This window comes from Agrobacterium sp. T29 (genome assembly GCF_006970545.1).
GTDB classification, from domain to species: domain Bacteria; phylum Pseudomonadota; class Alphaproteobacteria; order Rhizobiales; family Rhizobiaceae; genus Agrobacterium; species Agrobacterium leguminum.
In genome coordinates, this window is the sequence record NZ_CP040642.1 from 288358 (window position 1) to 403700 (window position 115343).

General features: G+C 56.4%; 87 protein-coding genes and 12 pseudogenes (2 of these 99 only partly in view). 54 read left to right on the forward strand and 45 right to left on the reverse strand.

From position 1 onward, the window contains the following. The 3 genes in view from FGF54_RS26415 to FGF54_RS26425 are tightly spaced (at most 58 nt apart) and all read left to right on the forward strand, a layout consistent with a single transcriptional unit that may run on beyond the window. A protein-coding gene (locus tag FGF54_RS26415) for an NAD(P)-dependent oxidoreductase (protein ID WP_142781860.1) crosses the window boundary here: on the forward strand, nt 1-722 show its 3' portion. Its footprint begins 262 nt before the window's first position; only the last 722 of its 984 coding nucleotides appear in the window; its start codon lies off the left edge, out of view; it ends in the stop codon at nt 720-722. A gap of 37 nt (nt 723-759) precedes the next feature. Continuing rightward, nucleotides 760-2043, forward strand: coding sequence for a D-serine ammonia-lyase (locus FGF54_RS26420; RefSeq protein WP_142781861.1), 1284 nt, complete (start codon nt 760-762; stop codon nt 2041-2043). Between the two features lie 58 nt (nt 2044-2101). Beyond that, complete coding sequence (locus tag FGF54_RS26425; protein ID WP_142781862.1) at nt 2102-3316, forward strand: IS701 family transposase; 1215 nt, start codon at nt 2102-2104, stop codon at nt 3314-3316. 83 nt (nt 3317-3399) lie between these two features. Here the strand turns inward: FGF54_RS26425 and FGF54_RS26430 are convergent. Next, nucleotides 3400-4824, reverse strand: a pseudogene (locus FGF54_RS26430) (IS701 family transposase). Between the two features lie 712 nt (nt 4825-5536). Between FGF54_RS26430 and FGF54_RS26440 the strand changes: the two are divergent. The 6 genes and pseudogenes from FGF54_RS26440 (at nt 5537) to FGF54_RS26465 (ending at nt 10375) form a co-directional block, all read left to right on the forward strand. Beyond that, nucleotides 5537-6226, forward strand: coding sequence for a Crp/Fnr family transcriptional regulator (locus FGF54_RS26440; RefSeq protein ID WP_142781864.1), 690 nt, complete (start codon nt 5537-5539; stop codon nt 6224-6226). Continuing rightward, nucleotides 6223-7632 (forward strand): PepSY domain-containing protein, encoded by a 1410-nt coding sequence (locus FGF54_RS26445; RefSeq protein WP_142781865.1) that lies wholly within the window; start codon nt 6223-6225, stop codon nt 7630-7632. Before FGF54_RS26440 ends, FGF54_RS26445 begins: the two co-directional genes overlap by 4 nt. 66 nt (nt 7633-7698) lie before the next feature. Continuing rightward, nucleotides 7699-8313 (forward strand): SCO family protein, encoded by a 615-nt coding sequence (locus FGF54_RS26450; RefSeq protein ID WP_246667047.1) that lies wholly within the window; start codon nt 7699-7701, stop codon nt 8311-8313. Between the two features lie 290 nt (nt 8314-8603). Further along, a pseudogene (gene trbI, locus FGF54_RS26455) lies at nt 8604-9295 on the forward strand (IncP-type conjugal transfer protein TrbI); the annotation flags it as partial. 149 nt (nt 9296-9444) lie between these two features. Then, nucleotides 9445-10194: a response regulator gene (locus FGF54_RS26460; protein WP_256366681.1), complete on the forward strand. Its 750-nt coding sequence runs from the start codon at nt 9445-9447 to the stop codon at nt 10192-10194. After that, on the forward strand, nt 10187-10375 hold the full coding sequence (locus tag FGF54_RS26465; protein ID WP_142781866.1) for a hypothetical protein: 189 nt from the start codon (nt 10187-10189) through the stop codon (nt 10373-10375). Before FGF54_RS26460 ends, FGF54_RS26465 begins: the two co-directional genes overlap by 8 nt. Here the strand turns inward: FGF54_RS26465 and traF are convergent. After that, complete coding sequence (traF, locus tag FGF54_RS26470; protein WP_142781867.1) at nt 10359-10889, reverse strand: conjugative transfer signal peptidase TraF; 531 nt, start codon at nt 10887-10889, stop codon at nt 10359-10361. The two genes, FGF54_RS26465 and traF, sit on opposite strands and share 17 nt — an antisense overlap. Beyond that, nucleotides 10886-11474: pseudogene (locus FGF54_RS26475) on the reverse strand (Dtr system oriT relaxase); the annotation flags it as partial. The pseudogene FGF54_RS26475 and the gene traF, both read right to left, overlap by 4 nt. Between FGF54_RS26475 and FGF54_RS26480 the strand changes: the two are divergent. Both FGF54_RS26480 and FGF54_RS26485 read left to right on the forward strand, forming a co-directional pair. Continuing rightward, nucleotides 11467-11673, forward strand: a pseudogene (locus tag FGF54_RS26480) (type IV secretory system conjugative DNA transfer family protein); the annotation flags it as partial. The pseudogenes FGF54_RS26475 and FGF54_RS26480 sit on opposite strands and share 8 nt — an antisense overlap. Beyond that, on the forward strand, nt 11595-11834 hold the full coding sequence (locus FGF54_RS26485) for a WGR domain-containing protein (protein WP_142781868.1): 240 nt from the start codon (nt 11595-11597) through the stop codon (nt 11832-11834). The pseudogene FGF54_RS26480 and the gene FGF54_RS26485, both read left to right, overlap by 79 nt. A 60-nt stretch (nt 11835-11894) precedes the next feature. Here the strand turns inward: FGF54_RS26485 and FGF54_RS26490 are convergent, their stop codons facing one another. Both FGF54_RS26490 and FGF54_RS26495 read right to left on the reverse strand, forming a co-directional pair. Next, nucleotides 11895-13082, reverse strand: a complete 1188-nt coding sequence (locus tag FGF54_RS26490) for a GGDEF domain-containing protein (protein WP_142781869.1) — start codon at nt 13080-13082, stop codon at nt 11895-11897. Nucleotides 13083-13416: 334 nt separating this feature from the next. Further along, entirely contained in the window at nt 13417-14925 is a 1509-nt protein-coding gene (locus tag FGF54_RS26495; RefSeq protein WP_246667048.1) for a PAS domain-containing protein, read from the reverse strand. Nucleotides 14926-15225: 300 nt separating this feature from the next. On the opposite strand from FGF54_RS26495, the gene FGF54_RS26500 reads away from it, so the two are divergent. Further along, nucleotides 15226-15504, forward strand: coding sequence for an HU family DNA-binding protein (locus tag FGF54_RS26500; RefSeq protein ID WP_142781870.1), 279 nt, complete (start codon nt 15226-15228; stop codon nt 15502-15504). Between the two features lie 39 nt (nt 15505-15543). On the opposite strand, the gene FGF54_RS27405 is transcribed toward FGF54_RS26500, so the two are convergent. The 9 genes and pseudogenes from FGF54_RS27405 to FGF54_RS26545 all read right to left on the reverse strand — a co-directional run bounded on the left by FGF54_RS27405 (nt 15544) and on the right by FGF54_RS26545 (nt 20874). Next, on the reverse strand, nt 15544-15714 hold the full coding sequence (locus FGF54_RS27405; protein ID WP_168208279.1) for a hypothetical protein: 171 nt from the start codon (nt 15712-15714) through the stop codon (nt 15544-15546). A 317-nt stretch (nt 15715-16031) separates the two neighbouring features. Beyond that, entirely contained in the window at nt 16032-16331 is a 300-nt protein-coding gene (locus FGF54_RS26505) for a DUF736 domain-containing protein (protein WP_142781871.1), read from the reverse strand. 656 nt (nt 16332-16987) lie between these two features. Continuing rightward, on the reverse strand, nt 16988-17281 hold the full coding sequence (locus FGF54_RS26510) for a type II toxin-antitoxin system RelE/ParE family toxin (RefSeq protein ID WP_142781872.1): 294 nt from the start codon (nt 17279-17281) through the stop codon (nt 16988-16990). Continuing rightward, a complete protein-coding gene (locus FGF54_RS26515; protein WP_142781873.1) occupies nt 17278-17586 on the reverse strand; it encodes a type II toxin-antitoxin system RelB/DinJ family antitoxin in 309 nt (102 codons plus the stop codon). The genes FGF54_RS26510 and FGF54_RS26515 overlap by 4 nt, the downstream gene beginning before the upstream one ends. 303 nt (nt 17587-17889) lie before the next feature. Beyond that, nucleotides 17890-18103, reverse strand: a pseudogene (locus FGF54_RS27685) (hypothetical protein); the annotation flags it as partial. Nucleotides 18104-18176: 73 nt separating this feature from the next. Next, nucleotides 18177-18785 (reverse strand): DNA-3-methyladenine glycosylase I, encoded by a 609-nt coding sequence (locus tag FGF54_RS26530; protein WP_142781875.1) that lies wholly within the window; start codon nt 18783-18785, stop codon nt 18177-18179. 3 nt (nt 18786-18788) lie between these two features. Beyond that, nucleotides 18789-19076 carry a YciI family protein gene (locus FGF54_RS26535; protein WP_142781876.1) on the reverse strand — a complete coding sequence of 96 codons (288 nt, stop codon included), beginning with the start codon at nt 19074-19076 and terminating at the stop codon, nt 18789-18791. Nucleotides 19077-19127: 51 nt separating this feature from the next. Then, nucleotides 19128-19751, reverse strand: coding sequence for a TetR/AcrR family transcriptional regulator (locus FGF54_RS26540; protein ID WP_142781877.1), 624 nt, complete (start codon nt 19749-19751; stop codon nt 19128-19130). A 31-nt stretch (nt 19752-19782) separates the two neighbouring features. Then, on the reverse strand, nt 19783-20874 hold the full coding sequence (locus tag FGF54_RS26545) for an alkene reductase (protein ID WP_142781878.1): 1092 nt from the start codon (nt 20872-20874) through the stop codon (nt 19783-19785). A gap of 581 nt (nt 20875-21455) precedes the next feature. On the opposite strand from FGF54_RS26545, the gene FGF54_RS26550 reads away from it, so the two are divergent. Then, a complete protein-coding gene (locus FGF54_RS26550; protein WP_142781879.1) occupies nt 21456-23390 on the forward strand; it encodes a methyl-accepting chemotaxis protein in 1935 nt (644 codons plus the stop codon). Then, nucleotides 23390-23866, forward strand: coding sequence for a chemotaxis protein CheW (locus FGF54_RS26555; RefSeq protein WP_142781880.1), 477 nt, complete (start codon nt 23390-23392; stop codon nt 23864-23866). The genes FGF54_RS26550 and FGF54_RS26555 overlap by 1 nt, the downstream gene beginning before the upstream one ends. 44 nt (nt 23867-23910) lie before the next feature. Here the strand turns inward: FGF54_RS26555 and FGF54_RS27460 are convergent, their stop codons facing one another. Then, nucleotides 23911-24111 (reverse strand): hypothetical protein, encoded by a 201-nt coding sequence (locus FGF54_RS27460; RefSeq protein ID WP_142781881.1) that lies wholly within the window; start codon nt 24109-24111, stop codon nt 23911-23913. 19 nt (nt 24112-24130) lie between these two features. Next, nucleotides 24131-24433: pseudogene (locus FGF54_RS26565) on the reverse strand (SDR family oxidoreductase); the annotation flags it as partial. A gap of 96 nt (nt 24434-24529) precedes the next feature. Here FGF54_RS26565 and FGF54_RS26570 point away from each other — a divergent pair. Both FGF54_RS26570 and FGF54_RS26575 read left to right on the forward strand, forming a co-directional pair. Further along, entirely contained in the window at nt 24530-25552 is a 1023-nt protein-coding gene (locus tag FGF54_RS26570; protein WP_142781882.1) for an IS110 family transposase, read from the forward strand. A gap of 276 nt (nt 25553-25828) precedes the next feature. After that, nucleotides 25829-25936 (forward strand): annotated as a pseudogene (locus tag FGF54_RS26575) (IS3 family transposase); the annotation flags it as partial. A gap of 148 nt (nt 25937-26084) precedes the next feature. Here the strand turns inward: FGF54_RS26575 and FGF54_RS26580 are convergent. Further along, nucleotides 26085-26987: a LysR family transcriptional regulator gene (locus FGF54_RS26580; protein ID WP_142781883.1), complete on the reverse strand. Its 903-nt coding sequence runs from the start codon at nt 26985-26987 to the stop codon at nt 26085-26087. 115 nt (nt 26988-27102) lie between these two features. Here FGF54_RS26580 and FGF54_RS26585 point away from each other — a divergent pair, with 115 nt between their 5' ends. From FGF54_RS26585 to FGF54_RS26600, 4 genes are read left to right on the forward strand one after another with little or no spacing between them, the layout of a single operon-like run. Continuing rightward, on the forward strand, nt 27103-27840 hold the full coding sequence (locus tag FGF54_RS26585) for an SDR family oxidoreductase (RefSeq protein ID WP_142781884.1): 738 nt from the start codon (nt 27103-27105) through the stop codon (nt 27838-27840). Between the two features lie 51 nt (nt 27841-27891). Next, nucleotides 27892-28422, forward strand: coding sequence for a DUF1097 domain-containing protein (locus tag FGF54_RS26590; RefSeq protein ID WP_142781885.1), 531 nt, complete (start codon nt 27892-27894; stop codon nt 28420-28422). Between the two features lie 39 nt (nt 28423-28461). Beyond that, complete coding sequence (locus FGF54_RS26595; protein ID WP_210247451.1) at nt 28462-28626, forward strand: hypothetical protein; 165 nt, start codon at nt 28462-28464, stop codon at nt 28624-28626. Continuing rightward, entirely contained in the window at nt 28610-28987 is a 378-nt protein-coding gene (locus tag FGF54_RS26600) for a nuclear transport factor 2 family protein (RefSeq protein ID WP_246667049.1), read from the forward strand. The genes FGF54_RS26595 and FGF54_RS26600 overlap by 17 nt, the downstream gene beginning before the upstream one ends. Before the next feature lie 122 nt (nt 28988-29109). Here FGF54_RS26600 and FGF54_RS26605 read toward each other — a convergent pair whose 3' ends face one another. After that, the gene (locus tag FGF54_RS26605; protein WP_142781997.1) at nt 29110-30033 is read right to left on the reverse strand and encodes an AraC family transcriptional regulator; all 924 of its coding nucleotides are present in this window, start codon (nt 30031-30033) and stop codon (nt 29110-29112) included. A gap of 354 nt (nt 30034-30387) precedes the next feature. Between FGF54_RS26605 and FGF54_RS26610 the strand changes: the two genes are divergently transcribed. The 3 genes and pseudogenes from FGF54_RS26610 to FGF54_RS27690 form a co-directional block, all read left to right on the forward strand. Next, nucleotides 30388-31239: an SDR family oxidoreductase gene (locus FGF54_RS26610; RefSeq protein WP_142781886.1), complete on the forward strand. Its 852-nt coding sequence runs from the start codon at nt 30388-30390 to the stop codon at nt 31237-31239. 175 nt (nt 31240-31414) lie between these two features. Further along, nucleotides 31415-32386 (forward strand): oxidoreductase, encoded by a 972-nt coding sequence (locus tag FGF54_RS26615; protein WP_142781887.1) that lies wholly within the window; start codon nt 31415-31417, stop codon nt 32384-32386. Between the two features lie 26 nt (nt 32387-32412). Next, a pseudogene (locus tag FGF54_RS27690) lies at nt 32413-32634 on the forward strand (phospholipid methyltransferase); the annotation flags it as partial. A 158-nt stretch (nt 32635-32792) separates the two neighbouring features. On the opposite strand, the gene FGF54_RS26625 reads toward FGF54_RS27690, so the two are convergent. Next, nucleotides 32793-33656, reverse strand: coding sequence for a LysR substrate-binding domain-containing protein (locus FGF54_RS26625; protein WP_246667050.1), 864 nt, complete (start codon nt 33654-33656; stop codon nt 32793-32795). A 264-nt stretch (nt 33657-33920) separates the two neighbouring features. On the opposite strand from FGF54_RS26625, the gene FGF54_RS26630 reads away from it, so the two are divergent. The 6 genes from FGF54_RS26630 to FGF54_RS26655 all read left to right on the forward strand — a co-directional run bounded on the left by FGF54_RS26630 (nt 33921) and on the right by FGF54_RS26655 (nt 40357). Next, the gene (locus tag FGF54_RS26630) at nt 33921-34766 is read left to right on the forward strand and encodes a transporter substrate-binding domain-containing protein (RefSeq protein ID WP_142781889.1); all 846 of its coding nucleotides are present in this window, start codon (nt 33921-33923) and stop codon (nt 34764-34766) included. Between the two features lie 100 nt (nt 34767-34866). After that, entirely contained in the window at nt 34867-35553 is a 687-nt protein-coding gene (locus FGF54_RS26635) for an aspartate/glutamate racemase family protein (RefSeq protein ID WP_142781890.1), read from the forward strand. A gap of 19 nt (nt 35554-35572) precedes the next feature. After that, on the forward strand, nt 35573-36232 hold the full coding sequence (locus FGF54_RS26640; RefSeq protein WP_142781891.1) for an amino acid ABC transporter permease: 660 nt from the start codon (nt 35573-35575) through the stop codon (nt 36230-36232). 19 nt (nt 36233-36251) lie between these two features. After that, nucleotides 36252-37028 (forward strand): amino acid ABC transporter ATP-binding protein, encoded by a 777-nt coding sequence (locus tag FGF54_RS26645; protein WP_142781892.1) that lies wholly within the window; start codon nt 36252-36254, stop codon nt 37026-37028. Between the two features lie 192 nt (nt 37029-37220). After that, a complete protein-coding gene (locus FGF54_RS26650) occupies nt 37221-38474 on the forward strand; it encodes an FAD-binding oxidoreductase (protein WP_142781893.1) in 1254 nt (417 codons plus the stop codon). 128 nt (nt 38475-38602) lie between these two features. Continuing rightward, nucleotides 38603-40357, forward strand: a complete 1755-nt coding sequence (locus FGF54_RS26655) for a thiamine pyrophosphate-binding protein (RefSeq protein WP_142781894.1) — start codon at nt 38603-38605, stop codon at nt 40355-40357. A gap of 155 nt (nt 40358-40512) precedes the next feature. Here the strand turns inward: FGF54_RS26655 and FGF54_RS26660 are convergent, their stop codons facing one another. From FGF54_RS26660 to FGF54_RS26675, 4 genes are read right to left on the reverse strand one after another with little or no spacing between them, the layout of a single operon-like run. Then, entirely contained in the window at nt 40513-43560 is a 3048-nt protein-coding gene (locus FGF54_RS26660; protein ID WP_142781895.1) for an FAD-binding and (Fe-S)-binding domain-containing protein, read from the reverse strand. Between the two features lie 22 nt (nt 43561-43582). After that, on the reverse strand, nt 43583-44818 hold the full coding sequence (locus FGF54_RS26665) for a pyridoxal phosphate-dependent aminotransferase (RefSeq protein WP_142781896.1): 1236 nt from the start codon (nt 44816-44818) through the stop codon (nt 43583-43585). Between the two features lie 10 nt (nt 44819-44828). Beyond that, nucleotides 44829-46361 (reverse strand): aldehyde dehydrogenase family protein, encoded by a 1533-nt coding sequence (locus FGF54_RS26670; protein ID WP_142781897.1) that lies wholly within the window; start codon nt 46359-46361, stop codon nt 44829-44831. Nucleotides 46362-46408: 47 nt separating this feature from the next. Beyond that, nucleotides 46409-47803: a VOC family protein gene (locus tag FGF54_RS26675; protein WP_142781898.1), complete on the reverse strand. Its 1395-nt coding sequence runs from the start codon at nt 47801-47803 to the stop codon at nt 46409-46411. A 108-nt stretch (nt 47804-47911) separates the two neighbouring features. On the opposite strand from FGF54_RS26675, the gene FGF54_RS26680 reads away from it, so the two are divergent. After that, on the forward strand, nt 47912-48823 hold the full coding sequence (locus FGF54_RS26680; RefSeq protein ID WP_168208288.1) for a LysR family transcriptional regulator: 912 nt from the start codon (nt 47912-47914) through the stop codon (nt 48821-48823). Between the two features lie 217 nt (nt 48824-49040). Here the strand turns inward: FGF54_RS26680 and FGF54_RS26685 are convergent, their stop codons facing one another. From FGF54_RS26685 to FGF54_RS26705, 5 genes are read right to left on the reverse strand one after another with little or no spacing between them, the layout of a single operon-like run. Continuing rightward, nucleotides 49041-49661 carry a hypothetical protein gene (locus FGF54_RS26685; RefSeq protein WP_142781900.1) on the reverse strand — a complete coding sequence of 207 codons (621 nt, stop codon included), beginning with the start codon at nt 49659-49661 and terminating at the stop codon, nt 49041-49043. A gap of 53 nt (nt 49662-49714) precedes the next feature. Further along, nucleotides 49715-50155: a hypothetical protein gene (locus FGF54_RS26690; protein ID WP_142781901.1), complete on the reverse strand. Its 441-nt coding sequence runs from the start codon at nt 50153-50155 to the stop codon at nt 49715-49717. Further along, nucleotides 50152-51042: a hypothetical protein gene (locus FGF54_RS26695; protein WP_142781902.1), complete on the reverse strand. Its 891-nt coding sequence runs from the start codon at nt 51040-51042 to the stop codon at nt 50152-50154. The genes FGF54_RS26690 and FGF54_RS26695 overlap by 4 nt, the downstream gene beginning before the upstream one ends. Beyond that, nucleotides 51039-52001, reverse strand: coding sequence for an MvdC/MvdD family ATP grasp protein (locus tag FGF54_RS26700; RefSeq protein WP_246667051.1), 963 nt, complete (start codon nt 51999-52001; stop codon nt 51039-51041). Before FGF54_RS26700 ends, FGF54_RS26695 begins: the two co-directional genes overlap by 4 nt. Beyond that, entirely contained in the window at nt 51998-52372 is a 375-nt protein-coding gene (locus FGF54_RS26705; protein ID WP_142781903.1) for a hypothetical protein, read from the reverse strand. Before FGF54_RS26705 ends, FGF54_RS26700 begins: the two co-directional genes overlap by 4 nt. A gap of 49 nt (nt 52373-52421) precedes the next feature. Here FGF54_RS26705 and FGF54_RS27465 point away from each other — a divergent pair, with 49 nt between their 5' ends. The 3 genes from FGF54_RS27465 (at nt 52422) to FGF54_RS26715 (ending at nt 55513) form a co-directional block, all read left to right on the forward strand. After that, nucleotides 52422-52781, forward strand: a complete 360-nt coding sequence (locus tag FGF54_RS27465) for a hypothetical protein (protein ID WP_210247452.1) — start codon at nt 52422-52424, stop codon at nt 52779-52781. A gap of 232 nt (nt 52782-53013) precedes the next feature. Then, nucleotides 53014-54702 carry an AAA family ATPase gene (locus FGF54_RS26710; protein ID WP_142781904.1) on the forward strand — a complete coding sequence of 563 codons (1689 nt, stop codon included), beginning with the start codon at nt 53014-53016 and terminating at the stop codon, nt 54700-54702. After that, the gene (locus FGF54_RS26715) at nt 54680-55513 is read left to right on the forward strand and encodes a hypothetical protein (protein WP_142781905.1); all 834 of its coding nucleotides are present in this window, start codon (nt 54680-54682) and stop codon (nt 55511-55513) included. The genes FGF54_RS26710 and FGF54_RS26715 overlap by 23 nt, the downstream gene beginning before the upstream one ends. Before the next feature lie 67 nt (nt 55514-55580). Here FGF54_RS26715 and FGF54_RS26720 read toward each other — a convergent pair. Together FGF54_RS26720 and FGF54_RS26725 are read right to left on the reverse strand one after the other, a co-directional pair. Next, nucleotides 55581-56058 (reverse strand): annotated as a pseudogene (locus FGF54_RS26720) (transposase); the annotation flags it as partial. A 118-nt stretch (nt 56059-56176) separates the two neighbouring features. Beyond that, on the reverse strand, nt 56177-57724 hold the full coding sequence (locus FGF54_RS26725; RefSeq protein WP_142781906.1) for a DUF2235 domain-containing protein: 1548 nt from the start codon (nt 57722-57724) through the stop codon (nt 56177-56179). Between the two features lie 166 nt (nt 57725-57890). On the opposite strand from FGF54_RS26725, the gene FGF54_RS26730 reads away from it, so the two are divergent. Continuing rightward, nucleotides 57891-58361 carry a hypothetical protein gene (locus FGF54_RS26730; protein WP_142781907.1) on the forward strand — a complete coding sequence of 157 codons (471 nt, stop codon included), beginning with the start codon at nt 57891-57893 and terminating at the stop codon, nt 58359-58361. Between the two features lie 16 nt (nt 58362-58377). Then, nucleotides 58378-60078: a M48 family metalloprotease gene (locus FGF54_RS26735; protein ID WP_142781908.1), complete on the forward strand. Its 1701-nt coding sequence runs from the start codon at nt 58378-58380 to the stop codon at nt 60076-60078. 405 nt (nt 60079-60483) lie between these two features. Here the strand turns inward: FGF54_RS26735 and FGF54_RS26740 are convergent, their stop codons facing one another. Continuing rightward, complete coding sequence (locus FGF54_RS26740) at nt 60484-67869, reverse strand: hypothetical protein (RefSeq protein WP_142781909.1); 7386 nt, start codon at nt 67867-67869, stop codon at nt 60484-60486. A 727-nt stretch (nt 67870-68596) separates the two neighbouring features. Here FGF54_RS26740 and FGF54_RS26745 point away from each other — a divergent pair. From FGF54_RS26745 to FGF54_RS26795, 11 genes are all read left to right on the forward strand, one after another. Then, nucleotides 68597-69517 (forward strand): hypothetical protein, encoded by a 921-nt coding sequence (locus FGF54_RS26745; protein ID WP_246667052.1) that lies wholly within the window; start codon nt 68597-68599, stop codon nt 69515-69517. Nucleotides 69518-69608: 91 nt separating this feature from the next. Continuing rightward, nucleotides 69609-69995 (forward strand): hypothetical protein, encoded by a 387-nt coding sequence (locus FGF54_RS26750; RefSeq protein ID WP_246667053.1) that lies wholly within the window; start codon nt 69609-69611, stop codon nt 69993-69995. Next, complete coding sequence (locus FGF54_RS26755) at nt 69992-72025, forward strand: hypothetical protein (RefSeq protein ID WP_142781911.1); 2034 nt, start codon at nt 69992-69994, stop codon at nt 72023-72025. Before FGF54_RS26750 ends, FGF54_RS26755 begins: the two co-directional genes overlap by 4 nt. Before the next feature lie 90 nt (nt 72026-72115). Further along, a complete protein-coding gene (locus FGF54_RS26760) occupies nt 72116-73138 on the forward strand; it encodes a hypothetical protein (protein WP_142781912.1) in 1023 nt (340 codons plus the stop codon). Between the two features lie 7 nt (nt 73139-73145). Continuing rightward, nucleotides 73146-73922, forward strand: coding sequence for a hypothetical protein (locus FGF54_RS26765; protein ID WP_142781913.1), 777 nt, complete (start codon nt 73146-73148; stop codon nt 73920-73922). A gap of 130 nt (nt 73923-74052) precedes the next feature. Beyond that, nucleotides 74053-74604 (forward strand): hypothetical protein, encoded by a 552-nt coding sequence (locus FGF54_RS26770; RefSeq protein ID WP_142781914.1) that lies wholly within the window; start codon nt 74053-74055, stop codon nt 74602-74604. Further along, nucleotides 74601-75035, forward strand: coding sequence for a hypothetical protein (locus FGF54_RS26775; protein ID WP_142781915.1), 435 nt, complete (start codon nt 74601-74603; stop codon nt 75033-75035). Before FGF54_RS26770 ends, FGF54_RS26775 begins: the two co-directional genes overlap by 4 nt. 4 nt (nt 75036-75039) lie before the next feature. Continuing rightward, on the forward strand, nt 75040-75666 hold the full coding sequence (locus tag FGF54_RS26780; protein WP_142781916.1) for a hypothetical protein: 627 nt from the start codon (nt 75040-75042) through the stop codon (nt 75664-75666). A gap of 250 nt (nt 75667-75916) precedes the next feature. Then, nucleotides 75917-77374: a Shedu immune nuclease family protein gene (locus FGF54_RS26785; protein WP_142781917.1), complete on the forward strand. Its 1458-nt coding sequence runs from the start codon at nt 75917-75919 to the stop codon at nt 77372-77374. A 59-nt stretch (nt 77375-77433) separates the two neighbouring features. Continuing rightward, on the forward strand, nt 77434-82296 hold the full coding sequence (locus FGF54_RS26790) for an ATP-binding protein (protein WP_246667054.1): 4863 nt from the start codon (nt 77434-77436) through the stop codon (nt 82294-82296). Between the two features lie 39 nt (nt 82297-82335). Then, a complete protein-coding gene (locus tag FGF54_RS26795; protein ID WP_142781918.1) occupies nt 82336-82800 on the forward strand; it encodes a hypothetical protein in 465 nt (154 codons plus the stop codon). 29 nt (nt 82801-82829) lie between these two features. Here FGF54_RS26795 and FGF54_RS26800 read toward each other — a convergent pair. Continuing rightward, nucleotides 82830-83980 (reverse strand): annotated as a pseudogene (locus tag FGF54_RS26800) (RHE_PE00001 family protein). 738 nt (nt 83981-84718) lie between these two features. Between FGF54_RS26800 and repA the strand changes: the two are divergent. The 3 genes from repA to repC all read left to right on the forward strand — a co-directional run bounded on the left by repA (nt 84719) and on the right by repC (nt 88377). Then, a complete protein-coding gene (gene repA, locus FGF54_RS26810; RefSeq protein WP_168208281.1) occupies nt 84719-85942 on the forward strand; it encodes a plasmid partitioning protein RepA in 1224 nt (407 codons plus the stop codon). Next, nucleotides 85939-86961: a plasmid partitioning protein RepB gene (gene repB, locus FGF54_RS26815; RefSeq protein WP_142781921.1), complete on the forward strand. Its 1023-nt coding sequence runs from the start codon at nt 85939-85941 to the stop codon at nt 86959-86961. The genes repA and repB overlap by 4 nt, the downstream gene beginning before the upstream one ends. A 201-nt stretch (nt 86962-87162) precedes the next feature. Then, complete coding sequence (gene repC, locus FGF54_RS26820; RefSeq protein ID WP_142781922.1) at nt 87163-88377, forward strand: plasmid replication protein RepC; 1215 nt, start codon at nt 87163-87165, stop codon at nt 88375-88377. A gap of 172 nt (nt 88378-88549) precedes the next feature. Here the strand turns inward: repC and FGF54_RS26825 are convergent, their stop codons facing one another. Next, nucleotides 88550-89635: a GSU2403 family nucleotidyltransferase fold protein gene (locus tag FGF54_RS26825; RefSeq protein WP_142781923.1), complete on the reverse strand. Its 1086-nt coding sequence runs from the start codon at nt 89633-89635 to the stop codon at nt 88550-88552. A gap of 223 nt (nt 89636-89858) precedes the next feature. On the opposite strand from FGF54_RS26825, the gene FGF54_RS27760 reads away from it, so the two are divergent. After that, entirely contained in the window at nt 89859-90131 is a 273-nt protein-coding gene (locus FGF54_RS27760) for a Tn3 family transposase (RefSeq protein ID WP_256366682.1), read from the forward strand. A 25-nt stretch (nt 90132-90156) separates the two neighbouring features. Continuing rightward, a pseudogene (locus FGF54_RS27765) lies at nt 90157-90515 on the forward strand (Tn3 family transposase). Nucleotide 90516: 1 nt separating this feature from the next. Here FGF54_RS27765 and purU read toward each other — a convergent pair. From purU to FGF54_RS26855, 5 genes and pseudogenes are all read right to left on the reverse strand, one after another. Beyond that, nucleotides 90517-90831: pseudogene (purU, locus tag FGF54_RS26835) on the reverse strand (formyltetrahydrofolate deformylase); the annotation flags it as partial. A gap of 1310 nt (nt 90832-92141) precedes the next feature. Next, nucleotides 92142-93299, reverse strand: a complete 1158-nt coding sequence (locus FGF54_RS26840; protein WP_142781924.1) for a site-specific integrase — start codon at nt 93297-93299, stop codon at nt 92142-92144. Further along, the gene (locus FGF54_RS26845) at nt 93296-93586 is read right to left on the reverse strand and encodes a hypothetical protein (RefSeq protein WP_137454565.1); all 291 of its coding nucleotides are present in this window, start codon (nt 93584-93586) and stop codon (nt 93296-93298) included. Before FGF54_RS26845 ends, FGF54_RS26840 begins: the two co-directional genes overlap by 4 nt. A 34-nt stretch (nt 93587-93620) precedes the next feature. Beyond that, a complete protein-coding gene (locus FGF54_RS26850) occupies nt 93621-94022 on the reverse strand; it encodes a type II toxin-antitoxin system VapC family toxin (protein ID WP_142781925.1) in 402 nt (133 codons plus the stop codon). Next, nucleotides 94019-94276, reverse strand: coding sequence for a type II toxin-antitoxin system VapB family antitoxin (locus tag FGF54_RS26855; protein WP_080858358.1), 258 nt, complete (start codon nt 94274-94276; stop codon nt 94019-94021). The genes FGF54_RS26850 and FGF54_RS26855 overlap by 4 nt, the downstream gene beginning before the upstream one ends. Before the next feature lie 188 nt (nt 94277-94464). Between FGF54_RS26855 and FGF54_RS26860 the strand changes: the two genes are divergently transcribed. After that, nucleotides 94465-95610: an RHE_PE00001 family protein gene (locus FGF54_RS26860; protein WP_142781926.1), complete on the forward strand. Its 1146-nt coding sequence runs from the start codon at nt 94465-94467 to the stop codon at nt 95608-95610. A 23-nt stretch (nt 95611-95633) separates the two neighbouring features. On the opposite strand, the gene FGF54_RS26865 is transcribed toward FGF54_RS26860, so the two are convergent. After that, nucleotides 95634-96644, reverse strand: coding sequence for a DUF2971 domain-containing protein (locus FGF54_RS26865; RefSeq protein ID WP_142781927.1), 1011 nt, complete (start codon nt 96642-96644; stop codon nt 95634-95636). Next, nucleotides 96641-100258 carry a P-loop NTPase fold protein gene (locus FGF54_RS26870; RefSeq protein WP_142781928.1) on the reverse strand — a complete coding sequence of 1206 codons (3618 nt, stop codon included), beginning with the start codon at nt 100256-100258 and terminating at the stop codon, nt 96641-96643. The genes FGF54_RS26865 and FGF54_RS26870 overlap by 4 nt, the downstream gene beginning before the upstream one ends. Before the next feature lie 578 nt (nt 100259-100836). Between FGF54_RS26870 and FGF54_RS26875 the strand changes: the two genes are divergently transcribed. Beyond that, nucleotides 100837-103209 carry an ATP-binding protein gene (locus tag FGF54_RS26875; RefSeq protein WP_142781929.1) on the forward strand — a complete coding sequence of 791 codons (2373 nt, stop codon included), beginning with the start codon at nt 100837-100839 and terminating at the stop codon, nt 103207-103209. A 7-nt stretch (nt 103210-103216) separates the two neighbouring features. Next, nucleotides 103217-105154 (forward strand): hypothetical protein, encoded by a 1938-nt coding sequence (locus FGF54_RS26880; protein WP_142781930.1) that lies wholly within the window; start codon nt 103217-103219, stop codon nt 105152-105154. Between the two features lie 142 nt (nt 105155-105296). Here the strand turns inward: FGF54_RS26880 and FGF54_RS26885 are convergent, their stop codons facing one another. From FGF54_RS26885 to FGF54_RS26905, 5 genes are all read right to left on the reverse strand, one after another. After that, the gene (locus tag FGF54_RS26885) at nt 105297-110549 is read right to left on the reverse strand and encodes an FtsK/SpoIIIE domain-containing protein (protein ID WP_142781931.1); all 5253 of its coding nucleotides are present in this window, start codon (nt 110547-110549) and stop codon (nt 105297-105299) included. Between the two features lie 5 nt (nt 110550-110554). Further along, the gene (locus FGF54_RS26890) at nt 110555-112024 is read right to left on the reverse strand and encodes a hypothetical protein (protein WP_246667055.1); all 1470 of its coding nucleotides are present in this window, start codon (nt 112022-112024) and stop codon (nt 110555-110557) included. Nucleotides 112025-112067: 43 nt separating this feature from the next. Further along, complete coding sequence (locus FGF54_RS26895; protein WP_246667056.1) at nt 112068-113843, reverse strand: hypothetical protein; 1776 nt, start codon at nt 113841-113843, stop codon at nt 112068-112070. A gap of 146 nt (nt 113844-113989) precedes the next feature. After that, nucleotides 113990-114844: a phosphoadenosine phosphosulfate reductase family protein gene (locus tag FGF54_RS26900; protein WP_142781934.1), complete on the reverse strand. Its 855-nt coding sequence runs from the start codon at nt 114842-114844 to the stop codon at nt 113990-113992. Continuing rightward, nucleotides 114834-115343 carry the 3' end of an ATP-binding protein gene (locus FGF54_RS26905; protein ID WP_142781935.1) on the reverse strand. 2943 nt of this gene lie beyond the right edge of the window, so 510 of the gene's 3453 nt are visible here — the last part of the coding sequence; its start codon lies off the right edge, out of view; it ends in the stop codon at nt 114834-114836. The genes FGF54_RS26900 and FGF54_RS26905 overlap by 11 nt, the downstream gene beginning before the upstream one ends.

Sequence of the window (115343 nt, forward strand, 5' to 3'; positions counted from 1 at the left end):
AGGCGACCCGCGATTTACTGTCTCGAGCCAAGTCCCGCGGTGTGCGCAGGTTTGTCCAAGTCTCGAGTGTCGGCGTGTACGGCTATGCCTTTCCGGACAATGTTGATGAGACCTGGCCACTGAAGCCGATAGGCAACATCTACGTTGATACAAAGATTGCCGGTGAACACATCGCACTCGCGGCCCATGCCCGTGGTGACCTTGAAGTGGTGGTTGTCCGCCCTTGTGACGTGTACGGCCCGGGATCGAAGCCATGGATCAAGCTCCCGATCGAAACGGCCCGCAGCGGTTTTCTGGTTTTGCCAGACGGAGGCAGCGGGCGTTTCGCTCCGGTCTACATTGATGATCTTGTCGAGGGAATTGTTTTGGCTGCGCTTACACCGTCTGCTGCCGGGCAGATTTACAATCTCGGCGCCGCCGGTTCCGTCTCCTGTGCCGAGTTTTTTGGCTATCATGCGCGGTGGACTGGTCGCAAACGCCCGATGACGGCACCAGCAGCTTTGTTGTCACCAATTCTGGAGACCGCACGGTTTTTCGTAAGCCTGACGGGAGGCGCAACCGAACTTGGCCGGGAAGCGGTTCGGGAGTTGATGAGGCCAGGAGGATACAGTTGTGAGAAAGCAAAAAGAGAACTGGGTTTTGAAGCAAAAACACCCCTTGAAGAGGGTATGCGCAAATCCGAAGAGTGGGCCCGCACTGAAGGTTTGATAGCCAGCAAGTGATGGCAATTTGAAATGTGGCTAATCAAGGTACGTGATTATGGAAGGACAGGCTTTGAGTGAATTGTTTGATCTGGACACCGTTAGTAGGGGGCAACCCTGCCTTTGGATCAACCCAAACGGAAAAACATCAGAATACGATGAAGCCCAGCTTCTCAATGAACTCTTTCAGGCGGAAAACAGATTAAGGGCTTCCGATCCGCTCTTGCGCCGGCTCTTTCCGGAATATCGCTCCGCTGAACCTTTCATTTCTTCTCCACTTGTGGAAATCGAAAAACTGGCAGCAGCAGAAGGCTACGCCCGTCAAAAAGGCGGGCGGTGGTTCGCAAAATGTGACCATGCCTTGCCGGTCGCCGGATCAATCAAGGCGCGCGGGGGATTTCATGAAGTGGTTTGTTTTGCCGAACAAGTTGCGTGGCAGAACGGGATCGATGTTTCGCCAAACAATCTTATCGGACTTGGTTCATCGCAAGCGCGCACGGCGTTTAAGGATTACTCCATTGCTGTCGGCAGCACGGGTAACCTGGGCCTTAGCATAGGATTGCTTGGGTCGGCGCTCGGTTTCAAGGTTACTGTTCATATGTCCCACGATGCCAAGGAGTGGAAAAAAAGGAGGCTGCGTGAGAAGGGTGTCGAGGTCGTAGAGCATATGGGGGATTATGCGCAGGCCGTTGACAACGGGCGGCGCATCGCAGCGGCTGATCCTTACACCCATTTCGTTGATGACGAACGTTCCACCTTGTTGTTCAGCGGCTATGCTGCCGCTGCAAAAGAATTGCAAGGGCAACTCGATAGCATAGGCATTGAAGTGGACGCCAATCATCCGTTGTTTATCTATCTGCCCTGTGGCGTGGGAGGAGCACCTGGGGGCATAACGTTCGGTTTGAAGAAGATTTATGGCGACAATGTCCACTGCTTTTTTGCTGAGCCGAAAGCCTCACCTTGCATGCTTGTGCAACTTGCTTCGGGTGCGCAAACACCGAAGTCCGTTTATGATATCGGGCTTGACAACCGCACCGAACTCGATGGACTAGCGGTCGGACAGGCATCGCTTATGGTCGCCCGCTTGATGCAAGACCGGGTCGCTGGCATTTTTACGGTCACGGACGATGAAGCCCATCGGCATCTCCTTCAGCTTCATCGTATCGAAGCCATGGACGTTGAACCATCATCAGCCACTGTTTTCGCGGGGCCACAGCGTCTGTTTGAAACACCTTCTGGCACGGCATTCTTGAAGCGAGTTCGAGCAAATGAAAAGCTCGAAAATGCTACGCATATCTTTTGGACGACTGGGGGTTCTCTCGTTACAGTTGAAGAACTGTAAGCGCGAATTTTAGCATTACAGTTGCACATTTATGTGTGATCTGAATCTATAGGTCTCCATGATTCGGAGGTCATGGATGACGGGTGCATCAATCGAGACGACGCTTGAGCTTTGGGCATCATCGCTGCGTGACGTGAAGGCCCGCATGCGCGGACTGTTTACGCAGGCGCGAGTTGCAGCATCTGCGAACCTTTTTCTGGACGGTCTGCTGGGTGACGAGCGGCGTAAGACAGGGTGGATGCGCGCTGAGGCGGCCGGTGATCCAGGCCCGTGGCGACAACAAGCTATTCTGGGTCGTGGGCGTTGGGATGCTGACCGACTTCGCGATATCGTACGAGGGTATGTCGTAGAAAACCTCGCCACAGATGATGCAGTCATTGTCATTGATGAGACGGGCTTCCTCAAGCAGGGCAAGACATCGTGCGGCGTTTCGCGCCAATACACAGGTTCGGCCGGCAAGATAACGAACTGCCAGATCGGTGTGTTCGCGGCCTATGTGTCGGTTCACGGTCATGCCTTTATCGATCGGGTCCTGTACTTGCCCAAAAGCTGGACCGGAGATCCGGCACGCCTTGCAGCAACCCATGTTCCTGAGGCTATAGCTTTTGCTACCAAACCAGGCCTGGCTGTCGATATGATACGGCGTGCGCTGGCAGCCGATGTACCGTTTTCATGGGTGGCCGCAGATGCGGTGTATGGCGTCGGCGACGTTGAGGGGACCCTGCGTCGAGCCTGCAAAGGCTACGTTCTCGGGGTTAAATCGGACCATCATTTCGGCTCCTGGTCAGGCAAGCCCGTAGTTGCCGGCACAGCTCTGGAGATCGCCGGTGATCTCGATCCAGATGCATGTCAGCGTCTTTCCGCCGGTGAGGGCACCAAAAGTGCGCGGCTTCATGACTGGGCCTACTGCGAACTCGCCGATCTCGATTCAGACGAATACAATGAGACGGAAACGGGGCTTTGGACCCGCGGTCTCCTCATTCGGCGCAACATCAGCGACGGTGATCTTGCATTCTTCACGACCTGGTGCCCAGCCGGAACAGGCATCCAGACGCTCGTTTCCGTTGAAGGCCATCGCTGGGCGATCGAAGACAGCTTCGAAACCGCCAAAAATGAACTCGGCCTCGACCACTGTGAGGCCCGCTCGTGGCATGGCTGGCACCGCCACGTCTCTCTCGTCATGCTCGCCTTTGCGATGATGGCCGTGATCCGATATCGCGCCAATGTCACGACGCCCCAAAAAAGACCACGGATACCGACCATCAGGATTTGATCCGTTGGTCCATCCAGGAAGTCCGACGCATCGCCAACAGGCTTGCCCGGCAAAGAATAAGACCGGCCTATGTCATCGCGTGGTCATGCTGGAGACGCGCGCATCAAGCTGCCGCTCGACGATCGCATTTGAAATCTAAAATGCAACTGTAATGCTAGCACTACTTTGGCAGAATAGATTCTGCGCTTCGAATTTGCCCTTTGCAGTGGGGGCATCGGATTCCCGTTATGGGGATGGCGAGTGCGCTGATGACGGCTCGACGGACAGGAGGCAAGGTGGGCTCAGGTGGGCCCTTGCGTGCTTGCCGCTTCTTTTTTTTCCCGCTTTGCAGTCTGCAATCTTTGATGCTGGAGGAAGGCGTAGGCGATCATCGTCATCAGGGCGTGCCGATGTAGCCCTTGCCATGATCGGCCTTCGAAGTGGTCGAGGCCGAGTTCCTCTTTCATCTGCTGATGCGCTTGCTCGCAAACCCATCTCGCCTTGATGGCGGCCGCCAGCACCTTCAACGTCGCATCGGCCGGCAAGTTGGACAGGTAGTATTTGCGCTCGTCGTTTGATCGCCATTCGCCAACCAACCAGGCTTCCTCACCCGGCATGTGCTGCTGTCACTTGTCGAGAATGCGTTGCGGCGTGCCGTCGGCGATCCTGACGCGCAATGCTGTAAAGCGTGCCGTCAGGCGGCCCTTTGTGCCACGCCGCCAACTGACTTTCTTCCAGCTTGCGTGCGTCAGGATCGTTTCCGCGGCAACCGACAGAATGTCGGGGATCGGATGCTTGCGTGGCCGACCATGACCGGAGATGGGAAAGATCAATGCGACATCATGGGGATAAACCTTCTGATGCTTGGGGATACCGACCGCCCAGGTGAGGCCACGTCCACTTAGCCCCTGGCGGAAGGCCGCCGACAGGCCGTAGCCTGCGTCAGCCAGCACTGTACCAAACCGGACACCGGTCACGATCAACCGATCGATCTCGGCAAGAGCAATCTCCGGCTTCGTGCGAGATGTCTGCATGGCATGGGGAACCCCGGCCTTGGCCATCCGTTCCGTGTCGCTGGTCCAGCTCTCGGGCAAAAACAAGCGCAAGCCAACCGGAACAGGAACCTCGTCTCGCGTAAGCGTCACCGAAACCAGCGTCTGGCAGTTTGCCCTCTTGCCCAGCATCGAGGCGTATTGCGGCGCGACACCGACCGAGTGGTCGCCCTTCTTCGGCAGACCGGTGTCATCGATCACCAGAAACGCATCGGATGCACCAACGATCCTGTCCGCCTGTCGCGCGAGTTCCGTCTCAAGAGGAACAGCATCCCAATGGCCATCGGAAATGAAATGGTGGAGGCGGTCGTACTGGCCTGGAGCAAACCGTTCCGCCATCGGTTCGATGCTCTTGCGGTCACCGGGACCAATCAGCCCCGACACATAAACCGGGCACATCTGTCGTCGCTTCTTGTGTCCGAGCTTGTCCAGAAATGGCTGCAAAAACGCTGAAAGCTCCGTATCCCAATCTGCCATATCGTGGCCCCCAACGAAGAGAGCACAAATCATCTCAAACCAGCCTTGCCCCAATCTGCCAAAGTAGTGTTAGCACCGCGTCGGGTTTGAAACACTTGCAAATCACGCTAATGATGCGTTGCAGGTATCCGATGCACATTTGACGCATTGCTAAAGCCAGTGAGACTCGCTAGTCCTGAGAGGGGGAAGGACAGGTTCATGCAGAAAGCACGGTGCACTTCGGGGATGCTGCTGCGCATTTTATGCGCAATCGCCTTCGTGTGCATTGGATTTGCCCATAAGCCACCCCAGGTGAAGGCACAAACTTTTACACCTGCAGAACTAGCCCTTTATACACTTCCTGACGGAACACTGCCAGTTCTGTGTCTTCCAACCGATGACGGTCACGGCGGACACGGAGACGGTGACCACGGACTGGGAACTGGCTGTGAAGCCTGCCGCCTCACAGCCACCGCCATACTCCCAACGCCGGCGGATATGTGTGGATCGCCGATTCTGCACGAGATTACGTTCAATCTTCTAGTTCCCTCCGAGGCGACCTATCGCCAGCTATTTCCTCCCAATTCTTCTCCACGCGCCCCTCCATTCACAGTCTGAGCTATAGCTGCCGCTTTCGTTCTGCGATCGCGGTTCTTGTCAGCTTCAAGTTCGAAGGACCGTGATGCGTGGAAACCGTCCGGATGCCTTTGAGTTCTGTGATGGATAGAATCTTATGTTTTCCACCTCTGAATCGCTCGCGTATTCGCGAGCAGATCACGACTCATACCGTGAGAACGTCGCTGCTTTCCGCACACGCACACTTACGCTTGAGCCGCGCCGGCCTGTTTCCCTACAGAGTATTAGACGTATTGCCTTCCGGATCGTTGATGGATGCATCATTATTTACCAGCAACTGGACGGGAGGCGTCGTCAGACACTCGACATACTGGGTCCAGGCCGGGTGTTTTCCTACGCGATGGCGAGCCTGGAAAACTGCGAAGCGGAAGCGACCGTACCGACAAGAATATTGAAGCTGGAAGCCGGCGGTGAGGCTTCTTATGGAGAGCTGCAACGCGCCATCTACCTTAGCCTACAACGGATGCAGGCACATGCGACGCTCCTCGGCAGGAAAACAGCCGCCGAGCGTGTCGCGTCCGTCGTGCTCGATTTTGCGCACCAGTTTTCAAAAGGAAACAGCTCAAAAAATCTCACACGCGCTGAGATCGCCGACTACCTCGGGATGACGCTCGAGACTGTGAGCCGGCATTTTGGTCGATTGAAGCGTGAAAAACTGATCTCTTTTTCTACGCCGGAAATCGTGACCATCACTGACAGAGAGGCACTTGAGCAGCTTGCGGCCGGCCGCCGTCCTGTCGCTGATTACCGCAAATCTCCTCTTACAACAGAATTGGTGATGGCATGACGTCGCTTGCTCAATCCTCACAGAACACCTCGAAACCGGCAGACCGTGGTTTTTATTTCACCGCCTGGCGCTGGCACTTTTATGCAGGTCTTTTTGTTGCACCATTCCTGTTGATGCTGGCGACAACCGGCCTCGTCATGCTCTGGTCGTCTGTGCTCGTCGGGCGTGATGGCGAAAAGCTTTACAGTGTCACACCAGCGTCAAGTGTTCTACCCGTGTCCGATCAGGCAACAGCTGCCTTCCTGTCGGTCCCCGGTGGGCAGATAGTCCAGTACATAGCGCCGAGGACGCCGGAGGGTTCTGCGATCTTCCGCGTCAAGGCTGACGGCAAGGACACGATGATTGCCGTCGATCCGTATCGCGGCGAAGTTCTTGGGCAGTGGGAGCGCCGTAGCGCGCTGTATGATCTGGCCAATAAAATTCACGGCACGCTCATGATCGGCGATGTTGGCGACAGGTTGATCGAAATTGCTGCCGGTTTTGGCGTCGTGCTTATCGTCACAGGGCTGTATCTCTGGTGGCCGAGAGAAGGCAAAGGGCTCGCTACAGTTCTTATACCGCAATTTGCAGGCCGTGGACGTCAGCTCTGGAAGACACTCCACCAGACAATCGGCTTCTATGTAGCCGCCATTCTTTTAGTATTCCTCGTATCCGGCCTGACATGGGCCGGGGTATGGGGCGAAAAAATGACCCAGGCATGGAGCACATTTCCTGCGGAAAAGTGGGACAACGTCCCCCTTTCTGACGTCACTCATGCCAGCTTAAACCACAATGGCGTCAAGGAAGTCCCATGGACATTGGAGCAGACGCCGATGCCCGCTTCAGGTTCGTCGCAAGGCAAACCCGGCGTGCCGGAAAGCAGGGCGGTCAACCTTGACAGCATCGTCGCTCTTGCCCGGTCACTCGGATTCGAGCAGCGCTTTCAGCTCGCGTTTCCGAACGGCGAAACGGGCGTTTGGACGATATCGCGCGATACAATGAGCAACGACAGCGCCAATCCGCTTTCCGACAGAACCGTTCACATCGATCAGTATACGGGGAAAATTCTGGCAGACGTGGCGTTTGGTGACTACGGCGCGGCCGGGAAGGCCATGGCGGTCGGCATCGCCTTTCATGAGGGTGACATGGGTGTCTGGAACGTCGCCCTTGTCACGGTTTTCTGTCTGTCAGTGATTTTCCTCTCCGTCAGTGGCCTCGTTATGTGGTGGAAGCGTCGACCGACAAATGCGCGTCGGCTGTTTGCACCGGCAGCACCGGCCAGCATGGCGCTCTGGAAGACCGGTAGCATCGTCATGCTGGGCGTCTCGCTGCTGTTTCCTCTAACCGGTCTGGTTCTGGTCGGCGTCCTCATCATCGACTTTCTGATCATCCGTCACGTCAAGCCTATGAAACGGGCGTTGAGCTGATGGAAGAAAGTCCCCAGCCGAAAAACGCGGCCGGGGACAGTGACACCAAATTCAGGAGGTTGCGTTATGCAGCCAAAGCAGATGCGCATCGTCATTTTCGTGTTTTGCCTCACGGTCGGGGTTCTTAGCGGCCTTATCGCCCTGATAGTGACGAATACGCCCAAGATGGACCATATGCAGCTCGGAACGAGCTTCAGCCTGACAGATGATCGTGGCCAGCCGATAACAGATGCAGCCCTGAGGGGCCATCCGACACTTCTGTTTTTCGGCTTCACCCATTGCCCGGAAGTTTGCCCTACCACGCTTTATGAGATGTCCGGCTGGTTCAAGGCCCTCGGCCCAGAGGCTGACAATCTCAAGGCCTTCTTCTTTTCCGTTGATCCGGAAAGGGACACCCCGGAGCTTATGCATAACTACACGTCGTCATTCACTGACCGGATTACCGGAGTGACCGGCGACCCGGTGGAAATGGAGAAAGTTATCAAGAGCTGGAAGGTTTACGCAAAGAAAGTGCCAACCGAGGGCGGCGATTACACAATGGACCACACCGCCTCAGTTTTTCTCCTTGATACGAAGGGCAATCTTGAGGGCACGATTTCCTATGGTTCCAGCACAGAAACAGCGATTGCGAAGATTCGCAATCTCTTGAGCAAGAGCGATTCTCTGGACTTAGCAAGTTAGAATCGTACCAATATTTTCAGTGGTAATTGCTCAATCCGTGCTCATCCTTAAGTTGTGCGCTTTGCCGCCTGGGTGGGATGATAGGGCTAAAAGTTCCATGATGCTGATGATGCAATCATAAGTTTGGTTATGCTGCATATAACAACAAGCGTTGAGGGGCTCTCATGACCTGTTTCACCTGACCACCAGGTCAGGACAAGATTTATTCCCGCAGACGCACGGTCTTTATCACCCAAAGACCGCTATGGCGGATTTGATGATGCCTCCGTTATAGCTGCGGCGAATCTGGCGGCATCGGCGGCCAGAACATCGATCCAAATGGGCAGAAGAGCAGGGAAGACTTCTTCAACACGGATCTCAAGGACCTCGGCTACCTGCCGAACCGTGTTGTCCCGTAGCAGTCACTCTATGAGCTGAAACGGGGCTCGGTGATCCCGGCGACCTTGATTACTGGTATTAATTCGGACCTCCCCGGCCGCATCACTGCTCAGATCAGCCAGAACGTCTATGACAGTGCGACCGGACATCGCCTTCTGATCACGCAGGGCACGAAGCTATTCGGCTGCTACGATAGCAAGGTTTCGTTCGGTCAGAGCCGTGTGCTCGTCGTTTGGTCCGATATTATCTTCCCTGATGGATCGACGCTGCAGATCGGCGGTATGGCGGGACGGACACCGAAGGCTACGGCGGCTTTAAGGACAAGGTGAACAACCACTATCTCAAAACCTTCGGCTCAGCGGTGATGATTGCGCTGATCGGAACCGGGATCGACATGGCCGTGCCGCAAAGTTCGACGCTCGCAACGCAGGACACGGAGTCAGATGCAGCGAGGCGGAATTTCGCGGAAACCTTTGGGCGGGTTGCCGATCGAACCATTCAAAGAAACATGGATCTGCAGCCGACACTCGAGATCCGGCCCGGCTACAAGTTCAACGTGCTCGTCGATCAGGACATTGTTTTTCCGAAGACTTCACATGATTAACACATGTCGAATATCGGGCTCATGCACTGGAAGAAATCATCGCGCAAGCGAACGCGCTACGTGGCATCGAAACATATCTTCATATTTGGGCAGGGGGATCGGCGGTCCCATCGTGATAAGAGGACAAAGGGGAATCGGAGATGGCTTGATTGGATAATGACGGTGTGAAGACGACATTCGATGAACTGAGGGTCCTGATCGTCGAGGATGACAGGCAGATAGCTGAAATGCTGCGCGACAGTTTGGCGGAGCAGGGCTTGGCAATCGAAATTGCTGCCGATGGAGCAGCTATGGATGAGTGGATGCGTGTTCTTTCGTTTGATCTCGTCGTGCTCGACGTCATGCTGCCCGGCGAAGACGGGTTAAGTCTATGCAGGCGGTTACGCGCAAAGGGAGACATAGCAATTCTGATGCTGACATCGCTGAGCACGGATGTCGACAGGATAGTCGGACTTGAGATTGGTGCCGACGACTATGTAACGAAACCATTTGTGCTGCGCGAACTTTTTGCAAGGATCAAGGGACTTCTGCGCCGCTCCAGTCCTGCATTCCCGCGCGAGGCGCGGACAGGGCCGCGGCTTCTGCAATTCGAGGGCTGGCAAGTCGATCCATCAAGGCGGCAGGTTCATAATCCAAACCATGCTAGAGTGGCTATGACAACGCATGAATTCGACCTCCTCTTGGCCTTCTGCCGTAATTCGCATCGGATCCTCACTCGCGAGCAGCTTCTAGCGGTGACGCATGCCGGGCTCGCCGGTCCTATCGAACGAAGCATCGATGTCCATATCAGTCGGCTGCGGCAAAAGATCGAGAAAGATCCACGCGATCCGATGCTTATCAAGACAGTTCGCCTCGGTGGATACATGTTCACTGCTCAAGTGGAAGAGGTCGATGCTTAAACGTCTTCAGCGCGTCACCATGACAATAAGGGGTCAAATCACAATCATCATCATGATTGCCCTGATTACCATCAGCCCCATGGGCGATGCATTGGAACGATGGGTAACCGATGATCTGGCGGTGCCGAATCTTGAGAGCGTTGCCCATGAACTCAATACTCTTGCTACGGATCCAAGGTGAGGATCGGCCGCGCCAGACCGAGAAGCCCGGAATCCGGAACCGCGCCAAAATATCGGCTATCATAGGAACTCGCGAAGGATGAATGGAGAAACAGATGGTGTGGCGGTACGACGCCGCCGGGATCGGCCAAGAGCGCCCTGCCCACGCCGTCCGTTTTCCGAACGGCGGATGCAAGTAAAGCGCGGCCATCGATAATAACCTGATCGGCAATTTCTACACGCTGGCCGGCAAGTGCCACGACGGTCTTGATCAACGGCGCGACGCCGCCAGCACAAAGCCCAAGGCGCAGGTAGCCACGCTGGCGCGCTTCCTCGAATGCGACCGTCACTGGCGGGCAGAAGAACACGAGATCGCCGTTCTCGACAGGACGCCGAAGCGCCGCGATGCGCCAAAGCCCGAGGGGCTCGCCCGGCGTCAGGTTCAGACGATAGCCGCCGATATAGGCGATCGACGCCAGACCGACCGTGACGATCCCCGCACCCGCCAGAAACTGAATTACCCCTCGCCGTCTCATTGCTTCATCACCGGCGTCTGGCGCTGGGTAAGACGCTGTTCCTCCGCTTGTCTCAGCGACTGCTCCGTGCGCTCATGAGCGGCGAGCTGTTGCGCTGTCCGCATCACCGGCCAAGCCTGCTTCAACTGCTCCTTCTGCTCGGGCTTCATTCCCTCGGACAGTTTTTCGTAGAGCCTACCGGATGGTTCACGCGCTGCATTCGACAACAGCGTGCGCTCCCCAAAGCGTTCGGTGACAGCCTGGTTGAACCCATCGATTTCGAGCTTGGTCTCGCGATTGCTGAGCGCATACCAATGTGCGCGCCACCTGAACAATATGCAGGCCGCGGTTTTCAGCGAAGCGCAGCGCCTCGCGATAGAGCTTGCCACGGTCGTAGTCTAGCGTCGTCTCCTTGGCGTTCTTTCGGGAAAGAACCTTGGAAAGCCCACCATTGAAGGCGAAGGACCGGGTCCCGTAGTAGAGCTGCAGATCCTCGCGGTGGCGGGTCATCGCCACGTAGGTGAGATGACGATCCAGAGACAGGGAAGCGAGCACTTTCACCCGGTCGACAGTGGCGCCCTGAGACTTGTGAATCGTCGTCGCATACCTGCTCATACTCGAAACCACCCGGGACGCTGGCCGCAAATACGGCATCACGCTCACCATGATCTTTCAGTCGCTCGGGCAGATGCATGAGGCCTACGGCGGCCGGGACGCGACCAGCAAATGGTTCGAGAGCGCCTCCTGGATTTCGTTTTCGGCAATCAACGATCCGGATACGGGATTGCGCTCCAGCCGACACTGTTCGGTGGTGCTTCAGTCATCCGCAATTGGGGCCGGATCGGAGCGGGTGGCCAGACCATGATGGAGACCTTCGATCATCCGGACGATGCGAACATGGCACTCTCCCGTCTCGAACGAACGAACAGACGACGTGGCTATCGGGACGCGGGCAGCGCCGAATAACGGGTTTTGCTGATTGGCTCTAGGTTGCTGGACCGTCATGGTTATCGGTGGCTTCCAGCCTCATCCGACTGCTATCCGCTTTCCAGAGGTTTCCATGCAGGTTGGGTTGGATGCACGCTCCCAGACTTCAACGCGATTTCGTCCTGCCTTCTTGGCGGAATAAAGAGCCATGTCTGCGCGCGAAATAGTTTCTTCGAGCTCTGCTTGGCCGATTGCAATCGCAATACCGACACTCACAGTGACGGCAATTTCGGCTTCAGAGGTTTGGAATTTGACTGCCGCAATCGCTGCACGGATGCGCTCAGCGATCTCTTCAGATTGCCTGGGAGAAACGCGGGGGATGAACGCGATGAATTCTTCACCGCCATAACGGGCGAAAACATCTGCCTCACGCAACACGCCCTTGATGCTGACAACAACGCTCTTGAGAACATGGTCACCAAAGTCGTGTCCCCATGTATCGTTCAGTTGCTTGAAGTGATCCAGATCAAGGAGAATGATCGCATCTCCAGCAGCGAATCCCGGTCGCGCCTTCTCGAAAAAGAAGCGACGATTGTGCGCGCCAGTCATAGCGTCGGTATTTGCAAAGCCGTCGAGTTTGATCTTGACCCGTTCGGTGGCCAGGATGATCGAGAATAACGAGAGCAGAAACTTGAAAATGATGAGCCAGAAGAATCCCGTCGTCGGCTGGATTAGATCGAACCGGTTAAGATAGAATTCGACGGAGAGAACCAGACAGAGACCGGCACAGGCGAGAAACTGAAGCGAGAGGAACGTGCGCACGGGCAGTGATTCTGCCACCCGATCCCTATAGAACCGCCAGGCGCAGAGGCCGAGCGCAATCGCAGCCAGGCTGTTAAACAGCGTGGCGCGCATCTGGTTTCCAGCATGGAAATTCGTAAGAAGACCTACGACGAGGACAATACCAGCTGGAATGGCCACGAGCCAAGTCGGTATATTGCAACGCTGCCAGCTTAGGCGGAAGCAACCGAGTGTCATGAGCGAATAGCCGAACACGCCAAGGACAACACTGACGAGCGCGAGAGATGAGTAGAATGAAGTGGTCGTCTCGATCATTGATGCCGCTGTCGCGCCAAACATCAGGATGACGAAGCTGAGTGCGATCTCTGCGGTACCGCGTGTGCCGGGCAACGTCCTGTTCACATAGATCAGCGTGACCGCCGCAGCCAGATAGGATGTCTGCTGGAGAAATAGAACAGTTGAGAGATCTAAACGTACTTCCATCATCGACACTCGCTTTTACCTCCCGCCGCCTCGTTAATGGAACTGCGTAAACAATCCTCAAAGAATTGCTCAAAAGACTGATGGGGATCGTTCTCGATATTTTGAAGATCTTGGTCCCGAGTTCGCAACGTAGTGTGGAAGCTGCCAACAGCGCGAATTCCCGTAAGGACAATGAGCGTCGCACCCCATCCGCAGACGTGGGGCTACATTACTGCTTCCCTCCAGGGACAACCGAACGGTGGCGGGAAGCTCTCGCCCCAGCCATTTATGTCGACACTCCAAACCAGAGTTCGGCTACGCTCTCAACAACGAGATACCGGGAGAGAGCCGGGTAGTGTCAGGACGAACCGGTGTCACCTGTCTCGTTGACCAGTTCGCCGGTATCGCCGAGCGGCGCGTCGATCCGAAACTCCACACCCTCGCTCAGGTAACTCAGGATCGTTTCACCTCGAAAGTAGGATTGGAGTGATCTTTCGATCAAACGCGACCCAAAGCCAAGGCGAGCTGGCGGTGTTACCACTGGCCCATTGCGCTCCTGCCAGAGCAGTGAGAAGTGCGCCTCGCCATTGCGGCGGGTGACGCTCCATCGTAAAGAAATCGAACCTTCTTCATTACTGAGCGCGCCATATTTAAGCGCATTGGTCGCAAGTTCGTGCAGCGCGAGCGTGAGGGCCATGACGGCCTGTGAAGTCAAGGTAATTCGTGGTCCCTCGACCGCGATTCGTGTCCCGATACCGGAGACTGCCGAAAGCCCTGCCGTTACAACATCATGTAACTCCGCACTTTGCCAAGAGGTCGCTGTCAACACCTGCGTGGCGTGACCGAGAGAGGCAAGACGCGCCGAGAGAGAAGCCGATGCCTCCTCCAGGCTTTTCGCATCGCGCATCGTCTGCCCGGCAACCGACTGTACGATGGCGAGCATGTTTTTAAGACGATGGTCCAGTTCACCATTGAGCAGGCGCTGTTTTTCCTGTGCGTCTTTCAGGGCGGTATGGTCGCGCGAAACCGACAGAATGCGGGCAACATCACCGCTCTTGCCAATGATTGGAGAGACCGAGACCGACCACCATCTCGGATTGCCCATATAGGTGTCTGCAGCCATCTCAAAATGCGATGACCGGCCTCGTCTGGCCTCATCGATTGCATCCCGCGCCAGAGCAGAACTTTGTCCTGTCAGGAGATCCGGCCATGGGCATCCGCGAACCAGATTGAAATCGCTGATTTCCATGACCTTCATGCCGCCCTCGCTCATGAACGACAGGGTTCCGTCCAGTTCGATCACCTTGATACAATCGGTCGATGCCGCGAGCACGCTTGTGAGGAAACTCTCCCGCTCCTCCAAAGCGCGATTTGCTTTCAGCAAATCGTCCTGGGCTCGCCGCAATTCCTGCTCTACCGAAACCTGCGAACCGATATCGATATTGTTTCCTATCCAGCGACGCACGATGCCAGCTTCGTCGCGAAGCGGAATGATCCGGGTGAGGAATGGTCGAAAAATGCCATCCGCGCCGCGAAGCGGAAAAACCATTTCGAAGGGATTGCCGGATGCAATCGAAGCCGTCCAGCGCTCAATCACCCGCGGCAATACGGCTGGATCGTGCACGGACTGCCAGCCCCATCCTTCCATCTGCTCAGAAGTCGTGCCGCAGTATTCATGCCAGCGGCGGTTATACCATGTGATGTAACCATCCGCATTGGCGATCCAGCAAAGGGTCGGCAGGTTTTCGGCAAGCTCCCTGTATTCTGGCCCATCGACCTCGTCGGGACGGGAAGGCATATTTTCGAACGGAAAAAGCTGACCTCGTTGCCAGTGATTTTTTTCGATCGGAGTATTTGGGTCGATCATATGCTCTTCCAGCTTACGCCATCTTGCTTCTAACGCATCACTCGACTGCCTGGCGACGATCTTCCCTGACATATACCAACTTTGTGTAGGAAAGCTGCATGTTCAACAGTGCGGAATTATAAAAATTGCTTTTGGCTGAGAACAGTTCTGGAATGCCGCACAAAGTCGTTTCAGGATTGCACATTCCGCTTTTCCTGTGGTTTTCGGGAGAAGTGTGACCACGCCCCGTATTCTCCGCTTCCATTGCCACATTTTCATGGTCAAAGCTCAGCGACCGGAAACAAAGGAAGTTGTATCCACATGACCACGACCAACGAAATCGCCGACAAGATCGCAGCCGAACAGAACCTGACCAAGGCGCAGGCCAAGACGATCGTCGAAAGCGTCTTCAAGCATATCACCGACGCGGCGCTTGCCGGCACGGAAACGTCGATCTCCTCGTTCGGAAAGTTCAAGCTGAAGGACACGCCGGAGCGTGAGGGCCGTAACCCGGCAACAGGCGCGACGATCAAGATTGCTGCTTCAAAAAAGCTGACGTTCACGCCCGGCAAGGCGGTCAAGGACGCACTAAACGGCTGAGGCAAGAGAGCCGTACAACGGACGCAGGGATAGAGCCTCCTAGAAAGGAGGCTCCGCGCTCACCCGGCCGTCCTGCTCGGCCTCGATCGTTGCAAGCTCCGCCTGCACCATCTCCAGCTCCGCTGCGATCTGGCGACGCTCCGCCGGATCGCAGGCGTTCCTGAGTTCGGCCTTAAGCTCTTCGCGTTGCATTTCGAGAGAAATCGTCATCGTCGTCTCCTTGACGTTTGTGAAAGACGACGCCGCGCGTCATGGCGAAGCGGAGGGGTCCAGCAGCGCGTAGCGACCGCCGGAGGCGGCTAGTGGAGGAACCGATTTGCGGAAGCCGCCAACGGCGGCCGGAGCAAATTGGAGGCGCCGCTCGTGCTCGACGCCTTCGGTTCGCCATGACACCCTCGGACGAACTGAGCAGTTCCCACCTCCCGTATGCCACCGGAAAAGCCAGAGGCGGGCTCGATGCCCGCCTCTGGCTTCATCATGGGAGAGGAAGAGGAGCCCCGCCTCTCGGCGGAGCTCCTCGGGGTAGATCAGGCCTCCCGCTTCGGGCGGTTCCAGATGAGGGCGTATTCGCCTTCCTTCTCGCTCGGCCAAAGGGCTGCGGTGATCGGGGCATTGAAGCTCGGGTCGTCCAGCTTGACCGAGATGTATTCCTCGCCGTCGTTGGAGACCGCCTTCCAGCCGGCGCCGACCTCGACGCCGTTGCCGGCGGTGATGCGGAAGTCCGGGGCGTCGCGAGAGACGCGCTCGATCGGGTTCAGGCGGGCCTTCATGCTGACGGTTAGGGTGCGCACGTTGCAGATGATGGAGTTGTTGCCGTTGACTGCCATTGTCGTAACCTTTCCGGTTTGCTCGGGCCGCGCCCATCGCGTCCTCGATGACGGTGTTAAGACCGACGGCGATCGACGCCGCACCCCGACGGGGCCGGAACGAAGTGGTGGATGGCCGGGAGCGGCTTTCTTGGGTACCGCGGGGAATGCGAACCTGTTCGCAGGGGAAGAAAGTTGCGTATGGCCGTTGCGGCCAAGGCGGTCGAGACGAAGGCGTCCTTCGGTCACACCAGATCCATCAAGGTCTGCGAGGGTGTGGCCAGCCCGAACCGGATTGTGCACGACATGCCGAGAGACCATTCGGCGAATTCACCACCAGTGCACTGCAGTCACGATCGTTATCGACACCACGCTCACGCCGCATCACGGCTGCGGTCCTGCCGTTCCCTTCGAAGGCGATCGCCGATGGCTGTGTCCACATGCCGTCCTATCGGTCCGCGTCCCCAGTCGCTGGATGGCATCGTCGTGTGACAGCAGAAGTTCCTCGGGCAGGCGGTATCTACCGGCGGTCAAAGCGCGATACATCGTGTTGACCGGGTGAGAGGGACACGTTCCCGCCTCTCTGGACATGATTGAGGCCAAGGGTAGCCCCTATGAGTACCAGGCGACATGGCTTGGCTCTTTACCAGCGCAAACAATCACCTGAGGCGGAACTCTCAGCCGCCGGGCAATGTGTCCGGCCACTGTTGCGCGCCGTGCAAAACGCGAAGGACGCGCACAGTCGTTTCCGAGACGGTGTAAGCCGCGATGTATGGCGTACCTGTGATCACCAATTCGCGTGTGCCATCAACCCTGCCCGGACGGCCGCTCTCGGGGAAATCGGTAAGGCGGCGAGCGGCGCTTGTGATCCGTTCATCGACAGAGATAGCAGCAGCGGGATTATCCGCCTCTATATGAGTGAATATGCCGTCGCGATCGGAAAGCGCAAAAGCCGACCATACCAGTTTCACGATGTCATATCGCCCGAACGGCGTGCCGCAGCCATCCGGCGCCGTGCGAAATGCGCCTCGACTTCATCGGCGGGAATGTCTGGCCTGACATCGTTGAGCGCCTCCAGCACCTTGGCACGGAACCAGGTATCATGCGCCTCACCGCCCGATACGAGCTCCAGCGGCAGGGCGCCTTCGTTGGCGGTACGGGTCAGCAGGATGCGAACTGCGTCAGAAACTGTAAGGCCCATGCTTTCCAGCACAGCCGATGCGCGGTCCCGGACATCGGCGTCGATGCGGGTTTGAACGAGAGCATTTGCGGCCATGAGCGCCTCCTGTATTTAGACGCAATGTAATGCATTTGAATGATAAATGCCAGACCTTAAGAAAAACCGCCGAAGCCGGCCGGTCCTTGATCCGCTTGCGTCTTGACGAAGAGGCTTTACGATCAGTTGGCGATTCACATGGAGTTTGTATGCGCCAGCCTGTCAAGCCGTTTATCGTTGAGAAGAAGCAGACTCGGCGGCCGAAGGCCAATACCTCAAAACCGTCCATCTGGGGAAACATCGACCTGAGCAAAGTGCGAGAACAGGATGAGGGCGACAGTCCCTCGCAGGGACCGGCACCTGTCATTGGGATGAAACCGGAAACCGACCGATAGCCGTCAGGCGACTACTTTCCCTACCGCTTTGCAGTGGCTGAATGTCATGCAGATAGGCGACGGCGCGCTGCGCATGTGCCGCTGCGCTGACGATCGCCCCCCTTGTCGGAACAGAGGATTTCGGCCCAGTTCTGGATGTAGGTGGTATGATCCGGTCGAGGCCCCAGTTCCGGAAGGACACCAGATCGGCGCTGGAATTACGCGGTAACTCCGCCTCAATGGTCGGCATATCGCTACCGGTTTGCTTTCCGTCTGCTACACGAGTCGCTGGAAATTTGCTCTCGCTTCTTCGGCCGAAGCCCTGATCTCGCATCCCGAGGCGTGGTCATTGATGAGCCCCATCGCCTGCATGAAGGCGTAGACGGTGGTTGGTCCGACGAAGGACCAACCACGCCTTTTCAGATCTTTCGATAGCGCAATCGAAGCTGCGGAAGTCGATGCAGTCTGCGGTTCGGCGCAATCTTCCTGTCGCGGCTCGAAGCGCCAGATGTAGGTGGCGAGAGAGCCCTCGGCCTTGACAAGCTCTTGCGCTCGTTTCGCGTTGTTGATGACAGCATTGATTTTGCCGCGATGGCGGACGATGCCCTCGTCCTTCAAGAGTCGCTCGACGTCGGAACCATCGAATTGCGCGATACGGTTGAAATTGAAAGCACAGAAGGCAGACCTGAAGTTCTCGCGCTTGGCAAGGATAGTTCGCCAGCTCAAGCCCGACTGAAAGCTTTCGAGGCAGAGTTTTTCGAAAAGACGAAAATCGTCGGAGACCGGAAAGCCCCAGTCGGCGTCATGGTAATGAATAAACTCCGGTGCGGCCGCGCACCAGCGGCAGCGCAGCCGTCCGTCATGACCTAGGACAGTTCCGCTCATCGATTACCCTTTCAGGAACATAAGCCGTTCATCAACCCGGCCTGGCGTGACTTCGTGGATCTCGGCGCTCACCACACGCTCTGCCACGAACGGATCCTCCTGAACCAACGACTCGAGGTTTATCCGATCAATGTTGTGGGCGAGAAGTGTCCCGCCTGCGTTCGGCTGAAGGCTGCCTGCAAACAGAAAAATTCCGCTGTCGAAACCTCTTTTGATCCAGGCATTATGCCCCTCTAGTAATTGGGCAGCCTGCGGCTTGTTGTCGGAAAACCTGAGAAATACAATAAACATGAACTATCCCGTTTCTTGAGCTGTGATGGAATGAGAAAGGCGCTCGCCGCGCTATGACGCGTCGAGCGGGTTTGTTCGAGGCAGCTTATCCCCGGTAGGTGTTGACGCCTCGGCAGCGATACCCTTCAACCAGTCCTTCATCTGATCGACCTCGCGCTGAACGAAGTCTTGATCCTGGAATGCATTAAAAAGGGTCGCTGCGCCCTGGCTCCGGGAGAGAAGATGCATGGCAAGCACATCCGCATCTGCTTCTCGACCGAGTGTTACGAACTGACGGCGAAGCCACGTCCGAAACAGCATGAACAATCTGCCGGCGTCTGGCTGCGCTGGATGGTTCAGCTTCGCAAGCTCGCTCGTTAAGGTCCCGATCGGGCATCCATACAGTTTAATCTTATCCCCATTCACAATCAGGATATCGATGAAGCTGCTGATCCGCTCTACAGGTGTCTTGCCCTCTATCTCCCATCGCTCCAGCATAGCATTGCGATCAGCGAGGCGTTTTTGAATCACCGCTTCGAGAATATCGTCCTTCGTTTTGAAATGGTGATAGAAGTTGCCGCGAGAAATCTTCACCAGCTCGGCAATGTCTGCAAAGGACGTGTGATCAAATCCTCTGCGATAGAACAGATCGTCCGCTACGCCGACGATCTCCTCACGTGTAGCCCGATTGGCCATCGTAGTAATTCCCTGTTGGTCTTCGGACACCTTAGGCAGCAGAGGCCTCTTCGCCCGTGAAGAACGGATAATCAGTATATCCGGCGTCGCCCCCACCATAGAAAGTCGCTGGATCAGCCGTGTTCAACGGCAATCCCTGCCGGTAACGCCGTACGAGATCAGGGTTGGCGAGAAAGGGGAGGCCGAATGCCACGAGATCGGCTTCGCCATTTGCGATTGCCTGCTTTGCGCGGGCTAGGTCATAGCCGTTGTTCGCGATATATGTGCCAGCGAAACATGCCCGAAGAGCGCGATAGTAAACCACAGACGATTTTGCTGACATGTCTCCTTGTAGCACGTGGACGTATGCAAGCCCTCGAGCCCCAAGCTCCCGGATGATGTATTCGAAATGAGCTTGCGGGTCGGAATCGACCATGTCGTTGAAGCTGTTTTCTGGTGTCAGACGCACACCAATTCTTCCTACGGGCCAAACTTCACTGACGGCGTCGAGGATCTCGTTCAGCAATCGCATACGGTTGCCGACACTACCGCCGTACGCGTCACCTCGCCGGTTGCTGCCGTCGCGCAGGAACTGGTCTATCAGGTATCCGTTCGCTCCGTGAATCTCGACCCCATCGAATCCCGCGCGCTTTGCCAACGCCGCGGCATGTCGAAACTGAGCGACGAGACCTGGAATCTCCGCGAGCATCAGTTCGCGCGGCGTCACAAAGTCCTGCATCCCGGCGTAGGTGACTGCCTTTCCGGACGGGCGAATCGCCGATGGCGCAACTGGGACGGCTTCCCCCGGCTGGAGGCTGGGATGGGAAACCCGGCCGCAGTGTTGCAGTTGCACGAAAATACGACCTCCTGAGGAATGCACGGCGTTGGTCAGTCGCAGCCAACTGCTCACGTGCGTGTCGGTGAAAAGGCCGGGAGTGAAGGGGTAGCCAACCGCCTCGGGAGAAACAGTCGTGGACTCGGCGATGATTAAACCCGCAGAAGCTCGCTGTCGGTAGTGCGAAACCATCATCGGCGTCACATTGCCCTCACCATCGGCGCGGTTGCGCGTCATCGGCGCCATCACCATGCGGCTGGACAGAGGCAAATCGCCTAGCTGAAAGGTATTGAAGAGATCGACGATCATGAAGCTTCCCCAAAATTTAAATTAGGTCAAACGTCCTAACAAGCCATATAGGTCAATTGTCATAATCTGTCAACTTCGTGCTCCACCGCCGATGGTGCCAAAGAACCCTCTTGCGGCACACTTGGCTTGACGGAATGAGCTCGACCACGTGGTATCCGTCAGCGTGGAAGAGTATCGAATTTACGTGAGGCCATTGAAGAAGATTGTTGCTCTACCATCAACCTTGGGCATGGCGGCGGACACATTCCAACAGCTTATCCGTCTGGACCGTCCCTCGCTGCTTTTAACTAAGTCTCTCGACCAAAAGAATACGCCTGCCACTGGATGCTCAACCTAAGCGCTATCGGAGGTTCGATAGCGGTCTGAAGAAATATAAAGAATTAAGCAGTATGCTGCCTCCAAAGGCGGTTGAATTCGAAATATTAACCATTGTCTGGTGCCATAACGAAACTCGCGGGTGAAAACTAATATTTTGCTGCCGGAGGGAGCTCGGATGATGCGCGCTCAAAATGTGCAATGTTCATTTTTTCGATCCGAAATCCACCAGCACAGGACGGACCGGACCCGCTCAAGAGGCTCCGATGTCTTATCTGAAAAATGCAAGTATCCGCACGAAAATTCTCTCCATAGTCATTCCGCTGTGCATCGTCGGCGTAGGTGCATCCGCTTTCATGGCCTACGACTTCAAGAACGCCGACAGTACATATTCGGACTTCATTGCGACCGACAGCACGGCGGCGGTGCTCACGTCACGGGCTGTATCCGCCATGATCAGCGTGCCTTATGGTGCATATCAGATGGTCGCCTACGAAAATGGATCGCCTCAATACGCTGAAGCAAAACGTGACTACGTAACCAACCGGAAAGCCGTTGTCGAGCGCCTGGAAAAAGCGAGCACGCTAACCCCCGAAAATTCCGTCGAAATCAACGCGTTTAAAAAAAGAGCGGAGGACATCTTTTCCATCACGGATCAAGCCCTCGATCTCGACAGCAAGAGTGAGGCCGCCGATGCCTTAAAAAAGCTGGCTGAGGCTGACTCCCTTGTCGACAAGTGGCGCGACGACTTGCGCGACTACAACGACGCCCGGCAGGAAGGCCTGGCAAGTCGAAGTGATGATCTCACTTCTGTGACCGATACAACGATTACTGCGTCGCTGAGCTCAATCATTGCCCTCTTCATCATTGGAATCGCGGCCGCGCTTGTGATCGCATCGCGCGGAATAACTGGGCCGATTGCAAAATTGCGCGAGCGTATGACGTCGCTGGCCTCCGGTGAGGTCGATGCTGGCATCGACGGTATCGAGCGTAAGGACGAAGTCGGACAGATGGCGAATGCCGTTCAGGTGTTCCGTGAAAACGCGATCGAGCGGATTCGTCTTGAGCGCGAAACGGAAGCCAACCGATCCATGAGCGAAAAAGAAAGGATCGAGCGCGAAGAGCAAAAGGCCAGGGAAGCGGCTGATGTGCAGTTTGCTGTCGATAATCTGGCCGCTGGCCTGTCAAAACTTTCCGACGGTGACGTCTCTTACCGGATCTCTCAGCCCTTCACCACAGCTCTGGACGGCGTTCGCAACGATTTCAACCAGTCGGCGGGCAAATTGCAGGAAGCACTGAAACAGGTAGCCCAAAACGCCCGCGGCATCGATGGCGGCGCCAACGAAATCCGGTCTGCCGCCGACGATCTGGCTAAACGGACAGAACAACAGGCTGCAGCAGTCGAGCAGACGGCGGCCGCCTTGGAGGAAATCACAACGACCGTTAAAAACTCGACGGTCCGCGCTCAGGATGCAGGCAAGTTGGTGTCTCGGGCAAAAGCGGGTGCGGAACAGTCCGGCGAGATCGTCCGTCGAGCCGTCATTGCCATGGAGCAGATCTCCAAATCTTCCGGCGAAATTTCCAATATTATCGGCGTAATCGACGAAATCGCCTTCCAGACCAACCTTCTGGCATTGAATGCAGGCGTTGAGGCAGCGCGAGCGGGCGAGGCTGGCAAGGGTTTCGCGGTTGTCGCCCAGGAAGTCCGTGAACTTGCTCAGCGCTCCGCAACTGCTGCCAAGGAAATCAAGGCGCTCATCACAACGTCGAATGAACAGGTTCACGAGGGTGTCCAACTGGTTGGCGATACTGGCAAAGCGCTCGAAACCATCGTTTCGGAGGTGCAGGAGATCAACCGGCATGTTGTTTCCATCGTAGAGTCTGCCCAGGAACAATCTTCCGGCCTTCAACAGATCAATACCGCCGTGAACCAGATGGATCAGGACACGCAAAAGAATGCCGCGATGGTGGAGGAATCCACGGCGGCAAGCCACAGCCTTGCGCAGGAAGTGCAGTCTCTGAACCGCTTGCTGGCTCAGTTCAAGCTGGACGATAGCGCCTACGCGACGCCTGTACGCTCTGTGTCCAGCCGGGATATCCCCGCAGTCTCTCCTGCACGCGCTCTTGGCCGAAAGATCGCGTCCGCGTTTTCGGGGAATGTCGCTATAGACACCAGCAAGGGCGAGTGGGAGGAGTTCTGATGGCGGAAAATCGGATCGATAGTTCCGACGCACTTGAGATCATCGCCTTTATGCTGGGCGAACAACAATTTTGCGTGCGTACCACCTCCATCCGCGAAATTCGAGGATGGGCTCCCGTGACACCTTTGCCGCATACGCCGCCCGATGTTCTCGGAGTGATGAATCTTCGCGGCTCCGTCATTCCCATCATCGATTTGTCAATCAAGCTGGGGATGACAGCTGCGATCGCGAGCGAACGGAGCGCGATCGTTGTGACAAGCGTCAACGGTACGACAGTTGGCCTGATGGTAGACCGCGTCTCAGACATACTGACTGTGTCGCAATCGGAGCTGCAGCCGGTCCCCGTCGCAGTTGGGAGTTCCGCTGGCGATTATGCGGAAGGCATTCTGGCATACGACAAGCAGATGATCTGCTTTTTGAACCTTGAGGCGATTTTCGCACAGGTTCGTCCGTCTGACTGGAGCGAGGCGGCCTGAAATGCTCGCGTGTTGACCGCACTCACCGGTATATATCGATCATTTCAGCCACGCCCGCAATCACATGTCGAGTTCAGAAAATGAAGCGTCGCAAATAAATCTTTGATGGCGGCGCTTTTCTCTGTTTTGCTTGTCCTCCTGCTCGATATCGAAAGCAGCACCGCTCCTGTTGCACCGGATACCACCGACCCCATGAGGATGCCGATCTTGACATGATCCTGAACTGCCGGATCATGGTTTTGCATCGAAAGCCCCGATGTTCGGCTAGGCGATACCCTTGCCACCCGCCATGGCGTAAACTTCACCGTTGATGAAGCTTGCGTCTTGTAAGGGGAGAAGGACATAGAGCGGTGCCAGTTCAACGGGTTGGCCGGGTCGCCCAAAATCGCTGTCTTCTCTAAAGTGTTTGACCTTCTCGTCGGGCTGACTGCCACTGGGTTGGAGGACGGTCCAGAAAGGCCCTGGCGCTACGACGTTGGCGCGTACGCCCTTTTAGATCGGTTGCTTCGATAGCGCCTTGGTATAGGCGACTATGCCGGCTTTTGTTGTGGCGTAATCGAACAGGATGTTGATTTTCACTGATGGGTTGGATGCCCCTCCCACCGGCATCGCGATGTGCCAAGATGGTGATACGTAAAGTCACCAACACAGTAGGAGGCATTTATGGAGGAAGTCAGTGTCGTCGGCGTCGACCTTGTAAAGCAGTTTTTTCAAGTGCACGGCGCGACTGCCGATGGCCGAGTTTTGTTTCGCAAGAAACTGTCGCGGTCGCAATTTCCGAAATTTATAGCCGGACTTCGGCCGTGTGTGGTTGCGATGGAGGCGTGTGGTACGGCACATTATTGGGGTCGAGAATTCGCAAGCATGGGTGATGACGTTCGGCTGATCCCCCCAGTCTATGTGAAGGCCTTCGTCAAAAGGCAAAAGAATGATGTCGCTGACGCGGAAGCCGTAGCAGAGGCTGCAATGCGACCGACGATGCGGACCGTCTCTGTAAAGACGTCTGAACAGCAAGCTCGTGCAATGTTATTCCGGACCCGCGATCTTCTCGTCGGACAGAGAACGCAAATGGTGAACGCCCTACGAGGTCACCTCGCACAGCACGGTATCATCGTGGGCAAAGGATTAGGCAACGTTGAGCGGCTCGCGACGCTCATTGCGGCGGACGATTTGCCTGAGTTGGTACGGACCATGGGACGCCTTTATCTCAGCCAGATCACTCAGTTGCACGAAGAGATTGATCAGATCGATCGTCGTATCGCAGCGGAAGCAAAACAAAGCGATATCGTTCGACGGCTCCAGAAAGTGCCAGGGATCGGACCGATTTGCGCGATGGCAATCACTGCCTTCGCGCCGCCTATGGAGGCATTCCGAAGTGGTCGCGATTTTGCAGCCTGGCTTGGCCTTGTCCCGCGACAGCACTCGAGCGGAGGCAAGCAAAAGCTTGGCCGCACCTCGAAGATGGGCCAACGAGATATCAGGAGGCTTTTGATTATAGGCGCGATGTCTGTTGTGCATTGGAAGGGCCGAGGCGGTGGGGGACCTGGTTCTTGGCTCTCGAATATGCTGGGCCGAAAGCCACGCATGCTGGTGGCGATTGCGATGGCAAACAAGCTGTCGCGGATCGTCTGGGCAATGCTCTGGCGCAATCAAGAATACCGAGATCCAAGCGGAGCGGTCTGCTGAAGGTAGACGTTCTAATTGGAGTGCCGGCGATGTGAGGAGGACATGATCCGCATGGGCAAATGATCGAACAGATCGGGATTGGGCAAACCAGTAGTTCTCAGGAAGCTTTTAGCGCGTTGCACTGATTTGGAGTCCAGTCCGCGTATCACCATACCGGCCCGCGGCATGTCATCGCCGCAACATGAGGTCTGAAACATGTACGCACCCGATCACTCGCTCTGGCGGTCAAAAAAGTCCTTGCATCGAACGGGGCATCCAAACATGAGAGCTGACCCGGCGGACGTGTTCGATTACATCGAGCGCTTCTACAACCCGAAACGTAGCCACTCAACACTGGGGTATCTCAGCCCAAACGACTTTGAAACCAAGGTGGGATTAGCTTAACCTCGCGTCTCATAAACCGGCAGCAGGCCAGACCTCAGCTTCGCCTGAACGGTTCGCTCAATGGGAGATTTGTATAAATTCGCCAACGCGACATCGACTAGCATGGCAATAAGCTGTGCTGCGGTGACACCGGACGGGCAGAGCAAGATCAGGCAACAAGCCTGTGAATGAACTCCAAAAATGCTCGCACTTTGGCAGGCATCAAGTTAGAAGCGTGGTAATAGGCATAGAGGGGAAATGTCTCCTCGGACCAGTCGGGTAGGATTTGAACCAGTTTTCCCTCGGCCAGTAGATCCTTGGTGTAAAGTTCCAGCAACTGCCCGATCCCTATTCCGCCAAGGCAGCCTCCGATCAGCGATCCTGTGTCATAAACCATAAGCCGTCCGCCCGCATTGAGTGGTATGACTTTGTCACCGCGCTGAAATTCCCATTCGAACGGACGGCCTGTCGAAGGGTCGCGGATGAGCACGCATGGATATCTGCTTTCCAGATCCCTCGGGTGGGATGGCATGCCGTGGCGCGCAATAAAGTCGGGAGATGCGCAGGTTATCACCCGCGTTCCCAGTAAGAGTTCGGCCCGTAGGTTGGAGGGTTCCAGATATCCGAAACGGATCGCAATATCGAATCCGTCGCCGACGAGATCACCCATTGTATCCTTGACGGCGACATCGACAGCAAGTTCCGGGAACTCGTCAAGAAATTCCCCAAGGCGCCGTGTCAAGACGTAATGGCCGAAGGCGCCATCGACATTGGCCCTCAAACGGCCATTGACCAGCGCCCTCGTATCGCCGGCGCGTACGGTTGCGTCCTCTATGCCTGCCAACAGTGGAGCGACCGCTTCATAATAGCGACGCCCTTCGTCGGTCAGTGAAATCGCCCGAGCCGTACGATTGAAAATCCGGATACCGACACGCTGCTCCAGCCTGGCGACGGCGCGGCTCACGGCTGGCTGTGTCAGCCCGAGCGCTTCGCCTGCGCGCGCGAAACTGCCCGCCTCCACCACCGCGGAGACGACCCCGATACCATTCAGCAAACGGCTGTCAAATGCCATGACCCATACTACCCGTCATCTTTACCTTGATAACTATGCATTATTTTTATCGATGGCAAGCCGATACGTTTAGCTGCTGCGAATGATTGCAGCGCTCGAAGAAAGGCATACCATCATGACCAGCAACGGAAAGACTGCCCTGATCACCGGTGCATCGCGCGGTATCGGCGCCTTGCTTGCCCAGCGCCTTGCGGCGGACGGGTTCAGGATTGTCGTCAATTATGCAGGCAACGGCGCCGCTGCCCAGCAGGTTGCCGAAACGATCAAAGGCAGCGGTGGCGACGCTATCGTCTCTCAGGCGGATGTCGCCAGCTCCACGAGCGTCGTTGAAATGTTCGATGCGGCAGAGGCCGCTTTCGGTGGAGTGGACGTGATCGTCAACAACGCCGGCATCATGAAGCTGGCACCGGTGGCCCAGTTCAGCGACGAAGATCTCGACCGGATGATTGCCATCAACCTCAAGGGCACGTTCAATGTCTGCCGCGAGGCAGCCAGACGTGTTCGTGATGGCGGGCGTATCATCAATATTTCGTCCAGCGTCATCGGCATGCACCTGCCGAGCTACGGGCCTTACATCGCAAGCAAGGCGGCGGTCGAGGGCTTGACCCAGGTTCTGGCTCAGGAACTGCGCGGCCGCATCATCACTGCAAACTCAGTCGCGCCGGGACCGACCGCAACCGAACTTTTTCTCGAGGGCAAGAGCGCGGAACTGGTCGAGCGTATGTCCAAAATGAACCCGCTCGAACGTCTCGGTCAACCCGAGGATATAGCCCGTGTCGTTGCGTTTCTTGCAGGACCGGAAGGTGCCTGGATCAACGGCCAGACGTTACGCGCAAACGGCGGCATGTGCTGATCGTACGACACCGAAGCAGATCATTACGAAAACAACCAAGGAGACACTGAGATGTCGCATGAAGCGAACACGCGAACCCCTGCGGCCCATGGGGCCGGCAACATAAGCGCGGGCCTTTACATTGCTCTGACAATGACGGCGGCCCTTACTGCCGCGGTGGCAGCCCAAAGCAGCTTGCTTTTGACGCTTCCGCCATGGGCAATGTTCATGGGCTGGGTCGCCTATTTCAGCAGGCGTCCTTCCGTAAGGGAAGGTTTCCAAAGCTGGGTTGGCGCTGTCATTGGTCTTTGCATCGGCGCGGTCGCGGTAACAGCGACAGGCATTCTTACACCGACCCTCGGCGCATTTGCTTTTCCCATCGTGGTCTTTTGCGTCGCGCTCACCGTGATCTCTACCCGCGGTTTGCCGTTTCTAAACAACCTGCTCGGTTACTTCATCGGACTGATCACCTTCTTCGCCGCGCACTTGGAGCCCGAACTAGCGTCGATCGTGAAGCTGGGCAGCGCCACGGCCATCGGCTCCGTAGCCGGATGGGCCGTGCAAACGATCGAGAAGAAAGTTCGCAGCGTCGTGGCGGCATGATGCTGCCCTGGGTCCACCGTCAACCTATTGGATAGGACAATGACAAAAGTCATCATCATCACGGGAGCCGGCACTGGCATGGGCCGGCTCATGTCGCGGACGCTCGCGGGGGCCGGACACACCGTAAACGCCACCATGCGTTTCATCGAAGCCCGCAACCGGGACACGGCAGAGGGAGGACGCATAAATGTCCTCGATAACTAAACACCCCGCGAACGACGCAGCGTTTGCGCCGACACCGAAAGCGCTCGATGAATTGCCCGAGGCAATAAGGCAGTTCATTGACAGTACCAATGGCGCAGATGGACATGCCCTCCTGGCCTGCTTCAACAATGACGCGGTGCTGATCGACTATGATAGGAACTATGCGGGCATCACTGCGATCACGGACTGGAATAGGACTGACAACATCGGTGTCGGGTCTCGGATAAGCTTGCTGGCGATCAAATCCTGCTTCCAGGGGTTCCGCCTCCAAGTGGCCGTCACTGGCAACGGCTTCAACGGTACCGGCCAGATGAACTTCCAGCTGTTTGATGGCAAAATAACCCTACTCGTGATCAAATAAAATGAAGCGAATTCATATCAGGCCGAGGTCTCCCGGTGCTGCCTTAACCTCACGCCATAGCGTTTCCTTGTTAGATGGAAACGCTATGGCGTATTGCGTGGATCCTTGTTCACGTAATACGCTTAGCCGCTTTGAACGCTACGGCTTCCATATTCGCTGTAGAGGCGCTGCTGATTCAGGACATCCTGTTTCGGTGCGACCCCAAAGGTCCGAGAATATTCACGACTGAATTGCGAAGCGCTCTCGTAACCGACCTTGTAGGCGGCTTCTGTCACGTTTACGGCTTCGGCTACCATCAGCCGCCTTGCCTCTAACAGGCGCAACTGCTTCTGGAACTGCAGAGGCGTCATCGAAGTCAATGCCTTGAAGTGTTGTTGGAACGATGACGGGCTCATTCGGGCAATGTCTGCCAGTTGTTTGATCCGCAGTGTCTGCGCGAAATTGACGTGCAGCATCGACACGGCTTTGACCACACGCTCGATATTCGATTCAGGGAGTGCCAGCTTGCAGAGTTCCGCGCCATGCGGTCCGCTAAGCAGCCAGTAGCAGATCTCCCGCATCACCGATGGATACAGGATCGGGATAGCTTTAGGTGTCTTCGCCATTCGGATGAGACGCATCAGGCAGTCTGCCATCGGGTCATCGACCTTGCCCACAAAAACGCAGGGACCCGGATCCGACGCCGGAGTTGGCGGCGTTTCCAGTTGCTCGAGAACCTCGCGCATCATGGCAACATCGAAATCGATAGTTACACCGACATAGGGGAATTCGGGACTTGCCTCGACGATCCGGCCCGTCGCCGGAAGTTCGACGCTGACCACGAGGCATTCCAGCGCCCCGTAATCAAGCCTGTCCTCACCGAAGTGAATTTCCTTCGCCCCCTGAAGCACGACGCAAAGCGAAGGCCGATAAAGCGCCCGCATCGGCATCATCGCATGAAAAGACCGGACGATATTGAACCCGTCGATGAGCGTTGGAAACAGACCCTGACCGCCGCCTTGATCCTCAATATAGGCGATGACCGCCGCGAGTAGCGGTGACGGCAAGCAAGCCTCCGATCGGTTGCGCGGCCACTGGAGGACGCGATCTTCGTGCGCCGATTTCTTGCTGTTTGCAGGAATAGGCAAGTTTCTTGGCAGTTCGGGCATTCTGGTCATTCGACACTCCGTCTAGCTTGAACATGGCAACCAAGCGAGGAGTAAACTGATCATGACAGAAATAGTCCCACGGTCAATTGAGGTTCAAGATGTGCGATCCGCAATAAACACACGGATCGGGAAAGAGCCTGGTGTGGCCTGATTGACCGCAAACAACGCGTTTCATCATTCCGAACCGACCACTTGGCATGATCTCAAGCCCATTCCCATCCACCGAAATTCTCTTGAGAAGAGGAACTCCAAATGCCCGATACCAACAATACCCGCCGCACATTTCTTGCTCTCTCTGCGGCTGCTCCGGCCGCTCTTCTTTTGGCCAGTACAGCATCGGCCCAGACTTCAGGAGCCGCCGCAACCGCTCATGCCGGCACCGGCCGAGTTGCCATCGTGACGGGCTCCTCACGCGGCATTGGTGCCGCCACTGCCCGCCGTCTCGCGCGGGACGGCTATGCGGTGACGGTGAACTATCTGACCAACAAAGATCTGGCCGATCAGGTGGTATTGGACATCGAATCCGCCGGGGGCCGGGCAATCGCCCGTCAGGCGGACGTTGCGGATCCGGCGGCTGTCACGGCCCTGTTCGACGCTAATGACGAGGCATTTGGCGGCCTGGACGTGGTGGTCAACAATGCCGGGATCATGAATGTCGGTCCGTTTGCCCAAATGACCGATGCTGCCTTCAATCGGATGATTGCGACCAACATGACCGGCAGCTTCAACGTCCTGCGTGAGGCAGCACGGCGCACACGCGATGGCGGCAGGATCATCAGTTTGAGTTCGAGCATCACCAACCAGAAACCTGCATATACAGGTGCCTATGCCGCCACCAAAGCGGCGCAGGAAATCTACACCAGTGTCCTCGCGAAGGAGCTGGCCGGTCGCAATATCTCGGTCAACGCCGTATCACCGGGTGCTGTCGATACGCAGCTACTGCGCCAGCATGGCGAGGAAGCCCTTCGCGGCATTCCCGAAGCGACACCTCTTCGGCGTCTGGGCCAACCGGAAGATATCGCGAACGTCATTGCCCTTCTCTGCTCTGACGACGGCGCATGGATCGACGGTCAGAACGTTTTCGCGAATGGTGGCCTATGCTGAGGCTTATAGATTTCAGCACTTTGTCGCTCTGGCGATCACAAAGATGACAATAAACTCAAATCAGATAGGGCTCGCCCCCCATCGGCGGCCTCTGAGCCACCGAACGTGACCCCTCATCCCTGAGCGCGTTCGGTGGCGCCCCTTCCCCTGTTTCGCAAGCCCAAAGGACGCCAGGATGCCGCTCAAATGGACCCACAAAAACATCCCGCCGCAGAACGGCAGAACCATCGTCGTGACCGGAACAGGCGGCCTCGGCTTTGAAGAAGCACTGGCGCTCGCCCGCGCCGGTGCCAACGTCATCATCGCCGGGCGTAATGCCGCCAAGGGCACCGAGGCCGTCAACAACCTGAAGCAGACAGTGCCGGGCGCGTCCGTAACCTTCGAAATACTCGATCTTGCGGACCTTGCCTCTATAGCCGATTTTGGAAGGCGGCTAAGACACGATCTTGAGCGTATCGACGTCCTGATAAACAATGCCGGTGTCATGACGCCGCTGACCCGCAAGACAACAAGGGACGGCTTCGAATTGCAGCTCGGCACAAACTACCTCGGTCATTTTGCCCTCACGGCCCATCTCCTGCCGCTGCTTATGCATGGGAATAATCCGCGAGCCGTCACGCTTTCCAGCGTAGCAGCACGCGGTGGCGCTATTAATTTCGATGACCTGCAGGCCGAACGGTCCTACAAACCAATGTCCGCCTACAGCCAGTCCAAGCTCGCGTGCCTGATGTTTGCCTTCGAGTTGCAGCGCAAAAGCGAAGTTGCCGGTTGGGGCATTACAAGCATCGGTACGCATCCCGGGATCTCGCGGACCGATCTCCTTCGAAATGCGCCCGGCCCCAATAGTGTTCAGGGCCTTATGCGCTCCCTCTTATGGTTCCTGTTTCAGCCCGCAGCGCAAGGTGCTCTACCAACTTTGTTTGCGGCAACGTCGCCAGAAGCGCGAGGGGGCGCATATTACGGCCCGGACAAAATGGGCGAGATGCGCGGCTACCCCGATTACGCAAAGCCTCCTGAGCGCTCGCTCGAGGTGCATGTCGCGAACCGCCTCTGGGAGGTATCGGAGACATTGACGGGAGTCGAGTTTGGCACGCTTCCTCGATCGCCCATTGCTCCGGGTGCGCCAGCAGTCACGCGTGGGAACTGAGCCATGGATCCGCTTGGAAACGTGTCATGAACACCAAGGCTTTGGAGGCATTCCACTTCTTTCGCGCTTGGCTCGCTGAACCGCTTCGCGTCGCGGCCGTTGCCCCGTCCGGGCGCGCGCTCGCCAAAATCATGACCGCCGAGATATCCCCTCAATCCGGCCCCGTCATCGAGCTTGGTCCGGGAACAGGTGCGTTTACACGCACGCTGATCCAACGCGGCGTATCTGAGGAGGATCTTGTCCTTGTGTATAGGAGACACGCTGATGGTTCCCGTGGTCGGTGGAGCAAGGCTGGCTCGTCAACTCCGACAGCTTCTTAAAACGCGAGCGCTACCGACGTTTTTCCGGTTGCATCTCACTACCAAACGCTCTGGCATTGCGATAATCTCTGTGAGGATTAACGCTATCATAATCTGTCTTGTGAAATCGTTCTATTGTCCCCGTATCTACGGGATTGCCTGATCAACCAATCCCTGAACAGCACAACACTCGGATTGTTCGCCTTTCTCTCGGGGTAAACGACATAGTAGGAATCGTCGGAATGTGTAGCTTCCCCGAAAGGCATATGTAGTTGGCCGTTTGCTAGTTCCTGCTCAATGTAAAACGTCGGAACGACCGCTATACCAAGCCCGTTTACTGCTGCGTTGATGATCGTCTCATAGTGACCAAATCGTATTCCCTGAATACGGCCGCTGTAGGATAGTCCGGCAAAACGCAGCCAGTTCAGCCAGAGGCTCGGCCTACCGGCATTTTGTATCATAGGGAAATTAGCAAAGTCGAGTGGATCGAGTTTTTTGCCCAATGGAATGAGGCCGGGCGCTGCAACGACAGCAAGTTTCTCAGGGAAAAGTTCAATCGCGCGGGCATGAAGCCACGTGCCAGCCCCCCTCAATACCGTTATGTCCAGACGTGTCGTTTCGAAGTCGGTCGCGGGCGTTGCTAACGTGAACTCCAAGGGTATGTCCGGAAATGCCGAAATGAAAGTAGAAAGCCGTTGAGGCAACCAACGAGATGCAAAAGTGGGATGCGTTCCCACCATCAAGGAGGAATCGACGCTACGACCACGAACTGCGTCGATCGAAATTTCTTCCAAGCGATCAAGTGTATATGCAAGATCGCGATAATACGTGGCTCCAACGTCCGTCAGAACCAAACGCGTGCCTGAGCGGTGAAAAAGGGTAGCTCCTAGGAAATCCTCGAGATTGCGAATCTGTTTGCTAATTCCACTCTGGGTGAGACCAAGATCATCTGCGGCACGGGTGAAATTCATGTAGCGAGCCGCAGCCTCGAAGGCATGCAATGCCGAAAGTGATGGAAGATACCGCCTCAATGCCCAACCCCTTCATCATGACTAAAATTCATGCAAGATGGATTATTCGATGTTTTGTTTTAAATGCAAGATCGTCAAGACTAGCTCATCCGGCGAACGTGCCTGAAACCCGACGGGAAAAGGTAACTGTCGAGACTGCGACGCGGATAACTGGGAACCCGCCGAAGCAGCAGTACCATCAAATGATGTAAAAAAGGGGATGACATGAACAGACGTGATTTTGGAAGCCTCCTTGGACTTGCCGGTGCGGGCGCGGTTGCAACCGCTCTTGCTACACCGGCAGTCGCACAGGCGCCCGCTGCTGGCTCGACATTTGAACGCATACGCAGCAGCAAGAAGCTGCGTGTCGCCGGAATTGTTGGAACCGAACCATATTATCACAAGGATATCGCGACCGGCGAGTGGTCTGGCTTTTGTATGAGCATGGCCCGTGATCTGGCAAAATCGCTCGAAGCTGAAGTCGAAATCAGCGAAACCACCTGGGGCAACGCGGTTCTCGATCTTCAGGCCAACAAGATCGATATCATGTTCGGTCTCAGCCCCACACCGTCACGTGCACTGGTGGTCGAATTCACACGTCCGATCATGCAGAACACCTTCACCATCATCGCCAAGCCAGGCCTTGAACCGAAGACGTGGGAAGAGCTGAACAAGCCGGAAGTCCGCATTGCCGTCGATATCGGATCGACACATGATCTTTTCGCCCGCCGCGTCTTGCCAAAGGCAACACTTGTGGCGTTGAAGACTCCGGATGAGGCAACACTGTCGGTTCAGACCGGTCGGGCTGACGCTGTCATCCAGGTTGCAATGTTGTCACTTGTAACTGTCAAGAAGAACGCGAATGTCGGCAAGATCGTCGTCCCCGGACCAATCGTACGTCAGCCGACCTGTGCAGGCGTTCGCGCTGAGGACAGTGCACGATTCCGGACTTTTGTGGACAACTGGCTTGAATTCAACCGCTCCTCCGGTGTGGTGACGAGCTGGATCACCTCAAGTCTCGATCTGGTCGGCGTCCAGAAAGAGGATATTCCGGCCGATATTCAGTTCTGATGATAGGGTGTGGACAGGGTCACCCGTGATCCTGTCCCTGTTTCCAACGGTAGCTACTGTTGCGTCATGCACGGCGGCCATTCTATTTTGCGGTGAAATTATGGCCAATTCGCTTGGTATCATGATGCTCGACACGACGTTCGAGCGTCCTTTGGGTGATGTGGGCAACGCGGGAAGCTGGCCGTTCCCCGTCGTCTATAAGACAGTCAAAGGCGCAAGCGCCAGAAAGATCGTCAATGGCGAGGACGACGCGGTGTTGCTCGATGCCTTTGTGGCGGCCGGTGAAGAACTGGCGAGAGAAGGTGCCTGCGCATTGACGACATCATGTGGTTTTCTGGTGCTGCGCCAAAGCGCGCTTGCAAGCCGCCTGACACTTCCCGTTGCAACATCCAGTCTGCTGCAAATTCCGCAAATCACCGCCTTTCTCCCCGCTCGCAAAAAAGTCGGCGTGATTACATATGATTTCAACTCTCTAACGGATCTTCATTTTCGGGAAGCAGCCGTCAAGGATATCCCTCCCGTCGCCGGACTGCCCAAAGGCGGAGCGTTTCACCAGTTGATCGAGGGCGGCAAGCCATATGACCGCGAGGCTCTCAGCAACGAGTTATCGAAGACCGTTCAGGATCTCGTCGACAAGCAGCCTTCCATCGGCGCGCTCGTATTTGAATGCACGAACTTGCCGCCTTTTTCAGCGGAGATATCGAAGCGTTTTGCCCTTCCGGTGTTCGATATCCTCACACTTGGCCGGTGGCTTCATGCAGGGGCTTCGATCAGTGAAGCGCGATAAATAAAAAAGTGGGAACGACATGCAATATCAATGGGACTTCGGTTTTCTTTTACAATACCAGAGCCTGATCTGGACGGGTGTTCTTTATACCATCGGCTTCACCGTGGGCACTGCGGTTGCAGGCTTGATCGTCGGCTGCCTCGTTGCTCTGGCTCGCCTTTCAAACGTAAAAATCCTCGGCGCGCTTATCACTGGCTTCATCGAGATATTCCGTTGCACGCCGGTTTTGGTCCAGCTTGTGTGGTGCTATTATGCGCTGCCGATCCTGACCGGAATAGAATTGTCGCCCGGTTCGGCAGCCTTCATCACTCTGACACTTTACGGCGCATCCTTCTTCGGCGAAATCATCCGTGGCGGCATCATTTCGGTCGATCTCGGCCAATGGGACGCAGGACGCGCGCTCGGCATGAGGCGACATCAACTCATGGCGCGCGTGGTTTTGCCCCAGGCATTTCGCCGCATGATCCCGCCTTTAATGAACCAGACAGTTCTCCAACTAAAAAACACATCGCTTCTGTCGGTTCTGGCCGTTCCGGATCTGCTTTACCAGGGCCAGCTGATCACGTCCGCAAGTTATCGGCCGCTGGAAACCTACACAATGATCGCCGTCATCTATTTCATCCTCCTTTTCCCGCTGACACGCTTAGCTCACAGGCTTGAAGCGAGCGCGGGCCGTTGATCACGAAAGGCTTATCATCATGTCAGAACACAATATGATCGAGCTTGTCGGCGTGAAAAAATCCTTTGGCGACTTCGAGGTCTTGAAGGACATCACCCTGGACGTAAAAAGGGGAAACGTTGTGGCACTCATCGGCCCCAGCGGCTCAGGAAAATCGACGTTGCTTCGAAGCGTCAATCTGCTGACGGTTCCGGAGCAGGGCTTCATTCGCGTGGGTGATCAGGCAATCGACTTCTCCAGCACGCGCAAGCTACCCGGCGACAAGGCGCTTGCCGCCTTCCGCGCAAAGACAGGGATGGTTTTCCAGAGTTTCAATCTTTTTCCACACATGAACGTCGAGCAAAACGTGATGGAAGGTCCCATCACGGTTCTGCGAAAATCCAGGGCCGAAGCGCGGGAGATCGCCCGCGGCCTGCTCGAAAAAGTCGGGCTAGCCGATAAGTCGACGACTTCTCCCGACAGTTTGTCCGGGGGACAGAAGCAACGCGTCGCGATCGCTCGGGCATTGGCGATGAAGCCGGAAGTCATGCTGTTTGACGAAGCGACGTCGGCGCTCGATCCAGAACTCGTGGGAGAGGTTCTGTCCGTCATCCGCTCGCTTGCCGCCGAAGGCATGACGATGCTGCTGGTCACGCATGAAATGGCATTTGCCCGCGATGTGGCGGACCGTGTCATCTTCATGCGTGATGGATGCGTCGTTGAGGAAGGCGAGGCGCGCCAGGTTATCGACAATCCGGTTCAGCCGGCGACGCGATCCTTCCTGAGCCATTTCCATAATGGTCTTGGTCCGAACTGATTTGCCGATTGGCCCACTCGTTGGTCCTGGTTGGCACGCAAACTGAAAAACAGGTCATCCCGGTTCTGCCCCGGGGTCCATTAAAGTGATCGAAAAGCGATGAACCCAACTTCCGCGTCACAGCAGGAGACGGATTTTTGCGCCCATCGATCAGCGATCGTCTAACCGCTGTAGTGCTTGGGAATGATAGATATGCATGTAATCGTAATTGGCGCAGGCATAGTAGGTGCCAGTGCGGCACTGGAATTAATCCGCGACGGCCATCAGGTTACAATTCTGGAAGCCGGTGAGCCGGGTGGGCGCCAGAGCGCCAGCTATGGACACGGCTGCTGGATCAGCCCTGCCTCAGTCGTACCCATGTCAATGCCGGGTCTCTGGAAGCAGATTCCGAGTTATCTGCTCAATCCAAAAGGTCCGCTCGTCATCAGTTGGCGGCATATTATCAAGCTTCTGCCTTGGCTGGTGAGGTTTCTCATTGCAGGCTCGACGGTCGCCCGGGTCGAGAAAACCGCGCGTGCGCTGTCAACCCTTCTTGGAGACAGCCCGCAACGCCACCTCAAACTGGCTGAGGAACTCGGCCTCAGCCATCTCATTCGCCAGGAAGGTCTGCTCTACGCTTATCCCGGCAGACAGAATTTCGAAGCAGAGAAATTGTCATGGCACCTGCGCTCCATGACAGGTTTGCGCTGGAAAGAGCTGAATGCGCGGCAACTGCATACGCGGGAACCGCACCTCTCCAATCGCTACAACTTCGGGGTTCTGGCGGAGGATGGCGCCCATTGTGTCGATCCCGGCGCTTACGTTGCAGCGATTGTCTCCGCGGCAATCGCCCGTGGCGCAACTCTTGTAAAAGCGCGAGCGAACGGTTTCGTTTTCGATGATAACAGTCTGATTGCCGTCGAGACAGATAGCGGTCGCCTCGAATGCGACAGGGCCGTGATCGCATCCGGTGTCTGGTCCAAAGCACTCGCGCGCAAGGCTGGCGACCGGATTCCGCTCGAAGCCGAACGCGGCTATCATGGTGTTCTGGTTTGCGCGGAACAAGGGCCTTTGCATCCTGTCATGCCAAGCGATGGCAAGATGGCGAATACACCGACTTCAAAAGGCCTACGTCTTTCGGGACAGGTCGAGCTGGCTTCGGTGGAGACGCCACCAAACTGGAAACGTGTCGATATTTTGATCGAGCACGCCCTTTCCACCTACGATCACTTGACGCCACGCGCGGAAATGAAGCTCGACCGTTGGATGGGGCATCGCCCGTCTACACCGGACGGTCTGCCGGTCATTGGCGCCTCCTCCCGTTCTAACAATGTTTTCTATGCCTTCGGGCACGGGCATGTCGGGTTTGCGTCTGGTCCGATCACTGGCCGAATTGTAGCTGACATGGTGAGCGGCAAGGCACCCACCTCCAGTATCGAAGCGTTTTCGCCAAGGCGTTTCGCCTGAGTGCGTCCGGGCCATGAAAGTTGGGAAAAAATCTCATCATGCCTCCCGCGGCATGGATCGGTCACTGTGATCATCCTCAAACCGCGTCAGGTTTTGACCGAAATTTAAAGTAGCGAAAGGAGACCGTCGTGCGCGGCGCAGATATTCTAGTGGACATGCTGATCGGATATGGGGTCGAAGTGATATTCGGCGTACCGGGGGACACCAACGTTCCTCTTTACGAGGCCTTGCAGGAACGAGAAGACAAGATTCGCCACGTCATGGCACGCGACGAACGCTCTGCCGGTTACATGGCCGATGCCTATGGACGCTTTACCAGCAAGCCCGGCGTCTTCGAGTGCCCATCGGGCGCAGGCGCCATGTATTCGCTGCCTCCGGTAGCTGAATCGAATTCCTCTTCGGTTCCGGTCATTCTGCTGACGATCGACATTCCCCTCCCCGGTGAAGGCCGTGGCGTCTTGACCGAGCTGGATTGCGCTCGCCTGTTCGACCCGATCACTAAAATGTCGGTGCAGGTGAAATCAGCGGAGAAACTGCCGGAAATCATTCGTCGCGCATTCCGTGTTGCGTGCTCTGGCAAACCAGGTGCAGTCCACCTACAAATTCCGGAAGACATGCTGCTGGCCGAGGTAGACCCGGTGCGGGTATCGCTTCATGTCGAGACGGAATGCAGACAGTTTCCCGCATATCCCACGCTTCCGCCGCAGGACAAGCTAGACGCGGTGATGTCGATGCTGACAAGCAGCAAGAAACCTCTGATCGTTTCGGGCGGCGGCGTCAACCGCTCCTGCGCCGGACCGGAGGTCACTGAGCTCGCTGAACGCCTGAATATTCCAGTCTGCACCACAATGACCGGCCAGGGCACCATGCCTGACGATCATCGGCTGGCTGTGGGCGTCATTGGCGACAACGGATTTCATCCGCATGCCAACTGGTCTCTGGAACACGCCGATTTCGTTCTCTTCGTCGGATCGCGAATGGGATCGGTCGTGACCATCGGCTGGACCTTCCCGAAGATCACGCTCAACAAGCGTGTCGCCCAGATCGATATCGATCCCGAGATCATGGCCAATAACTACGAGAACGTGCTGTCAGTGCAGGGCGATGCGCGCCTTGTTCTACGGCGGCTGATCGAGATGGCCCCTGCTGATAATGACGCGACGAGGACGCAGGAATGGGTCGATGAACTGAACGGGTTGCGCGCCAACTTTTGGGAGAATGCCGAAGCGCTTTTGAGCTCCGAAGCCGCTCCGCTGCGCCCCGAACAAGCCGTGCGCTGCTTTAACGAAGCATTGGAAGCCTACGGGAAACCGGCCCATATTTACTCTGACGCGGGCACGCCAACCCCGCACATGACCCGCTTCCTGAAACTGAAAGACCGCAGGACCCGATTTGCCATACCGCGCGCGTTCGGCGGCCTGGGGTCTGCGCTGCCAGCCACAGTTGGAGCGTGGTTTGCGAACAAGGACCGGCGGCCGATCGGCATGTTCGGTGACGGCTCGTTCGGCATGACGGTAGGCGAGCTTGAAACCTTGTTGCGCCTTCAGGTTCCCGCCATTCTCCTGCTGTTCAACAACGGCACCTTCGGTTGGATCAAAGGGCTTCACCGCCTGAAGGGCCACAACCAGTGCTTCGGCGTGGATTTTATGCCGCCGCGCGGGCAGGCGATTGCGGAAGCATTTGACGTCAAGGCCTGGACCGCCACCAATTCGAAAGAACTCGACGAGGCACTGGCCGAAGCATTTGCCTATACATCCGGCCCATGCTTGATCGACATTCACGTCGAATCGATCGCTGATCGCGTTCCGCCGGTCTATTCGTGGCTAACCAAGCGCGGCAAAGACCCGCTGAGCATCGAAGCTGAAGACGTTCGCTACTTCTAAGCCGCAGCACAAAATCAGAGCGCCGGTACAGTTCACCGGCGCTTTTGTTGCGGGACAGGCGTCGAGGAAACGCTCGCATTAATCGGCGCCCGGTCCTCCAATGGAATTCCTGGAACGTCCGACAAGATCATCCCGGGCCTCTTCTATGGTTTTTTTTAAAGTGGGTCTTTTGAGCCGATAAGCCGATCTATCACCTGCAACGGGTGCGGCAACGACTTCTGCTCAATCACCTTCACCTGCGAGCGGCAGGAATAGCCCGTGGCCATGACCACATTATTCCCGTTTACATTTGACACCGGCGCCGACCAGCTCATGCCGTAAAGCTTTTCGGATATCGCGCGGTTGCGCACCTCATGGCCGAAGGTTCCCGCCATACCGCAACAGCCGACATCGATGACATCGAGGCTTATTCCCAACCCTTCGAAAATCTGTTTCCACTGCCCTCCTGAGGCGGGAATATTGCTGCGTTCGGTACAGTGCAGCAACAGTCCGAAGCTGGCGCCCTCTTCCCGAGGCAAAATTTCCGGAAGCAACCCGGTTTGTGCAGCCAGCCACTCCTGCGGCAAAAGTACAGTGGCCTTTAATGCCGCACCCGGCAGCGATCTGTATTCGCTGCGAAACGCCAGCGTCATCGATGGATCAAGCCCGACAAGCGGCACCTTGAGATCGGCAATCGATTGGAGATAACGCGCCGTTTGTGCCGCCGCACGCTCGAAACGGCCAAGATAGCCATGTACATGCAACGCCTTGCCATTGATCTGCGGCTCGGCAAGAAAGGGCAAAAGCCCCATCTTGCGAGCAAGCCTCACTGCCGCAAGCACCACATCCGGATCGAACGACGCGGTAAACGCATCCGGCACGAACACCACCGCCCTCTCCCGCTCGGCCTGGGTGAGTTTTTCAATCCGCTCGCGGATGGCGGTCGGGACGCCGAGGCGACGTGCCTGGTCGGCAAGCGGCATTGCGGGCAGCAATGGCAGCGCCGTCAGTCCAGCCATACGTAAAAACCAGCGGCCCGGCCCGGTTCCGGCCACGAGGTTATAGAGCGGCCTCACCCGCATCATCAATGGCAAGGTGGTTTCGATGGCGGCAACCAGCGGGTCTTTCATCGGACGCAGATAACGGCTGTAATAGAGTTCCAGAAACCTGGCGCGAAACGCAGGCACGCTTACCTTAACGGGACATTGTCCCGCACAGGCCTTGCAGGCCAGGCAACTGTCCATGGCCTCACGCACTTCATGGGAGAAATCGCTTTTGTTGGCCGGATTAAGCGTGTTTGCCGCCCGACGAATAAATGCCGGCAAGGCCGCAATTCCGACGCGCAACGCCGCAGCCTCCTTTCGCGGATCGGTTCCCTTTTCGGCAAGCAATCGCAGCCATTCGCGCATCAGCATCGCCCGGCCCTTGGGCGAATGGCGCCTGTCGCGTGTTGCCTTGTAGGACGGACACATCGGGCTGGTTTCATCGAAATCGAAACAGGCACCATTGCCATTGCAATAGGCAGCATTATCGAAAGCGGAACGGATTTCGTTGCCGATAATCCGATCGGTGCTGCCTCTTAGTGGCACCTCGTCGATTTTCAGTAAAGCTTGTGAAGCCGGTGTGGCGATCTTGCCGGGATTTAGGCGATTATCGGGATCGAACGCCTGCTTGATACGCTGCAAATCCGGGTAAAGGTCCTGAAAGAACTCCGGCACATACTCCGAGCGCACGCCCTTGCCGTGCTCGCCCCATAACACGCCGCCATATTTACGGGTCAGCGCCACAACGGCATCGCTGATGTGACGTACCATCGGCGTGTGGTCATCACGGGTCAGGTCCAGCGCCGGACGCACATGCAGAACGCCTGCATCCACATGGCCGAACATGCCGTAAGACACACCGGCATCATCGAGCAGCGCCCGAAACTCCCGGATATAGTCCGCAAGGTTCTGCGGCGGCACCGCCGTATCTTCCACAAAGGCCACCGGCCTTACCGGCCCCTCGACATTGCCCAGCAGGCCGACGGCTCGTTTACGCATCGCCCAGATCGCTTCCGCATCCTGATGCCCACGGGCAATGGTGTATCCCCGGTGGCTGGTGTCAGCATCGAGCACCGCAATGACCTGCGCCAGATGCAACTCCAGCTCACCTTCGTCATCCGCCAGCAGTTCGACAATATTGATACCGTTGGCTGCACCGGCCGCATCGTCGGGAAAGAAACCGGCAATGCCGTTCCAGACGATATCGCCCTTTGCCAGGCCAAGAACCTTCTCGTCGACCGTCTCGACAGAAGCCACCCTGAGGACAGTCAACTCGCGCGCGTGTTCCAGCGCCGTGTTGAAATCGCCATAGCGGATATTCACCAGCGCCACATGCGCGGGGATCGGCAGCAGATTGAGTTCGGCCTCGCCGATCATCGCCAACGTGCCTTCCGAGCCGCACAGAATAGCGTTGAGATCGAAATCACCATTGTCGCGCCGCACATGGGCAAGGTCGTAACCCGTCATGTAGCGGTTAAGATCGGGGAAAATCTCGCGGATACGGGCAGCCTTTTCGCGGGTAATCTGCTCGACAGTGCGATAAATTTCACCTGTCTGGTCATCACGGGCCATCGTTTCAGCCAATGCGGCGCTATCCAGCGGGCGTGACCACAGGTCCGAGCCATCCATGAGCACCACGCGCAGGCCGCGCACATGGCCGGAGGTCTTGCCATAGAGGCATGATCCCTGGCCGCAGGCATCGGTAGAGATCATCCCGCCAATGGTTGCGCGGTTCGAAGTCGAGAGTTCCGGTGCAAAGAACAGGCCATGGGGTCTGAGCGCCCGGTTAAGCTGGTCCTTCACCACCCCCGCCTCGACACGAGCCACCCGCGTCACAGGATCGATCTCAAGGATCCGACGCATGTGGCGGGAACAATCCACCACGACGCCTGATGTCAGCGACTGACCGTTGGTGCCGGTGCCACCGCCGCGCGGCGCGATGACCACGCTGCGAAAGGCAGGCTCTGAAAGTACCTTGGCAACAATTTTCAGGTCACCGGTATCTTCGGGAAAAAGCACCCCGGCAGGTTCCATCTGGTAGATGGAGTTGTCGGTGGCAAGGACCCCGCGAGAGGCCGCCGATGTTTCTACATCTCCTCTGAACCCGGCTTCAATGATACGCTCAAAGAAACCGGCAGGAGCCTGAACTTCTCCGCAAGCGGACCGGAGATGTGGAATCATCGGCTTGCACGTTTCATGGCGGTCAGCCTTTCAGGGCTGCGCAGGCGCGGGCGATACGGTCAAGCGCCTCGATCAGCTCGGCTTCCGACGTCGCGTAGGAAATACGGAAGAAAGGCGAGAGGCCGAATGCCGAGCCGGGAACGACCGCCACATGGGCGTCTTCCAGAAGATAATCGGTAAAATCATGATCCGCCTCAATCCGCTTTCCTTTCGGAGTGACCTTACCGATGATGCCCGCACAGCTGGAAAACGTGTAGAACGCCCCCTCCGGTGTGCGACACTCCAGCCCATCGATGGCATTGAGACGCGCCACGACAAGATCGCGGCGACGGCGGAAACTCAGCTGCCGTTCCTTCAGAAAATCCTGCGGCCCGGCGAGCGCTTCGACAGAGGCTGCCTGGCCGATGGAGGATGGGCACGATGTCGCCTGACTCTGGATGACCGCCATTGCCTTTATCAACGCCTTCGGGCCGCCGGCATAACCGATACGCCAGCCAGTCATGGCATAGGCTTTCGAAACACCGTTAATGGTCAGTGTCCGCTCTTTCAGGCACGGCTCTATTGCCGTCGGCGTTACAAAGCGAAAATCGTCATAGACGATGTGCTCGTACATGTCGTCAACCATCAGCCAGACATGCGGGTGGCGCAAGAGCACATTGAGCAGGGGCCGGTAGTCGGCTTCGCTATAGGCGGCGCCCGAAGGGTTGGAAGGCGAGTTGAGAAGCACCCAGCGGGTTTTCGGCGTAATCGCCTTCTCGAGCTGCTCTGCCTGCAGCCGGAACCCGGCGCTCGCATCGCAGGGGATCAGAACGGACACGCCCCCGCAAATCTCCACGATATCCGAATAGGATGTCCAGTAAGGCGTGGGAATAATAACTTCATCGCCCGCATCGAGCGTCGCCATGAAGGCATTGAACAATATCTGCTTGGCGCCGGTCGCTACCGTGATTTCATCGGGCGTATAGTCAATGTGGTTTTCGCGGCTGAATTTGGCGACGATGGCCTTTTTCAACGCGGGGGTCCCGTCGAGTGCGGTATATTTCGTATCGCCCGCATCGATGGCCGCTTTGGCGGCATGCTTGATGTTATCGGGCGTGTCGAAATCCGGCTCGCCCGCGCCGAGCACGATGACAGGGTGCCCCTCGCGTTTCATCGCCGCAGCACGCGCACCGATCTGGAGAATTTTCGAAACGCCGATAGAGGCGATCCTCGAGGCGGGTTTGAAACCCGCCTCCACTATGGTGGTGGAAATTGTCATGTGCACGCCCTCAATCGATATCGAATGAAACACCCTGCGCCAGCGGCAGCGATTTCGAATAGTTGATGGTGTTGGTGGCGCGGCGCATATAGGCCTTCCAGGCGTCGGAGCCGGATTCACGGCCCCCGCCGGTTTCCTTCTCTCCACCGAAGGCGCCGCCGATTTCCGCGCCCGATGTGCCGATATTGACATTGGCGATGCCGCAATCAGAACCATCGGCGGCCAGAAAACGCTCCGCTTCGCGCATATCGAGCGTGAAGATCGATGACGAAAGACCGGCGCCAACAGTATTATGGTCCTCGATGACGGCGTCAAGATCGCTATATTTCATGACATAGAGGACAGGTGCGAAGGTCTCTTCCAGTACCGGGCCTTCATGCTTCGGCATCTCGACCAGCGCGGGCTTGACGTAAAATGCCTCCGCAGCAGCGCAATCGACGCGTTCGCCGCCATGAACCACGCCGCCGTGCAGGCGCGCCTCGGTCAATGCTTTCTGCATGCTGTCAAAAGCCAGCCGGTCGATCAGCGGGCCGACCAAGGCGGAGCCATCCAGGGGATTGCCCACGGAAACGCTGCCATAAGCTTTTTTCAGACGCGGCACGAGCCTGTCATAGACGCTTTCATGGACAAACAGGCGGCGAAGCGTGGTGCAGCGCTGACCCGCAGTGCCCATGGCTCCGAACGCGATGGCGCGCAGCGCCATATCGAGATCGGCGGAAGGGCAGACAATGCCGCCATTATTGCCGCCGAGTTCGAGAATGGCGCGGGCGAAGCGTTTCGCCAGACGCGGGCCCACATCGCGGCCCATACGGGTGGAGCCCGTGGCCGAAACCAGCGGCACTTTCCGGTGCTCCACGAGGATTTCACCGATTTCGCGATCGCCGATCAGCACCTGCGAAAGACCGTCCGGCGCATCGCCGAAGCGGCTGATGGCCCGCGCAAGAACCGCATGCGCGGCAAGCGCCGTCAGCGGGGTCTTCTCCGAAGGCTTCCATACAACGCTATTCCCGCAGACGATGGCGAGCGCAGCATTCCAGGCCCAGACAGCGACCGGGAAATTGAAGGCGGAGATAACGCCGATAACACCGAGCGGATGCCAGGTCTCCATCATCCGGTGGCCCGGCCGCTCCGTGGCGATTGTCAGGCCGTATAGCTGACGGGAAAGGCCGACCGCGAAATCGCAGATGTCGATCATTTCCTGCACTTCACCAAGTCCTTCGGAGGGGATTTTCCCGGCTTCGATGGATACGAGACGACCGAGATCAGCCTTGGCGGCACGCAGTTCTTCGCCGAGCAGGCGCACCAGTTCGCCGCGCCGCGGGGCAGGAACCAGGCGCCACTGGCGGAATGCGTCATCGGCCTTATCGATGGCCGCCTTGGCCTGCTCCGGCATTGCGGTTTTCAGCTTCGCAATTTTCTCGCCGGTGACCGGCGAAAACGAATCCATATCACCTGCGGTATAAAGTGACTTTTCGACGCCAAGGCGTTCGAGAATGGCGGCGGCTTCTTCTGCAACGGATGCGGATTTAACGGTGATGTTCATCGTTCAAAACTCCGGTTTGGAAATCGGGAAATTGCCGGTGCGGCAGATCAGCCGGCCAGGAGACGGCTGGAAAACGCGGCGAGGCAGGCCTCGATAGAGGCCTTTTCAATGGCGGCGTAATGGTCGAACTCGTTGAGCACACTCGCCCCAAGATCGGCCTCGAAACGCGTCTGGTTGGGGCTTGCAACAAACTCATGCTGCGCGCCGTCACCGAGATTGGACTGGAATATACCCGCCGCACTTACCGGCAGAAAGTCCTCGTATACAACAGGATCGAATCGAACCAAGCCATCTGCAATGAGTGTTTCAAGATCGGGCACAGAGGCGAATTCGGCGTCGGTTGCCTTCGGAGTCAGCGAGTAGCTGAAATATCCCAAACCTTCTGCGCGGATTTGCGCCCAGTCATCGGGGAATGCCCCGAACGTGCCGGCCAGAGCAGCTTCGTATTCGCGCGCATTGGAGCCATCGGCAGCCGGGCGAACCATCTTTCGCGTTTCATCAAGCAGCCGGTCGTAGAGGCCACGTCCCTTCGGGGTCAACGCGATGCCGCGCTGCTCTATCTCCCCAAAACGCGCCGTGTGCGAGCCGGTTTTCCATCCCCCCTCGCCATCGGGGAATGAAACGGCTTCTTCAAGCGCCTTGAACGAGGTCTGACGCAAGAGAATCGGACATTCACGGGTCGGCGGCCCCTCGACAACGGCCTTGGGCGCAATATCAAAAGCGGGCATCAGCGCCTGCACCTTGTCGATATCCAGCGTGCGTGGCGTGAGGTGATTGATATGCGGGCCACGGAAGGAAACCACATCCGCAATCAGGCGGTGCGCATCATGGAGGCGGTGATACATATTCACATCGACAATAGCCTTGTCATGCCAACGAAATGTTTCCAGCACCTCCTGTACAAAACAATCGGCATCTTCTTTCGACAGGCCGCCATCCCGCTCCGCCTTCTCTACAAGGACGATAGCTCTAGGCGTGAATATCCGGCGTTGCGCCAGAATACGGGCGGCCTCGGTGCGCAAAGCCTCGTCGGGGATCAGATCGAGCCGCAGCAACGATGTAAAGACGCGGAAAGGATTGCGCTTCAGCGCCTCGTCACCGACCGGCCGGAAAGCTGTCGAATGGACCGGCACCCCCGCCGTCGAAAGATCGTAATATCCTACCGGAGACATGCCCATCACGGCGAAGACGCGGCGCATGGTGGCCAGTTCCTCCGCAGTACCGAGGCGAATGGCCCCATGGCGCTCCTCGGAAATGCGGTCGAGATTGTCGGTTGCCGAAAGGCGCTCCTTGAGATCAGGCTTTTGAGCCAGCGTCTCGTCATTAACGCGTGCCACGAGTGCCATCAGCGTGCCATAGGCGGGAACCTCGTTACGGTACATTTCCGACATCGCACCTGAAAAGGCTGCGCGGATTTCATTTGTAGAGGCATAACTGGACATGCTGGCATGATCCTCTGAAATTGTGCGACTTCATTCTTGAAAAGCAATATAACCAGGTTATCCTTGCCTTTGTTGTGAGACATTTTGTTAAGTTGATGCGGAATTGGAATAGATATGCGCAGGAGCTTGATACCGGATATAGTCAATCTGCAAGCGTTCGAATGCGCTGCGCGCCACCAGAATTTCTCGAGGGCAGCGCAAGAGCTTAACCTCACGCAAAGTGCGGTCAGCCGCCAGATTGCAGAACTTGAACTGCAAACAGGCTTGCAACTCTTCGAGCGCATTCGCCGCCGTGTGATCCTTTCGGAGGCTGGGCAGCGTTTTTTACCGGAAGTGAAGGATTTGCTGCTCAGATCGGAACGACTGATGATCGGCGCAGTTGCAGCGGGACAGATGAAATCCTCGTTGCGGATTGCCACATTGCCGACATTCGGCACCAAATGGCTCGTACCCCGCCTCGGCCGCTTTATGCAAAAGCACAATGATGTGGCGATCACCGTGGAATCCCGTTCAAAGCCTTTCAGCTTCGCAGAAGACAATTTCGATCTGGCGATTCATTACGGCCAGCCAGCCTGGGCGGGCGGAATTTCCACATTTCTCTGCCACGAAACGGTAGTGCCTATGACAAGCCCCGCACTTGCGCGCGCTATCATCGCCGATAACCGACCCCCGCCGGGCAACGCCCCACTCTTGCACCTGACAACACGCCCCAAACTGTGGGCGGAATGGTGCCAGCACCATGATGTGACCGTGGATAACGCCTATCCCGGCCCACGCTTTGATCAGTTTTCCATGCTAATGGCAGCCGCTGTCGCCGGGCTGGGTGTCGCTCTCTTACCGACATATCTGATCGAAGACGAAGTCCGCTCCGGCGCTCTGATATCGATCATGGATGCGCCCATGTCGACCGAGAATGCCTATTTCGTCGTGCGTGCAGAACAAAAGCAGACCCACCCCATCGCAGAACTTTTCCAGCAGTGGCTAGAGTTTGAAGTCGTTAGCAGTGATCATGTGAAATAGACAAAATACTCAATGAGAGATGCCGTCTAACTTATAGGTCTTGAAAGGAATCGAACCCTCGCCCCGCGTTCTGATGGAAATGGCGACGAATAATTGTCCAACATGGGCAACTACTTGCCATATCGGTTGACCATTTGGCCCACCCAGCCTTAGCGGCCATGGCCGATGACGTAAACACTCCAGCCCTCCCCTCGATCCAGCTTGTCGAACAGCGCTGTCAGTCAGCAATGGCCTCGAACACGCTTGCCCTCGTTACGGTGCCGAACAGCCCGCTCAGCTCGGGCTCCTTTGACTTGACCCTGCGGAAGTCCTCAAGGGTGCGTTTATCGACGAACAGCACGTCGGTGTAAGCTGCCAATACCGCGAGGTGCTGGTCGTGGACGTCGCTGCCCGGCCGAGTGGGGCGCTCCTGTCCATGGCGTTTTAGTGCATTGGCTATTCGCCAGCTTGGGAGGCTCTGCATGCTCACCCGCTTCAATCGCTCGAAAGGCACCCCGGCTTTCTCGGCGACGACGCGCAGATGCAACCTGAACGTACCCAGCTCGGACAGTTCTGCGATGGTGCACTCGTCGCGTATTTCGCGCTCGTCGATCCCCTGCCTACAGTAGGCGTCAACGAGGATCTGACGGACCGTCACGTCCATCGCTGGCATCTCCTGCATGACGCGCAGAACGAACTCATTCGCCATCTCTAACGCCTCTGCGTCGCTCCGCCGAGGGTCGGCTGCCTTGGCCCGGAAGAAGGCGTTACGATGCGTCTTAGCCATGACCTTCTGTCGGTCGGCAGGCGCGCGGATCTTCTGCTTGCACAGCTGTCCTATCGTCTGGCTCTCGTCCATCGTCCGCATACCCGAGAGAGCCGCCACCATACCAATGTGCTGGCGCCTCTCCCTCATGATCGGCCGCGCGACGTCCCAGACCCAGCTGTCCTCTCCGATAGCGGCAAGGCCGGTTCCTGTCGCCAGCAGAATCGATCGCACGTGGTCTCGCACTCCGCCATGGTCCGGCAGCCGGAGTCGTAGGCGATCGCCTCGGCCGCGAGGATGTCGACGATCCCGCCCAGAATCCGCTCTCCCGACATCCGCATCCATGCCAACAACGGAAGTGACTGGAGATACGCCACTCGCGCGCGGGCGTTCGCCGGATCGTCCACGACCAGCAACTCCTCCAAATGATGCCATGATAGAAACGGAATACGTCCCTGATCGAGCAGACGCTGATATAGATCGCGAGCTATCTGCCCCTTGGGCGATGCCGGCGTGATGGCGGCATCGATCCAATTGGCCCAGTGCGAAGTGTCGGGCGCGACGATTGCTGCCTTCAGTAGCATCATGGAGCTGCGCCCCTGACCTGCGGCACAGGGGCGATCTGGAGAGCCGGAGCAGCTCCGGGCTGTGGAAACGCCTGCATCGGCAACGGATCGGCGCTTCTAGGATCTGTTCGTGGCTCGTCCCGCTCTTGTGATTGCGCCTCAGATGCTGCCGTGCGAGCGGTGTTCCCCCCGGGCGGAACCGTTGGCTGAGCGATTGTGCTTTTCAGTTCGGACGGAACGCCAGCTGCCGGTGTCTGAATGGCGACCTTCGGCGTCGGTTGGTCCTGCGTTACGTTGCGGAAGCCCATCGCGTAGAACAGCGGGTCGAGCAGAAGGAGCAAGATGAATAATCCGAACGCTCGCAGTAGGTGCTCGTGCGTAACTAGGATGCGTGTGACCTTCTCGTTGACCACGTCCCTGGAATTGCGTGTCGCGAGCAGAGTACCGCGGCAAAGCCTACGAAAGGGATTTGGTGACTTCCATGCCGCCACGATCTCGGACTCGCCGACCTTCTGAAAGCCCCTGACTTGTAGGGTCTTGAAGGCATTGAACCCAGCTCCGGCCACGTAGAAGGTCGACAGCGCCAGCACGAAGAGTCTCGCCGCGTCTGGAGCGGGACCCGCCTTCTTCTCCCAGTTCGCCCCTTGCAGGGTGATGATGATCGGAACTAGCGCTGCGAGTACCGCCAGATAGGTCGTCGCTTTAGCCTCAGCCGTGCGAACTCTCTCCATCTCGGCGGCCGCCACCTTCTGCGCCTCGTCTAGCGCCCGTTCCTCATTCGAATTCCATGCCGCCGCCCGGATCGCAGCCAGATCTTTTTGAAGCCTTTGCGCCTCGTCGTTCTTCTGCGCAGGAGTGAGCGGCTCGATGTAGGGGAAGATCCAGCTTCCGATCTGATGCCAGTTCATGAAGCGCCTGCGTAAAGGGAATCCACGATCGCGGCCGTAACAGGGGCTCCTGTCCGCTGCTCGATCCAAGCCCACTGCCCATTTGGGTTGGCCTCTAGGAACCAAAAGCGGCCATCCAGATCCTCAACGAGATCAATCGCGGCGAAACGCAAGCCTAGATCGCGGGTGACCGAAATGCAGGCCAATGCCACATCAGCTGGCAGATCCATAACCTCATGGTCGAGATCTGTACGAACCCCCTTCCGCCAATCGACCTGTGTCTCATGATGAGCTTGGGACAGTATGCGTGTCGCGAACACCCGATCGTCCACCACAACTACCCGGATATCGTACCGTTTCGGCACTTCTCGCTGCATGATTATCGGCGCACGCCGGAAGCCCTCCGCGTCAGCCGCCTCGAGGGCATCTACCCTGCTGGTGAAGACGACGCTGCCGATCTCGCCGTCGTTGATGAGCGCTTGCCGGAGCGGCTTAGCAACCGTCGGCCCTACCTCAAGGAAGTCGCGCGCCTTCTCGAAAGCATTAGTGACGAGGGTATCAGGGATACAGAGGCCCACTCGACGGGCGGCGGCGAGCTGCCTAGGCTTGTCCTCGGCGCGCAGGATGGAGAACGGCGAATTCAGCCACCGCCCTTCAAGCGCGTTCCAGAGACTCCGGACTATCGCTGACCACTCCGCTACGACGTATTCGGCAACGGCGTCACTTCCAGCAACTTCGATATTACCTGGTCGCCGGTAGTAAGCACCCGTCACGTCTGCGATGGAAAAATCCCCGGCCGGTCCAGTCAGCGTCAGTTTCGAAGGGTCGCCCTCGGCCATCGCGATCTCGTGCTGCGGCAGGTCCTCGGTGTTCAGTCGGAGGAAGCGCAGACCGCGCCGACGCATTTCCATAACGACGTAATCTGTCGTGACGTCGCGCTTATTGGTTAAGAGGAGGATCAGTCTGGAACGCGTACTCACCAGGATGGCGCCATCGCTTCGTCATCCCGCTCCTGTAGGACTTTAGTCTTTGTCTGCAGCTCGGGAAGACACAGGGAAGCATCCTCATCGTCCACTTCCTGCCGAACACGCGTTCCGGTGCTTGTCTCCAGCCCCCCGAAATGCGACGGATCGTCGTCGTCCACCTCGACCTGCGTCATGGTTTTGCTCTGCGTTGCGACCAGCCCGCCGCCGGCAACTTCGATGATTGGGACGGCACCGTTCTCCCCGTCCACCACCCATACCCCCAGCTCGTGCGAATAGCGGCCCGGCATCTCGGCTTCGGCGGATCTCGGCGTGGCAAAGCGAAGCAGAAACGGGTCTGCGGGCTTTACCGGAAAATGAGCGGTCATCGGCATCGATCCAGTTGTGGTGTGTTATGCTAGCAACATGTAGGAAAAGTTGAGCGCCAGAGGAAGTGCCCCAACGATCATTCCACAATTGAATCTGCAGCCTACCGCCGTCGAGGAACTGGGAGTAACGTTGCAGATTGCGGCTCGCCAGTTTTGCCCACAAATTGCGGCAGGCGCTTTCTCCGACCCTCCTTTGACTTGCAACCGGCGGACGGATGCGCCTGGTACACTCTCGTTTATCAACTGCGAATCCGGCATTTTCCAAAACCGCCAGACATCCGACCTTACTTCTCAAACTCTCGATCTCATCTCTTTTCATCTGAAAACCGATCGCCTCGCGATCCTCCTTCTGGTTGCTTCCTGCACGATTTGCAGGACCAACTCCAGCCACCGTGAAGAGTGGGCGTAACTCGCAAAAAAGCAGGCATTTCCGCGACGAAGCTTCCCTTGCGTCTGCCGGCTCGCGAGCGGCAAACGGAATACCCCAGGCCAGTCGCGCCTTTCGGGGATCCGGCTCTGATCATGTTCTGACATCGGCGCGATCGCCATCGACCGCGTCGCCCGCAAGCCATACTTGCAATTGCAACCAAACTTTCATCTCTGTTCAATAATTGAATGGATCGGAAGGAAAGGGGCGGGACGTGTATCAGAATGTATTTCTCCTCGACCATAGCTCGATCAGTGATGGTTTCGTCGAGCATGAAATGAGCCGCCGCCGTCTGAGCGACGCTATCTTCATCTACCCCCTGTCTGGAGACATGTGGGAGGCGAGACTGACTGACCGCTACGAACGGGCAACGTTCGGCCCGTTCAAACTGGAATTTTATGCGAGATCCAATCAATCGCGGCTCGAGGCGAAAGAAGCGATCAAGAGCCTGGAGGAGACCAGGGGCCCGAACGATACTTATTCCGCCCTGACACGTACGGCACCGGTCTCGTTCGTGTCACTAGGTCACGAGTTGATGGCGTACCGAAGATTGGTTCGAGAGATCCGGCCCGAATTCGCCGTCGAATTCCTGGTAGCCCTTCATGATTTGATGGCGCTTAAGAAATATCGGCCGAACTCCATCGACATTAGGAGCGCCTCGCTCAATAGAAGACATTTGAAAAATATCATCCGCAGTCCCGAGGAGATGCAGATCTACTTACGCGGGCACCAGATCCTGAGCATGACCGAGAGTGCTGCAATCTCGATGTCGCAGCCGGCCTTTCGGATGGGCTTTAAGAGCCGTAGCAATCAGGTCCAAAACGTCGCCTTCGAGTTCGGAAAGGTGTCCGACTTGGGCGCGAGGACGGCGGTCCTGATCGGCAAGAACGGCATCGGCAAGAGCCACTTCCTGAGAGAAGTGGCCAGTCTGATGCTTGAACCGTCACGAGATCTGTTCGGCAGCCAACACGCTGACGAGTTCCGGGCTTCGCGGCTGCTCTGCTTCTTCACCGGCGCACGCGTCTCGAAGGCATTTCCGAGACAGACCGCGCAGCGCCGGCAAAACGGATATCGCGTTTTCAATCTACAGGATGATCCGCGCCCGACGAGCACCCGTGCGATCGATGCTGTCATCGAATTGATCACGGCCGACGAGACGATTGCAGAGCGAAAGCGGCTGGCGATTTTTCAGGAGAGCGTCAGTAGCGTCCGTAAAGATGAACCGCTCTATCTGTGGCATGACCGGTTCGGGCCGATCGACGTAATGCGACTTCGCATTGATGAGCAAGCGGGCAATGCCGTGGAATACATCGATATTTTCGGCAACGCACATCGGCAGTCGCTCGAGGAATTCGCTTTCATCATCGACACCACGCGCGGGCTTATGACAACAGGGACCCGAGCGCTGAGTTCCGGCGAAGAAGCCTATATCCGCTTCTGTGCGTTTTCCTCGCTTCACATCGAGAACGGCTCGGCTGTGTTGATGGACGAACCGGAGGTCTATCTGCATCCGCAATTCGTCGATGCGTTGATGGGGGCGCTTCACCGGCTCCTCGAACTGACCGGTTCGGTGGCGTTCATCTCCACCCATTCAGCTTATGTTGTCCGATGCGCGGAGGAGAACCTCGTCTACCTGATGCGAGAACCGGCAAACGGGACCTATCCGGAATCAGACGTCGAATTCACGAAACCGCGCATGAGAACATTTGGCGCCGATGTCGGCATGCTCTCGCTCTTCGTCTTTGGCGAGGATGAGATGGCGACGACCGAAGATAGGGCGCGCGCCTATGCCAAGCTGATGACGGCGACGGGCTCCGCCGAGGAAATCGCTCGAGTGCTTGAAGGCCAAACTTCGCCCGATCTGATCTCCAAGATATTGAATGCCAATGCGTCACGTCCCTAAACCTGCGACATGCCAATCAGCGAGCGTCGCGGAGACCACTCGTCAGAAAGATCTGCGTTCCTACCCCCATCTCCTGAAGTTTGGCTTGCGGGTGGCTCGAGCGGCGGCCCGCTATGACGCCCAACAAGGCAATCCCCTGGTCATTCGGCCGGCTCGATTAACCGCGACGGAAAAAGAGGAATTGCTTCACCTCTATAAGTCACCGCCCAAAAAGCTCGATTACATCGAGGATATGCGCGCGGGCCTGGCGGGCGAGACGTGCCCCATGTGCGGCGGACAAGACCCGGTCACACTCGACCATTTCCTCCCGAGAGCGACCCATACGGAGTTCGCGCTGCTGTCCTACAACCTCGTACCCGCATGCGCCTGCAATTCGAAGCGCGGTCGCGTCGTTGCCGATGCAGCGCACGGAACGCGGATCCTTCACCCTTATTATGATGCATGCATGAACCAGCCGCTCTTCACATGCGACTTCAGTCCTGCCGATCATGCTCCAACTTTCGCGATCCGGCTATTGCTTGCCCAGGATCATCCGCAGCGCGCGAATGTCGGCTTCCATGTCCAGAACGTGGTGCTGAAAACCAGTTTTCGAACTTTTCTCGGGAAGCGCTGGCAACGGCTCAAAGAGCTCCCCGACGACATGTTGTTCGGCAATCGCCCGCATCGTGACAGCATGGCGCAGTTCAAGTCTTATCTGGACGATCTGTGCGCGAGCAAAGCGCGTCTGGAAGGCGCCAATGCCTGGGAAACCGTATTCTATCGCTCCATCGCGGAGTCGACCATTGCAGCCTGGATTTTCGACAACACCTAAGTGGGTAAGGAATCGAAAATCCGATAGGTGGATTGCGCAGAGGAAATAGAGTTGATCGATTTTAAAGAGAGACGAAACGCTGACATTGTCGCGTGGACTTGAAGCGCATCATTCGTCGCTCTCGCCGCCGTAACGGCAAATGGGAATTGTCTGCTCGGTTGCTCAATCCCTTGTGCAAGCTATGCTCGACGCCCGGCATCAGTTCTGCCTTCGCGGACGAATAAGGAACGCAGCTTGTCAGTCACTGTCACCCGCGGGGCGGCACCCTGATCCTTGAGCAGCTTTGCAGCAGGGCGTCGAGGACGTAACCGTTGGCATCGTCGGCACGCCACACCCAGTATTTCTTTCCCTTGATCGTCACCACCATCTCATTGAGTTGCCTCGTGAGCGCCGTCGTATCTGATGGCGAACTTCAAGCCAAATTTAGCCACCCATTCCGAGACGGTGTGGAAAGAAACGCTGATGCCGCCCCCCGCCAACAGATCCTCGACGTCGCGGTAGCTGAGCGGGAACCGATAATAGAGCCCAACCGCGTGGGCGATGATCTCGGCGGGAAAGCATTAGCGTCTAAAGTGCGCGTGGGGAGCTTCGGTCATAACACTCTGAATATCAAGCCTATCCCAACCACGCGGTTAAGGCGACGCCACCGTTCAGACTGCTCCGTTATCGCTCGACCGTGAGCCTCACGCTCCCGCGGTTGTTCTCGTACGCCTGCCATGCATCATTCGCAAAGGCGTAGAGGTAGCCGCTCCCGCGCGGCGTAAAAGACCGCTTTGCGCCGATTTCGAAAATCTCATGCGGCGCAAAACTCAATCTATCCTCGGGCTCCATCTCCGGCAGCACCCCATTTGCGACCATCCCGATCAGGGCAAACCAAGGCGCCGCCTCTTCCCGCTTAGTGTACCAGAAATCGACCTGGTGATTGCCGGTCAGTTTCGTGAGGACTTGTTCGCCCTTGCCCCATAGCGAGGAAGCAAACTGAACGGCCTCGCCAAGCTGGAATTTCCCATCATTCGTTCCGGCAGGGGGGGCAGTTATGCCCCCGTCCACCCATTCTCCCTTGGCGGAGAACCGATAGGTCACACCAGCTTCCAGGAAGAGGCCGGTCGAATTCCATCGCTCGCGAGCGAAAACGTCGACTTCCTTCGTTTGTCCCGCCTCAAGGCGGTGTGTCTTCCAATAGTCGCCCTGCGCCAAGGGTGGATTATCGTGACGCTCCCAGGCCGAGCGATGAAGCATCTTGCTGCTCTCCGCGAAAATCGGCACGGCCCTAGGCCGCGTGCGTAGCGCCTTGAACACACCAGTCACCGAATCATGCAAAAGGCCAAGGGGATCCGCGGCGAGTTGCTTCTCTAGGCCCTTCCTGAAGTGAAGCCCCTGCCCCTTCGCTTCCTCGACCATCCAGTCGAGAGCACCGTCGGAAAGCCCGGCGCGGCCATAACCTCCGCCGACGTCAGCGTGCACGCCGGGAAACCAGATCTGCCGGACTGTCGGACGGTCCTCGACATTCGTCCATAGGGTCGGCATAAAACTCTGCCGCCGTTCGTCAATGGCGATGGCATGGCGGGCATGGGCGACGACCGGGCTCAGTTCGGTATCGTGAAAGCTATGTTTTGCCGGATCGTCGAGGAGATTCAGTAGCGCAAGGTCGTCGGGGACACCGAGTGCTCCGACCGTATCCCACACGCCGATGAAATGGATCGGGACAGAATGCTTGGTCTTTTGCCCGGTGGCAACGCCGTGGTAGGGCAGTCCCTTCGTCGCCGTCACAGGCTTCGCTTTACCTTCGGGCGTGCGATAGTTCTCGAAAAGCGAGCCGACATTGTCCCAGATCGCCAGTTCCCGCAGCTTGGTAGGATCAAGAAGGCCGCAACGCGAGATCATGCCGCCAAGGCTGCGCACCGTATAGGCGCCGCGGCTAAAGCCGAAGAGCCAAATCTTGGCACCATCCCGATAGTTACGCGCCAACCAGTTGTAAGCGCTCATGATATTCCGGTCGAGCCCCGTCCCCATGCCACCGCCGGCAACACGGCCCCACCATCCACCATCGGTTCCAACACCTGGATGATAGTAGACGCGTTGCTCGCGGCCATCCTTGTCTGCCGGCGCAAGCGCATTGCGCAACTTCACGACGTTCGTCGGTGACGGAAGGCCGTCCTCCACTTGGTCAGGCGTATTCCACGTTCCGTCACAGAAAACGATTAGATGCATCTTACCTTCCCTCGAAAGCATCGCTGCAAGCATTAAGCAGCCAGCTGAGTCAACGGAAGAGATTTTTGCAATTTAAGGGCGATCTTGTCTATCGCTGCTGATCACTTCAGCGTAAAAATTGGAAACGCACGGCGTCGTGCAGCGACAATACCTCGGGAGCCCTGCAATGATCGATGCAGATGAAGTTTCAGTTTGGCTTGCCACTGGCGTCCTTCGAAGCGGCGGACACGAAATTGAGGCGATGAGTCTCGAAGCGATTGCCGCCGACGCCGAGGAAGGCGGGCTCGGCAAAGCGCTCGATGAGGCGCAGAGATCCGAGCAGCGTGGCGGTGCCCTCGGATTGGAAATCGTCGGGGCGCTGATCGTGCCCGTCCTTCTCGAGGCCGCTCGCCAGTTCTGGGCCGCCTACCAGAAGGAATTCACGGAGAGAGCCGGGAAATCGGCGGCCGAGGCGACGCTTGCTCAATTCAAGAAATGGTTCGGAAATGCCGCCGAGGAAGAGAAGCGCGTCGCTGCCGAAAAGCTCGCCCAGTCCATTCGAGCAGTGGGCAAACAGCGCAAGCTGAAGCCGCTGGACATCGAAGCGCTTGTTGCCGCAACGGCACCAAAGCAGTTGGAGAAGGCCCTTGCAACCTAGTGAGCCGCGGGGAGAAGTGCGCATTTCGACCGGTGCTCGTAGCGCGACTATCGAGTTGTCTCTGCATCTTTTCGTGCTTGCGGCCGTGCTTCTACCAGTTCTCGCTATAGTGTTTCCGGCTCTTCTGCTTCTGGTCGGCGCCACGATACTGTCCTCCGCCTATCCGGAAGGGCCCACCGCTCTGTGGCTCAAGGAAGGCACCTATGGTCCGATAAGCGTCGCGTGTTTCTCAGCGCTCATGGTCGGCGTGGCGGGCGCGGTGTGGAGCGCGAGGCATTCTGGTTCCGATGCGCTACGGCTTCGGGATCTGGGCGGGAAGGATGCCGCAAAGCTGACGGATCAGATCGGTGCCATATGGAAGGATTTCAAGAAGTCCGGAACTGTACCCGCGGCACGCTGGTTTCCCGCAATGGATATCGCGGCCTATGCCCACAACCGAGCAGGCAACGCGGAGATTCACGTCAGCGCCGGACTTTGGCGAAGCGTCGTCTCCGACGAGCCAATCGCGCGGGCGATTCTCGCTCATGAACTCGCCCATGTGGCCTATCGTGATCCGACGACACTTCGCATCCTTGCCTATGTCGTCGCAGCGATCCAGAGTGTTATCTTCGCTACGGCAGGATTTTCGGCACTGACCACCGGCTACCTTCTGTTTCACGAAACACAAAGAATGGCCGGCCAGTCCGCCGCCGGAACTGTTATCGTCGCCGAGTGGATCAGGATTCTCCTGATGACGAGCTCGGTGCTGATCCTACTTCCGATCGGCTGGCTCGCGCTTCGGCGGCAGGTCGCTTTCATCACCTCCCTGATCGAGATCCGAGCCGATATTGCCGCGGCCGAATGGACTGTTGGGCTTGAAGCCTATACCCAGCTGTTCGCATCGAACAGCCAGGTGATCCCCACCTCCGGTCGCGATTTCTGGAGGTCTCTGGTTTCGCCGACTTTTTCTCACATTCCACAGAGGGAAAGGCTCGCGATCCTTCGAACACCGGGTCTGATCGCTACGCCGAAGCTTAGATTCTTCGCGCTTTCGCTCCTCCTTGTGTTCTTGATCCCGGTCAATTTCGCGACACCACTCCTCTATGGCGGTGCAGCAAATCATTTTGCAATGCTCGTTCTCTCAATGACTTTCAACGTTGCGGTGGTCTTGATGATCCTTGTCAGTGCACCGCAGAAAACGGTGTCATTTGCCTATGATCGGCTGGCGATCCTGGCATTTGCCAGCTGCTTGATTTCTGCCCTGCCCCGCATCAATCTCGAGCCGGTTTCCTATCTTGCCATGAGTTGGTTTGCCGGATTCGGCGGAGAACCGGCCGACTGGAACTCACTCGCGGGCGACGGGGAAACCACAATAATAGATTTATCTGAGATGGTGAGTGCAGCTCTACCTGCCGTCTACTCCACCGCGGCAATGTTCCTAAGCTTCTTCTCATTGCTCTGCTTGGCCACCAGCGGACGGAGCAGGCACCTGTTGGCCATACGATGCGCGGCATGCGCGGTCGCAACGATAATAGGGTCGTTCATTGCAGGCCTTGACCCATTTCGCCAGTATTCTTCCTTCGAGGGCGGCACTATCACCGAGTTGATGACCGAGACCGAGTCCCTGCGCGGGCTATCCCTGGCGCTGCCCATGGGTATTGCTGTAGTGACCGAAGGCCTCATCATGCTGATAGGACGTCTCCTGCCAGCTCGGCAATTGGTCTCTGTATCCGACTAACATTGCGAATGGCGCCTGTAGCCTCCGGACGAAATCCCAGCGCGTACAACTTCCTCTTCACAAGACAGGCAAGTGAGGTTTTCATTTGCTCTTGAAAGGACTCGAAGCGCCGGCCCAGTCGTTTGGCCGATAAGTTCGCGCCGAACTTCCGTGTACGGGCAGCTACTTGTTCTCGGGAATGGCTGATTGGGGCCGGAAGCAGACTATCCGGTTCTAGCCGATACTGGGAAAAAGCTGCCGTTCTGCAAACCCGTTATGCCACGGAAGGTGGCTTCGAACAGAGATTTGAAGGCTCAGCGGCTGCACGTTCATGAACAGGCAGTCCGTTCCCGATATGCGGCGGGAGCCAGACCGCTGACCTGATTCGCCGCATGGGGTCTGCTTGTCGCTTACCTAAGATCTCCGTCAAGTGCATGTGATTTCGTTCGACTCAGAAACATTAGAACTTGTCGTGCCGCTCTCCGCGTCCTGCGGCTTTGGAGAGTACTCGAAGCGAACGCCGAGGCCATCAATGATTTCATCGATAACCAGATTCTGGCCATCCTCCCGAACCCCGACATACATGATGTAATCACGGCGCACACGGATATCGTCTTCGTTGTCATTCACATATGCACTCGACAGCGCACGAATGTGCGCCCCCGTAAACAGGTCAACGAACGTGCCTGGCTTTCGATGGCTGCTATCCTGCTCGGCGACCACGATCCGCTCATCGTCGGCTAGTTCCCAGCCAAGACCCAAGAAAGCGTTGACGACAATAAGGTCGGTCTTCCGGTTAGGCAGTGTCTGGCAGAATATCTGGGAGCCGACCTCAAACATCTCACCTCCGCGCATAAACTCGCAGATCGATCCTGGAATATAAGCGTCCTTCTTTCCACCTTCCTCCGTAAATATGGTGGCGAAGCCATATGAATCGTCGGGCGCAATCATCTTTATTTCTGCTTCGATCCACGGAAGATCGCGGATCTGACGGCGCGAGACATTTAAAGTCTTAAAATTCCTGCCAGAATATCGTTCAAACTCGAATTTCACTGGCATGGATTTGTAAATCTCGACGTCACGCTGTTCACCGAATGCGGCACGGCTGAAACGAAGCTCGGCTGTCGGGTCGGCGAGCACGGCGATCTTTCCGAAATCCTTATTTTCATTATACCACTCCACGAAGCCGTCATGAAGCCATTCGGCTGCCTCATTGGGTACCTCGAACATTCCCGGGGTGACGTTTCCAGTACCTCCGGTGATGTAGGTGAAACGCACCCTCTCTCCGAGGCCGAAGCGCTGAAACCCCCTTTGCTGCAGCATCCATATCGGAAAGCTGAACTCCTTCGTGTCGCCCAGTGCACGAAACACATGATGTCGTGACGGCTTGCCACGACCATCGCCACCAGCCACATTTCGTGTTTCTAGGTAGAAGCCGTAAACCCACGGTATTCGCTTGTATTCAGGCTTCATCTTGATGATCAGGTGCTTGCCTTCGCTTACATAGCCGCTGACGGAATAGTACTTCCCGGCCTCGCCGTCACGGATATCGGCGAAGCACCTGTGCCCCTTTGAAATAAATGCCTTTTTCCCACTGCCCTGCACTTCGACGACACGACCGTCTGCGCCGTCTCGCGTCGGATGCAGCAAGCAAAGCGCATCCTTGAAGCCACGAGAAGCGTCGAATTTCACATAGCTGATCGTCTTTATGCCGCGTCGCATAACCACCTGGCAGAGAATAGGTAGCCCGACATTGCGACGATCCGGTAAGTCTTCGAGGCGCAGCATATTACGGCTGACGCGTGCCAAGGTGCCATCCTCAAGTTCGGCAGCAACCCAATCAGCATCACGGCTGGAGTTTAGCGAGGCAAGCTTGGCATTGTCCGCGAGCACGGCCTTCTCAAGGGGCGTTTTGGTTCTGGAGACGGAGCGTATACCGCAAACAACCCACCCTGATTGTGTTTTTGCTAGCTTCGCCAGGGCCCACACATTCGCGCGAGACTCGACCGGTGCCAGTTTTCCGTACAATTCCTGTGGTATCAAACTGACTTCTGTGCCACCGCTGGTCTCGAACACCAGTAGCCATCTGCCTGACTTCGAAACAGTGATTTCTCCAAGAACCCAGCGCCCACCCTCGAACTGCGGCACGTCCACCACACGTGTGACGGAGAAGCGCCTCTCGGGTTCCTGCTGCAGGTCTACAAAGGCCCGCACACCCCTCGGCAGATGCAAGGATACCCAAAACTCGGGCAAAAAGTCATCGTGAAGGTAGATTACAGGCAGCACCTCACATTCAAGTTCCTTGGGCCTTACCACCTCAAGGCGCCAGCGACGTCCCTTGGCAGTCTCCTGGACCGCACCCACAATGACCTCAACGTCTCGGAAAAGCCTTCGGCTGCAATTCAGAACACGGCTGACAAGAGGATACTTGCGATTGCTGAAGACGCTGCCAGCGATGACGTCGCCTTCATAAAGCCGCCGATAGCCGGCACGAAACAGCATCTGCTTGGGCAGTTTTATGAAGCCACTGAGATTTTCCCCCTCAAGAAAATACGCATTGTGCTTCATAGAGAAGTTTCTCACGGTCAGATGGTGGCGAGTAAGTAGGTTATAACTTTTATCTCTTGTCTTGACATAGGTTATCGTTGGCTCACCGTCTGGACCATATTTCACTTCGCACAGCAGGACGTCGCCGATCTTCAGGTCATTGTGCCCCGCTGTCTGCGCAAGCAGTAAATTCCCCCCCGCAGTCGCGAAATTATTTATGTCAAGTTGTCGCGTGTCCGCCGGTGCTTCGGCTCGAAATCTGCGTGTTGGTCTATCCACATCGATTACAGTAAACTCTTCAAGCTCGCTGTCATCGACATGTAGAATAGCGGCACTTCTTGCTTCGTATCGGCCACCCTCGCGCGACACTCTGCATATCAGGGTTTGCTGGGGAACCACGATTAATCCGCTGCGCTGAATCACCTCGAGAGGAAGCAATATTCTCTCGTCGTCTTCACCGCCGAGAGTCGCTCCGCGTGGAGTAAGCTGTTGTACGACGAGTGTGTATTCTTTGTTGGGATCAAACTCATCGGCATGAAACGCAACAAAGCCTTTCCCAAGATTTATCTCAAAGTTGCGAGCGTCCTCATTTGATGGATCGAGGGCGGTCCACAGTTCGTCTGGACCCGACACTCTCGGCTGCACACCCGGAAACAACTTCTTGAACATCGAAGAAAATGTACGAACTTTTCTTGGGTCCGTATTGCTCAGATCGGTAAGAAAATGCGCGATCCCTCCGGTCAACTCAATCAGCTTGAGCGCCTTGAAAGCGTCGTTCGTGAATTCACGAATCTCCTTCTCCCTAGCCTGATGGCCAATTAAATGGGATGTCTCGCTCAGCGTTACGCGCCGCAAGCCGAGTACCTTCTCAAGCGATTTGACGAACCATCCACCCTGATTCAAAAGGATTGACTTGTGCTCACGCGGTACAAAGGCAAGCAGCCAGGAATTCGACGCCCCCATGGCAATCCTGGCACCCAGCTCTCCATTTCCGACGACGCCGGGATAAAGCAGGTCAAGGACCGCCTTAACGTGTTCCCACCCGCGTTGAGACACTGCGAACCTTCCATTTCGGGGTTTCAACAGCGACATAACCAATCTCATGGGTTCTCGAATTTGCTCCCGCTCAGCACAGAACGCCTCTGATATGGTCAGCAGTTCGCTGGGCCGCTCTGTCGCGGTTGGGTTTGAATCCTCGCCAGAGATTTCCCCGTCTCTGTTTTGCCGAATGGAATTGAGCGAATGGAATTCGAGTGCCGAAATGAGGTTTGGTGCCAAGCTGATCTCGTGCTCCCCCCATTTTCCAAAGCACACCGGAGCGGCAACGCTTGAGCCAAAGCCCACATTCGCCCGTGTCGCCTGAACAAGTTCTGATGCTAGGAGATCCCCAGCCATCGGCCTGGGCGGCGCGCGAAAACGAAGCAACAAACTGACAAGATCCACCCCGAACCTTTCCGTGGATCCATTTACGAAATCATCAATATTCTCCGTATGGCTAACGGAACGGTTGACGATCAGATTTCGCCTGCTCGCGCGATGCGCCTCGAGCGCGTGCCACACGGCTTCGGCGTAGCGCCTTCTGAGACTCTGACGCAGGACGTTGTCAGCGGGCAGGATCGGATCAAGACCGATCAGCGCCGCAGCCAAAATGCGCGTGGATCGATCCCATGCTTCCTGCTCCGCACTTTGCTGGAGCTTGTTGGCCGAGAATATCGCACTGTATCCACTCAATCCTTCCGGGTGCGTTTCGAAATCTTCTTTTAGTTGCGTAAGCTCATCCAGCCCCGTACCGAAGGCACTCGATCTCCCCGAAAGAGATAAGTATCTCTGCATGCCTTGCGCATAAATAGAAAGATCCAATGGCGTCAAATCAAAAAGTACAGGAAGATAAACCTCTAGAATCTGGGAAGACTCATTGGGGTTAATTTCGGAAATCTTCGATGATACATTCAAAATACGGTTAATGTCCGAGGTACTCAAAACTCCTTTGAGATCGATAATTTCGTCGCGGTCACCGAAGAACACGCCTGTATTCTCCGCATCCCTTATCTTGATGCTGAAAAGGCGTGCGACGAACGCCCGTCGACGCTCTGAGAAAACAGCTTCGTTTTCGTGACCAATATCTACGCAGGCGTCGATCGCGCGCACGGCGGCAAGGTAGGACGGAGCGACGTCGATAGTTTCGCGGTCGTGCTTCGCCCACTGGGCGGTGAGATCCGCGACAACAATGAGCCAGAATGCTCGACCAACATTGTCCTTTGCCGACTGCGCCATCTGTGCCGCTGCAGCAACAAATCGTTTGGCGACTGGCTCGCTCAACTCTGCAAGCGCCGCGCTTTCATGAAGAATCGGATGCCGGAGAGAAATCCCCGTATTCTCTATGACTTGGTAGGCTCCCTTGATCACGTCGCCGATGAAATTGACGTCTACGCCAAACTCTTCCGTCGAAAATCTTTGCGGAAATCTTTGATATATTTGGATTGTCTTGCGCAGTGATTTTATCAACAGCTGAGACGCGCTGAAATGAGAGTCGCTTCTGGAGGCCACCTGCTCAGCCAAACATTGGTAGTTTCTCTTCAGAACCTCGTCTGCGGTAGCAGGAAGCCCCTCAAACTCATTTCCTTCACCAATATAACTCCGAGCCAAGCGGATATTGGCCTTCTCCAGCCAATAGAGAAGACGGCCACCGCTATGGCCGCCTTCAACATATCGGGCCAATGCATTGATCGTGTCGATATACGACTTCTGGGGCAAACCGGCATCGTCAATATCCGGATCTGCTTCAATTAGTTCCTCGATAACGCTGAGGTCAGACGGGTAATGGCTTGCAAGATCGCTCAAATACTTTTGGCACTCGGCTAATAGTTCCTTTGCCTTTGTCACATCGGCACGCCGTAATTGAATTCCTGCCGCGTAGAGGGTCTTCGCCAGGAAAAGACGATGATGCCGCGCCTCCAACTGATCGATATCGCTCGCCGAGACACGCAGAAGCTCCCGCAGAACCACCAGGCCACGCATGGTGAGCGAAAGACTGGGGCCATAGCTCGCGACTCTCCCCCTATTGACGACCCCGGCGCCGCTCCACTTCGGAGACAGACGATGTGTCACTAGATCGATACGCTTGATCCAATAGCTGAGAAGGCTAGGCGATATGGGAACAAAGAACCGGGTTTCCGCCAGCCGGTCGAGGACAGCGCGCGAAGCCATCAGTATCGAATGCGCCCTGCCGGGGTCGTAGCTGCTGCCGGGCGTACAATAAGCCTGCGCCATCATCTCATCCGCGCGGCAGGCGAGCAGCACAAACTCGGAGACGTCCGAGCGCCGCGTGTCCAGTGATCTCTCGATCCGTTGCCTCGCCCACCTTGCTAGAAAATCGAGTGCACCAAGCGATTCACCGGGCGGCTCGACGCGCATCATATCCTCAATGAAGTCGAGGTGAACATTGAGCAATTCGGACAATCGCCGCGGGTCGGACATTTTCGACAGTGGGCTGCCATCCGTCGCCAGGGACGTCCCCAGGCAGTTCATTAGATCGTTGACCGCGCTGCTCAACTGATGCAGAGGCTCGCTTTTGCGCCTGTTAGCGAGGTCAAGCATGAGTGCATCGGCAAGCAGGGCGCGATCATCGCCTCTATACTCCTCGTAAGTTCGACCGGATTTTCTGGCCTTCTCCCTCCATTCCTCAGCAACAAGTTTTGCCAAGAGCCTTTGGTAATGGTGCTCAACGACCAGTCGCCCTGGCGCCGTCTCGACATCACGAAACATACCGGTACCAAGCATCCGATCCATCAGGTTCTCATCTGAGATGCCCAAAACGCTGCATACCTTGGCAAGCAATGCTCTATCGAACTCGGACAAGAACCATATAAGCTTGAGTAGCCTCGCTTCGTTGTGTGGCTTCCGGACCATGATGTCTGCGAAAATGCTTTCGAACGGCTGTTCGTAGAATTTCTGGTCGCCTGATTTGTGAGCCCCGTTCTTCTGAAGATGTTCAAGCTTCGCCCTCAGCTCGAAGGGGAGTGCGGTGTGTCGAAGAATTGCTTCCATCGCTGGCGTCTTGGCATAGTGCCCCAAGCCTAGATTCGAAACGAGCTGCAACATTTGCTCTGTCGTTTCGAACCCACGCAAGGGCAAATATGTCGCAGAGTCAAATGGGTGATGCTCTTGGTTGCTGACACCATCGAAGCCAATCTGCAACTGTGCGACCGAAAGAGACGTGCTGGCTTCTCCCGACAAAGAGAGATTTGCAAAACCGGAACGAACGATACCGAGTTCATCGAACGAACTGTTGCCACCGAGCAGGAAACCCTCGGATAACGCCACATTGGGCTTATCAGCCGCTTCACCATGCGCGCTGAACCAGCCCACCTTGTACTGCGAAAAGAGTACGACCGTACCCATTGACAGCGCGTCACAAAATTTTCGGACGTTAAGTTCGAGGCCGGTGCCCTGATCGGCGCTTGCACCTGAAAACAGACGATCGTGACCATCCACGAAAACGACCGTCTTGTTCTGAGGAAAGTCCATCGCGAGATCATTGAGGTCGGCCGCGAGAAAGCCGGGGAGCTTCTCGAGGCAATCGTCGATTCCCCATGATTTGACACCGGCAAAATCCTGCTCGAAACTCTTCAGAGAGGCCCAATTTATCGTCTTGCCGACCAGATCGCTGAAAATCTTTACCAGGGGCGATATCGGCGACGCCTCGACCACGGAAAATGCACCGTCCTTGGCTAGGTCCAGCAGACTCGTTAGATTGTCGAGCAGACCTCCCTCCACAGCATCGACATATTCCTGACGGGAAAAAAGCCCTTTGTATTTAGGATGACTATAGTCCTTGCCCTCAATCCTGCAGATATTCATCAACAGGGCATCAAATCTCTTGAAATATCTGAAATGAGATGTGAGTTTTGGCTGATGACCAAGGTTGAATATGGCATTCATGCGAAGCGACAGGAACCAGTCCAGTAAGCGATCATTGCCGCGGTCAAGACTGAGATATGTAAAATTGAATCCTGGCTCAGCAGATTTGGATTGATCTCGTATCTTTGTAAAAATCTCGGATTTGAGATGCTCGAAAAGCCATGTCTTTCCGCTTCCGCCATCTCCATGAAAGAGAATGCCGGCCTTCTTATCGCTGCTGCTATGTTCGATCGCCTTCCAAAACGCGTCCTCATGTGAGTTTCGATTGACGTAATTCTGCGATTCATAGGCCGCACGCGTCACAATATATTCTCTTCCCAATTCAATCTGAACATCGTCGGTCAATAGAAGCGTGTGCTGAAAGAAAATGCAAGCATAGGCCTTCAGGCTGATGCATCGATGAAGCACAGGAATTCGCCACGCAGTGGCTATGGACCTAAAGCAATTAACGGCCCAATATCGAGGTCGGCGGAATCACACCCACATAGAAATTGAAGATGGCTGCGTGAACTCTACTGCAAAGCCCCGTTAAAAAGCGGGGGGATTACCATCGCTGCAATTGACGTGTTGAGGCGCGACGAACGGCTGCTACTGGCTGCAGCGAAGTATGTCGGAACGACCGATTCGAAGGTGCAAAGCTGCTATCGAACAGGGCACCATCTGGCGCGGAAACGCTGTTCACCCAACCTTCTTGCGTTGAAGGGATCCGAACCTAGGACCCTACTATTTCAGTACAGCTAACGCCCTGAAATTGCTCAGCGGCGGAGTATTCGTATCTTCTGTGGAGCGGCTGATACGGAACCACCGCGGCCCCAATGAGCATATTCGACGTTGAATGTCGTTAGAACATCCAGCATGCCAAGCGAAGATGACCGCACGCAGATCTGACCCCAGATTTCGGACTGTCGCAGTCCAGCGATGCCGCGGATGATCCATCAAGCCACAGCCATTCAGTCCCCGACCATTTACCAATGAGATCAAAAAGCGAAATGATGCTACCTAGGGCCGTTAGGCTCTCTTGCACGCAACCGTCCTTCATGTAGATTGCCAATACTGAATGCTGGGGGAAGTCTTGCAGTCAACAATAACTATTTGGAATCCCGACGACTGGGAGATATTTGCGCTTGGCCTCCTGAATTGTCGGCATGGCGTCTTAAACGTCCACAAAGTACCCGCCAAAGACCGGGGCGATCTTGGTATCGACTACTACTGCAATAAAGACAGCGTTGCATATCAGTGTTACGCGGTAGAGGAGCCTATCGGAGTCGCCGAGCGCGCGAAGAAGCAAAAAGACAAGATCACCAAGGATCTGGGTAAGCTTCAAAAAAACAACGTTATCGTTTCGAAACTCTTCCTCGGCGCGCCGATAAAGAGATGGGTGTTGCTCAGTCCGTTACACGACAGCAAGGATGTGAACATACACTGCGCGAAAAAGACGACGGAGCTACGATCTAAAGCACTGTCTTACCTCGACACTGACTTTGAGGTCCTTATTCATGATCAAGCGTTTTTCGGCGCTGATGCCTTAACGCTCAATGCAGCGCAACTATCGTTGATCAAACTCAGCATACCGAATCCGACAAATCCGCAGATTAGCTCTTGGGAGAAGGAAGAGGGGTCACAGGATTTGCTATCAACCGCTCGTACGAAGCTCGCGAAACGTACAATTCCTCAGAAGCTCGAAGATGCGGTTGCGGATGCCACTCGTTATCATCTGCAGGGCGCGGCACTCATGAGTGCTCTTCGATCCCAGGCACCCGAGTTGCATGACAGTCTTGCCACGGTAATTGCAAGCCGGAGGCGCCATTTAGAGTTTGCCGGCCCCACTGCAGTTACGGCAAGCGGTATACTAAACGATGAGATTATGAACCTTAAGGAAGCAATCAAGGGGGCTGCGCCAAATCTATCGCCTGAGAACATCGATCAACTCGTGTTCGGAACAGTCTCTGAATGGATAATGCAATGCCCATTGGACTTCCCAAATGTCCCGTGAAAGCCCTTTCTTAGACATCCTTAATACATCCGAGTTCACGTTCACCGTCCGCCCAGAGCCTGTCGCTGGAGACCTGCGGATGGCTTGGGGAATGGCAATACTGCTCCTAAGTGTATTTTACAGTCGCGGAAAAAAAGCGAGCTTTCAGAAACTCCAGTTCCTTGCACATAATGTGCGACTCGAAGAAGGACGGGAGGAGGCGCTTGGATTGATCGCGGGACGGTATCGTCCAATCGATGTATCGGTGAGAGTCGAGCCTTGGCTAAACCGTGCGGTGGCTCTCAGCCATTCGATGGGTCTCGTAAGCGTCAATAAAGGATCGGTGGTTGTTTTGACCGACGAGGGTCGCAAAGCAGCTGAGGCAATCGCCAAAGACAGCGGCGTTCTCGACGCCGAGAGAGCCTTCCTGTCCGAGGTGGCGCCGAAGCTGACTGATGGGTTTATGAAAACGGTGTGGCGTCCGGAGAATCTTGTATGACTTTTAAATTGAAACGCTTCAGGCTTCGTGCGCTCACAGAGCAGGGCTGGTATGGCGTTGAAATAGGTTTCACCGACGGGCTAAATGTTCTCTGGGCCGACAACACCATGGGCAAATCAACTTGCCTTCAGGGGATGATTTACGTTCTTGGTTTGGAACGGATGCTAAGCCCTCGCCGTGAGATCCCTCTCCCACACGCGATGACAAGCCATCTTGAAACAGATGGCGGCAAAAGCGTGCGGATTGTTGAATCTGACGTGATGCTTGAACTGGAAAATTCAGTCGGCACAATAGTGACAGTCCATCGCCCTGTCGTCTCAAAGCTCGATGACCGCCTGATAACAGTACAATTTGGCCCTGGCCTGTCTGAGCCTGAAGGCCAGTATCGGACCCAGCAGTTCTTCGTGCGAGACCCAGGTGCTGCTCAACGTGAGGATGGATTTCATCACTTCTTGGAGAACTTTCTTGGCTGGGAACTTCCCGTAGTTCGAGGTTACGAGAAGGAAGACATCAAGCTCTATCTCGAAACCGTATTCCCGCTTTTCTGGGTGGAGCAAAAGTCCGGGTGGTCCTCCATTCCCGCAGCCATCCCGACGTATTTCCGCATTCGAGAGGTGCACAAACGAGCGGTTGAGTTCATCGCGGGGCTTGAGGCCTATGAGATTGAGCGCAAACGTGAACAGTTAGATCAACGCATCAACCTTCTGACCAGCAGGTGGGAGACAAATTGGCAGGACCTCAGCCAGCTGCTGAACCGATCTGCCTCCCGCATTGAGGCACTCGGTAGAAAGCCAATCGTCGATTTGAACGAGATCACGAAAGCGTTCGTGTCAGTAGCAACACAAGGTGGGTGGACGCCGCTTGATGAGCATCTTAGGGTGCTGAAGTCCGAACTCGACACGATTTCCCAAGCCGAAGTGCCGGTCGTGTCCGACAATGCGCCCGCTATAGAAGCCAAACTCGCCGAAGTAATCGCGCACGCGGAAAACCTGAATGTCCAGCGCATTTCAATAAATGGAGTGAGGCAGGTAAAATTAGCCGACGTTGACGCCCTGACACGGCGTATCCAGACTCTGCGAGAAGATCTGCAGAAAAACCAGGATGTTCAAAAGCTACAGCGCTTTTCAGGCGTCCAATGGTCCCTTAGCCCGGACCGCTGCCCTACCTGCGAACAAGGATTGCAAGACACATTATTATCTCAAAATGCACTCGCATCGATCATGCCAATCGAAGATAATATCTCATACATCAAATCTGAAATCAGGATGTTTGAAGACATCCTTCGGCGCGAAGAAGAGGAAAATCGAGAACGCGAAGGACTACTCTCACAGCTAAATCGAGACCTCAACGAAGCCTATACGGCAATACGAACGTTGAGAGCTGACTTGGTAGCACCGGCGACGAGCGTTTCGGCTTCAGCGATCGAAGAGCGCATTCTGATTGAACGAAAGATTCGAGATTTTTACGAACTGCAATCCATGTTTGATGATGCGATAAACGGTTTCGGCGCTCTTTCTGAGCAGTACATCACGCTTCTTCAGCAGAAAAGCGCACTTCCTGACGACGAGCTGTCCGACAGCGATAAGGCAAAGCTTAACCGTCTGTCTGAATTGCTACGTGCACAGGCGCGGCAGTTTGGATTTAAAACCTTTCAACCCGACGATCTTGCTATCTCTCAGGATACGTATCGCCCTGAAGTTGAGGGTTTTGAGATCGGCTTTGAAACATCCGCAAGCGATGCAATACGATTGAAATGGGCTTATCAGCTTGGGCTGCTCGAGCTGGCCGCTTCTTACAGCACGAACCATCCAGGTGTTTTGGTCTTCGACGAACCGCGTCAACAATCATCTTCGAAGGTTAGCTTCGAGCAGCTGTTGCGACGAGCAGCGACATCAAAGGGTCGTGGACAACAGGTGATTTTCTCAACGAGTGAAGATTTGTCGATCCTAGAACCGATAATAGGCGAGATTGATTGCACCAGAATCATTCTTAAAGGCCACGTCCTCCAACCAATTTCCTCAGGTGATTGAAGCCGAATTGCTATGGCGCCGCCGAAAGCGGAAGATGAACCACTTCTCTGGCGAGCGCGCTCGACCGGCGGCAGGCGAGATTGACCTAGGATGACAGCTCTCAGCTTTTACGCGGCCCTCCTCGATCAAATGGATCTCGCCCTCGAACATCTCGACAAGGGCAGCGTTCATGATGCTCGTTTTGCCCTGATGCTGACCGACAATGCGGTGGAGCTCGCAGCCCATAAGCTCGCCACAGAAAAGTATGCTCACCTTAAGAGCTGGCACCATTTAGAGGAGGCGTACCCCCATAAGCTGGAGTTGGCCGAGGCTGTCGGACAGTCCTTTGACGCCAAGCTAAAGTTTGCACGTATCGAGAAGATGGTCTCAGAGGAACAGGCACGGACAGTTGCAATAATGCACGAGTTCCGAAACGAGCTGTACCATGTCGGCCTCCAGCACGAAGCCATCCTGCCAGCCGTCGCTACGTTCTACTTCTCGGTGGCCTGCGACATTCTGAAGGCGTTTCCCGGTCATGGTCTTTACTACGGCAACAAGATGGTAATCCCGGAACGCGCGAAAAAGTATTTCAATAGCAGCAGACGCAATCCGGCCGAGCTAGGGGACTTCGAGAAGGCATGCGCAACGCTGAAGGATCGGTGCCGGTTCGACAGAGGCAAGACGATCGGTGCGCTCGCGGACCATATGGATTTTATCGTCACCGAAAACAACGTTTACCTCGATGTCATCTCAACTGGCGTGTATCCCAAGGGGAAGGGGATCATGCGAGATCAGGCGACGATTGATTGCCAGACACGGCGGCTGGCCTTCTTGCCGGAGGGGCATAAGTTCGCACGCGAGAATGGCTTTTCCGGCAGATCCATCCATGAACTTGTTGACTGGCTCGCCACTAATTATCGCCTTACGATCAAGAAAGATCCCATACCAGGATGGAGGCGGCGGGTTCAGCGTTTGCGCTCTAAGGCCAACACGCATCTGGCCGTTGCCACCTACGTCGACTTTCTGAGGGACACCTCGCAATTCCGCGACGATCTCGCGGAGAGCTGCGCGGCCGCCGAGGCTGAGATCGACCGTCAAATTGACGAAATCCGCACTCGCCGCCGAAAGGATTGATCCTCCTATGTTGAGATTTACGGATCCGCAGGAGCCAACGATCGCTGATCGATGTATCCGCCCACTTTGTTTCGCCGCTCCTGGTGACGAATACTACGGTCTGGATGGGTTCGAGCTCACTCTGCAGGATGGGACAGTTGATCGCCGTTTTCAGTTCGGTCTCCAGGGCACCTCTGTTCTCTTCCAGTACCGAGGAAGACATTTTGCCGTCTTCACGCGCCACCAGATAGCAACAATCTCAGACGAAACAGTAGCGGCTTTCAAGCACCGCATGGACTATCTGGTGGTGCTGATGGACGATGGCACCGACAGCACCAGCATTCCATTCAACACATACCTTTTCTCGCCCGAGGCCAACGAGGACGAAAGTGACTATGTGATCGGTGTGGTCGAATACGAAATGCTACCAGCGTACTCGCGAGAGCAGTTCTTCCCCGTCGAACGTCGCCACACTGGTCGTACTGGTGATTTAGCGTTAGCTTCAGGCTTGCCAAGCCATCTCCAACGAATGGTCATGGAGAATGGCGGTATGCGGATCCACGCAATCTGCAAGTCGGGAGAACTCGATTCCCGCAATATCTGCGGTGTGCTGCGATATCCTGAGGACGCACAGCCTTTGGACGGCATGAGCGGTGGAGCTGTCTTCGTCACACGACTAGCTGGTGATGGTCATACCTTTGAAATCTTCTTGGATGGCATGATCCAGCGAGGCGGACGTGGTTATGTCCGCTACCTCGGCCTCGATACCATTTTAAACCGAATAGATGCCTACCTGGCGGAGTAGGATCCTATGTTCCAACGGAAGGATACGGGCAATCAGGCTTCTGAAGAACCAGTAAATGCGATTTGAGCCGATTTGAGGTAACAATTGTAGAAAAAAGTAGTCTATGGGGATTTTTCGCGGTCGGGGAAGCATGGGGACAATCAAGGGGAACATTCTCCGATCATTCGGACTGCACCGCAGCGCCAATGAGGCGGAGGCCGCGAACGAGGAGCGTAGGCTGCTGGCAGCAGAAAGGCGAAAGCCGGAGAACAAACGACCACGCAAAGTCTCGTACCACGAGATCATGAACGATCTCGTGACCGGAGAACCAGGAACTTTCCTCGATCGGAAGATCCAGTCTCTCATGGCCTTTGATATGTGGCCGCCGCAGTCGATGACTGAGTCCTTCGATAAGGTTCGGGAGAGCGGTCAGGACAATGCGTGGACTACATCCGTGCCCGGTATTTCGAAACTCATCATGGTCTCGTATCCGCAAATCTATCGGACGATTAGCATCCAGTTTGGCCCATCCCGGGCGACATTCGCTCTAGATGGCGTTCGCTACAGGGTGCAGGGAAAGACACCGGCCATGGCACTCATGGCCGTCCATCTGACCGCAAACCGGATCCGCCACCCGGCCGACGATGATACGACCGGACTTGGGCCGCTGGTTGAAATTCTCGGAGATTACGAAGAGCAATGACGCTGGAAAAACTGTCATCCCCACAATCCGGTACGCTGGGCGAGCTGCTGACCGTGGCAAAGCTTAACACACTCGGACTAGCGGCCTATATGAGCCCGGAAGGCGCACCCGGTCACGATGTCATCGTTGTCGTGGATGGACAGCCAAAATCGATCGAGGTGAAGACGCGACAGTTCCTACGTCGGCCGACCGAGATCACGCGCTGGCCTGTTGAGATGAACAAGAAGGGCGACGCGGATTTCTTCATCTTTATCGAACTCGACCTGAGGACGATTGCACCGACGTTCTACGTCCTGACGAACGAGCAGGCTCGCGCAGTCCATAGGAACTATGAGGGCGGAGGAAATTGCTATCCGCCAGAGGTTCGAAAGCAGATCCGGCCCAACGACTTCTCCGTGTTGGGGTCAGGTGTCGCGGTTCTTGAAAGCTAATCCGATGGGCGATACGACACAGAGCCGCCGCAGCCTGCAGATCAGCCCGAAATACACGGCCGCGTTCTGGCGCGGGCTCGAACTGAATCCCGACAATCCGAAACAGGAAGACTGGCTGAAGGCAGTGGATGTTCTGCGGGATCGGATACAGGGCCGCTTCATCAAGCCGGCGCAGACCCTGATCGATGTCGATAAAGTTAACAAGCAGCAGACATATGGCTTCGCGATCCTAGCCCTGGATTGCCTCGTTCTCGAAACAATTCAGGGTTTTCGTGAGGGCCTAACCAACCACACACGTCAAAGCGGTCGGCTGTTCAGAGAGTTCCTGAGCAACTGGCAGCCATTCATCGATTGTCTCGGCGCTGGCATGGTGGCGACGAGAAAGGCTGACGAGTTCTTTAGCCAAGGGCGGTGCGCACTCCATCACAGCGGGGCGACCGAAAAGATGACGGTCGGGGTCAGCGGCCCAATAATGCGCTTCGATAATGGTCAGATCACTGTGAACCGCACACTGTTCCACACAGAGTTGGAAGCAGAGTTTGATCGATATCTGGCAACCTTGGCCGACCCGCACTTTGTAGATCTTCGAAAGAAATTTCTCCTAAAAATGAACACCATATGTGGATTATGATAGCAACGACGGCATCCAGTCGGTTTCACCTGCTAACGCGCTGATTATTTCGTTGCGAGCCTTATGGATCTTCAATTGTTTCAAGACCGGGCGAGCCTATCAAACAGGGTAGCTTGCTTTGATCTCAGCAGGCGCAACCACCGTGAAGACGGACGGCGCCGTTGGCCTGCAAGTCCCACCTTTTCCGTCCACTCCGATTGCAGGTTGTACTCGTTACACCTATGTTTTGCCAATATTTATAGGATAGCGTATGGCAACCTTCGGCCCCCAGTTCGGTGATGACGATAAAGGTACTCTTTTCCTGCAGAGAAAGGGGCCCGGCTTCGTCGAGGTGTTCTTCACACCATCCGATCAGCGAATCGCGATCGCTGACCTCACCGAAATCAATACGGCGCAGGTGCTCATACGCTTTGATGCGGGCAAGCACACAACCACGCTGTTCCCGATCAACACCATGCCGGAATCTGAAGATTTCCTGATGCCGAAATATGATCCTATTGTGTCGATTGAGATCATTGAAGACGAAGATTTCTTTCAGGATTTCAACGAATTTCGTACCATCGAGGATATTCAGGCTTTCCTCGCCGAGGGCATGCCGAAAGGGTTTGTCAAAGACCCGAATTTCGGTCTCGGCCTCGAGCGCAAGCTTTCGTTTATCGTGAATGCTATCAGGCAGGTCGAAGGCGTGACGAACCTGCGTGTCACCGACAAGCGCGAGCTGGACGTCGGCGTGACGGATGATGGTACGACATACGAGATCGGCTATACGCTCTTCGACGAGTTACGCCTGAATGCAAACAGGTTCGAGAAGAAGGCACAGGGTTTGACGCGGCGGAAGAAGCTACAGGCTGCGTATACCAATCTCCTGACGCGCCTGGACAGTGAAAAGTTCCCAGTAAGGGTCTTTGACCGCGCCCCCGATGACATCGCCGACGTGATTGGTGACACGATCACGGATACCAAGCTCTCGGATAAGGACCGGGCAGCCCTGGTCAATATGGCCTCGGCGTCCGTCCGCACTTCGATGAAGTCCCAGCGCGGCGGCCTGCTGAAGCTGCACGACGAGATTGAACTCGCCTCGCTCGATGAACTGATTGCACGTATCGAGGAGCGGTTCGCCGAACGAACGACTGAACTGCAATGGCAAAAACTCCTCGAGGCCAACCCCTTCATTCTCGATATGGCGTTCAATGTGCCGGTTTTGCTCGTGCAGGGCCAAGCGCATGTGGGAGGCAGGATCCTGAATGGCTCCGGCGAAAAGATTGCCGATTTCCTGCTCACCAACAAGCTGACCGACAGTATCGCGGTGTTCGAAATCAAGACGCCTGGGGCAGAGCTCATCGGCAGAAGGGAATATCGGGGGGGCGTATACACCGCGTCGACAGAGTTAGTTGGCGCCGTGGCGCAGGTGATTGACCAGATCGACAAGCTGCGTAGCGACATCTATCGGCTTCAATCGCAGAACCGCGCGGTCCCGCTCGAAACCTATGGCGTCAGGGGAGTGATTCTAGCGGGTATAATCCCCGAAGGTCCACGAAAGCGTGCCTTCGAGCTGTATCGTGCAAGTCTCGCTGGCGTAGCCATCATCACATTCGATGAGCTGCTCTCAAAGCTCAAGTCGCTTCGCGATCTACTTGGCGGAAAGGCCGAGATTGCCCCAAAAACTACTCCGAGCCACGCACGCCAATTCGAGGACCTGCTTGGATGACTGCTCGCAAAGCCGCTCGAACGTCAAAGCCCGCCGGTGGACGCGCGACCGAGGGAGGCATGGATTTTCAGGCCGAGGTCGGTACATGGCTCGCCGCGCACATCCTGGCTCGTATCCCGGTCGGCGGACGCTTTGGACTTGCGAACGGGGCGCTTCCAGTCAGCCTGCGTCTGGAGACTGGAGAAGGCCTCGATGACATCGAGCTTGGACAGGATGACGATACCCGGATCGACTTCCAGAGCAAGACCAGCGCCGGTCTCACGAAGGATGCTGAAAGCCCGCTTGGCAAAACTATCGCGCAACTTGTCAGGACCATGGTTGAAGCGCGTAAAACAGGTGTGGCCGTCGATGGCGCGCGTTATCGGGCCATCCTTGCGGTAAGCGCCACCGCGCCACGTACGCTCGATAAGCTCGAGAAAGGCTGCCGGGCTTTCGATACCGGAGGCACCTGGACAACGGTGAAGTCGCAGCGCAGCCAGGTTGAAGCCGACGCACTGGGTCTTTTCGAGACCCACGCACGCGCCGCCTGTGTGGATCTTGTCGTCGACCCTCCAAGCGACGACGAGCTTGTCACGATAGCCCGTCTGTTCAAAGTCGTCCGTTTTTCGATGGACGAGGGCGAAGATAACTGGCGGGAGGCCTCCCGCGTGCTCGGATCACGCGTCTACGGCTCGGAGGCTGCAGGCGACGCACCCTTGCGAGATCTTAAAGCGATTGTCCGGAACCTCATTGGCAGCGGTGCGCCAGCGGATCGCGAAGGGCTGTTGCGAGCGCTCCGCGCTCTGGATCACAACGACACGGGTGCTCCAGGCTATGATGCCGATTTCGAACGCCTCTCTGATGTTACCGACGCAGAGCTCACCCGGCTGACTGGCCATACGTGCCTGCCGATCGAGGGTGGAATACCAATTCCCCGTCAAAGTGACAGCCCCATGGCGTCAGCCATCGAGACCGGTTCGCTTATTGTGATCGGCGAGCCCGGCGCGGGAAAAACCGGGGCCCTGGTGGCGCTGGCACAAGCGCGCCGCGCCGCCGGCGAGAGGGTCATCTTTCTCTCGGTCGATCGCTTCCCCGGTGTTGCCACTTCGGCCGACCTGCAATCCGAGCTTCAACTCGCTCGACCTCTATCCGAGGTCCTGGCCGCAGCACCGGGCGCTGGTCGAAACCTGCTCATCATAGACGCGCTCGATGCGGCGCGCGGCGGCCCGGCCGAAGCCGTATTCGCGCAGCTAATCGAGACAATGGCCACAAAGAGCAAGTCCTGGACGATCGCGGCGTCTATCCGCACGTTCGATCTCCGTAATGGCCGGCGCTTTCGCGACGCACTCCCCGGCTCGCCACCTGATCCGCGGTTTGCTGATCCGACACTACGCAATGTCCGCCACTTCAAAGTGCCGCGCCTCAGCGATCCGGATCTCAATCAGGCAGGCGCGGACGCCGGCGCGCTTGGAAGCTTGCTTGATGCGGTGCCCGAACGGCTGCGCGATCTCCTACGAAACATCTTCAACCTCTCGCTCGCTGCACAACTGCTTTCTGACGGCGTTGATCCGGAAAGCATTCGGACAGTCTCGACCCAGTCGGATCTGATCGACGCCTATGAAGATCGACGGCTGCCAGGCACGCCGCTGCATCGCGCCGCCGGCGCGACGGTTGATGTGATGGTTCGCCGCAACCGCCTCGCGGTCCGAAAGGTGCTCATCGCAAATGACAGTGTCGATGAAGTGATTGCTTCGGGTGTGCTTGCGGAAACCGGCGACCTCGTCAGCTTTTCTCATCACGTACTTTTCGACCATGTTGCCGGACGGTTCTTTTTGGAATGGGACGATCCCGCGCGCCTGATCGTGCAGCTGAAAGGCGGTAGTGCAATCGCCCTGATGCTCGCGCCAGCTTTGCGTTTTGCTGTCGAGCGGCTATGGCGCAGCGACAGCGAGGGAAAGCGCGCTGTTTGGCGGCTGGTTGCTGACATCTACGCTAACACCAACGTCGATCCAGTATTGGCGAATGTCGCCTTGCGGACGGCGATAGAGGGTGTGAACTCACCATCAGACATCGCGGGCCTGATTTCATTGATCCAAGCGCGTGCTACCGACGGGGCGATGGCGACGTTGTTATCGCGGCTCGCGCGCTTCGTAGGGCTTCTAGTCGATACTTCGGGAGGCATTGCGTGCCAGATGGCGACTGCGTGGGCAGAGGTCGCTGACGCCGCGATCACGACTGGCGCTCGCGAGATGTCCGATTCGACGCGGCTTCTGCTCCAGAAATTATTCGAAAAAGCTGATCTGTCTGATGTGCCGCTTCTCAACCTATTCGGCCGCGCTTCGCGAGCACTCTTAACCCTCGCATGGACGGCTGAGCCGCCGATGCAACAAACGGCGATAAATGCGATCCGGTTCGTAGGCAAAAGCTTTGCTGCCGAGCCTGCGACCTCCCGGGCGCTACTGGATCGCATCCTGCGTGATCCACATTTTTCGGCCTACGCCGACAAGGAAGCGAGCTGGCTGACGGAACAGATCTTGCCGATTGCCCGATCAGATACCGACTTCGCCGTCGAAATTTATCGAGTGCTTTACTCCCGCGAAATCAGCGATGACAGCGTCTCGCATTTCGGCGGTCAACCCAGCCGGATCATGCCGCTTTCCTCAAACCGCAGACAGGACTATCTCCACTGTAGATATCATCTGGGCAAGGATGCGCGTCAGCTGTTTGACCTATCGGCTTTTGCCGGCACGTGCGCTGCGATTGAGGTGGCATTGGGTGAAATTGATCGTGATCTTCCGATTGGCGATCGACGGCGCCGTGTAATCGTCGCAGGGCGCGAGCCGTTCGACCTCCTTGGCAGCGATTTTGCGCAACTCGCGTGGGATCAACCTAACGGACGCGGGGGGAGCACGGAGGACAATGTTCTTGGGCATTTTGTCGGCTTTTTGCGAGGTTGCCCGACGGCTGCATTTGTCGAGTGCATCGAGGCAGCCGCAATCGGATATTCAAGTCCTGCCGTGTGGGCGCGGCTGCTAGGCATCGGGGCGGAGCGGGTCGTTGAGGTTGCAGGAGCGCTGTGGCCGTATGCGAGCAATCTTTCGATCCTCAACCATCAGGTCACAGTCAGGGACGCCGTTCGCTTTGTGGCCGCCGCCTATCCTCACATTTTGATCGAGGGTCGCGCGGATTTCGAAGCGGAGGTCCTTCGCCCCGATCTCTTCAGCGACGAATATGAACAGCGTTGGTGGCGACGGGTCTTAAGCCGTTTCCTCTCCTCCGTCGATGAGGCGTCGATCGCAACAGACGCGATGCGAGCATTGCGTGCCGAACTGGCAAATGCGGGCGAGCTTGCCGGAAATCCGCCTCTTCGGACTATGACGCTCACCTCAGAGCCTGTGCATGGAATGATGCGCCGCATCCTCGCCGGGGAAGGCGTCGATGTCGATAGCGGCGTGAACGCGAAGATGGTCGACCAGTCGGAAGTCCTTGCGGAGCGTGTGAGGCAAACGTCCTCGCAAAGCGACGCGACTGCTTTATCGGCTTTGTGGCTGGAGACAGAGGCGACCATTTTCCTGTTTGACGCGAACGCAGCTTCCCTCAATGCGAGCGTCGAACAGCCTGTTTGGGGCACTATCAGCAATGCGATCGAAATGATCGCCGGTAACGAAGCGTATTTGCCCGAAAACGACGGAATGCCGTCGCTCGATCTATTGCTCGGCGTGCTCGGTCGTCTTTGGGCAAGCCGGTTTCCGGAGCCGAAAGACGGTGAAGACAATGTACACGGCTATGGCAATTGGGCAGTTCGCGTATATGCGGCTGAGTCCTATCTGCACCTTGCACATAGGTTCGGAGAAGATCGCCCCGAGATAATCGACAGGATCGAAGCGGTTCTTGCGGACCCGGTACCAGTGGTGCGGGTGCAAGCGGCCGAAAACCTGCAGGTACTAAGTCGTGTCGCGCCGCAAAAAATGTGGGAGCTGGCCGAGCGCATCGTGCGCAATGAACCAAATGTCGACGTACTTACGTTCCACGTCGCTCACGTCCTGTCACGTTTGATCTGGAGCGACGTCGACCGCGCGGAAGGGCTGATAGAGATCGTCGAACAGCGCCGCCACAGCTTCGTTCGGACAGAGAATTCCGGCCGCGATGAACTTTCCGAAGTTCTGGGTGGACTCGCAGCTCAGCTCTGGGCTGGACAGGGCCGAGAGAGGGCGCTGCAGTGGCTAATTGAATGGCTGAAGGATCTGGTCACGAACCAGGACCTGCTAGTTGCTTTCATCTCGCCGCTTCGCGAGGCGTTCATCGCGCGCTATAAGTCAGACCAAGACAATGACCAGTCGCTTTCGGATCGCGCGCAGCGTGGGTCAATGCTTATCCTTGAAGTCTGCTCGGCTGCCGCGACAGAAAGCTATGCTGTGTTGATCGCCGACGAAAGGGAGGGTGCGGCGCGAGACGCCGCGATTGCCCGATACCGGGCGGCAGAGCATATCATCCACCATCTCATGAACCAACTCTACTTCGGTTCAGGGGCATACCAGGAGAGCAGCAACCGAAGTCAAGGGCTTGACACCTCTGAGGCCATGGGCAGTTTCCTCGCCGACTATCGCCCGATGTTGGCACTACTGTCGAAGTCTCACGAGCCAGCGACGCATCATCATCTCATCGAACTCTATGAATATTTGATACCTGGAGATCCCGCTTGTGTCTTCAAGGCGCTCCACGGGATCCTTTTGGGAGCCGGCATGCGAGAAGGATATCATCATGAGAGCCTCGCCCTCAAATTGATCGTCAGCATCGTCACGCGCTACCTTGCGGACTATCGTTCCCTTTTTGAAGATGAAGCATGCCGCACCGAACTGCTTGAGATCCTCAAGCTGTTTTCCGATGTTGGCTGGCCCGATGCGATGAAGCTGCTCTACGACTTGCCGGAGCTGTTACGCTGAGGTTTTCAGGGATCGAATTCATTTAATAGGAGGGGGAAAATGGAGGCAGATATCAGTGACAGCGAACTCCGGCGCGTCTGGAACCAGAAGACGATCCCTGTAGTTCTGAGACGCGGCGGAAAAGGCCAGCGGATACGGGCTCGCCTCCCTTACTCCCAGCACAATCGGCTTTGGCTGCAACACGGGCAAAAGCTGCAGCCTGCCTGGATTGAGCCTCTGCAATGCTGGGAACTGCCAAAAGCTTGGTTCAACGACTTCGTGACACGGGCGCTGGAGAAATACAGGCAGCTCTATGTGATCCAGCCCTACCGCGAGCAGGAGAAATGTTCCCCTTCCTGCATGAATGCCCAGCACCATGAATGCCAATGTTCGTGCATGGGCGCCAACCACGGCGCCGGCAACGATGGGAGTTGGTTTGAAGTCTCAGAAGCGTTCGCGACGCGCTGGGGAGATCAACATCTGGCTTGTAGACTTATGACCCGCAAACGTGGGGACCCAGTCTGACCACGGCGGCACCGTCACGCGATGGGGTGCTACAGGATACCCCATGCTCGAAACCTCCCCCTCCCCGTCATCTCTCTGAGACCGAGTTCCAAAACGATCCGCCGCGCCGCCTGCGGCGTGACCCCGAGCGTTTTCGCAACCATCCCGGCCGACACGAGCGGCTTTTCCATGACGAGCTCGACCAGTTCTGGCAGCTTTGAAGAGGCCCGACGCCCCTCCAACTTTCGCTCCATCAGTCTTCGTGCCAAAACCAGCCGGTCATGTTCTTTCATGCCGATCTCAGCAGCCGCCAACATACCATGAGCGATGGCAAGCAGCCGGGCTTCCCGGTCGCGGTGACGGCGCCGATCGACGGGAATGGTTTTGAGGCCGAGATTGAGGGCGGCGAGATGCGCGCCACTGGTGATGCCAGCCTGGCGCAGGATCGAGGCGGCAAACAATCGGCCAAGCCAAGGGGCGTGCTGAAGCACGGACAACTCATTCCAGGCGTCGAGGATGACAATGGCCTGCAGCGCCGCCGGCAAGTCTTGACCCTGTCCCAAGATGCCGCGCCATTCGTCGAGCCGGGCATCCTCGTCCCAGTCGAGATCATAGACGAGAGGATCCTTTTCGGCCGGCCTATTGCCGCTGGCGCGGTTGGGACGTGTTGCGTCCTCGATCGCAGCCTCCGATCGGGCGAGGATCGCATCGATGGCCGCATAGTCGACGCCGTGCAGATCTGTGGCGTCATCTTCATCATGGTCCCCCTCCCCGTCCGCATCGACGGTGGCCGAGGGGATGGTGAAGCCGGCCGTGCCCGCCTCGTTCGCCCCCGCCGATGTGACTTCCGAGGTCTGTCGCAAAACCCGGATACCGTCCGGCGACAGCGCCCAACCCGCCGACTGGCCAGAAATGCGTCGGCGTGTTCGCAGAACGTCGCGGGCGATGGTGATTTCGTGGGTTGGCGTGCGGGCATCGCGAAACGCATCGTGAAGGACGAGGTCTTCGAGATGCACCAACTCGCCGTCGATCCACAGCGAGGCACAGGCGTCGGTGAAATTTTGCCGCTCAAGGAAGCCTGTGCCGACCGGCGAGCGAGCAATGCGCTCGTCGAGACGGGTGAGCGCGACGCCGGCGTCGAACGCAGGCCGCGTCAGGGCTGATATGCTGATTTCGCCAGATCGTAAGCCATTGATATTATAGTAAACGATATTTTAAAGGAACTCTATATGAATATTGGAGTTCGTCACATGGTATGTTTGGTAGTTGGCCTTATAACCATCGATAAGTATAGGTTGACGGTGGTAGATCGACAAGCCCTCAAGACACCCTATTGTAGGCCAACCTGTTGCCAATGATGGCCTCCGTATACATGATCTTTTCTTGCCGCGGCGAAGACGTATGTCGGCTGAAGATAGTTGAAATGGTCCTTTCGTACCCGTTGTGGACGTTGACTTCCCATCCCGGGCGCCCTGAAAATACTTCCGCTCTAAGCTTGTGCTGCTCCGATAGCAGCTTTCTTTCGGCCTCATTCCGAGGTGTCGCAACAGCCGTGATATACATGAAATTCCCCGTTTTTTTAAGTTAGCGGGAAATCAGCACATCTCAGAACCGGGCGGCAGTTGATGAATCCTACAAATTCGTATTTTGGTGAGTCGCGCGTTTTCAAACTCTCTATGGCGCGCTGAGCATGCTTTCTAAAATCTTTGCCCTGTGCGATTGACCCTAGAACAAAGTGGGATTTCCGCGTTGAGGGAATATTATTAAGAGTTTGAAAAATAACAGTAAATATTAAGTCTCCGTTCAATCAATCCGTTGCCTGGAGATTGGTCCGTTAAGACTTTGTTAACTCTAAACGGCTGGACGTAAGGTTAGAATCGTGTTGTATCTTTGGCGGGCAATGGTCGGCAAACCGAAGACTGCCCGCCAAGGGGGCGATATGGCGATAGCGAGACAGGCAGAAACGACGAGCAGTCCGAAAGAAGACGCAGGCGGAAAGATCATGCGCCATGCGGGCCTGCTGTCGCAGCAGTTGCAGCAGCTTCGCACGCGTATGTATCCTCCCAAATCGGAGAAGAGCCTGCGGCCGTTCCTGACGAACGAAGTCTCCAAGCTGACCTCGATACCCGATTCGACCCTGAAGCTCATGTCGAGCGAAGGGCGCGGACCGATTCCTGGCCGACTGGAAAATAATCATCGTGTCTACACGCTCGCCCAGATCAACGAGTTGCGCGAACTTTTTGCGGCCCAGAAGCCAGCCGAAGCACTGAGGTTTCTTCCGCGGCGTCGCGAGGGCGAGCATCTGCAGGTCGTGGCCATCGCTAACTTCAAGGGTGGTAGCGCCAAGACGACGACCTGCGTCCATCTCGCTCATTATCTTGCATTGCAGGGATATCGCGTTCTTGCCCTCGACCTTGACCCGCAGGCATCGTTGTCCGCATTGTTTGGCGCCCAGCCCGAATTCGATGTCGGGGCGAACGAAACGATCTATGCCGCTCTTCGTTACGACGATGCGGAACGTCGGCCGATCCGCGACATCATCCGCAAGACCTACTTCGAAGGCATTGATCTGATCCCGGGCAATCTCGAAGTGATGGAGTATGAGCACGAGACGCCACGGGTGCTCGCACAAAAATCGGGTTCAGGCGCGATTTTCTTCGAGCGGCTGAAACTCGCTCTTGCCGAGGTCGAGCAGGACTATGATGTCGTCATTCTCGACACGCCCCCGTCGCTAGGGTTCCTGACGCTCAGCGCGATCTACGCTGCGACCAGTATGATCATTACGGTCCATCCTGCGATGCTTGACGTCGCTTCCATGAGCCAGTTCCTGCTGATGATGGGGGATTTGATCAGCGTGCTGAACGTGAGCGGTGCGCAACTCGACCAGGACTTCATACGCTATCTCGTCACCCGCCACGACCCCAACGACGCGCCGCAATCGCAGGTCGTCGCGATGATGCGTCATCTATTCGGGACTGACGTCCTGCTTCCTACCTTGATTGAAAGCACGGCTGTTGAGGCCGCCGGGCTCGCAAAGCGCTCGATCTACGAGCTCGAAATGGGCCAGATTGGACGTGATACCCACAAGCGCGCCCGGGAAGCCGTCGACGCCGTGAATGAGGCAATACTGAAACTCATCAATAGTAGCTGGGGGCGCACATGACCAAGTCGTCGCGCAAGTCCATCGTTGCGAATTTCGGCCTGCTGTCGGCCGAACTTGAAAACAAGCTGTCAACCGAAACGTCCGCTGTCCCGCAACAACCGGCTGCCCCGACCCGCGTCGGTGCCGGTGTCATCGGTGCTGCACACAGGGCCATCGACGACATCAAATCTGAACGCGATCGTCTTAAGGCGCTCGTAGAATCGGGTGGAGGCGCAATCAGGGAGCTCGATCCGTCGAGGGTCGATCCGTCGCCCTTTCCGGATCGTCTTCCAGATGACGGTGCAGAAGATTTCGAAGCTTTCCGCAACTCCATTCAGTCGGAAGGCCAGAAGGTTCCGATTCAGGTCCGCAAGTCTCCCTCATCGCCGGAGCGTTATCAGGTTGTTTACGGACATCGCCGTCTGCGGGCTGCAAGGGAGCTTGGCATCCCCGTCAGGGCGATCGAAGTCGAAATTTCCGATGTCGAGCTTGTCATTGCGCAGGGCATTGAGAATGCCGATCGTCAGGATCTGACATGGATCGAACGGGCCCTGTTTGCACGCCGCATGGATGAGGCCGGGGTAAAGCCTCGCGATATCTATGCTGCCCTCTCAATCGATGACGCAGAACTCGCCCGGATGCGGGCAGTCTATCGCAAGGTGCCGTCAGACCTGATCGAGGCGATCGGACGCGCCCCGAAGGTCGGGCGTCCGAGATGGGCTGAGTTTGCGAAGGCTTTTTCGGAAAATTCCGGGGCAATGGACAATCTTCACGGCGTGCTGTCGCAAGCTGTGGAAAAGCGGATGAACTCCGATCAAAGATTTCTGGCTGTCCTGGACGTCCTGAAGCCCAAGGCTTCGCCGAAAACGTCCCCACGGGTAATCGTAAACGGTGAAGGCCGGCGACTGGGCAACTACGTTGCGTCTTCGAAGGATATTCGCATTTCTGCGGAAACGACGGCTGGAACAGAATTCCTGAAATTCATTGAAGCTGAACTGCCGGCTCTTGCGGAGCGGTTCACGCGCAAAAGACAAGGTTAGGACGAAGCCAAAGGACAAGCTTCGCAGCATTTGCAAAGGAAGGGAACGAGCAAAAGAAAAAGGCCCCCTCGACGTTGCCGTCATGGAAGCCCTTCTCGATGTGTGACAACTTGAGAATCGCATTTCCATGAATCCTAGTCAAGAGTGTTTGGCACCGTTTCGGTGAGCGTTTTCCTTTTGCCTTTTTGAAGAGGCAGGACAATGGAAGATGGACAGGTAACGACGCCCTTTGGGCGGCGGCCGGTGACGCTTGCGCTGGTGAGGAGGCAGATTGCTACCGCCAGGATCAAGCAGGGTGCTTCAGCCGATAAATGGAAGGTTTTCCGGGACGCTTCGGAAGCGAGAGAGGTGTTGGGGCTACAGGATCGTAGTCTTGCTGTACTTGACGCGCTTTTGAGCTTCTATCCCGAAAACGAACTTCGCCAGGATGCACAGCTGGTGGTGTTTCCGTCGAACATTCAGCTCTCGATCCGCGCGCACGGTATTGCAGGCGCCACCTTGCGTCGTCATCTGGCATTACTGATCGAAGCGGGACTTATTGTTCGAAAAGACAGCGCCAATGGTAAGCGATACGCCCGAAAGGATGATGACGGATCAATCGAACATGCCTTCGGATTTGATATCTCACCGCTTTTGATGCGTGCCGAAGAACTGGCCTGTCTTGCTCAGCAGGTCGCCGCAGAACGAATTATCTTCCGAAGGGCAAAGGAGAACCTTACAATAAGCCGGCGCGATATTCGCAAGCTGATTACAGCGGCGGTTGAAGAGGGCGCGCCGGGTGACTGGGATTGGATCGAGACGCGGTATCTGGAGCTCGTAAGACGTATTCCTCGCAGGCCAAGCCTCGCAGACCTCCAGAATATGGGGCGTGAGATGGACGTTTTGCGGCAGGACATTATCAAGCTGCTGAATTCCGATGATTTTTCATCAAAAATGACCAGCAATGATGCTCAAATTGAGCGTCACATACAGAATTCAAATACCAACCACCCTAATGAACTTGAACCTAGCTCTAGAAATGAGCTGGGAGCGAAGCCCACGCCGGAAAATCAGACTGAACACCTGCCGATAAAAACGTTTCCCATAGGTCTTGTACTGCGGGCCTGCCCGGAGATTTTAAATTATGGGCCTGAAGGACAAATACGAAATTGGCGAGAGTTGATGACGGCGGCCGTGGTCGTCAGATCCATGCTGGGAGTGAGCCCTTCTGCATATCAGGAGGCGTGCGAGGTGATGGGGGCAGAAAATGCGGCAGTGACGATCGCATGCATCCTGGAGCGTGGTGGGCATATTAATTCGCCCGGTGGGTATCTCAGGGACCTGACCAACCGAGCGAGGCGTGGCGAGTTCTCCCTCGGTCCCGTGCTCATGGCTTTGCTGCGAGCGGCAGGTCATCCTGTGAAAGTGGCCGGATGAGAATGATTAATGACGTCCAGTGGAGTGGATGCGATTTATCGGACAGGCTCGAAGGTTAACGTATCACTGAATAGATCCGAGATTTGTGGCCCCCCCTTTCCCAACCTTGAGGCCAGAAGAACATCATGAGTAAATCGAATGTCAGCGACGAGAGTAAGTGCGACGCGGCGCGTCAGATCATGCGGGCCTTTTCTATTTCATCGGCCGGGAGAATGCCGAACGTGCGATGGACGGCAGGTTGATATTGCCTCTGGACGGCATCAACACCCGCTGTGATCGCTTTTCGCCAAGAGGGGCCTCTACCCCATGCTTCGCGAAGAGCATCTGCCAGATCACGACCAGCCCCGGTTTCTTGCAATGCCTCGAACAGCATTACGGCCTGACGCAAGTCCTTTTCCTTCTTTGCCCTTCCGCCGGCATCATCTTGACGCCTGCCAGCCACGATCAGTTTGTGAACGGCGAACCGAGATGGATCGGGCACCACGACCGAAACACCGGCCCCATGCAGCAAGACCGTTCGCACCGGATCACGGATCAGGAAATCCATGTATCGGAGAGGTTCGGCAGACGCGCCGCCCAGAGCCGGCATTTGCGCCGGTTGATCTGCGTAATCTTCCGATCCCCGATTTGTCGTCAGGAACTCTACCCGGTAACCGGTCGAGTTGCGGAAAGCATTTGAGCGGGGGGAACCGGAGACATGAGGCACGGCGCGGAATGAAGGATCAATGGACTGAAGGAGAGCGACAATCGGCGGAATTGAATCTTCGACCTCGCTTGAGATCGCGTAATCTTGAGCCAGATCTGCGTCACCAGTCAGAATCGCGGCCATAGGCAGGCGGATACCGAGATGTGCCGCATAGCATTGGAACGCGACTGTGCCGACGAGGACACCACGGAGCCGGAATAAACCAGCTGATGCCAAGGCCTCAACGACGGTGCCTGTGAAGCGGTCCGGAGCAATTAGACCAGCTTCGCGTGTAAGTGCCGCCACTATCCTTCGCCGGTTCTGGTAATCGTCCTTTTCGCCCCTGAAGGCTTCAACCCGGGTTGTGATCTCGTCATCATCAGCAGGGCCGACATAGCGCCGCTTTTGACCACCCTTGCCATCCGGTTGGTCGAAATACCAGTATGAGCGGTTGTCGACCTTGACCGAGACAAAGCGACCAGTGGGTGGGAAATCCGCAGACCACTGCGCATCAAAAGTCCGTTGCTGCAGCTCCGCGACCATCGTCCGGAACATGAGATCGATTTGCTTCATTTGAGCCGCTCTATAACATTTCCACAAATCTAGTATAGTCAATCGATTTGCGCAAGATGGGCAACCTGAATACGACAGAGGTCACTCTGTCCCCTCCCCCAAAAGTCCTTATAAATGGCTCTATTGCAGATATTTCAGGAGGTCAGGAAAGTCCACTCTCTCCACGCGACCTGATCCTCGAGATTCTGGGCGAGCCTCCCGTGTTGCTCTACGCAAGGCAGTGTTGGATCAACGATTGCTTCCTTGCCTCTATGGTCTTGGCACCAATGCCGGTCTGAAGCGGGTCGCTGATGCCACCACCGATGCGAGCTATGAAGAGCTTCTCTATCTGCAAGGCTGCTTCATTCACCTGGGTGCTTTGCGAGAAGCCTGCGCTCAGTTCGCCAACGCCACGCTTGCAATTCGCAATGCGGCGGTCTGGGGTTATGCCGGAGCGGCTTGCGCATTGGATTCCGCGAAGTTTGGTGCCTGGGATCTCAACCTGATGACCGAATAGCATCCCGTATGGCGGGCGCGGCGTCATGATCTACCGGCGTGTCGAAAAGCGCGCGGTCTGTGTCTATCCCCAACTCAAACGATGCTCGTCATCGGAAGTCGCATCGATGATAAAAAGGGGTCTTTCATCATCCAGCGGCAATATGTCGATAGCCATGGCCAGAGCGCCGTAGGCTTTGCCTTTTGCCGATTGCTCGGGTTTGAACTCGCCCCCGCGCCTGAAGGCAGTCGCCCGACAGAAGCTCGCATTACCCGACGCGGGGTTCCGGACAAGATTGCCGAACCTGCTTCCCATTCTTTCCGAAGTGTAAGAGCCGGGACCGGGGAAAACACCACGGTTCGGCTACCGTTCAGGAATACACCCGGTAAATATGAGCGTGGATAGCACGCGCCAGCACGATAAGTTCCGTACCCGAACTTTTCACTATCTCCATGATCCGGGCTTCGGCCAGCGGCTTGTTCTCTTTCGTCACCGGAATGTGGTGGAACGGAATGTCGTGATTGACGACGACCTTCTGATAATCGAAATGGTTGGAAACCACACCGACAATGTCGATCGGCAGCGCCCCGATGCGCCAGCAGTAGAGCAGGTCATTGAGGCAATGGCCGAAGCGCGACACCATCGAAAGAACCTTCATCCGCTCCGCCTGGTCGTGCAGCGCCACCTCCATGCCGAATTTTTCCGAGATCGGAGCAAGCCCGGCCATCCACGCGTTGCGTGTCGCCTCCTTGGATTTCCCGCTATACGGTGCTGTACGCGGAGCGGACCGCCAACTAGCGTAGTGGCGATGGCGAGTTTCCCGGGTGGGAAGGCTCGCCGCTGTGTTTCAGATACTCTGACGGTCAGAGAAAACTGCCTGACGGCCCTTTGATATACACACCATGATCACGACTTTATCGATCAGGTTGACCAACTACTTGGGCGCATTATTCCCTCGCAATGATTTGAGTTTCGATCGGTCGCTGACATCGAGGAGAATGCCGAGATGGCGTACGGCAAAAAATTGCGAGGTGCGGCCAGGATAACGGACTTTTGGCAAATAGAGAAGACAATCAACCGCTACAGCCCGATCGGCGGCGTCTCCCGGAATTCCTCATCCTCTTCCGTCGCCATCTCGCCTACTTTTAAGAGATGTATTGTTACAGCACCCCTCTCTATGAGGCTGAGGCGTGGTTTGAGGAGCGATGCAATATAAATCCTGTCAGTTGACAGGATTTATTGCTCGACAGCGCGATGACTAGAATGTTCGCTCACTCTTTACCTTTGATCACCTAGTCCGGAACTATAAGGGCCCGGAAAGGCATAGACGTCATTGAAAGGGTTTGACGATTGCGTAATCCCGAACTTGCCAAGCAAAACCCTGTCAGCTGACAGGATTGATTTTCGGGTAACCGCCGACAGCTCATTCTACAGGCGGCCACAAATTTCGTAGACGCCGCCTCAATTGCCGGGATAGTCGGGATGACAGCAATGGAGAACGCCGATCAAGCCCGGTGTACGAATCTATCAATAGATAAGCTCAGGACAGCACCCTCCCCGCGTTGCTGGGTATTTTGCACCTGCTCCGAAATGCCCCGTCCCTCTCTCGGCCACATGAGATGATTATGGCCCCTTTGCAGACTCTCCTGCGCGGGGTTCGAGACGCTACAAGGTCCGTCGAGTGGCGGAAAAATTCACTCATGGCAAGAGGTCAAACGGCAGAAAACCATGACTATCCCCCGCTGCGTCGTTGGTTGGTTTTCTGCTCCACGAAGAGTTGTCCCGGAACTCTTTTGCCGCCCCTGCCCTATCCGAGAGATCTCGACACTGAGCTCGGGCAGTACAGGATGCCATTTGCGCTCGATCAGGAGCCTTTGCTCGATGCACCGTCTTATTCAATTGAAAGCGCGTCCTTATCCTGTATTTTGTCGTGGGGACAAAAATTCATCGAAAGAGTGAGGCGGTCTTCGGCGAATTGACGCAATTGTCCGTGTGAAGGCAGAGGAGTAGATCACAGTTGCTGAAGCGCAATCAAAGCAGCCTAGCAGCCCGGCCGTTCCGCCGCGCGGCATTGTTATAATAGCTCGACGCCTGCTGGACAGACCGATGGCGCGACTGGTCCATCGCTTCGGCAAGTGGGATACCGCGATTGGCGGCCTCTGTAAGATATCCGGATCGCAACCCGTGTGCTGAAAACTCCCGCGGATCCAACCTCGCCTTGGCAACCCGTTGCTTGACGATATCGTTGATCGCTTTCGGATCGAGCGCCCGCAGGCTGACATTACCCCAGCGGTCAATCGCCCGAAACACACTGCCGCTGTCGATTCTCGCAGCCTCGAGCCAGGCATTCAGCGCGTCCACCGGCCGACCGTTCAAGTAGACGATCTCGTCCTGATCGGCTCCCGAGTTTTTGGTGCGGCCGAGATGAATGGCGAGGCAGGGGAGGGGACTACCGTCCTCAGCGCTAACCGGTTCCTCGTTCGTGAGCTGTTCCTTGCGGAGAGTGGCTACTTCGCTGCGTCGGCGCCCGCCGGAAGCAAACGCGACCATCAAGATTGCCCGGTCCCTGATATCGCGAAGATCGGCGCCGCCGCAGGTGGCCAGCAATTTCGCCAACACGTCACCGGTGACAGCCTTGGCGCTCTTGCGGCGGCGTTGCCGTGGTACGGCACGAACGGCCAGCCGAATGGCTGATTTCAGGGCAGGGGAGGCGAAGGAGCCGTCCAGACCTCGCCATCGCGTCAGTGTCGACCAACTGGCAAGCCGCCGGCGGACAGTGTCGGGCGCATGCGGCCCTGTCGTTTTCAGAAATCCCTGATCACGCATCGATTGATCGACGTCCAGCGGCATGCCGTGAAGAGCGTCCTCCCGGCGCCGTTCTGGATCCCACAAATGGTGAGCGACGAATTTTAGAAGCAGTGCCTCGGGCGCCGGCCAGGGAAGGGTGTCGCCGGTGGATGCCAGAGACCATGCCTGCAGGTAGGCGAGATCGGATGTCAACGCCCTGAGCGTATTGTCACCCATGCCTTTGTTGACAAGGTGCCGTAGTGTTTCGACATCCCGGTCAGTCAGGAGCTCGGCAAGCTCATCGCGGCGTTCGATCGGCAAGACGGCGGCGATGGTATCGAGTTCTGCGGCGCGGCGGTCGACGGCGGATCGTGGCGTTGTCGATGCACGCTGGACCTTCATTGTGTAGCCTCGATCTGCGGTCGCCAGCGCGCGATGATCTTTTCGATCTCGCCGCGATAGGCGTCAGGGTAGACGAGGTCTTCTTCCCGGGCGAGAAAGGTGAAGATCGTTACCATGTCCTCGGCAACATCACGATCGACATTGGCAAGGTCGGTCAGATCGAAACCGCCGTGCACCTCGGCGTTCCACCAGGCGAGCAGGAAATTGGCCGCTCTATGGCCCTGGCCGGTATCCTGGTGGGCGACATTCAGCAGTTTTTCGAGGGCAAATCTGACGCGATCTTCCACAAAATCCTCTTGGGCCCGGTTTGGTGGTTTCTTCTCACACGGCGGATGCCGGGTGAATTTTCAGGTCGGTTTTGTGAAAATCGTTGCCCTTGAACAACAACGGCGCTTTGGCGACAATGGCGACCGCATAGGAAAAGCAATCACCCATGTTGAGCGCGGCAGAATGGCGGCCTTTGCCGAAGCGGTCGAACGCGCGTTCCGCTTCGCGGTAATGTGCGTCGTCGAAGGCAACCGCGGTGACGTTTGGCAGTTGAACAAGCTGATCGATGATGTTTGAAGCGTTGGGAAATCCCTTGCCGGTCAGCACCATGCGCGCCTCCAGCAGCGTCGGCCACCCGATCGCCACCGCTTCCCGTCCCAGTAGCGGCGTGAAGCGTTCGGCTTCCGGCTCTGCGAGCGCCATCGTCAGAATGACCGACGTATCGACGGCGATCATCGCGGCAACCCGTTCTCGTCGTAAAGATCGTCATGCGCCGACGTGACGCCGGCCGCAACGGTACGCCGGCCTTCGGCCATCAAGTCCGACAGAATATCGATTGGCGCTCGGGCAGACTGTTGGCGCAGTTCCCGGTCATAGCGTTCAAGCGCCAGCTCAACCAGCCGGTTGATCGGCTGGCCGGTGCGGTGTGCAAGCGCATGAGCGAGGTCTCTCGCCTTGGCGCTGCGGACGGAAAGCTGTGGTTCGGACACGTTTGGCGCTCCAGCTCGAAATGCGTGGCTTTAATATAGTCTCGGGGAAAGTAGATGGCAAGAAAATCACTATCTGATGGCTAACTTCCGATAAGGAGTACTTATCGATGGTTATAACCTTAACTCGAATTCATACCATGTGACGAACTCCAATATTCATCTAGAGTTCCTTTACGAAATAGTTTACCATAATATCAATGGCTTACGAACTTTCAAAAATCAGCATGAATGCCCTGATGCGGTCGGCTTTCGACGCCGGCGTCGCCCTGACCCGCCTCGACGAGCGAATTGCTCGCTCGTCCGTCGGCGCCGGCTTCCTCGAGCGTATGCATTTTGCCGACGCCTGCGCGTCGCTGTGGATCGACGGCGAGCTCGTCCACCTCGAAGACCTCGTCCTCCATGACGCCACCCGTGACATCCGTACACCGACCCACGAACTCACCATCGCCCGCGACGTGCTGCGCACTCGCCGTCGCATTTCTGGCCAATCGCCGGATTGGGCACTGTCACCCGAAGGCGTTCGAACGCTTCGGCAGACATCGGAGATCGCCTCACCCGGCACTGAGGCGGCGGGGGCCGGCAGCACGGTGCGGAGTGCGACTGCGATTGATCCGGAAGGGGAGGGGAAAGAAACCGATGAAGCCGAAGGGCTTCCCGGCGTCGACCTCGCGGCGATCGATGCGCTGCTAGCGCGATCTGACGCTGCGATTGAACACGCGAAACGCCACGACCGGCCTGCGGTCGACACCCGCGAGCGAGACACTCTTATCTACGATCTCGACTGGGACGAGGATGCCCGGCTGGAAGAATGGCGCGGGGTGCTGCGCCAGGCCGAAAACCTGCCGGCAGTGCTGCAGGCGATCATCGCCCTCGATGCCTGGAACGAGCTGTCTGTGCTCCAGCACGCCCCCTGGCTTGGCCGGCTGTTTGCCGCGTCAATCCTGCGCCAGGACGGCATCACCACCGGCGCGCATCTCGCCGCCATCAATCTCGGCCTGAAAACCATCCCCGTCGATCGACGCCGGCATGGCGACCGAGAGTCTCGGCTGCTCGCCATTGCCCATGGACTTCTGACGACCGCCGATTTCGGCATGAAGGAACATGACCGGCTGGTGCTGGCGCGAAAAATGTTCGAGCGGAAACTGGAAGGGCGGCGGACGTCTTCGAAACTGCCCGACCTGGTCGAGCTGGTGATGGCCAAACCGCTGGTGTCGGCTGGGATGGTGGCGAAGACGCTCGATGTGACCCCGCAGGCGGCGCGGCGGATCGTTTTGGAGCTCGGCCTCCGCGAGATGACGGGGAGGGGGAGGTTTCGGGCGTGGGGGATCATTTAAAAGATCGCAGCTGACGCGAGCCCTTAGCGATAAGGGACGCGCGACGGGATGAAATCAATGTCCAAGGGGTAGTCCAGATGGCTTGTAAAGGTCATTAGGGACATCTCGGCCTCATGGAAATCCAGGCACGGTCCAACGACAATTTGACGGATCGGAAGCCTGCCCGCGTCATGGGCCGATGCACTTGTCAGATCGAGCTCTCTATAGGGGACAATAATATCTTTCGACACCCGAAATAGCGTTTCGCCAGACACCATGGCATAGAGACGCCATTCGGCTTCTTCCGCGAAGGCTGGATGTTTGATCTCATCGGCAAGCCCATAGAGGCATTCGGCAAACCGCAGGCTGAGCCAGTTTCGCGCAGGCTGTTGGTCCCAGCCTGTTGCGTCCAGTATCTCAAGATGCGGCGCGATCGCCAAAATGAAGGCGCTCGCCAGATCATCGATCAACTCCGCCTCGTTGGCCCCGCCATAGGTGATGCGGCGAAGACAGCTCGGCGCCGCTTCGCCTCCTGTCAGACAACGAAACGAGCTCGCCTCAAGCCCGATTGCGTAGCCGCGCCCGTTCTTCCCATAGGCGCGCCATTGACTGAGCAGGTCGCCATTTGACGAGAAACAGGCGGCGTACCGATCCATGCCGATGGTTTGGGTCTGATGGGTATCGGCCATGATTGTCTGAAAATCGATGATATCGGCTATAACCTGCCCTTCTGGCGTCATGCGGTGGCGGTCCGCATGCCTGGTCAGGTTTGCTGTCATTGACAGCATCTCGGTCCGGTCATTGAGATATTTGGTGCTCGTCGCCCAGACCTTCTGTGTTCGCAGAATATTTTGCAGCGCGACCGCGTCGCAGTAGTGATAGATCAGACCTTGCGGCTGATGCCGGGCGTCACGCCGGGTTTCCCAGGCTTGGACGCAGTTCACCACTGCCGTGATGAATGATTCCGGCGGCTCCACGGCCAGCGGCTCGCCTCGCTGGCCGATACGCTTGATGCGCTCTTCGCGCAGCAGCTCCAATCGCTGCGTGTGTTTCATTCCTGCCTCCCGGGATATTGTATGGCTTCAATGCCGTTGGTGGCGGGCGCCTGAGGGATTGTTCGCGACGGGCGCTCGTTACCGAAACTGTAGCGACACGCCATCTCCCAGTAGAATGCCAGATTGTCCAAGTCCGCTGGTTCAGGGGTGTCGGCGAAGACATCGAGCACACCCTTTGCCATGGCCGACAATGCTAAGTCGCTGGTACCGTGACGCAACGAATCTATGGACGAACCCTTCGCCAGCGCCTGAACGATGCCCAGACCTTCGTTTCTGCGCGAGCCGACGACCAGGGCGATTTCGGTCAGCAGAGCGCGGTAGCCGCCCGATTCCAGTCGTTGCAAATTGGCGGGATCAAGGCTTGCCTTGATGATCCGATAGATATTGAGGAACCTGAGCGCCCGGCGTGGCGTGCTTCCGACCCAAGGCGCAATGTTCAGCATGTAGGCACGTTCGCCCTCTGTCAGGACGAGGGCCCGCGCACCGGAGACACGGTTTGCTGTCTCCCCGGGAGCATCGGGCAAGCCATTGTCTACATCCGCTTTACCCTGCACGGCAGCATTGGTGGAATCCGCTGGCGAAACCGCAACAGCCTGCCCGGGGTCGGGGGCATTTGGTTGCGGATCGGCGTCTCGAACAACCGCCGTCTCAGGTGGCTCCGTCAACGAATCCGGACTGATGGCGGCTGCGGTCATCGATGAAAGAAGGGCGACGCTGGAGGTCTGTGTCATTGGCCTGACCCAGTAGGGGATCTGGAAGATTTTCTCCAGATAGTCGCTTGCGGTGGCGGCCTCGCCGTCCTGCCCTTCAGCCTCCAGGAGCTTGGCGTAATGGCCTTCAAGCGAGCGGGTCACCCAACGGCTATCGACGGCGACGACCACGACGAAAAGCGGGAAGGACAACAGCAGATGGACCGCCTGCAGGACGGAAACGACCTGTTCGGGCGGGCAGCGGTCTAGGTCGTCGATATAAAGGATAATGCGATCAAACCCTTTTGTCTGACGACGGTCGCTGGTTGCGATCAGTTGTTTCAGGCGGGCACGCTCGTCATCCTTTAAAAGATCGGGACCTGTGGTGTCCAAGAGCGCCTTGACCCGGCGCGTGTAGTCTTCGCTTTGCCGGTCCGCATCCTTGCTGAGAACAGCATCAACCTGCGACATGAGCATCGACAACTGCGTGAAGTCCTTGCGGATACTGGCAACGAGGCCTAGGTGTTTTCCGTAGCCGTCGCGTCCGGCGCGGTCCCTGACGAAGCGCAGCAGACGCTCTCGGCCGCTATCGGCCTCGTAGTCGCGCTCGGCTCTTGCCAGCTGATCGCTGCTGGCCGCAAGCGCTGCCTTCGCCTCGGCAACCTGCGATGTCAATTGCGCTAGTTTGTCTTCGGCCGTCTTAGCGTTGTTCATTGGTACTTTAAGCTGTTCATCGATGACGGATTCCAGCTGCGCGCGGTAGCCCTCAAGCTTGTCCAGCCCGTAACGCACATGTCGCTGAATGCCTTTGACAACGACGGTCGTCGCACCGATCAGACCCGCGACATAGGCGGCGCCACGGTTGACATAGTTGGTGATCCAACTGAAACAGGATGATGTGATCGCCTGGTCGTACAAAAAGGCGAAGAGGATCGGGCCGCCGACGATGGCGACAAATAGCAGGAAGATCGAGAGGCTTGATGTCAGGCGTCGCGCAAGCCCTTGCGACAGGACGCGGGCTCGGCCGGCGTCGCTCCTTGCGGATGCCAGTGTTTCCCGCAGGTCTTGAATATCGTTGGCAAGGCAGCTCAATCCCAGCGCTTCTGCGGCGCTGTCGAGATCTTTTTGCGGGACAGTCGTGGTGAATTGTTCTTTGACGACTTGCCAGAAAGCCCGCGGGGCGACGCTTACGGCTTCTTGGCTGAGCGCCAATTCCTGCTGTGCGGCCACCAGTCGCTCGGCTGCCGCCTTTTGGTGTTGGCGCTGCGTGACCAGGCGGGAGGCGGCCTCAAGCGAAAGCTCTCTTGCCGTCACCAGTTTATCGAGAAGGGTGTCGTCGTCCGTCTTGACCTCGTTTGCCCGAGACCATCGGTCGAGTTCGGAAAAGATATTGTCGACCAAGCTTGCCCAAAGGTTGCTGTCTGCGTAGTGCCACGCGTTGAACCTGATCTGCACGATATTGCCATGAAAGGCGCTGCCATGCCTTGCTTCGGCTGCTGTCTTCCCGGCAATTTTGTCGACGTGGTCCTGCATCAAACGCATGAAGAACGACTTTCCGGATCCCCACTCTCCGAAGATGCCGAAGGCAAGCGGCGGTGTCACACCGCGCGCTGCCGCAATTCTCGCAAAAGCCCTTGCTTCGTCGACCGCGCCCAAATGGTCGTCGAGACTGGCCTTGTCGGGGCTGTCATTGCCAAGATTGGCAAAGGAGACAGGAGCGACATGGGGATGCACGGGCGGATCGAACCGCCCGACCTTTGACGGCCCCACGTTCAGGGCCGTCGCCCATTGCTGCCAGTTCGGCATCCAGGTCCGCACCGTGGCAACGACGGCCTCGCGGATGGTATCGATCTGCAGGCCCTCCTTTGCCAGACGCTCGACAAGCCTGGTCCCGGGCTGCAAAAGCAAGGCCGCCAGGAGTGCGTCCGCCGTCAGTTGTTGCGGCCGGCCAAACCAACGTGTCGCGGAAGTCCAAGCCACGGTGAGAAGCGCCGCTACGTTGTCGGTCGATACAAATGAAACTGGCGCGGCTGTCGATGCCGTCGGGTAGCTGCGCTTTACCCTGTCAATGGCAGCAAAGCGGGTATCTCTGGCAAGAAGGTCCAAGGCCGACAATCCATCGATCGGTGCGTTCTCGGACCCAAGGGCGCCGACGGAAAGACATGCGAGAAACAGTCGCGTGCTGGAGATTTCGCCCTGCTGGATGTTGTCCTGATTGATCGTTGCGGCAGCGTCCAGGATGTCGCGCGCGCGGGAATCGACGTTAGAGATCTCAAGGCGCGTCAGCAATTCGTCAATCGGTGTCGGCTTCCGGTCGTCGACGGATGTTGGCAAGTCCTGAGTGACATGGCCTGCAAGTCTTGCCTCTGGCGAAAAGCGCGCCACGGCCTCTAGCGGCAGTGAGAAGGCGGTCAACCATTTCTCAAGCGTCTCTCCGGTGTCGGGATGCGTCAGCATGCGCTCGATGAGGTCGTGCTTCAAATCATCCAGCTTACCCGAAATGTCGAGGCCAAAGATGTCAAGCACCTGGCTTTCAAGCAGCCCGCTCTCGATCATAGCCACGAAGAGATGCCGCGCTTCGAAATCGCGTCGTCCGCTCAGCGCGAGCGACACATGGGCGGCGCCCGGAATGAGAGCCGAGACCTCCTGCGAGAGCGTAACGGTAAACTTGTCGTCATAGGCCGGAAAGATCGTGTCGGGATCGGTCTTGGCGGAATCGATTGCCGCGCGATAGCGATCCTGTGACAACTGAGGGCTAAGCCACTCGTAAAACCAGGTTGCGGTATTTCCCCAGCGAATGGAATCGCGGTCGCTTTCGCCGGCGGTGATCAAGCCAATGACCAACGCCTTTGCATGAAAGACGATCTGCCGCGTTGCGGCATCGACGGTCACATGGCGCGACCCACGCTCGATGACCTTGCTCATCGTCGGCGATCGCAATGTCTCAAAGGTCAGCTGTCGAGCAATGTCAGCTGCCAATTCATTCCATTTTGGTGCAATCGGCACATAACCCCCTTAGGATCCCGCTTTTTACCTCGGGCGATTTCCGTTTTACCATGGTGCTCTCAGCAAAGGTGTTTAACGCACAGATTGCAAACAACTGGTTGACTGTGATGGCATTTTGAGCCTGAGAAAGCCTCGCTTGCGGCTGGAACCACCATATTGGGGCCAGTGAGGGGTCCGGCCCGAAGTGTCTAAGAACGCGCATCGGGTTTTGCCGCCCGCAGCCGATACGGGTGGATTAAAAAATCGGGACCCAACAAAAATCGACAGATTGGCAGCTGCCACGATCCGTAGGCTGTGGACATATCGATCCGGCGGGACGATACCGGCGCATTGCGCGATGCGGTCACGGCGTTGCATGCCTACTTCTAAAAATGGTTGCAATCCGGACAGTCTTCGTCAATTTGACTTATACTATTTTAAAGCAGTCTGATGTTATGCAGCAGCCGCACGGCTGGAGAGCGGTGTACGACAAATGAATTATTTACAGGGCTGGGTAAGTGACATTTAGAGTTGCCGCCAGAACGGTATTGGAGCTTGGTGCTGAACTGATCAGCTCGGATGCCATTGCGATCTATGAACTGGTCAAGAACGCCTTCGATGCCCGATCTCCGTCAGTGCTGGTCAGTGTGCGGGTGGTGCTGAAACGCAGTAACCTGGACAAACTATTGGATGGTATCGATCAGGGTATCATTGCAAATTGTGCCACAGCCTTCAAGGAAACCAAGAAGGCCTTGGAAACGGAGGAAGACGACAAGAACGCTCAGGCATTCCTGTCGCATCTTGACGATGTCCGCGATCTTCGTACCTTCAGTGAAGAGCTGCGATACGCCTACAGCCGGTACAATTACATTAGGATTGTCGATACCGGCCTGGGGATGAGCCTGCCAAAGCTGCGTGAGGCGTTCTTGACGATCGGAACCGCAAACCGGGTTCTTGAGCGTAAGAGAGGGGGTGCCGCGGATAAACCAATATTGGGAGAAAAAGGCGTTGGGCGGCTGGCCGCAATGCGCTTGGGATCCCAGCTCCATGTGAAAACGTCTCGCGAGGGCGATTCGCACTGGAGCCGGTTAAGTATCGACTGGGACGATTTTTCGCGCGATCCGTCGCAACTCATCGATGATGTCCCGGTCAACGCAAGGAAGGGCTTTCGCAAAGCAGTCACTTCAGATCACGGCACAACTCTGACCATCCGAAATCTCTCCGCCGATTGGACTCTGAAGAGCCTTCGCGAGATGGCGGCGGCCGAATTCAGCCGGTTAGTTGATCCATTTGCTTCAGACGCCTTTCCGATCGCAATCGAGTTCAACCAGACAACGATCGAAACACGCAAGATCGGCTCGTTGCTCTTCAAGAACGCACACGGCTATTGCAAGGGAGAATACACCGTTCGTGCGCCTGTGGTGGGCGCTGTGCCCGTTGCAGGTGCCGATCCCAACGATCGCGCACGTTTGCTGGTGGATTTCGACTATCGTCTCTACAATGAAAAACAGCAATTCGACCTGGGATTCTCGGAGCTTCGAGATGCGATTGGGCAGGATGTTCCAGAAGGGACACTTTTGTCACTTGGTGCATTCTCTTTCGAATTCTACTGGTATAACAGGCGAATCCTGACAGCAATTGATGGTATCGGAAAGCAGGCAGACGTCAGGAAGCTGGTGAATGCCTGGTCGGGCGGCCTGATGGTCTATCGCGACGGCTTTCGGGTCAATCCCTACGGCGGAGACGGCGACGACTGGCTCAATCTGAACACGCAGGCATTCAAATCGAGTGGTTACCTTCTCAATACCGACCAGATCATAGGACGTGTCAACATCTCGCTCGATCAGAACCCCAGGCTATTGGACCAGACTAATAGAGAAGGTCTGCGCGACACCTATGAGAAGGCGGCTCTGATTTCCATTCTCCATAAATTTCTGACGGTACCATTGAAGCTCTGGATGGACGACGTAAACGAGGCCTATCAGGGTCTGAAGCAGGTTGACCTGAACCAAGTCGAGGAAAATGTCGAGAAATATGATCGCCGCGTGACACTCAATCTGAAACAGTTGCGCGAGATGTTCCCCGAACAGCGCGGCACCGTTGACCAGATTGCGTCGTCCTTCAGCGACATGAAAGTCGCCTTTACCAAGGCTCATGGTGCGGCGCGGAAATCGGAGAAGGATCGACTACGCCTCATAGAGTTAGCGGGTGTCGGCCTGATGGTGGAGGTTGTGGCCCACGAGCTAGCGCGGGCGACAAAACATACGCTGCAAGTGCTCAAGAGCGCCAAGAAGTTTCATGTGCCCACAGAAATTTCCAGCGTTCTTGATACTTTGGGCTCGCAGCTCACGACGATTGAACGACGCCTGCGTGTTCTAGATCCACTCAGCGTGTCGGGACGTCAGCGCAAGACCGAGTTTGATCTCATCGCGACCGTCGTCACCTCTTTCCAGAGCAGGCAGGACGAACTTGCGGCGTTGGGATTACAATACGTAGTGCGCCGCAAGGAAGGAGGCACTGCCCCTATCTACTTGAACGGTGTAAAAGGAATGTTTGTCCAGATTGTCGAAAACCTGATTGCCAATTCGCTGCACTGGCTGGCAGTCGAGAAAGCGTCGAACAGCCGGCTGGCTCCAAGTATTACGGTGGAGCTTTCCCCCGAGCATGGCGGATCGTTTGAATATACCGACAACGGACCAGGCATATCGCCGCAGGCCGCAGAGCGTATATTCGATGCTTTTTATACAACCCGCAAGGAAGAGGGTCGCGGTCTGGGTCTCTACATCAGCAAGCAGAATGCTAATGCAATGGGAGGTGACCTCACTCTAATGACGGAGCGCAGGATTCATCCGCAGCGTCTGAATACGTTCAAGTTCGTGGCCGAGAAGTAGGTTAGAGATGTCGCTTGAAAGTTTAATTGCGAAGAATGAAATCACGCGTGCGTTGATCATCGACGATGCGTACGATATGGCGCCGACATCCTACACGGTTCTCAAGACCGGCGATCTTGCCCAGATCATGACGGCCCTCAACGCCGAACCGCTGGAGGTCCGGGCGCTGTTCGGGCCGGTCCTGGTCAATAGCGGTTATGAGCCCGACGAAATCGAGGAAGGGCTGGAGGAGGATGATTTTATTCTCAAGCTGTGGCAGCTGTCTGAGGCAAATACTCTGACAGCGGAAAGCACGGCTGCCCTTTTCGGCGTGTTCAAGGCCGATCGGGACGCCAAACGGGCAGCACTAGAGCCGCTAGAGAAACTTCTGAAGGATCGGCTCAAGGTCAAATTCGATACGCAAGGGACAAAGTATTCCGAGCTAGATGGTTGTCAGATCGTTTTTCTCGACCTTTATCTTGGTGAAACGGACGCGCAAAGCGCGTTGGATGAAGCCGCCACCCGAATAAACCGCCTGGTCGATCGCCTCAGCGATGCGGAGCGGCCATTGGTTTTCCTAATGTCGACCAAAGGGGGCGTTGAACTAGACGGCAAGGCCAGTGAACTGCAAAAGAAGGCAAGCCTTCTCGGATGCAAATTCCGGACAATCAACAAGGACGAGTTCGAACAACACCTTCCAAAGGTGCTTGAAAGCGTTCTACGAGACCACCCGCGAGCACAGGTGATCGCGACGTGGGTCGATACTTGGAAGCAGGCGATTACCGCCGCGCAGACGCAGTTCATATCGTCACTGAGAAATCTCGATCTCCCGGACTATTCCTATTTGCAAAAATTTCGCCTCAACGCTGAAGGTGTAGCGCTTGGCGAATATATGCAGCCAACGCTTCTCGACTTCCTGGGCTATTGTATCGAGAGCCAGACGCCGATTTCTGAAATGGCGACGAAACTGGATCAGCTCGATTTGCGGCAGACGCCTGAAATGCATCTGCTGCCGAGCGATCAGATCAGCGAATTGGCGCATGCGCGAGCCTTCATTCACCGCAATTACCTGGAGGAAAAAGGCTTCTTTCTCGACAATGTCGCCAAGGATCTTCAGATGGGCGATGTCATCGTAAAGCTGCCACCTGACACGGCTGATAACCAGTTTGACTTTCCGCTTGGCGGTTTGCCTGCATGGGTAGTCATCACGCAGGCGTGCGACATTCAGCAAAACAATTCGGACTCCTTCTTGCTGTTGCGAGGGACCATCAAAGTGCGCGATTGGACCTCGAACATCTCGCGCGATCTGGTAAATACAGACGTGTTCTTGTGGAATGGCACCGAATATTCGATTGACTGGGCAAAGGCGCAGGTCTCGGCAATCAAGATCAGTACGATGGAAAAACGTCTCAAGAAGGACGGAGGCTATGCCAGAATTGCGCGGTTCCGAGGCGTAGAGGCATTGCGCCTTCAAAACCTCTTTGCGAGCAACCTGACACGCGTTGGATTGCCGGTCTCGTTTCACAACAGAGTGGAGGTCGGCATCGAGCTGGTCGTTAAATCGGCGAGCGAACCAGCAACAATCTTCAAATTTTCGCCAGAAGAGAAAATGGCCGCGATTATCGATGGGCGGGTGTTGAAACCGGCGACCGAAGGCGCCCGGGCGTCGTCAAGGAAGGAGACCGCGCCGGCACAGGTATTGGCAATCAGTCCGAGGCTCTACGATAATTTCCGCGCAAAGATAGAGGCCTTCGGATTGGACAAGGTGCCGCAACAAATACGGGGGGCCCTGAAGTCGTACATCGAATCCACGGAGAATCTTAAGAAGCTCTCCGAGCATCATGACGTCAAAAAGCCAATCCTGTTTGGACCGAACATAAAGTGCGATATTATTTTTGATGCTCTTAAACCGGACTGGAAGGGCCCAATTTCGATTGTCATTCAAAAGCCGCCATCAAAGAAATAGCCGCCGCTTCGCTCATTGGCCATGATTGCCAACGAAAGGCGCTCTGCTGCAAGTACGAGCTTCGTGACTGCTGGGGAACCTCGTTGCTCAACTTGCCGCTATGCACGTACATTAGAAACAACGTTCCCTTATTCCGACAGCATCAGCTGACTGATTGCAACATAATGGAGTTGACGACGTCAGTGATGAAATGCTCGGACGCAAACGGAACCTGTGCATAAATTAGGCCCTGTTCTCCCTCTGCACGAACTATCATGTGACCTTTCCCCAACAGCCGCTCGGCACCTTTTTCTCCAAGGGCGATTTCAGAGGTTCCTTCAGAGTCGACACGCAAAATAAGCCTGTTTCCTAGCTGCGACCTCAGCTGCATCGGCATCACGTTTGCTTCAGGTCGTTGAGCCGCGAAAATGAGATGAATGCCCGCGGCTCTCGCTTTCACGCCCAGTCTGCCAACAGTTGAGGTCACGGCAGCGCGGTAATCGTCTGTCAGCATCCATTCCGCAAATTCGTCATGGATGATCCAGTAAGTAGGTAGCACCTCCCCTGGCGTGGCTTTAGCATTGTACGCGGTGATGTTTGAAACTCGCGCTTCCTTAAACAGTCGGTAGCGTCGATCCATCTCGAGGACCATATGCTCCAGCTGGTCGACAGCGTTCTCCTGTTGGTCGATAATGCCGCCTTCTAGGTGGGGTAGGGAGTCGAAAGCGAAGTAATCGACACCTTGCTTCGGGTCGATGAGTACGATCTTTGCGTGACATGGATCGTTTGTGGCGGCAATGCCCAGGATGATCGACTGCATCAACACCGATTTTCCAGAGCCAGTGCTGCCAGCGATCAACGTGTGCGGTGCATGTCGTTGGCTCGGCGAAAGAACAAAGAGCTCGTTGTCATCCTCTCTGACGCCGACAACAAGATCCTGATTTCCGGTCGGCGAAACAACTGGTTTCCAACGGCTCCAGAGACTTTGAATTTGCACGACTTGGCGCTGATTACGCGCGACGTAAATCGCGATGGCACCCGGCTCCGGTCGCACCGAGATAATATCAAGCCGATGTGTCGTCAAAAGCTCCGACCGGCGCTTAAGCACCTGTTCGACCGTCAGGTTTGCACTTCCGCTAAACCGCAAAATTGCAGCGTTGGGCGTGAGCTTTTGGTCGATCAGCTTAGCCTGCAGCCCAAGCTGTTGGAGCGCGCTGCGGGCCATCATCGCGGTGTTCGCTAGCCACTCGTCGTCTGCTTCCGTTTGTCTTGGGCTGGTGTCGAGATGGCGCGCCACGATTTCGTCTACAGTGCGCACTGAAGATGGCGCGCCCGCTAACTCCGGCTCAAGCGATTTTGGGATGGGCGGCTCGTCAGCAGGTGTCGGTGGCTCAGCATGATGCCCTCCATCGCCGATGACAGGATCAGATTTTGTCTGTACCGGCGAGGGGGCCGCCTTCGCGGTCGCATCGACGGTTGCCCCTGGCATGTGCGGCGCTGGCACCCTCCCGTAGATCGGATCTATCGATGTCAGGAACCGATCAACCTTTGAATTCTCTATATACGCTGTGATCAGTGTTTTTAGCTCCGCGCGACCAAATATCATTTGGCGGCTGGCTGGCGCTCCACTTACCTCACTGAAATCGGTGATATTTGTCCCATCGAGGGCAGTCGGCACAAAGACATGACTTAGGCCAACGACTTCGATCCGGGCGGCGCCCTCTCGAACCCGCCGGCGCCATTCCACGAGAGGCACATTGCTCGCCGCTGGGATCTGAATGCCGTCGAGAAGAAGATCACCAAGGCGAGAAAGCCACGACTCGCGATCAAGCCGGTCAGGTTCAGCCATAGCGTCGATAATGCGGCGCATCGTATCACGAAGCTGCTTCTCTGATTCCTTGCGTTTCGACGCAAAGGAAACAGCGTCTACATACTTTGCCTCCGTCACGATAATCCGCAAGCTGAGGTGTCCGTCAGCGTCGAGAGCAGGAGAGAGCGCCAGGATATCCGCCTGCGTTTCCTCTCGAGCACCAAGCCAGCTTGCGTAATCGTCCAGGAAGTACCAACCGACTAATCGATTTTCATCGAGAGATTGCCGAGCAAGGAACCGGCTCAGGACGACGCCGATGAGCTCGCCTGCTGCCTCGCCTCGCTTTGCCGCTCGCAGAACGATATCACCGGAAATATCGTTTGCATCGCCGATGAAGCGGTCCGCCAGTGCGTCGATCTGCGAAGGTGATAGGTCAAGCTGAAGCTCTTCCAATCGACGTCTCACCATCGCGCGAAGGAGCGTCAAAGGGGCGCGTGACGAGATCACGACGTTGCGGCCCTGGGTCGCGGACTGCTTATATCGTATGACGCGAACGCTTTGATTTTGCAGTTGGCGACGATCCAGCAATTCGTCGTAGTTTACGACCCAAGCACCCAGATCGTGCGTCTCTTCGAAAATTCGCGCTGTGCGATCGTCTCGAAAATCAAGCTGTCGAACGGGCAGCAGCCGTTTTCCGTCCTGCAGGTTTTCTTCTTCTTTCAGAAACGCTGTGATTGCAGACAGGAAGGCCCAACCTTCCCGACTTTGAACCGGCGAACAAAGATAAACGCTCGATTTCAGGTCGTCCATCGCGCCGGGCCGGCGGCGCGACCACCGCGCCGGTAGCAAGGTCGCGATGTCTGCAGGATCGGCAGTCTCGCGGTACCATTCGACCGATGCGTGCCTGGAAATGACATCTTGGCTGAAGACAATGTCGTAGGGACGCCCGTCGCGTGGATCTGGCGGGGGTGCCTGATCTGCGATCACACTGATCCGCAGCCTTGCCATGAAATCCTGCGTGATCTCGGAGGGCGCCAGGACTTCGGCTGAGCCGCTGGTGCTTGTCAGAATTGATCGATAGATATCTCGAAGCCGGGTGCCGTCGGTGTGACGCAGCATCACCTGGCACCTCATATCCTCCTCATCGTTCAGATCGCCTAAGCCATCGACCAACTGCTGTGGAAGGCGCGCGGAATCGCAGTTGTAGAGGACAAGCGACATATTCGCGCGTTCATGCGGGTGCAGTTTCAGATAGCGATCGGTCAGATCGAGGAGCGTGTTGGTTCCGGCTCTTGCATCATCATTCGTTTCGCCGCCACCGGCGCCATCAAGGACTGGTCGTTCATGAAGCGAGTAGTCGCCCTGATGATCGGCAAGCGAAAGGAGCTCCGGCCGGTGGCCGCTCCAGGAGACGACCACTTCGGGGTAAAAGACGTGCCGCATGTCTTCCGAGAGATCTCTAAAGAAGAGCTTTGTATCGCCTTCCAGACCCGCCGGCAGATCAATGACTTTACGGACGACTTCGCGGACAAGGTGGGCTTTTCGCCAAATCGCCGCGAGCCTCAGCGGGTGCCACGGTGCGACGATCGCGGCGGCTGCCCCATCCCCAACGGGAGCTTGGCCCAGCTCCAACAGGGGCCGTAGCAGTAAATCCTTGTTGCGATCGCCCGGCGCCAGCAACCGAACGAGATCCAGCAGCTCTGCATAGCTCGTCGCCTGGTCGCGACATAAAAGATTGGATGCACCGTCAACGCGGAATGACCGGATTGCGGTCTGGTAGCGTTCGCAAAAGGCATCGAAGCCGGTGGATATCTTCGTTGAGGCGGCTGCGTCGATGAGATTGTTTTCGAGCGCTGTTTTGAGATTAGCTCGCCAGAGTAGGCGCAAATCTCGCTCGCGCCTGTAGGTCGGAATGAGTGATCCGCGATCACGATCATAGGCCGGGACGAGCGTCTTCACGTCCGAAAGGTCGATTGAGCCTGGTCGGCGACCTGCCATTCCTGGTTCCCGTCCGCAGCGAAGTGCGACGAAAGCGTGCTCGCACAGACGGTCCCAGTCATCGGTCAATTGTGACGAGATAACATCGGGCCGATACTTCCAAATGAGCTGTGCGGAGGCGGTCGATGTGCCACCTTCAAAGTCGGTGGTCTCGAGCTCTAGCTGGAACCGTAGTTGCATTGCCGCCTTGGCGGTCGATCGATTTACCGCAGACTTGTCTTTTGCATCCTGCCATCCACGCAATACAGCGGGATAGTCCATCAGTGATCCGAACTCGATCTGCACGCCAGCGCCTAACAGCTTCTGCAAACCGGCATATCGCAGCGAGAAGAAAAGGCCCGCTTCAGTGTTCAGGCTGCGGAGGTCTCGTTTGGTCAGACTGTCGCATCTGATGGTGAGCTTTCGCTCAACGCCGACCATCGCGCGTGCGTTTAGCGTGTCCATCACCATTGCCAGACCGGTCAGGAAGTCCTCGGTTTCGAGCGGTCGGCCATAGATGAATTTGTCCCAGGAGGACTTAAGTTTGCGGTCCTCCCTAATTTCGTCGCGGTGGCTTTCATAAAATTCGATATCTTCCGGATCTGGGCTGCCTGTTGTTTTTCGCCGTGCCAGAAGCTCCAAATACTCATCATCCTCCTTCGATAGGAGATCTTCGGGTCCTTCTGCATAGAAGCGCTGAGTGTCTTGACCAAGGTTGGTCTTCTCTCGTGCCAGTCCTTCAAAAAGGGGCTTTACGTGCTCCCAAAGGCAGTTCGCCAGAGCCTCCGAACTGGAGTTCCACGCAGGGCGACTTTCGATGAAAAGTGCGACCACGGGATGGATGTTTTCGGGAATTACATCGCGCGCTTTTTCGAAGGCATCGCGCAATTCGGTTTCGGAGATAACGATTTGGTTTGGGTTCTGCTTGAGCAAGTAGGGATGTCTCTTGCGCCGTAACCCGATGAATTCTCGCTTCCAAACTGAAGCATGGCGCCGCGATTTGTCTTTGATTCCAGCAAAAGCTGCCGGATCGCGAGGAAGTTGCAGTGCGGGAAGCGCGTATCCAAGCGCTTCGATGATCGGATAGCCTTCATCGATGACTGCCTCGCGCGTAGCTACAACGTAGCGGGCGAAGCGCTCAAGCGCCACCGATCCAACTTGACTGAGCCCCGCTAGAGATCGCTCCCACCAAGCCTTCGCATCTTCGGTCAAAGCAAGACCGGCACTTGCCGCCAGGACCCATGCCGATAGCCGCTCAATGAGTTGCGCGGCACCGATCGGCGTCACCTCATGGAGGGACATGTCTTCAGCTTGTCCTTCGTCTGCACTTGCATTCGTGATCAGGAAGGCTGCTTTGTCACAATCTGCGCTGCGATAGAAGGTTGCATTGCGGTCGGTCAGGATCGCATCCGGTAACGCATGACCTTCGAAAAGACCGCGTGGCAATTTGATCTCGACGGCTTCGCTTAAGAATGGATCGGCAAGAACAGAACGGCTAACGGCAAGGGTTTGCGGAATACTCAGGCCGTCCAGAAGAAATCTTGCTGTGCCGGCCTCTCCACTCGCATCGCCCAGCTCCTCCTTTAAAATGGAACACGCAACTTTCCCAATCAGCTCGTGAATGTCCATCGCCGTTACATCCTGACCGAAAGCGGGTTTTCCACATAGGCGCACGCGTCCGAAAGACGGCGCAACATACCAAGCGTTCTCAGCCGTCTCTCTAGACGGGCAGAGTTCATCTGGAAGGACTTCCGATCAAATTCGTCGTCGGATAAGACCTGCACAGCCTCACGTTCGCCGATGACAAGTCCGTACCTGCGGTAAAGGAGGTCTAGGAACTCGCTATAATCCATGCGGGTCTCTACATTCGCGAGTATCAGTGATTTCAGCAAGGCGTCCGTCGGTGCGTAGCGTAGCTGACTGGTTCCCCGTCGAGAAACCAGTCCAGCGCCGGCGCCGTATGAGCGATGAACAGCTGCGACATGTTTGCGATGACGTGCCTGTGCAGCTCTTTTGAGATCCGTTAGCAGTTCGGCTACGTCCGGCTGTCCGCTATATTCGTCGTCCTCGGGCCATCGAACGATGTCGATCAGCAACCGTCTGCAATCAGGAAACGGCGTTTCACCTTGACGCCGGCGTTCCCACTCATCGCTCCGACCGATCGCGTCGATATAGGCATCCACTGCACGTGATGGCAGCGTGTCGTTAAGCTGGAAATTTGAAATCGACAGTTCGCGGACCGGCGTCCTTTTAGGGGCAATAATCTCGCAAATGAAGTGCGGTTTCGCGGCGAAACAATGTGCAGCGGCCACCACCAGCTGATACCGCAGCAAATGCAGGGCCGTCAACGCTGCCAAGTGCGGATAGCTGTCGAATCGCGGCAGCGGGCCCTTCAACAAAGACAGCCAGTCCCGCGCCAGATCATCAAACGTATCATGTCGCGCATAGGGTAGGTAGCTGTTGCCCCGTGTTGACCGGTCTTCGTCGTAATCCGGCTCCATGATTTGCAAGAGGCGATCGCATGGATCTCCATCCAGCATTTTCGCGATCTCTGGCGCCAGCTCCGCCGCGTGGGAAGAACGGCACAGCATCTGATAGACAAGCTCGCCTGGAAGCCCGAAATTGATGTATTCGCGAGAGGCCGTTAGGCTCAAATCTTCATAAAGGGCGTGCCGGCCAAATGGAAATACAAATCGAGATGACCACCGCTTGTTCGGTCCATTCTCGATAGTCGTACCCCGCAGCATTGAAACCAGCGCTACGAAATCCGCAAATGAATTGAACCGTTTGCGAAGATAAGAGAAGTCACGCAGAGGAACGCCCTGCGCACGATTGGCAATCGCCGACAACCACTTATCCCACGAAGCGCTGTCGGCAAGCTTTTCGTCGGCGATCCGCAGCATTGGTTCATTATTGTAGAGGATGTTTCGGATATACATCCTTTGGGCCGGCTTGAATTTGAGAGGATAGGGCTTGCCCTGGTCGTCGAGAAGCGTCTGGTCTCTGTCCTTTGCTTCCGCAACGCCTAGAAACTCGAGGAAAATCAACCAGGGCGTTGTCGCGTCCCATAGGCGATGTCCCCAAATCTGTTCGTCGATCCACATGTCGTTTTGCGGATGATCATTGCGCGGTGGTGGTGGGAGTGTCTCAAGCACAATTCACCTCGATTACATCATCCACCGGTTCACCTTCGCCATTAAGGCCGAGAATCCTGAAGCTGAGATCGTTCGTTTCTTCCGCCGGGCGCGACCGAGAGAACGCCGCTAGGATGGCGCTTTTGAACGCGAGAATGTCCTCGTGACATTCTTTGGAAAAGCTACCGGGGAGTGCGCCACCGGCGACGCGCATCAGGAATTCATATCGAACAAGGTTGAGCTCCAGAGCGATTTCGGTCCCCGCATCAATCTGAACGACCAATGTGGGTAAGGTCCCATTCCTGAGCTCGATGCGTTCATGTCGTCTGGGCGCGACGCTGATGCGCTCTATCAAAATCTGGCTAAGCCCTGCGGCCGATCCAGAGAGGCCCGCGGCGATCAGTAGCTCACGGTCTGTCGTCACAAGCATACCGGTGAAAATTCTGTTCAGACCATTCACGAGACGCGCCGTTATCGACCGGTTTGTTTTCCCGACATCCCGAAGTGGTGCCACCACCTCTCGGAGAAATTCACCGGCGTGGCGAAACACAGTCAGATCCCAAAGTCTTAGGTCTTCGGATTGATCATCGCGGATTTGGAAAAATATTGCGCGGCGCTGAGCCTGCAGACTGCTCAGGAATGGATGCTCGCCTTCCTGTGTTGCGTCGGGCCTCTCGAGATAGGCATTGCGCAGGGCAGATAGATCGTCGAGAGCCTGGGGAGAAAAAGCGTTCACAACCAGGCTATCGTAGTAGGGGCGCAATGTTTCATCAGATGCACCGAAGACCAGGATGTTATCGATCCTGTTGGTCGTCTCATCTCCTATGCCGAACCGATTGAGAAACTCGAAGATCTCAAGGCTTTCTCGCCGTGCCGAGGTCAGATTTGCACCAAACAGGTTTTGGTGAATATCCGCGATATGTGCCTTGCCTGCACGTAGGAACGGGCGGACATCCGATGGCGACATCAGTCGGTCCTTTGCCATCGGATGGCCAAGGACCATATTGGCAATCAAAAGAAGCACCCGCCTAATCGGCGTATGAAGTTCATTGAGGTCCATCAATTCAAACAGCTGGCGCAGACGTGACCGGAATTGCGGTGACGACAGAACCTCAAAATTCCGCCGGATGGGACAAGCGTGCGAAAAGAAGCCATCTGCTTCGGCTTCGTCATAGGCGGCCGCCCAGCCGGGATGGGCGATGATCGCCTCCAATGTCAAATCGATGATCGTCGCGCATGAAACAGCGCTGAGATTGAAAAAAGCGATGTCTCCGTGACTTGCAGGCTTGCCTTCAACCAAGCAGGTCTCGAGGAGATCATAACTTTCTTTAGACAGCGGAACCTCTGAAGCCCTCCGCCAGGTGTCCAAAAGTTGTCCGTCATTTGCCGCGACAACAAATATCCAATCAGGATCTTGCGAGAAAAAGCTCTTGTTGACCTCTTCCAAAAGAGCGTTCTTGCCCTCCCAGTTTCCATAGGTCCCCTGAGCAGGAAGGGCGGTTAAGTCTCGTATGATACCGACAGTTCGAATGCGGCCGGCGACTTCAGCAGAAATTTCTTGGTAGATCTCATTGGCAGTCCACTCATCTGAGCTTCCCCCTAACTCGGTCCACAAACGACCACAAAGCCGGCTTTTTCCATCACCTGCCGTGCCGGTGAGAATGATGGAGCGAGCGCGTTTTGAGCTCTTTGATACAGCAGCAAAAAGATCGATTTCCAGCGGGTGCGCGAAATCTAGGGCGTCGACGTCATATCGACGCGCAGATCGACGGATCTGCTCGTCGTACATATTGTCATTTCTCGAGATTGGTCCGTACTGTCGTAAGAAACGAACCCATCGGCCCCCCAGCCCATTCATTCCGTCGGCCCCTTAATGGCATCAACATCATTCAATCAGCGACTCAATCTCTCCGTAGCGAGCCGCAACTATTTCTACTAGATCGAGCACACAAGACAACCATCACGCAAGTGACTGTCGTCTTCCACTTCGAGCCCACCGAGTGTTTCCACCAGAGAAAGCGACTTGCGATTGGCTTTCTTCTTGGCCTGTGCCTTCTCCCAATCCGCTTTGATCTTTGCCACCCGCTCCGGCTTTGCCAGTTCCCGCAATGGCTCATTCTGGCACCAGAAGAACTGCTCACCAAACTGGACAGCCCGCTCCTCATATTTCATGGCGAGATCGAAATAAGTCGGATGTGTTTCCAGCAAACGCACCCATTCGATTTTCTGCTGATAGAAGCAGAAGTAGCACCCAGATCGCGATCGTCCCCAATCCATATAGGGCGGAAGGCCGAGACCTGAATCTTCCAAGATCCCGATTATGTCTGCCCGGACGAGCCCGTCGTCCTGAAACGGATAGACGGCTAAGATGTTTGGCTTGGTGCTAATGTAGCCGGTTCGATTCTCGTCCGCACGAAGACCAACGTAGTTTATCACAGGTCCATCGCCGACATACGTTTCAAATGGCTTTAGCTTCAGCATTTTCGTGCACCACCGACGGTGGTTAGACGGCAACATCCCGCGATAAACGGTGAGCCAGTGATCGAAGCTATCTGTCGGTGTTGTGCGGACAATTGGTTTGCCCAGGATAGCCTCCAGACGACCGATATAATCGTACGTCTCCGGGAGCTCCTTATCCGTATCGTGGAATATGTACTCGATATCCGGCACGCGATCGCGCAAATAAATAGCAAGCGCTGCGCTATCCTTACCGCCAGAAAGGCTCAAGATATGTCGTGGCCGGTCCGATCCGAATGACGAGATGATTTGAGAAGCGTAATCAGTTGTCATTCTTCATTCTCGCAGGTGTCTGAACGGCGGAGTCCGTGTCTTCCGCGGAAGGTTCCTTCGTACGGGACAGCTCTTGCCATAGGAGGCTTGCAAGGATCTGAATCCGTTGGGCATCGCCCTGTGGAAGCCAATCCGTGAAGGTTTCCATCTTTTTTTGATCCGCGGCGTCCAGATCGATCGGGTGAAGGACCCGCACAAGATCTCTCCCGTCACCACGGGTTATGTTCAGGCGGATCGCTTCGGCGTCAGGTCGATCCTCGGATGTCGAGAATGCCGTGCTTTCCACTTTTGCGAACAACTCGGCGAGCGCTGCAATCTCCTCGGTAAATCGCGCTTCATCTCCTGGCATCCAGCGAGCAGGGGGCTTGGCCACCACGAAACTTGCCAAAGATTCCGCCCAAGCTTCGTCATGCAAAGCGGGATCTCGCAGCCGAAGAGCAAATGCGCGCAAGCGCGGCTCGCGCGCAGCGAGAGAGACGCGGGCACCGCGAGACGCCAG

Coding starts and splice junctions, on each gene's coding strand:
- FGF54_RS26610 (WP_142781886.1), top strand. CDS start 30,388: ATGCCCGATACCAACAATACCCGCCGCACATTTCTTGCTCTCTCTGCG.
- FGF54_RS26880 (WP_142781930.1), top strand. CDS start 103,217: ATGTCGCTTGAAAGTTTAATTGCGAAGAATGAAATCACGCGTGCGTTG.
- repC (WP_142781922.1), top strand. CDS start 87,163: ATGGAAGATGGACAGGTAACGACGCCCTTTGGGCGGCGGCCGGTGACG.
- FGF54_RS26825 (WP_142781923.1), bottom strand. CDS start 89,635: ATGAAGCAAATCGATCTCATGTTCCGGACGATGGTCGCGGAGCTGCAG.
- FGF54_RS26465 (WP_142781866.1), top strand. CDS start 10,187: ATGCTTAAACGTCTTCAGCGCGTCACCATGACAATAAGGGGTCAAATC.
- FGF54_RS26490 (WP_142781869.1), bottom strand. CDS start 13,082: ATGATGGAAGTACGTTTAGATCTCTCAACTGTTCTATTTCTCCAGCAG.
- FGF54_RS26555 (WP_142781880.1), top strand. CDS start 23,390: ATGGCGGAAAATCGGATCGATAGTTCCGACGCACTTGAGATCATCGCC.
- FGF54_RS26780 (WP_142781916.1), top strand. CDS start 75,040: ATGGGCGATACGACACAGAGCCGCCGCAGCCTGCAGATCAGCCCGAAA.
- FGF54_RS26750 (WP_246667053.1), top strand. CDS start 69,609: ATGGCAATACTGCTCCTAAGTGTATTTTACAGTCGCGGAAAAAAAGCG.
- FGF54_RS26590 (WP_142781885.1), top strand. CDS start 27,892: ATGTCGCATGAAGCGAACACGCGAACCCCTGCGGCCCATGGGGCCGGC.
- FGF54_RS26850 (WP_142781925.1), bottom strand. CDS start 94,022: ATGATCGCCGTCGATACGTCGGTCATTCTGACGATGGCGCTCGCAGAG.
- FGF54_RS26885 (WP_142781931.1), bottom strand. CDS start 110,549: ATGGACATTCACGAGCTGATTGGGAAAGTTGCGTGTTCCATTTTAAAG.
- traF (WP_142781867.1), bottom strand. CDS start 10,889: ATGAGACGGCGAGGGGTAATTCAGTTTCTGGCGGGTGCGGGGATCGTC.
- FGF54_RS26445 (WP_142781865.1), top strand. CDS start 6,223: ATGACGTCGCTTGCTCAATCCTCACAGAACACCTCGAAACCGGCAGAC.
- FGF54_RS26440 (WP_142781864.1), top strand. CDS start 5,537: ATGTTTTCCACCTCTGAATCGCTCGCGTATTCGCGAGCAGATCACGAC.
- FGF54_RS27460 (WP_142781881.1), bottom strand. CDS start 24,111: ATGCAAAACCATGATCCGGCAGTTCAGGATCATGTCAAGATCGGCATC.
- FGF54_RS26515 (WP_142781873.1), bottom strand. CDS start 17,586: ATGGCCGCAAATGCTCTCGTTCAAACCCGCATCGACGCCGATGTCCGG.
- FGF54_RS26495 (WP_246667048.1), bottom strand. CDS start 14,925: ATGATCGACCCAAATACTCCGATCGAAAAAAATCACTGGCAACGAGGT.
- FGF54_RS26690 (WP_142781901.1), bottom strand. CDS start 50,155: ATGATGCTACTGAAGGCAGCAATCGTCGCGCCCGACACTTCGCACTGG.
- FGF54_RS26540 (WP_142781877.1), bottom strand. CDS start 19,751: ATGGCCAATCGGGCTACACGTGAGGAGATCGTCGGCGTAGCGGACGAT.
- FGF54_RS26625 (WP_246667050.1), bottom strand. CDS start 33,656: ATGAATTTCACCCGTGCCGCAGATGATCTTGGTCTCACCCAGAGTGGA.
- FGF54_RS26640 (WP_142781891.1), top strand. CDS start 35,573: ATGCAATATCAATGGGACTTCGGTTTTCTTTTACAATACCAGAGCCTG.
- FGF54_RS26900 (WP_142781934.1), bottom strand. CDS start 114,844: ATGACAACTGATTACGCTTCTCAAATCATCTCGTCATTCGGATCGGAC.
- FGF54_RS26585 (WP_142781884.1), top strand. CDS start 27,103: ATGACCAGCAACGGAAAGACTGCCCTGATCACCGGTGCATCGCGCGGT.
- FGF54_RS26695 (WP_142781902.1), bottom strand. CDS start 51,042: ATGAACTGGCATCAGATCGGAAGCTGGATCTTCCCCTACATCGAGCCG.
- FGF54_RS26730 (WP_142781907.1), top strand. CDS start 57,891: ATGATCGATGCAGATGAAGTTTCAGTTTGGCTTGCCACTGGCGTCCTT.
- FGF54_RS26600 (WP_246667049.1), top strand. CDS start 28,610: ATGTCCTCGATAACTAAACACCCCGCGAACGACGCAGCGTTTGCGCCG.
- FGF54_RS26795 (WP_142781918.1), top strand. CDS start 82,336: ATGGAGGCAGATATCAGTGACAGCGAACTCCGGCGCGTCTGGAACCAG.
- FGF54_RS26705 (WP_142781903.1), bottom strand. CDS start 52,372: ATGACCGCTCATTTTCCGGTAAAGCCCGCAGACCCGTTTCTGCTTCGC.
- FGF54_RS26670 (WP_142781897.1), bottom strand. CDS start 46,361: ATGAACATCACCGTTAAATCCGCATCCGTTGCAGAAGAAGCCGCCGCC.
- FGF54_RS26550 (WP_142781879.1), top strand. CDS start 21,456: ATGTCTTATCTGAAAAATGCAAGTATCCGCACGAAAATTCTCTCCATA.
- FGF54_RS26425 (WP_142781862.1), top strand. CDS start 2,102: ATGATTCGGAGGTCATGGATGACGGGTGCATCAATCGAGACGACGCTT.
- FGF54_RS26770 (WP_142781914.1), top strand. CDS start 74,053: ATGGGGACAATCAAGGGGAACATTCTCCGATCATTCGGACTGCACCGC.
- FGF54_RS26500 (WP_142781870.1), top strand. CDS start 15,226: ATGACCACGACCAACGAAATCGCCGACAAGATCGCAGCCGAACAGAAC.
- FGF54_RS26650 (WP_142781893.1), top strand. CDS start 37,221: ATGCATGTAATCGTAATTGGCGCAGGCATAGTAGGTGCCAGTGCGGCA.
- FGF54_RS26890 (WP_246667055.1), bottom strand. CDS start 112,024: ATGTGGATCGACGAACAGATTTGGGGACATCGCCTATGGGACGCGACA.
- FGF54_RS26685 (WP_142781900.1), bottom strand. CDS start 49,661: ATGGACGAGAGCCAGACGATAGGACAGCTGTGCAAGCAGAAGATCCGC.
- FGF54_RS26755 (WP_142781911.1), top strand. CDS start 69,992: ATGACTTTTAAATTGAAACGCTTCAGGCTTCGTGCGCTCACAGAGCAG.
- FGF54_RS26570 (WP_142781882.1), top strand. CDS start 24,530: ATGGAGGAAGTCAGTGTCGTCGGCGTCGACCTTGTAAAGCAGTTTTTT.
- FGF54_RS26645 (WP_142781892.1), top strand. CDS start 36,252: ATGTCAGAACACAATATGATCGAGCTTGTCGGCGTGAAAAAATCCTTT.
- FGF54_RS26665 (WP_142781896.1), bottom strand. CDS start 44,818: ATGACAATTTCCACCACCATAGTGGAGGCGGGTTTCAAACCCGCCTCG.
- FGF54_RS26840 (WP_142781924.1), bottom strand. CDS start 93,299: ATGAAGGTCCAGCGTGCATCGACAACGCCACGATCCGCCGTCGACCGC.
- FGF54_RS26630 (WP_142781889.1), top strand. CDS start 33,921: ATGAACAGACGTGATTTTGGAAGCCTCCTTGGACTTGCCGGTGCGGGC.
- repA (WP_168208281.1), top strand. CDS start 84,719: ATGGCGATAGCGAGACAGGCAGAAACGACGAGCAGTCCGAAAGAAGAC.
- FGF54_RS26530 (WP_142781875.1), bottom strand. CDS start 18,785: ATGAGCGGAACTGTCCTAGGTCATGACGGACGGCTGCGCTGCCGCTGG.
- repB (WP_142781921.1), top strand. CDS start 85,939: ATGACCAAGTCGTCGCGCAAGTCCATCGTTGCGAATTTCGGCCTGCTG.
- FGF54_RS26865 (WP_142781927.1), bottom strand. CDS start 96,644: ATGAAACACACGCAGCGATTGGAGCTGCTGCGCGAAGAGCGCATCAAG.
- FGF54_RS26580 (WP_142781883.1), bottom strand. CDS start 26,987: ATGGCATTTGACAGCCGTTTGCTGAATGGTATCGGGGTCGTCTCCGCG.
- FGF54_RS26615 (WP_142781887.1), top strand. CDS start 31,415: ATGCCGCTCAAATGGACCCACAAAAACATCCCGCCGCAGAACGGCAGA.
- FGF54_RS27405 (WP_168208279.1), bottom strand. CDS start 15,714: ATGACGATTTCTCTCGAAATGCAACGCGAAGAGCTTAAGGCCGAACTC.
- FGF54_RS26760 (WP_142781912.1), top strand. CDS start 72,116: ATGACAGCTCTCAGCTTTTACGCGGCCCTCCTCGATCAAATGGATCTC.
- FGF54_RS26485 (WP_142781868.1), top strand. CDS start 11,595: ATGGTTCGAGAGCGCCTCCTGGATTTCGTTTTCGGCAATCAACGATCC.
- FGF54_RS26790 (WP_246667054.1), top strand. CDS start 77,434: ATGGATTTTCAGGCCGAGGTCGGTACATGGCTCGCCGCGCACATCCTG.
- FGF54_RS26595 (WP_210247451.1), top strand. CDS start 28,462: ATGACAAAAGTCATCATCATCACGGGAGCCGGCACTGGCATGGGCCGG.
- FGF54_RS26450 (WP_246667047.1), top strand. CDS start 7,699: ATGCAGCCAAAGCAGATGCGCATCGTCATTTTCGTGTTTTGCCTCACG.
- FGF54_RS26870 (WP_142781928.1), bottom strand. CDS start 100,258: ATGAGCAAGGTCATCGAGCGTGGGTCGCGCCATGTGACCGTCGATGCC.
- FGF54_RS26675 (WP_142781898.1), bottom strand. CDS start 47,803: ATGTCCAGTTATGCCTCTACAAATGAAATCCGCGCAGCCTTTTCAGGT.
- FGF54_RS26725 (WP_142781906.1), bottom strand. CDS start 57,724: ATGCATCTAATCGTTTTCTGTGACGGAACGTGGAATACGCCTGACCAA.
- FGF54_RS26420 (WP_142781861.1), top strand. CDS start 760: ATGGAAGGACAGGCTTTGAGTGAATTGTTTGATCTGGACACCGTTAGT.
- FGF54_RS26715 (WP_142781905.1), top strand. CDS start 54,680: ATGCCAATGCGTCACGTCCCTAAACCTGCGACATGCCAATCAGCGAGC.
- FGF54_RS26545 (WP_142781878.1), bottom strand. CDS start 20,874: ATGATCGTCGATCTCTTCAATACCTTTCAGCTAGGCGATTTGCCTCTG.
- FGF54_RS26895 (WP_246667056.1), bottom strand. CDS start 113,843: ATGTACGACGAGCAGATCCGTCGATCTGCGCGTCGATATGACGTCGAC.
- FGF54_RS26635 (WP_142781890.1), top strand. CDS start 34,867: ATGGCCAATTCGCTTGGTATCATGATGCTCGACACGACGTTCGAGCGT.
- FGF54_RS26505 (WP_142781871.1), bottom strand. CDS start 16,331: ATGGCAGTCAACGGCAACAACTCCATCATCTGCAACGTGCGCACCCTA.
- FGF54_RS26775 (WP_142781915.1), top strand. CDS start 74,601: ATGACGCTGGAAAAACTGTCATCCCCACAATCCGGTACGCTGGGCGAG.
- FGF54_RS26660 (WP_142781895.1), bottom strand. CDS start 43,560: ATGATTCCACATCTCCGGTCCGCTTGCGGAGAAGTTCAGGCTCCTGCC.
- FGF54_RS26765 (WP_142781913.1), top strand. CDS start 73,146: ATGTTGAGATTTACGGATCCGCAGGAGCCAACGATCGCTGATCGATGT.
- FGF54_RS26535 (WP_142781876.1), bottom strand. CDS start 19,076: ATGTTTATTGTATTTCTCAGGTTTTCCGACAACAAGCCGCAGGCTGCC.
- FGF54_RS26785 (WP_142781917.1), top strand. CDS start 75,917: ATGGCAACCTTCGGCCCCCAGTTCGGTGATGACGATAAAGGTACTCTT.